Below are 112,618 nucleotides of genomic sequence, written 5' to 3'. Positions count from 1 at the left end.
CCGGGGTCAGATCTGAAGGTCTGAGCCCGGTTGTTTGTCTGTGGTTTTACTGTGGTTCGCGGCGCCGGCAATTCAAAACAAGGCCGCGCCCGGCCCGAAGCGCGCCAGCATGAAGTCGATGAAGGTGGTCATCTTCGGCGTCGCCTGGCGGTCGCGCGGGTACACCAGGTGCATCGGCCGCGGCGTCGGTACGTAATCCTCCAGCAGCGCGACCAGGCGCCCCGCCGCGATATCCTGGGCCAGCAAGATCTCGGCCTGCATCACCACCCCGAAGCCGTGCAGCGCCGCCATGCGCAGCGCCTGGCCGTTGTTCGAGCGGAAGCGGCCGGCCCAGATCGCCTGCCCGGTCTCGCCCTTCAGGCGCCAGCGCACGTGCTGGTTCCAATGCGTGTAGTCGAGGCATTCATGGCCGGCCAGGTCGGCCGGCGTGCGCGGCGTGCCGCGCCGCGCCAGGTAGGCCGGCGCGGCGCAGATCGCCATGCCGTACGGCCGCAGCGGCCGCGCCACCATGCCCGAGTCGCCCAGCGCGCCGATGCGCACGGCGGCGTCGAAACCCTCGTCGAGCAGATCGGCGAGGCGGTCGTTCAAGCTCAATTCCACGCTCACGTCCGGATGCAGCGCCAGGTAGTCGGTTAACGCCGGCGCCAGCCATTCGCTGCCGAACGACACCGGCACCGACAGCTTCAGGCAGCCGCGCGGCAGCGCGCGCATCGCCTCGGCGCCGGTCTCGGCGGCGGCCACCTGCGCCAGAATCGCCCGGCACTGCTCGCAATACTGCCGCCCGATCTCGGTCAGCGCGTGGCGCCGCGTGGTGCGCGTGAGCAGGCGCGCGCCCAGGCGCGCCTCCAACTGCTTGATGTGCTTGCCCACCATCACCGGCGACATCATGAACGCCTCGGCGGCGGCGGTGAAACTGCCGGCGTCGACGACGGCGACGAACACTTCCATGCTGCGCAACTTATCCATCGATTACACACTCCTGCTTAGTAATGTACTTCATGTTAGCGCATTTATTCCCCGAACGAACAGGGTGATACTGCAAGCAGTCGCATCCAAACACACCAACAAAAAAGGAAACAATATGAAAATCATCGTTATTGGCGCAACCGGCACGGTAGGCAAGGTAGTCGCGGCGGAGCTGGCGCAGCGGCATGAAATTATTGCGGTCGGCAGCAAAAGCGGCCAGTTCCAGGCCGACATGAGCGACATCGTCCAAGTGCGCGCGCTGTTCGCCCAGACCGGTAAAGTGGACGCGGTCGTGGTCGCCGCCGGTACGCTGCACTTCGGCCCGCTGTCCGACTTCACCCCGGCGCAATTCCAGGTCGGCCTGAACAGCAAATTGATGGGCCAGGTCAACGTCGCGCTGGTCGCCCAGCAGCACCTGAACGACGGCGGCTCGATCACGCTCACCAGCGGCATCGTCAGCGACCAGCCGATCCGCAACGGCGTCGGCGCGAGCATGGTCAACGCCGCCGTCGAAGGCTTCGCGCGCGGCGCGGCGATCGAACTGCCGCGCGGCCTGCGCATCAACGTCGTCAACGCCACCGTATTGGAAGAATCGCTGGACAGCTACGGCCCCTACTTCCACGGCTTCGAAGCGGCGCCGGCCAGCCGCGTGGCGATGGCCTACAGCCGCAGCGTCGAAGGCGCCCAGACCGGCCAGGTCTACCGCGTCTGGTAAGCCGGAACCCGTCATGTCGAGACCGGACCCCAGAGTGTAGGATTGTCTGGCGGTATCGCGAAAGTTGGTCGATTACAATTGGCGTTCATTGAAAAAGCGGCACCTTACGGGTTCCGCTTTTTTCTTTTCGCCGTGGCCTTTTACGTGGTGGTGTTGCGCGGACGTAATGATGTCGAGTTTTCCTCGCGGAAATATTTTTCTCGGATTCCCTGAAGAAATTAAAGTTGCTGACGATATTCATGTATGGGCCTCGCACAGGAGCTTAGCCATGTTGAAATGTTTCGTTTTTTCCATGCTGGCGCTGGCCGGCGCCGCCGCCGGCGCCGCGCCGTCCGGCCTGACCGAGCAGGAGCGCGGCTGGTTGCGCGCCGGCGCCGCCGTGCTGGAGTACGCGCGCCAGATCAAGTTGCCCGTCGATATCATCGTCCAGCCGCAGCCGGCGCCGGGCGCGGTGCCGCTGGCGATGGGCTTCGACGGCGGCCGCTGCAAGCTGGTGCTGTCGATGCGCGAGAACCCACAAACCGAGCTGGTCCTGGCGGCGCTGCCGCGGGCCGACCACGCACTGATGATCGAGGCGATGACGGCGCACGAGATCGGCCATTGCTGGCGCTACGCGCACGGCGAATGGCACGCGCTGCCGGCCGGCTTCGTCGAGACCGGCGAGGAGTTCGCCGGCAACCCCGAGTTGCTGCGGGACGCCAAGGGCTTGCGCGACACCCGCCGCGAGGAGGGCTTCGCCGACTTGGTGGCGCTGGCCTGGATCCAGTTGCGCCATCCGAACCGTTACGTCCAGGTCTACGACTGGCTCGCCGGCGTGCGGCGCGAAGGCTCGCTCAGCGGCGGCTCGCACGACACGCTGGCATGGCTGAACCTGGCCCGGGACGGCGCCGCCTTCACGCCGGCGGCGACGCCGTTCGACCAGGTTGGCGCCCTGTGGGGCCGCGGTTTGACCGGCGACAAGTAGGCGTTCGGTTCCGCGGCTTGATTTGCCCGCACTGTTCGTTCGCGCACAGATGGACTTGTTTCTGGAGGGGTAAATTGCCTTGTCAACCAATCCAGAAAGGGAACATCATGACTAAATTGACCATGCTTGCGCTGACCGGCGTCGCCAGCGCCCTGTTCTGCGCCGGCTCGGCGTCGGCGGCCGACGACAAGGGCGCTTCCTACAAGAGCCTGAGCGACCGCGCCACCAGCGAGTATAAGAGCGCCTATGCGCGCTGTAACGAGGAGACCGGCAACGCCCGCAATGTATGCCGGCAGGAAGCCAAGGTGGCGCGCGCCAAATCCGACACCGACGCCGTCGCCCAGTACCGTAACACGCCGCGCGACTTGGGCAAGGCGCGCGCCGCGCTGGCCAACGCCGAGTATGACCTGGCCAAGGCCAAATGCGCCGAGCGCGGCGCCGCCGATCGCGGCGCCTGTGCCAGCGAAGCCAAGTCGGCCCGGATGGCGGCGCTGACGGACGCCAAGTCCGGCACCCGCTCGGCCGGTACCAGCGGCGCCATGGGCAGCAGCGGCGCCGGCCAGGACGAACGCAACGCCTCGACCGGCACCACCCCCGGCGCGATGGAAAATTGCGAGACGATGAGCGCCGGCGAGAAGACCGCCTGCCTGACCCGCCGCACCAGCGGTTCGGCCAAACACGTGGTGGCCGATACGGTCATCACGACCAAGATCAAGGCCGACCTGGTCAGGGACCCGGATTTGAAGGCGATGGACGTGCATGTCGAGACCGTTGACGGCGTCGTCATGCTTAGCGGTTTCGTGCCGTCGCAGACCGAGGCGCAAAAGGCGGAGCGGTTGGCGCGCAGCGTCGACGGCGTCAAGGACGTCAAGAGCGCCTTGAAGGTCAATGCCAATAAGTAAGCATGGAAAACCGCTAGCGGGCCGGCGGCGCTGACAGCCAAGCAAGGGTTCCTTTTTGACGGCGCTGCTGCGTTGCCGGCGGCGCTAGTGGCCTAGGCGCGTCACAAAACACGCCCGCCGCGCCACGCGGCGGCAAAACGGGAGGGGGCACGCATGCGCGGCGCCCCCTCTTTGCATTGCGCCATCCGGCGGCTCGGTGAGGCGGCGTCGACGTCGATGCAGGCATAAGCGGCCGCTTACTTGTTGCCATGGCGATCCGGTTTTGCTTATATTTATTTGGCAACAATGTCTAAATAAAATATTTTGTTTATTCGTAATATCTTGCTTTATTACGTTGTAATATTCTTCACTGTACAAAATAATTAACGCCGATAGGGCTTATGCAACCACCCTTGTTCCGCCCTGAAGTGCTGACCGCGCAGCGTAGCGCGTGGTATGGCAATGTCGTGCTGCTGCGTCCGCTCAGCTTCGCCCTGCTGACCGCGTTCGCCGCCCTCAGCACCGCGCTGTTGTTGGCCTTTTTGTTTGGCGCCCACTACACCAAACGGGTCCAGGTCGGCGGTTTGCTGGTACCCGACGCGGGCCTGGTGCGCATCCAGTCGCCGCAGCCCGGCCTGATCGTCGAGCGCCGCGTGCGCGAGGGCCAGCAGGTGCGCGCCGGCGAGGTGCTGTATGTGGTGTCGAGCGAATTGCAGATGGCGCCGGCGCCGGGGCGCGACGCCCAGACCGAGAGCCAGGGCGCGATTTTGCGCACCCTGCGCGCGCGCCAGGACAGCGTCGCCGAGGAGCGCGCCCAAGCCGGGCGCATCGCCGCGCGCCAGGCCGAGCAACTGGCCCGCGCCGGCGCCGGCCTGGGCGCCGAAATCGCCCAGCTGGACCAGGAGATCGCCACCCAGTCGGCGCGCCTGAAGTCGGCCCAGTCGCAGTACCAGCGCAACGTGCAGATGCAGGCCCAGGGTTTCATTTCGAGCCTGGCGCTGCAGCAAAAAAACGACGAGTTGCTCGACCAGCAGGGCCGCCTGCAAAGCGCGCAGCGCAGCCGCCTGGGCCTGCTGCGCGAGCTGGGCAACACCCAAAGCGAGCTGGCCGCGCTGGCCGGCAAGAGCGCGCGCGAGCAAACCCAGCTGGGCCGCCAGGTGCTCGAACTGGAGCAGCAAAGCCTGAGCACGCAAGCGCGCCGCCGGTTCCTGGTCACCGCGCCGCAGGCCGGCACCGTGACGGCGATCCTGGCCGAGCCGGGCCACAGCGCCGGCAACCAGACCCTGTTGACGATTTTGCCGGCCGGCGCCGTGCTTGAGGCGCAATTGTACGTGCCCAGCCGCGCGGTCGGCTTCATCGAGGCCGGCCAGAAGGTGTCGATCCGCTACGCCGCCTTTCCCTACCAAAAATTCGGCCAGCACGAGGGCCGCGTCACCGAAGTGTCGCGCAGCGCGCTGCTGGCGCAGGACATGCCGGCGCAACTGGTGGCGAGCGAGATCGGCGCCGCGCGCGAGGGCATGTACCGGGTCCGCGTGGCGCTGGCGCGGCAGTCGATCAGCAGCTACGGCAAGGCGCAGGCGCTGAGCGCCGGCATGCAGCTCGACGCCGACGTGTTGCAGGACCGCCGTTCGCTGCTGGAGTGGCTGCTGGAACCGGTCTACAGCCTGAAGGGCAAGGTATGAGCGGCGCCGGCTTCGCGCTGCCCAGGCTCCACTTCGGCTTCGGCCAGCGCCTGCCGCTGGTGCTGCAGGGCGAGGCGGCCGAGTGCGGCCTGGCCTGCCTGGCGATGGTGGCCGGGTATCACGGCTACCGCACCGACTTGCTGAGCCTGCGCCGGCGCTTCACTGTCGGCCTGCGCGGCTCGACGCTGAAGGGCGTGATGGACATCGCCTCGGCGCTGGCGCTGTCGTCGCGGCCGATCCGCATCGAACTGGGCGACCTGCCGCAGCTGCCCACGCCGTGCCTGCTGCATTGGAACCTGAACCATTTCGTGGTCCTCAAGAAAGTGCTGCGCAAGGGCGGCGGCGCGCCCGCCGGCATCGTCGTGCACGACCCGGCGCGCGGCCAGCTGACGCTGTCAATGGCCGAGGTGTCGGCCAGCTTTACCGGCGTGGTGCTGGAACTGACGCCAACGCCCGGCTTCCGCCGCGAAGAGGACAAGCAGCGCATCAGCCTACGCCAGATGATGGGCAGCGCCACCGGCCTGAAACGCTCGCTGGCGCAGATCTTCGTGCTGGCGCTGGCGCTCGAGGCGTTCGCGCTGGTCGGGCCGTTTTTCATGCAACTGGTGGTTGACGGCGCCATCCTGTCGGCCGACCGCGACCTGCTGACCATGCTGGCGCTGGGCTTCGGCCTGCTGATGCTGGTACAGACGGCGCTGTCGGTGTTCCGCTCGTGGATGGTGCTGTACCTGAGCACCCACCTGAACCTGCAATGGTTGGCGAACGTGTTCACCCACCTGATCCGGCTGCCGATGCATTATTTTGAAAAGCGCCACCTGGGCGACGTCGTCTCGCGCTTCGGCGCGGTGCAGGCGATCCAGCGCACGCTGTCGGCCAATTTCGTCGAGGCCATCCTCGACGGCTTGCTGGCGCTGGCCACGCTGGCCATGCTGCTGGCCTACAGTCCCGCCCTGAGCGCGGTGGTGCTGGCGGCGCTGTTGCTGTACGCCGCGCTGCGCTGCGCCTTTTACCGCCCGTACCGCGCCGCCAGCGAGGAGCAGATCAACTTGCAGGCGCGCGAGCAGTCGCTGTTCCTCGAATCGATCCGCGGCATCCAGGCCATCAAGCTGTTCAACCACCAGGACGAGCGCCGCGCGCGCTGGCTCAACGCGCTGGGCGCGGCGACCAACCGGCACATCGCCACCCAGCGCATGACGCTCGGCTTTAACTCGGCGCACACCTTGCTGGCGGGCGCCGAAAACATCCTCATCGTCTTCCTCGGCGCGCGCCTGGTGATGGACAACGTGTTCTCGGTCGGCATGCTGTACGCCTTCATCAGCTACAAGACCACCTTCACCGGGCGGGTTTATTCGCTGATCGACAAGTGGCTGGAACTGAAGATGCTGTCGCTGCAGGGCGAGCGCCTGGCCGACATCGTGCTCAGCGCGCCGGAGGAGGCCGGCGCGGCGGCCGAGCCGGGCCAGCGGCGCGAGCCGGCCGACACCTCGATCGAGGTGCGCGGGCTGTGGTTCCGCTACTCGGACATCGAACCGTGGGTGCTGAGCGAGCTGAGCCTGACCATCCGCGCCGGCGAATCGCTGGCGCTGGTGGGGCCGTCGGGCTGTGGCAAGACGACCCTGCTGAAGCTGCTGCTGGGCCTGCTGGAGCCGAGCCGCGGCGAGATCCTGGTCGGCGGCGTGCCGCTGGCGCAACTGGGGGCGCGCCGCTACCGCGCGCTGATCGGCGCGGTGATGCAGGACGACCAGCTGCTCAGCGGCAGCATCGCCGAGAACATCAGCTTTTTCGACTTGCAGGTGGACCTGCCGTGGTTGCAGCAATGCATCGCCGCCGCCGCCCTGGCCGAGGAGATCGCGGCGATGCCGATGGGCAGCCAGACCCTGATCGGCGACATGGGCACCAGCCTGTCGGGCGGCCAGAAGCAGCGGCTGTTACTGGCGCGCGCGCTCTACAAGCGCCCGCGCATCCTGTTCCTCGACGAGGCCACCAGCCACCTCGACGGCGCCAGGGAGCAGGCCGTGAACCAGGCCATCAACGCGCTGTCGCTGACGCGCGTGATCGTCGCGCACCGGGCCGAGACGATACGCTCGGCGGCGCGGGTGGTGGAACTGGACAAGGGCGCGGTGGTGCGCGACCTGCGCCAGGCCGAGCGCGAGGCGCAGGCGCAGGCCTGAACGGCGAATTTCGTTTCCAGTCCGCTGGAAAGCTGTACCCGGCGTGGCGCCCCTGGCCCGTCATGCCGGCCATCACTGACGGCCATGTTTTTTTATGAGGCAACCATGAAAGAAGTCAAGCAAGAAGTACCGGCGCAGCGCATTCTGGGCCGCACGGTGGGACGTGAAATCAGCGCCGAGGAAGCGGCGAGCATCGGCGCCGGCGGCATGCCAGCGCCCGATCCGGAAGGCACGATGCCGTTCGTCATCGGCGGGCGCGAGTGGGCCTATGGCGACTGGGGCGGGAACTAAGCGGCGCACAACTCCGGGTCCGCTAGCCGGCCACCGTCAAACCAATGGAGCAATGATGAAACAACAGCAAAAAGAAGGCACGCACCGTATCCTGGGCCGCACGGTCGGGCGTGGGATCAGCGCCGAGGAGGCGGCGGCCGTCGCCGGCGCCGCGTCGAGCGGCGGTAATGTCGGCACGCGGCCTCACCGCATCGGCAACGAAGTGGTGTACCTGGACATGGGGCCGGATCCAACGCTGTAAACGCTACGGCGCCGGCTGGCGCCGTAGCGGCACAAGGCCCGCCGCCGTGGCGGCGGGCCTTGTCCTTCCATCCATTCCTGTCTACTGTTCAAACCATGACGATCCTGATCATTAGTGAAGCCGACGACCTGCACGCGGCCGCGGTGGGCTGGGGCTTGCGCGCCCTCGGCTGCGAGCCGGTGTTGTGGCGCTGGTCGGCTTTTCCGCGCGCCGACAGCGCCTCGTTCTACCTCGATTCGGGCGGCGACGCGCGCCTTGAACTGACGCTGGACGGCGCCGTCCACAGCCGCCCGTTCGACGCGGTCTGGAACCGCCGCCCCGGCAAGCCGGCGCCGCGCGCGGCCAGCCACCCGGCCGACCTGAAGGTGATCCGCGACGAGTCGCTGGCCTACCTGCGCAACGTCGCCCCTTTCATCGCCCATCCCGGCACGCTGTGGGTGAACGGCATCGACGAGGCGCGCCATGCCAACCACAAGACGCTGCAACTGCTGGCCGCCAGGGCGGTCGGCTTGCCGATCCCGGACACCCTGATCGGCAACGAAATCGACAAGGTGCGGCAGTTCTACCGCAAGCACGGCGGCAAGATCATCTACAAGGCGTTCCAGCCGGGCGGCTGGGACCATGGCGACGGCTCGACGACGATGCTGCGTACGGCCGCGCTGGCGGCCCAGGACCTGGCGCATGAGGAGGCGGTGCGGGCCTGCCCCGGCATTTTCCAGCAACAGGTCGACACCGACTACGAGCTGCGCGTGACGGTGATGGGCGAGCGCCTGGTGGCTGGCGCGATCCACAGCCAAGCCGCAGGGCCGAGCGTGGACTGGCGTTACAGCGGCGTGTTGGGGCAGGTCCCGCTGACGCCGGTCGAGCTGGCGCCCGAGCTGGCCGCGCGCTGCCTGGCGCTATGCCGCAGGCTCGGCCTGGCGTTCGGTTGTATCGACCTGATCGTGCGCCCCGACGGCGAAGCCGTCTTCCTGGAAATTAACGAAGCCGGCCAGTTCCTGTGGAAGGAGGGCATCGCGCCGGACCTGCCGATGCTCGACACCTTCTGCCGCCTGCTGGCCGGCGGCGGCGTGGGCCGGCAAGTGCCGCCGCTGCGGCTGGCCGACTACTACCAGTCGGCCAGTTTCGCCGAGTTCAAGCTACTCGAACGGCGCGGCACGGCGCCGGAAGAGTCCCTGTTCACGCCCGACCCGCCGCGCCCCGGCGCTTGAGCGGGGGGGCGACGCCGAAGCGCTGTATTACGACAGCAAAAACCAGGCCGGCGCCGGCCAAGCCGACTGGCAGCGGGTGCGCCATTGCGCGTTCGCCCAAGCGCAGCCTAGCGTGCTGATCATGTTGTACGCGACTGGCAGCGGCCAGCAATCAAGGCGGCATCAGCGACTTCACCACCGTGACCAAGGACGAGGCCAAGCAGACGCAGTGGCGCGCCAGGCAATTGCACGAGCTGGCGTCGCAGTAAAGGGGAGCGGCGTGCCCCTACCAGGCCAGCAGTCCGGCGCGAAACGCCGGGCTGTCGCCGACGATGCGTTTGTTGCCGACATAGCGCAGCACGATGTCCACCGCCTCCAGGCGCGCGGTGCCGGGCAGGGCGAGTAGCGCGAACTGGCGCTTCGCCGCAATCGGCAGGTCGACGACGCGCACGCCTTGCGGCTCGGGAAACACGGCCAGTCTCGGCAGTATCGAATACGCGAGGCCGAGCCCGACCATGGCCGCGACGGCGCTGTCGGTCGCCAGCGTGCGCGACGGCTCGGCCGCGAAGCCGGCCGCGCGGCATTGCGCTAGCACCGCCAGCGCGCCGCTACAGTCGAGCTGGATATACGGCAAGTCCTTGAGTTGGTCCCACGACAGCGGCGCGCGCGCGGCGAACGAGGCCGGCACCACCAGCACATAGGAATCGGCCACATAATTGCGCACCAGCAGGTCCGCGGCGACGGGCAACTGGCCGATGCCGATCTCGGCGCGTCCGTCCGCCACCGCGCGCGCGACCTGTTGGCGCTCTTCGCAACTGTCGTCGATGTCGACGCGGATGCCCGGATACTCGACGGCAAGCGCCGCCAATGCCTGCGGCAGCACATGGGTGGCGACACTGCGGAAGCAGGCGATGCGCACGCGCCCGACCAGCCCGGCGCCGACGTCCGCCGCCCCGGCCAGGCCGGCCGCCAGGCGCAACATCTGGCGCGCCTTGGCCAGCACGCGCTGGCCGGCCTCGGTGGGCGCGCAACCGGTGCGCGAGCGCGTCAGCAGACGCGCCCCCAGGCACGCCTCCAATTCCGTGATGGCGTGGCTGATGCGCGATTGGGTACAGGCCAGCTCGGCCGCGGCGGCGCCAAAACTGCCGGTATCGGCGACCGCCACCAGCATTTCAAGCTGATTGAGCTTAGGTTTGTTCATTTCGGCAATCGAAATCCTTCATGGATAAGCGCCAAGTATAGGCGAATTCGGTTGTGGCCGAGCGGGCGCCGCCGCACCATGGGATTCTCGTTATCCCCCACAAAAAAGGACGCAATATGAAGCCATTCCCCTTGGGCGCCGTGTTGATCGTGATCGACGTGCAGCAAGCCTTCAACGACGCCAGCTGGGGCGGCCGCAACAATCCCCAGGCCGAAGCCAACATCGCCGCCTTGCTGGCCGGCTGGCGCAACACGCAGCGACCGGTCATCCACGTGCGGCACCGCTCGGCGCGGGCGGATAGCCTGTTCCATCCGGACCAGCCCGGCTTCCAGGTCAAGCCGGAGGCGCAGGCCTTGCCCGGCGAGCCGGTGATCGACAAGCAGGTCAACAGCGCCTTTATCGGCACCGACCTGGAGCGGCGCCTGCGCGCGCGCGCCGCCACCACCCTGGTGATCGTCGGCATCACGACCGACCACTGCGTGTCGACGACCACGCGGATGGCGGGCAATTTCGGCTTCGACACCTACCTCGTGGCGGACGCCACCGCGACGTTCGGGCGGGTTGGGCCGGACGGCCGCCGCTTCAGCGCCGAACAGATGCACGACACCGCGCTGGCCAGCCTGCACGGCGAGTTCGCGACGGTGCTGAGCGCCGCCGCCGTGCTCGACATGCTCTAAGTGGCTCTGCGGAATAACATACGCCAGTTCATTTCCCAGGTCTTGCCCTGGTCCGGCGACATCGCCTGCTCCCAGCGGGCGCTGTCGGGCTGGAGGTCCGACCAGGTATAGCGCACCCGGATCGGTTTTCCGTCCAGTTCGTCCTCGCATTCGAAGACGCCGACGCCGTTCTCGAACTGGCCGACCACGGGCGGCAGCAATATCCCGGCGGCACTCAAGCCGGCGTTCTGGTTGTCGAGCCAATAAATGCTCCACAACCCGGTTTGCGGGTTGAACAGGCGCAGCGACATGCCGACAAAACCGGGTCGCCAGTTGCCGGCGACGAAGTCGTCGTAGTTGCCGATGCCGGCGGGCAGCGCCTGGTTGTGCTGGATGGCGTCGAAGGTTTCCCATTCGTGGTTGTCCTGCAGGCGCTTGCGCAGGCGCCGGTTCTCGACGTGCCAGTGGCCAAGCAGGAAATCGAAAGCCTGGATGCCGTTGCGGCTAAGTTGATTCATTTGCATGGGATGGGTAAAAGGAATATATGATAGAACTGCGCGGCGCCGTGGCCAATGCGACATCAACGGTCTTTGCCGCGCGACACCGGTGCTATTAAAGGTTTTTTGAAAGGTTTTCCTTGAGTTTTGAACTGGACGCTTACGACCGCAAGATCCTTGCGCTTTTACAAGACGACGCCCGACTCGGCTATTCGGAAATCGGGCGCAGGATTCACCTCACCGCGCCGGCGGTCACCGAGCGGGTGCGCCGGCTGCAAGAGGCGGGCGTGATCGAGGGGTTCACGGCGCGCTTGAACTTGCGGGCTTTGGGCTACAGTTTCGAGGCGTTCGTCAACGTTACCGTCGAGTCGCATGATGCGCTCGATGCGTGGGCCGCCGCGCATCCGGAAGTGCTGGCGCTGCACACCACCACGGGCAGCCATTGCGCCTTGATCCGCCTTGCGGTGACGGCGCCCGAGCATTTGCAGGCGCTGATCAAATCGCTCGGGGAGATCGGCAAGACCACCACGTCCATCGTTTTATCCTCGCAGTTCGAAGACCGCCCCCGTTTGGCGGGGGCGCAGCTGCCGCTGGCCGCTTCCAAGACCCGTTGACGGGCTGCTACAATTTGCGCGTCGGTCCGACGACAAACCGTTCCGGTATCCGGGTGCGGTTCGCCAGCATGAACGTGAGGAATACCTGCTCGCGCAAGGCCAGGCGGACCATCAGCGGTAGCCGCCCGTACAAAACCCCCGGGATTTTTTTCAGGCGCCGAGCCAGGTTTCCATCATCAAAGTCGCCCAGTGACATCATTTATCCTCAGTGTTGATACGGCTGCTGGAGTCTACCTGAATTGTTTTTTTCACGACTTGACGAGTGCCCCCGGCCTGTGTGATATTAGATATATGAAATTCAACCTGTTCCCGCCAACCGCCATCACCGCCTTCGTGCTGTGTTGTGAGGCTGCGCTTGGGGAGAGCGTCGCATAGCGATAGTACGTTCACATTCCTCAAGGGCCACAGCGTTGAAAAACCTGTGGCCCTTTTTGTTTCCAGTCACACCTCATCGGGAAAGCGGCATGGCACTTCACTTATATGACACGTACACGCGCAAGCTGCGCGAACTCCACGGCATTGAGCCGGGCCGAATCGGCCTGTATGCATGCGGTCCGACAGTGTATGACCACGCCCATATCGGCAATCTACGCACCTATCTGTTTGTCGACTTCCTGCGGCGCACCTTGGAATACAGTGGATTCCAGGTCAAGCACGTGATGAACATTACCGATGTCGGGCACTTGACGTCCGATCAGGATACCGGCGACGACAAAATGGAGAAAGGCAGCTTGCGCACAGGACGATCGGCGTGGGAAATCGCCCAGGAGTACACGCGGGCGTTCAAAGAAGACCTGGCGTTGTTGAACATCCAGGCGCCCGGCACATGGTGCCACGCCACCGACCATATCGCCGAGCAAATCGAATTCATCGCCGACCTGGAGCGCAAGGGCTACACCTACCGTACCGCCGACGGCATTTATTTCGACACCTCCCGGCAGGCGGACTACGGCTATTTGGCGCGGTTGGATCGAGCCGGCTTGCAATCCGGTAAACGGGTCGACATTGGCGAAAAAAAGCACCTCACCGATTTCGCGTTATGGAAATTCAGCGGCACCCCCGGCGTGCGCCAAATGGAATGGAGCAGCCCATGGGGCGTCGGCTTCCCCGGCTGGCATATTGAATGCTCGGCGATGTCGGCCCGGCATTTGGGTGAATATTTCGATATTCATTGCGGCGGCGAAGATCACGTTCCGGTGCATCACAGTAACGAAATCGCCCAATCCGAGGCCCGATATGGAACGCGCGCGGCCAATTTCTGGCTGCATGGGGCCTTCCTGAAAAGCGACGGCGATAAGATGTCGAAATCGGGAATGTTCGTGCACCTACAAACGCTGCTTGATCGCGGTATCGATCCGTTGGCTTACCGTTATCTGTGCCTGACCACGCACTATCGCAGCCAATTGAATTTTACCGACGATGCCTTAAGCAGCGCGGCGAACGGATTGGATCGCATGAGGATGCTGGTGGTTCGCTTAGGCGCGCCGGGCGTAGCCGACGACGATTATCTGGCGCGTTTCGGAGCCGAAATCAGCAAGGACCTGAACATGCCGCGGGCGCTCGCGCTGGCGTGGGAATTGCTGAAAAGCGAGCTGCCCGACGGGGTAAAAAAGGCGACGATATTGCGCTTTGACGAAACGTTTGGCCTGCGGCTCGTTCTGTGGCAACCCGCCGTTGTCAGTATTCCACCGGCGTTGCTTGAATTGATGGCGCAACGCGAGCTGGCCAGAAATGAGCGACGCTGGTCGGACGCCGATCGACTACGTCTACAAGCGCGGGAAATCGGCTACGAACTGGACGATACGGCCCAGGGCCAGCAAGCACGCAAAATGTGAGTGACGCCGGGTATGGCGTAGGGGCGATCGAAGGAGCGGCGGCCAAGACTACTTTACTGGCACTTTCAAAACGCCGCGACCACGCTCACCAGCCCAAACAAGCTGCTCTTCATTGGGACGGGGCGACGTGGTGGTGGGGGACCGCCTGATTTTCCGCTACTTCATCGACAAGCTCGAACGGCAGAGCGATGCCGCGCAAGCGCTGACGTACCACAGGATTTTCCTGAAAAGTCTGTGCAAGAGCGTGTGCTCATCGCGGAAAATACGCTCCAATTGACGAACCATTAAAGCAAAAAAGACTTACGCGCCGAAGCGGGTAAGTCTTTTTTGGTACTGCTGAATTCGTGGTAGGCCGTGCGGGATTCGAACCTGCGACCAACGGATTAAAAGTCCGCTGCTCTACCAGCTGAGCTAACGACCCCGAAAGAGGCCGCATTATATACCCTGTGAAAATTAACGCAAAGGGTTTGCGCAAGAAAGTTCAATTCAAGACAATGCGGCCGTCACTTTCAGCACTTCCTCGGCGCTGGTGATGCCTTCGATGATCTTGAAGGCGCCGGCGATGCGCAGCGGCTTCATGCCGTCGGCCACGCTTTGCCGGCGCAGCGCGTGGATGTCGGTACGTTCGCGCACCTGGGCGCTGAAGGCGTCGGTGATGCCGAGCAGCTCGTAAATACCGGTGCGGCCGCGGTAGCCGGTCTGGCGGCATTCCGGGCAGCCGACCGGGCGGTACACCCGCGCCGGCTTGGGCAGGTTCCAGGCGCCGCCGATGCTGTGCCAGATGTCGTCGGTGATCTCGCCGTCGCCGCTCTTGCAGTCCGGGCACAGGGTGCGCACCAGGCGCTGCGCCATCACGCCGATCAAGGTCGCCTCCAGCAGGTAGTAGGGCACGCCCAGCTCGAGCAGGCGCATGACGGCCGACGGCGCGTCGTTGGTGTGCAGCGTCGATAGCACCAGGTGGCCGGTCAGCGCCGCCTGGATCGCCATTTCGGCCGTGGCCAGGTCGCGGATCTCGCCGACCATGATGATGTCCGGGTCTTGCCGCATCAAGGCCCGCACGCCGTCGGCGAACGACAGCTCGATGCCCGGCTGCACCTGCATCTGGTTAAAGGCCGGCTCGACCATCTCGATCGGGTCTTCCACCGTGCAGACGTTGACCTCGGACGTCGCCAGCGCCTTCAACGTCGTATACAGCGTGGTGGTCTTGCCCGAACCGGTCGGGCCGGTCACCAGGATGATGCCGTGCGGCCGGCTGGTCAGCGCGTCCCAGCGCGCCGCGTCGTCGGCCGGGAAACCCAGCTCCGGCAGCGTCTTGACCACCACTTCCGGGTCGAAAATGCGCATCACCAACTTTTCGCCGAAGGCCGTCGGCAGCGTCGACAGGCGCAGCTCGACTTCCTGGCCGCCGGCGGTGCGGGTCTTGATGCGGCCGTCCTGCGGGCGGCGCTTTTCGATCACGTCCATGCGCCCCAGCAGCTTGATGCGCGACGTCATCGCCAGCATCACCACGGCCGGCACCTGGTAGACCTGGTGCAGCACGCCGTCGATGCGAAAACGCACCGAGCCGACGTCGCGCTTCGGCTCCAGGTGGATGTCGGAGGCGCGCTGCTCGAAGGCGTATTGCCACAGCCAGTCGACGATATTGATGACGTGCTGGTCGTTGGCGTCGACCTGTTTGTTGTTGCGCCCGAGTTCAACCAGTTGCTCGAAGTTGTTGCGCAGCTGCAGATCTTGGCCGGTCGACTTGTTGGCGTTCTTGATCGACTTGGCCAGGCTGAAAAATTGCGAGATGTACTGGGCGATGTCGAGAGGGTTGGCGATCACCAGTTTGATGGCGCGCCGCGAGATCTTGGCGATTTCCGCCTCCCACTCGAGCGCGAACGGCTCCGTGGTGGCGATCACCAGCGTGTGCGCGCTCAGCTCGACCGGCAGGATGTTGAAGCGCGCCGCGTAGCTGGCCGACATGACGTCGGCGACCTTGGTGAAATCGACCTTGAGCGGGTCGATGCGGATGAAGGGCAGGGCGACGCGCCCGGCCAGCCATTCGCACAGCGCGTCCAGGGTCAGCGCCTTGTGCGGCGCCAGCGCCGAGGCCAGCTTGCAGTGCGCCACCGCGCACAGCGGGTGCATCGCGCCGACGATGTTTTTCAGGATGCCCAGGGCCTGCGCGTAGTTGGCCTTGACGTCGGCCTTGTCGACCAGGCCGTCGGCCAGCAGCCAGGTGAAGATTTGTTGCAGGTCGAGCGCTTTGGGGGACCCATTCTTCATTCGCTACTTTCTTTGCACAAAATCAGCTGGCCGCGCCCCGGCCGGGTCACACCGCGCTGTGGATGCCCTTGACCCAGGATTTGGCGGGCAGCTTGCTGTCGGCGACGATTTGCGCGGCGCGCGCGGCCAGCGCCGCGGCGTCGAGCGCGGGCTTGCTCTTGAAAGCGATGGCCACGACGTTGCCATCATGCACCTCCGGCAGGCAGATGACATGGCCGAACGCAAATTTCATCGCTTTCAGGTTTTTCGCGTAGCTCGGATGGTCGCCGAACAGGTTCACCGTCATGATGCCGTGCGGCGCCAGGCAGGCGGCGCAGGCGCTGTAGAAGTCGGCGCTGTCGAGCACCGGGCCGCGCGCGGTGGCGTCGTACAAATCCACTTGCAGCGCGTCGAAGGCGGCGTGGTTGGCGGCGTCGTTGACGAAGTCGAGCGCGTCCATTTCCAGCACGGCCAGACGTTCATCGTTCGGCGGCAGCTTGAACATCGACTCGCACACGGTGATCACGGCCGGGTTCAGCTCGACCGCGCGCACCTGCGCGGCGGGGAACTGGCGGTAGCAGAACTTGGTCAGCGCGGCCGTGCCCAAACCCAGTTGGGCGATGCGCAGCGGCTGTTCGATCCACAGCATCCAGGCCATCATTTGCTGGGCGTATTCCAGTTCCAGCCAGTCGGGCTTGCGGATGCGCATCGCGCCCTGCACCCATTCGGTGCCGAAGTGCAGGTAGCGCACCCCGTTCATCTCCGACAGCGTCACCGGCGCGTACTTGGCTTTGCGCGGAGCGGGCGGGCGCGGCGGGCGCGAGGATTCTTCTTTTTCGATCGATTTTCGTTTGATGAGCATAGGGATGGCCTGATAGATTGCCCCATTATCCCGCGATGCCTTGCGGCAAAGCAAGGGAAACCGGCGCGCGCCGGCGCGCAACAACCTTGATTTCGGGCGTGAATGTCGGGGCGGCGCCGGGGAAGATGCGCACGCGGTAGTCGGCGGCCGGGTCGCTGGCCGGCAGCACGAAGGTGGTTTCGGACAGATTGGTCCAGCGCGCGATGGCCTGCATCTGCGCGTCGCCCAGGCCCTCGGCGTCGAGGATCACCGCCAGCGGATTGCCTTTGAACGGCGCCCGGCTGAATACGTCGACTTGCTTGAAACGGCGCATCTCTGCCATTGTGGACTCCTGATAGTGGGGGGATACAGTGCGGGGATACGCCGAATTTACGTGGCGACCTTGGGGCCGGAGCCGGCGCCGCGCCCGGCCGCGGCCGCCGGCTCGGCCTCCGCCTCGCGCATGCAGCGCAGCGACAGGCGGTTCAAATACCAGGTCAGCAGCAGCGCCGCCACCGTCAGGCCCAGCACCAGGCCGATCCAAAAGCCGCTGGCCGCCATCGGCGCGGCCGGCGCCCACGGCAGGCCGGCCGGCGCCAACCCCAGCACGTAGCCGAGCGGCAGCGAGACGCCCCAGAACGCCAGTAGTTGGATCAGCATCGCCGGGCGCGTCACCTTGTAGCCGCGGATCGCGCACGAGGTCGCCACCTGGGTGGCGTCCGACAGCTGGAAAATGGCGGCGAACAGCAGCAGTTGCGCGCACAGTTGCTGCACCGCCGGGTCGGACGTGTAGGCCTGCGCGATCTGGTGGCGGAACAGCGTGATGCCGATGGCCGACAGCACCGCCGCCGCCAGCGCCATCGCCACCCCGATCCAGGAGACGAAGCGGGCCTTGCGCGGATTGCCCTCGCCGATGGCGTGGCCGACCCGGGTCACCAGGGCGATGCCGAAGGTCAGCGGGACCATGAACACCACCGACGAGAAGTTCAGCGCGATCTGGTGCGCCGACACCTGCACCACGCCGTAGCGCGCCACCAGCAGGCTGATGACGCCGAAGGCGCTGACTTCGGCGAAGTAGGTCACGCCGATCGGCAGGCCGAGGCGCAGCATGCTGCCGATCTCCGGCCAGTGCGGCCATTCCCAGTGCGTGAACGGATAGGTGGCGCGGTAGGCCGGCGCGTGGCGCATCCACAGCAGCATCGCCGCCAGCATCAGCCACATGCAGGCGCTGGTGGCGACCGCGCAGCCGACCCCGCCCATTTGCGGCAGGCCCCAGTGGCCGTAGATCAGCAGCCAGTTGATCAGCACGTTAAGCGCCAGCGCGCCCAAGGCGATCACCATCACCGGCTTGGTCTGGTTGATGCTGGTGCTGTAGCCGTACAGCGCGCGGTAGGCCGCCAGCGCCGGCAGGCCGGTGCTGATGATGTGCACGAACAGCGAGGCCTTGGCGTTCACCTCGTCGCTCAGGTACAGGTGGTCGAACACCACGGTGACCAGGTTGGCCAGCAGGCAGCCGGCCAGGCCGACGCCGAGCGCCTTCCACATCGACTGGCGCACGATGTGCGGCACGCGCTCGATGCGGCCGGCGCCGAACTCGTGGGCGACGACGGAATTGATCGCCATCATGATGCCGGTGATGGTGACCAGCACGATCGACCAGATCGACGCGCCCAGCGACACCGCCGCCAATTCCTCGGCGCTGGCGTGGCCGCTCATGGCGACGTCGGCCACGCCCATGCCGACGGTGGCGAGCTGGCCGATGAGCATCGGCCAGGCCAGGCGCCACAGGGCGGACGCTTCGGCGCGGATGGCGGATAATGTGAAGGCGGTGGTGTGGGGCATGGCGCTCGAGCTTGACGAAACCGCCAATTCTACGGGAAATGGCGCTTGTATAAAATTATTACAATTGCATGTAGGCGAAAGCGCGCGCCGGCGCGTTGCTGTCGCAAGCGTATTGACGACATCGTTTTACAATAAATCAGGAGAACCCACATGAACATCACACTGAGCGGCGCGCTGCTGCTGGGCGCCGCCCTCTTCGGCCAGGGCGCCGCGCAAGCGGGCGAATTGTCGCTGTACACGCACAGTAATTTCAACGGCCGCGAGGTGACCTTGCGCGGCGCCACGCCGGACCTGTCGGAGCTGGGCTTCAACGACCGCGCCTCGAGCATGCGGGTGCGCTCGGGCCGCTGGGAAGTGTGCGTCGACGCCGACTTCAGCGGCGGCTGCACCGTGGTCGAGCCGGGCGAGTACCCCACCATGGAGCGCTTCAACGACCAGATCTCGTCGGTGCGCGAGCTGGGCGGGCGCGACGGCGGCCGCGGCCACGGCCACGGCGGGCGCGAGCGGCACGGCCGGCGCGGCATGCTGGAGTTGTTCAGTGCGCCCGACTTGCGCGGCGACTCGACCCGCGTCGTGCGCGACACCGGCGATTTCAATGAAATCGGCTTCAACGACCGCGCCTCCAGCCTGCAGGTCGAGGAAGGCAGCTGGCAGTTGTGCAGCGACGCCGACTACCGCGGCGTCTGCCGGGTGTTCGAGCCGGGTGCTTACCGCGACGTTGGCCGCGAGCTGAACGGACGCGTCTCGTCGGCGCGCCTGGTCGACGACGGCGGCCGTGACGGGCGCGACGAGCGTGGGCGCGACGACTGGCGCGGCCGCGGCGACGAGGCGCCGGTGGTACTGTTTGAGCACGGCGACATGCGCGGCCGTCCGGCGCCGCTGTTGCGCGACGCGAGCAACTTCGGCGAGTTTAACTTCAACGACAAGGCCGGCTCGATCGTCGTCAACGCGGGCCAGTGGGAGTTCTGCGAACACGCCGAGTTCGGCGGCCGCTGCGTGGTGTACGGCCCGGGCCGGTATCCGCGCCTGGACGGCATGAACAAGCGCATCTCGTCGGCGCGCCGCGTGCGCTGAAAAAACCAAGGGCGTCAAACCGGGGCCAGAGCCTCGGGGGGGCGATCCCGGGCCGACGCCCTTGGCGTCGATTGCTTCAGTTGGCCCCGCTATTACCGCCAGCGTTGCGCTGGCGCGCGCCCGCATCGTTTACACTGGCTTGACCATACCGCCATGGCAATCGGCCCGCGCGCGGGCGAACCTGAGGAGCGCAGCATTGGAATACAAGGACTACTACAAGACCCTGGGGCTGGAGAAGGCCGCCACGGAAGATGAAATCAAGAAAGCCTACCGCAAGCTGATCCGAAAATACCATCCGGATGTCAGCAAGGAGGCCGACGCCGACAAGCGCACCAAGGAATTGAACGAGGCCTACGGCGTGCTGGGCGACGCCGACAAGCGCGCCGCCTACGATGAGCTGGGGCGCGGCCAGCGCCCCGGCCAGCCATTTCGCACGCCGCCGGACTGGCCGTCCGGTTTCGACCCGTCCGGCAGGACCGGCGCGGCCGGCGACGACGACTTCTTCTCCGACCTGTTCGCCCACCTGGGCGGGCGCCGCCGTGGCGGCGGCGCCGCCGCGCGCGGCGAGGACAGCCACGCCAGCATCGTCATCGACCTGGCCGACAGCTACCGCGGCGCCACCCGCACGATCACGCTGCGCGCGCCGGAGGCGGACGCGCGCGGCCGCGTCGTCACGCGCGAGCGCAACCTCGACGTCAGCATTCCAAAAGGCGTCACCGAGGGCCAGCAATTGCGCCTGAGCGGACAGGGCCAGCCGGGCCGCGGCGGCGCGGCGGCCGGCGACCTGTACCTGGAAATCCATTTCAAGCCGGACCCGCGCTACCGGGTCGAGGGCCGCGACGTCTTTGCCACCGTGCCGGTGGCGCCGTGGGAAGCCGCGCTGGGTGCGCAAATCGACGTGCCCACGCCGTCGGGCACGGTGACGGTGACGGTGCCGGAACACTCGCAAGGCGGGCGCAAGCTGCGCCTGAAGGGGCGCGGCGTTCCCGGCAACCCGGCCGGCGACCTGTACCTGCTGCTCGAACTCGTGCTACCGCCGGCGCACAGCGCCCGGGCGCGCGAATTATATGAAACCATGGCGAAGGAGATGGCATTCAATCCGCGCCAGAAAATGGGAGCGTAAATCATGGGACAAGCAAAGATTGTGACTGGCGTCATGCTGGAAGAGTCGGCGCTGACGGTGGAGGAAATGGCGCGCGCCTGCGCGGTCGAGCCGGCATGGGTGCTGGAGCGGGCCGCCACCGGCATCCTGGGCGGACCGCCGCAGCCGGTACCGCCGGCGCCACCGGGGGCGCCGGCGTCCGGCTGGCGTTTCACCAGCGTTGACCTGGTGCGGGCGCGCCGGCTGCGCGACATCGAGCGCGCCTTCGACGCCGACGAGCACCTGGCGGCGCTGGTGGTGGACCTGTCGGAGGAGGTCAGGCGGCTGCGGGCGCGGCTGCGGGCGGCCGGCCTCGGCTAGGCGACGCCATGGCCGCCGCGTTCAGACCGGGGCGCCGTCCTTGACCACGGTCAGACGGCTGATAAAAAAGCGGCCGTCGACGACGACCCGGTGCGGCACGCCGCTGACTGAAAAGCCGGGGCCGCCATCGGCGATCCAGCCTAGCGCCAGACTGTCGAACTGCTGCACCGGCAGGCGCAGCATTTGCGCCGTGATGACGAAGCGCGCGCCATCCTTTTGCTTGTTGATGAAATCGTCAATTGCGGCCATCGCGTTCCCTGTAGCTGAGTTAAATTCGTGCCTATCATATAGCAGCGCGTGAGCCGGCGCGGGGCCGCCGCCGACGCCGCTCGGGTTACGCCGTTCCGGCCAACCCGAGCGGAAAAACCGCGCTACCTAAAAGCCGCGCGCCAGCAATTGCGGCAGTTGCGCCGCGAAGCGCTCCACCAGCCACTGTGCCGCCGGACCCGGCTGCTGGTCGCCGCGGTGGATCAGGTGGATCGGAAAATGCATCACGTCGCCGTCGCCGAGGCGCAGCCGCACCAGCCGGCCGCTGGCCAGGTCTTCGCGCACCATCGCCTCGGGCATGCTGCCCCAGCCCAGGCCGGCGCGCAGCAGCGCGTGCTTCGAGCCGAGGTCGCTCAAGCGCCAATTGCGCAGCGCCAGCACGCCGAAATCCCGGCCCTCGGTCAGCGCGCTGCGGTCGGTCAGCACCAGTTGGGTGTGTTCGCGCGCCAGCGAGGTCGGAATCGGCCCGGGCAGCTGCGCCAGCGGGTGCCCGGGCGCCGCCACCGGCATCATCCGCACGTGGCCGGAGGCCAGCCGCTCGATCGCGTCGGCCGTCACCGGCATCCAGCCGCCCACGCCGATGTGGCAGGTGCGGTCCAGCACCAGTTGCGTGACCGCGCCCATCGCCTCCACCCGCAGGCGCAGCGCGACGGTGGGGAACTCGAGCTGGAACGCCTCCAGCGCCTCGACCAGCACGCAGGTCGGAAACATCACGTCGACCACCAGCGCCACCTCCGCCTCCAGCCCGCCGGCCAGCGCCTTGGCGCGCGCGCGCATGCCGTCGACCTTCAGCGACACCGCGCGGGCGTCGGCCAGCAGCGCCTTGCCGGCCTCGGTCAGGGTCGGCTTGCGCTTGCCGCGGTCGAGCAGCACGACGTTGAGCTGTTCCTCCAGGTTGGCAATGGTGTAGCTGATCACCGATTGGGTGCGGTGCAACTGGCGCGCGGCGTGGGCGAAGCCGCCGGCGTCGATGACGGCGATGAAAACACGTAGTTGGTCGAGGGAGGGCAGGCCGGGTTCACGCATATATCTAGAATATCGATGCTAACGATTTGAATTTAATGGATTCCATCGATGCTAATGCGGAACTAAGATGAACGCAATCAACAAATCTGACGTTCAACCGAATTTGAAGGAATCTCTATCATGGCAAACGTACTCCACATCAATAGCAGCGTGCGCAACAACGGTTCCCTGTCGCGCCAATTGTCGGGCGAATTCATCGCCACGTGGCGCGCCGCCCAGCCGGGCGATAGCATCGTCGAGCGCGACTTGGCCGCCGCGCCGGTGCCGCACCTGGACGAAGCCATGATGGGCGCCTTCTTCACGCCGACCGAGCAGCGCTCGGCGCAGGCGGCCGAACTGGTGAAGGTATCGGACGCGCTGGTCGGCGAATTGCTGGCCGCCGACGTGCTGGTGATCGCCGCGCCGATGTACAACTTTTCCGTCAGTTCGACGTTGAAGGCCTGGATCGACCATGTCGCCCGCGCCGGCCGCACCTTTGAATACACCGCCAACGGCCCGGTTGGCCTGGCCACCGGCAAAAAAGTCTATATCTTCACCGCCAGCGGTGGCATCTACAGCGAAGGCCCCGGCGCCGGCTACGACCACCTGTCGACCTACCTGCGCGCGGTGCTCGGCTTCCTCGGCATCACCGAGATCACCTTCATCCAGGCCGAAGGCGTGGCAATGGGCGAGGCGGCCGTGGCCGCCACGCTGGCGAAGAGCCGCGCCGCGATCGCCGAACTGGCGCCGGCTTAGAACCCGGTCAGCACCGTGTTCATATGTTCGACCTGCGGCGGCGCCTCGAAGAAGCCGCCCACCAGCCGGCGCCATTCGAGGAAGTCGGCGCTGCCGCGGAAGTCCACGGTGTGGTTCTCCAGCGTTTGCCAGCCCACCACCAGGCGGTAGTGGTCGCCGTGCTCGATCGAGCGTTCCAGCGCCATCGACAGGCAGCCGACGGCGCGGCGGAACAGCGGCACCGCTTCGGCGACGGCCGCTTCGAAGGCGGCGTGGGTGGCGGATTTGATGTGGATGTGGGCGATTTCAAAAATCATGACAGTGTCCTTGGTTGAGAACGGACATTTTGCCCTAAAGAAGCAAGCGGCGCGCACGCGGGCGCTGATAGCGTTGCGTGCCTGGCCTGATCCCTTGCCGCAGCCGGCAAAAAAACGATAGCGAAACGATAATCTGCTGCAAGGTGCAAGAAGCGCTACTATAAGGGCGTGGGCCGGTCCGTCCGGGCCGGCGTCATCTTTCATATGGAGAACTACATGGCGGCGAAGAAAATTTTATTTTTGACCGGCGATTTCGCCGAGGATTATGAAACGATGGTGCCGTTCCAGGCGCTGCAGATGGTCGGCCACACGGTGCACGCGGTCTGCCCCGGTAAGAAGAGCGGCGACAAGATCAAAACCGCGATCCACGACTTCGAGGGCGACCAGACCTACACCGAGAAACCGGGCCATTTATTCGCGCTCAACTACAGCTTCGCCGAGGTCGACGCGGCCGCCTACGACGCGCTGATGATCGCCGGCGGCCGCGCGCCGGAATACCTGCGGCTGAACCCGCGCGTGATCGAGATCGTGCGCCAGTTCGCCAGCGCCAACAAACCGATCGCCGCCGTCTGCCACGGCGCGCAACTGCTGGCGGCCGCCGGCGTCATCAAGGGCAAGCGCATCTCGGCGTATCCGGCGTGCGCGCCGGAAGTCACACTGGCGGGCGGCCACTACGCCGAAGTCGAGGTGAACGACGCCGTCACCGACGGCAACTTCGTCACGGCGCCGGCCTGGCCCGCGCATCCGCAATGGCTGGCGCAATTCCTGGTCCTGCTCGGCACCGAAATCAAGTTGTAGAAACGCCCGGATCGTCCTTGAAAACCAAGGGCGTAGCCCCGGGGCCGGACCGGAAGGTCCGACCCCGGCCCTTTGCCTGCGGTCGATTTTCAGCGTTGCCGGCCCGCTAACCGGCGGCATGCGATGATATCGCCTGTCATCGGATTTCCGAAGCTAAGCCAGAGCACGACCATGAACCCGCACCGCAGCATCGCCCCCGTCAAACGCAGCTCCTTGCGCTCTGCCAACCGCGTGCGCGCCCGCGCCGACGCCGGCGCCACACCCGGCGCCACGCCCGGCGCGCTGGCCCGGCGCGTGCGCGAGCAGGCCGCCCAGCTCGACGCGCAGGCCAGCCAGATGGCCGCGCTGCAAGACGTCACGGCGCTGTTGGCCGCGCAGCAGACCATCGAGCAACTGTGCCGCGGTTTCCTGCTGCGCGTGATGCGTTTTAGCGGCGCCGACGGCGGCACCGTGCGCACGCTCGACCGCCAGCGCGGCAACGTCCACATCGTCGTGCACGAGGGCATCCCCGAACAGTTGATCGAGCAAGAGCATTGCATCCGGGCCCAGGACTGCCTGTGCGGCGAGGCGATCGTCCAGGGCGTCATCGTGGTCAAGGATCTGCGCCGGCTTGGCCGCGAGGCCGGCCGGCTCTACCGCTGCGCGGACGAGGGTTTCGTCTCGCTGGCGGTGTTCCAGGTGCGCGTGCGGGAGGAGGCGATCGGCAGCTTTTCGCTGCATTTCGGGCGCCGCCGCGGGCTGGGCGCCGCCACCCTCCGGTTGCTCGAAACGCTGGGCCGCAGCCTTGGCATCGCGGTCGACAACCAGCGCTTGATCGCGCTGGAAAAGCAGGTCGCGGTGGCGCAGGAGCGCGGTTTGATGGCGCAGGGTTTGCACGACAGCATCGCGCAGGGCTTGAACCTGATCAGCCTGCACGCGCAACTGCTGGAGGATTCGGTACGGCGCGGCAACCTGGCCGAGGTGGCCGAGGTGGTGCCGCTGCTGCGCGCCGGCGTCGACGAAAGTTATTGCGACGTGCGCGAGCTGCTGCACAATTTCCGCACGCGCTGGCCGGGCGGCGACGTCGACGCCAAGGTGCGCGAGGTGCTGGCCAAGTTCGAGCGGCAAAGCGGCCTGCCGTGCGCGTTGGAACTGCGCGGCAGCGGCGCGCCGCTGGCGCCGGAGCAGCAGTTGCAGGTGCTGTTCATCCTCCAGGAGGCGCTGTCGAACATCCGCAAGCATGCCGGCGCCGGCGCGGTCTGGGTCGACGTCGACAACGACCGCGACTTCGCGCTGACGGTGCGCGACGACGGCAGGGGATTCGCCCCGGCGCAGCTGGGCGAATCGGAGCAGCACGTCGGCCTGAGCATCATGCGCGAACGCGCGCTGCGGCTGGGCGCGCAGCTCGACATCGTCAGCGAACCGGGCGCCGGCGCCACGGTGAGCCTGTCGCTGCCGCGCGAAAACCGCCAGGTGGCGTGACATAATGGCGGTAACTAGGCAGAGCGAAGGCGTGCGGGCATGACAATCAAAATCCTCCTGGTGGACGACCACACCTTGCTGCGCAGCGGCGTCAAATTGCTGCTGCAGCGCAATCCCGACTTCGACGTGGTGGGCGAGGCGGCCGACGGCCTGGAAGGCGTCAAGCGCGCCAAGCAGTTGCGCCCGGACGTGGTGCTGATGGACTTGCACATGCCCGGCCTGTCCGGGCTGGAGGCGCTGCAGCTGATCATGCAGGACTTGCCGCGCACGGCGGTGCTGATGCTGACGGTGTCGGAGCAGGCCGAGGACTTGGGCGCGGCCCTGCACGCCGGCGCCCGCGGCTACCTGCTGAAAAACATCGAGGCCGACAAGCTGATGGAGGCGATCCGCCGCGCCGCCGCCGGCGAGGCCGTCGTCGCCGAGTCCATGACGGGCAAGTTGGTGGCGCAGTTGCGCGCCGGTTCGGCGGCGCAGGGGCAGGCCGGCGCGCCGGCCGCGCCGCCGGTGCGGTTGACGCCGCGCGAGCGCGAGGCGATGGGCTTCCTGGCGCGCGGCCAGAGCAACAAGGAAATCGCCCGCGAACTGTCGGTTGCCGAGAGCACCGTCAAAATCCACGTCCAGAACATCCTCAAGAAACTGCAATTGAGCAGCCGCGTGCAAATCGCCGTCTACGCCGTCGAGCACGGCATCGGCAAATAGGCCGATGTTCGTGGGTCGGGCTAGCCGAAACGGCGTAACCCGACAATGTTGGCCTGGAGCAGCGCGTCGTGCTTCGGCCAACATTGCCGGATGACGCTTCCCGCTAATCCGAGCTACGACACGCTAGCTTATCCCCCCGTCGTTTGGCTGGCCGGCCTAGTTCCATCGGCGGATAGCCGCGGCCGCCGCGCGCGCCTACACTTGACCTTAGTCAAATCGATTGAAAAGAGAGTGTCATGAGTAAGGTCAACGTCGGCGGCTTGCTGTCAACCCAGGCGCTGTTTCGCCATATCTCGCCGATCCAGCTGGAACAGCTGCGCACCGACGTCAGTCGCGTCGAACTCGACAAGGGGCAGATCCTGTTCCGCAAGGGCGAGGTCGCCGAGGGCGCCTACATCGTCGTGTTCGGCATGGTCAAACTGAGCATTGCCACGCCGGACGGCGGCGACAAGGTGCTCGAACTGATCCGCCCGGGCCAGAGCTTCGGCGAGCCGATGATCTTCCTCGACGAAGCGTATCCGTTTTGCGCCGAGGCGCTCGACAACACCCTGCTGCTGCGGATTCCGCCGGCCGCGCTGCTGCGCCTGTTGGAGCAGTCGCCGCGCATCGCCCGCCAGATGATGGCCAGCCTGTCGGACCACCTGCTCGGCTTCATCCGCAACGTCGAGCGCTGCTCGGTGCAGAACGCCACCCAGCGCGTGATCGAATACCTGCTGCAGGCGTCGCAACTGCAACGCTCGACCGAGGTGCGCTTGGAGTTGAAGAAAAGCTTGCTGGCGTCGCTGCTGAACCTGGCGCCGGCGACGCTGTCGCGGGTGCTGCACCAGCTCAGCGCGCAGCACTTGATCAAGGTCAGCGGCTCGCTGATCAGCATTGCATCGGCCGACGCGCTGAAATTGTACGGCGGCGCGGCAGCGTAGCGATTGCCCGTGTTTTTAACTTCCGCAGCACCCGCATATCGATATGCGGATTGCTTCGTTCGTTATCTAAAGCTTCACACGTACCATGCATGTTGACGGTTCGCTCGGACCTTCGCGACCCCCGCAGGAGATCGACATGCAAACCCAAGCCATGGCGCAGTTGTCCGTCGACCACGTCGACTTCGCCTACCCGAACGGGCACGTGGTGTTCCGCGACCTGTCGCTGCGGGCGCGGCCGGGCGAGTTCATCGCGCTGCTGGGGCCGTCCGGCTGCGGCAAAAGCACCTTGCTCAACCTGCTGTCGGGCTTCCACCAGCCGTCGCGCGGCAGCGTTACCGTGAACGGCGCGCCGGTCACGCCGGAGACGCCGGAACTGGGTTACGTGTTCCAGTCGCCGCAACTGTTCCCCTGGCTGAACGCGCTCGACAACGTGCGCTTCGGCCTGCGCATGGGCAAGCGCATCGGCGTGGCCGAGCAGCGCGAGCGCGCCCGCCATTACCTGGCGATGGTCGGCCTGGCGGACGCCGCCGACAAACTGCCGTACCAGTTGTCGGGCGGCATGCAGCAGCGCGTCGCGCTGGCGCGCACGCTGGTGATGGAACCGACGCTGCTGCTAATGGACGAACCGTTCGCCGCGCTCGACGCGATTTCGCGCAACAGCATGAACGAGGAAACGCTGCGCCTGTGGGAGAACCTGGGCCAGACGGTCGTCTTCATCACCCACGACATCGACGAGGCGGTGTTCCTGGCCGACCGCGTGGTGGTGCTGGGCACGGCGCCGGCGGGCATCCAAAGCGAACTGCGCATCGAGCTGCCGCGTCCGCGCATCCACCGCGACACGCGCAAGCTGGCCCGCTTCAACGATTACCGCAACGAGCTGATGGACCGCATCGCGCCGGCCGCCCAGCCGGCCTGACGCCGCCGCCCCGATTCCGCCCCGAACTGTGAAAGCACGCATGATCAAGACACTCCTGGCGACCTTGTCGCTGCCGCTGCTGGCGCTGGCCGCCGCCGCGCCCGCCGCCGCGCAGGGCGCCGGCAAACCGATCCGCATCGGCTGGGTCCACGCGCTGGCCAACGCGCCGGCGCTGATCGCCGACAAGAAGGGCTACTTCGCCGAGGAGGGCCTGAAGGTCGAACTGACCTCGTTCGGCGACGGCCCGGTGGTGCAGCAGGCGCTGGCGGCCGGCGAACTCGACATCGCCTACATCGGCGCGCCGCCGGTGTTCCAGTGGTACGCGCGCGGCCTGAACAGCCGCATCCTGGCCAAGGTCAACTACGGCCAGGCGGCGCTCATTACCAACGGCAACGCCGGCATCACCAGCCTGGCCGGGCTGCGCGGCAAGAAAATTGCCGGCGTGGCCAAGGGCAGCGGCATGGACGTGCTACTGCGCGGCTACGTGCTGAAGGAAGCGGGCGGCCTCGACCCCGAGCGCGACGTCGACGTCGTCAGCATGCCGGTCGGGAACATGAACGCGGCGCTCGAGCGCGGCCTCGTCGACGCCGCCTTCACGTGGGAACCGTTCGTCTCGGACGCGCTGTTGCGCGGCAAGCGCGTGCTGCTCGACGTCAACCAGGGCATCCCGCGCTACCCGTGGTACGTCGTCATGGCGGTGCCGAAGACCCTGGCCGAGCGCCCCGACGACGTCGTCAAAGTGTTGCGCGCGCACCGCAAGGCGATCGCCTTCCTCAACGAGCACCAGGAAGAGTCGAACCGCATCATCGCCGACGCCTTCCAGATTGCGCCGGTCAAGACGGCCGCCGGCGCCACCGTCGCGCCGGCGGCCGTGGTGCAGCAGGCGCGCAAGCGGCTGGGCTGGTCGGACCGGCTGGAGCCGGGCGACCTGCGCTTCATCCAGCGGCTGATGGATTATTCGCTGGCGCTGGGATTTCTGAACAAGGAGCTGAAGGTTAGCCAAGTGGTCGACCTGAGCTGGCAGCAGCGCGCCGACCAGCCGCGGGTGAAGCGTTAAACCATGCGCGCCGTGATCGCCAGGGCGTCGTGGAGCTGGGCCGCGCTGCCGGCGCTGCTGCTGCTGTGGAGCGTCACCGCCAGCCGCTTCCCGGCCTACATCCTGCCGCAGCCGTGGGAGGTGGCGCAGGAAGGCTGGCGCTGGCTGGCCAGCGGCAAACTCTGGCCGCAACTGGGCGCCAGCCTGCTCGAGGAACTGGTCGGCTTCGGCGCGGCCAGCGTGGTCGCGCTGGCGTTGGGCACGGCGGCCGGCGTCTCGAAAGGCTTCCGCGACTTCATCACCCCCTTGAACAGCCTGTTCATGTCGATCCCGCCGATCGCCTGGGCGCCGCTGACGATGATCGTCTTCGGGCTGGGCTACCTGGCCATCGTCGCCGTCATCTTCATCGCCGCCGTGTTCCCGATGGCGTTGACGATCCAGGAAGGGGTGCAATCGATCCGCGGCGGCGAAGTGCGGGCCGCGCGCATCCTCGGCGCCAGCCGGCTGCAACTGCTGCTGCACGTCTACCTGCCGGCGTCGCTGCCGGCGCTGACGGCGGCGCTGCGGGTCGGCTTCAGCCAGGCCTGGCGCGCGCTGGTGGCCGCCGAAATGATCGGCGCCACGCGCGGCATCGGCTGGATGGTCTCGCTGGGCGGACAGGTCGGCAACGCCAGCCAGGTCCTGCTCGGCATCGCCCTGATCGGCTTCATCGCCTGGCTGGCCGAAAGCCTGGTATTCCGCCGCATCGAACGGCACTACCAAACCTGGCGCAGCCACTAGCGGATTTTCGTAGATACTATGAATGAAGGCGGGTCGGCAAAAGACGCAAATTAATCCTAAAGTGAAGGTTCGAAGAATCAACTTAGGAGAAAATCATGCAACCGACCCGCGCCAACGATTTTACGCCTGAAGTCGAAGTTTTTGCAGTGGCATTAGAGTTGTCGAGCAAGAGCTGGAAAATTGCCTTGCACGACGGAAAGAGAGAGAAGCCGGCGATTCAGACGGTTTCCGACGAGACAGCGGCGGGGCGCCTCAACGAAACGGTGCAGGAGATTGAGAAGTTCAAGGCAAAGTGGGGCCTGGCCGCCGAGGTACGCACCGTCGTGCTGTACGAGGCTGGTCAGGATGGCTTCTGGATTGAACGCGCCCTCTCGAAGCTGGGCTACGAGGTGGTGATCTGCGACCCTGCCAGCATTCCCGTCGAGCGGCACAAACGGCGGGCCAAGACCGACCGGCTCGACGCGATCAAGCTGGTGCTGACATTGCGGGGCTGGTTGCGTGGCGAGTACGACCGGATGCACGTGATCCGTGTTCCGACGGTGGAGGCCGAGGCGCAGCGGCACGTGGTACGGGACCGCGGCGAGTTGCAAAAGGAAACGCAGCAGCACCGCGACCGGATCCGCAAGCTGCTGCGCACCGTCGGCTGCTGGGATGGCGTCGGCGGCGATGTGGGGGCGCGGCTGAACAAGCGGGAATTGTGTTGCTACGACGGCGATCCGCTGTCGGCGCAGCTGCAGCAGCGGCTGGAACAGGAGTGCAAACGTTTGGAGTTGGCGCAGCAACAACTGGCCGCGCTGGAAAAAGGGATGGCGGAGCAATTGCCGCCGGAGGTGCGCCAGCGCATTGCCGACCTGGAACGGTTGAAGGCGGTGGGGCCGGTGGGCGCGACGAGGCTGGTGCTGGAGCTGTTCTGGCGCAAATTCGAGAACCGCAGGCAGGTGGGCGCCTGCGTCGGTTTGGTGCCGCAGCCCTACGACAGCGGCGAGAGCCGGGTTGACCAGGGCATCAGCAAGCAGGGCAACCGGCGCGTGCGCGCGCTGTTGATCGAGATGTCTTGGTTCTGGCTGCGCTACCAACCCGACAGCGTGATGACGAAATGGTTCGCCCGGCGCACGCAGGGAGGCCAGAACAAGCGCGGCAAGCGCATCGCCATCGTCGCGGTGGCGCGCAAGCTGGTGGTCGCCCTGTGGCGCTACCTGGAGCATGGGATCGTCCCCGAAGGGGCGCAGTTGAAACGAGCGGCATAAGGGAGTAAGGCGGCACGTTCAGTACCAGTAGTTGGCATTACGTTGAAGTACGCAGCAGCAAGGAGTAGGCAGGCCCGTAACCCGACCTGGTTGCCCATGGCAACCGACCCTAGTAGATGGGGCTTGCACGCATCAAGGTCACTAAGCGCAACGCGCATGCAGAATTAGGCTGGGGTAGCAAAACCAGCGGATAGAAGGTGGTGGGACGTGAAGTCTCACGCAATGATGACCGAGAGCTTCGAACTGGGCTGTACGAACGACGAAAGCAAAGCGCTGGCAATGAACGAAGGCCAAAACGAAACAGGTCGGCATGGCGCCAAGCCGCAATATGCGTCATGGCGCCATGGACCAGCATATTTCGGTATCGGCGGCGTCAAGGGTTCGCTTCGCCGGGCTTCGCCCGCCCTTGACCCCGCCGATACCGAAACAAGGGATAGGATAAATTTGCGAAAAACCAGTTGACTTGGAATTCATCATAGAAGGTCGGGTTAGCCCGAAAGGGCGCAACCCGACTGGCGCCGGCGGCGGCTCGGCGTCGGATTACGCTTCGCTAATCCGACCTGCGAAAGCTTGACTTGGCGGTATTCACCCGGATTTTTTTAGGAGTATGTATGAGTGAGCACGATTCGACCGCGCAACGCTACGCGGCCTTGCGCGAGCGCCTCGGGCCGCATTTCGCGCCCGTCGGTTTGTACGAGCGCAACAAGGCGCTGCCGTTTATTGGCAGCGTGCGTTGCGACGTGGCGCGGCTGGAGGCCGGCAGCTGGCACGAGATCGTGCTCGACTACGAAGTCGGCGCCGCCGGGCTGGCCGACGGCGGCTGGTTCAAGGCGACCTTTAAATTCTATTCCGATTGGGCGCTGTTCCAGACCAGCGATCCGGCCGCCGCCAACTATGTCAGCGCCGAATACCAGGCCGGCCCGCTGGCGCCCGGCCAAAGCCCAGGCACGGTGCAGTCGCTCAGCGTGCGCTTCGACCAGAAGGGCCACGAGCGGCCGTTCCAAAAGGCGGTCATCGTCGACGTCGTCGACGGTTACCTGAACGCCGGCGACCATATCATCGTGCGCCTGGGCGACCGCCGCGGCGGCGGCGCCGGCACGCGGGTGCAAACCTTCGTCGAGGACCGCTTCCGCTTCCGCTGCTACGTCGATCCGCTGGGGACGTCGCGCTTCGCGCCGGTGCCGGGCGACGTGGTGATCGACGTCGCGCCCGGCGCGCCGGCGCGCCTGCTGGTGGCCGGGCCGCGTTTCGCCCGACCCGGCGAGCGCCTGCCGTTCCGTTTTTCGCTGCAAGACCGTTGGGGCAACGCCTGCCTGGGGGCCGGCGGCGCGCTGCTGGTGCGCGCCTTCGCCGGCGCCGCGCAGGTGTACCAGGCGCGCCACGCCGTGCCGACCGAGGGCTGGGCCAGCGTCGGCGTCGACGACCTGCCGGCCGCCGCCGGCGAGTTGCGCGTGTTCGCCGAGTACGTCGGCGGCGGCGCCGTGCGGCCCGCCACGGCGCTGGTGGAGGTGGCCGCGCGCTTCCCGGCGCCGCGCTCGTTCTACGCCGATTTGCACGTGCACGCCAGCGACACGGTCGGCACCAACAGCCCGGCCTACAACGCCGCCTACGCCCGCGACATCGGCGGCATCGACGTGCTGGGCTACACCGCCAACGATTTCCAGATCACCGACGCCAACTGGCAATTGGGCGTGGACACGGTCGAAGAGTTCAACCAGCCGGGCCGCTTCGTCTGCTATCCGGTGCAGGAGTGGTGCGGCAGTTCCACCGCCGGCGGCGACCACAACGTGGTCTTCCTCGGCGACGAGGCGCCCGACTTCCCGTACAACCGGCGCGGCGAGCATAACCGCACCTTCGTCTGGAACGAGGACATGAAGGGCGACGCGGTGGAACTGGGGCGCTGGCCGGTGGAGGAGTTGTGGGCCGCCTACGTCGGCGAGCCGGAGCGGCACCTGATCATGCCGCACGTCGGCGGCCGACGCTACATCCCGGACTGGCACCACCCGGAGCTGGAGCGGCTCGTCGAAATCGCCTCGAGCTGGGGCCATTTCGGCTGGTTGTACCAGGACGTGATCGAGCGCGGCTACAAGATCGGCGTGGCCGCCAGCGGCGACGAGCACCGCGGCCGGCCCGGCGGCGGCCCGCCCGGCACCCAGGTGTTCGGCGTGCACGGCGGCCTGACCGGGGTGCTGGCCGAGCGGCTCGACCGCCACAGCATCGGCCGCGCCCTGCGCGCGCGCCACACCTGGGCCACCACCGGCGAGCACAGCGCGCTGCTGGTGCGCTGCGGCGCCCACCTCCAGGGCGACGAATTCCGCCTGCGCGGGCCGGCCACGCTGGAGTACGACTTCCTCGGCGCGGCCGGTTGGGAGGAATTGGCCGCCTACGACCACAGCGGGCGCATCTGGCAGCGCAACCTGCACCGGGAGTTGGGGTTTTCCGAACGCCTGATCCGCCTGCGCTGGGGCGGCGCGCGCATACCGGACCGCTACCGCTGGGCCGCGTGGCAGGGCCGCATCACGATCCGCAACGGCACCATCAACCGCTTCCAGTCGCACGGCTTCGAGCACGACGAGGAGGTGTGCTGGCGCGCCGGGCCGACCGAGATCGGCTTTCGCAGCGAGACCTACGGCGACGCCGACGGCGTCGAGATCGACGTCAGCAACCTGCGCCACTGCAGCGTCAAGGTCGAGGGCACTATCGACAGCTACGCCAAGACCGGCGACCCGCTCAAGCGCAACCCCTTCGTCCACGCGCCGACGTTTTGCTGGGAGGTCAGCGGCGAACAGCTGCTGCGCGACGGCGGCATGCGCCTGGAACTGGGCGGCACCGAGCTGTTCCTGGCGCTGGAGCGCCTGACCGAGCGGGCGCTGCCGACCAGCCTGGCCGGCGCGCTCGACGTGGCGCCGGCGAACGGCCCGTTCGGCCACCGTCCGGTGTACCTGTTCGGCCGCCAGCGCGACGACAGCAAGGTCTGGTCGTCGGCCATGTTCATCGACTTCGACGACGCTAATGGCGTCTCGTAGGTCGGATGGGTGGAACGGCTAATCCGACGCCAGTCGGGTTACGCCCTGGCGGGCTAACCCGACCGACGAAAATCGGCGCCGCCAGCGGGGCGCGGCGCGTTCGGCTATATTCTTGTCTGCTGTTCATTCGCAGCTGACGCGCCGCGCCTTCCGCGGGCCTCCGATCCACGCCCACGCCCCGTCTTCACCGATGATCACCGATCCGATTTTCTACGCCGTCGCCATTCCCGCCGTCCTCTTGATCGGCGTTTCGAAGGGCGGCTTCGGCGGCGCGCTGGGCGGCGCCGCCGTGCCGCTGATGGCGATCGCGCTGTCGCCCCGGCAGGCCGCCAGTATCGTCTTGCCGCTGCTGTGCCTGACCGACCTGGTCGGCCTGCGCGTCTACTTCGGCAAATGGGACGCGCGCATCGTGCGCGCGCTGATTCCCGGCGCCCTGGTCGGCGTGGCGCTGGGCGCGCTGACCTTCGGCCTGTTCAACGAATCGACGATCCGCCTGCTGATCGGCGCGATCTCCGTGCTGTTCGTGGCCAGCCGCTGGCGCGACGCCAAGGCGCAGGAGCAGCGCTCGCCGCCGTCGAAGGTGGCCGGCGCCTGCATGGCGGCGGTGTCCGGCTTCACCAGCTTCGTCGCCCACGCCGGCGGCCCGCCGGTGCTGATGTACCTGCTGCCGCGGCGCCTGGACAAGGTCACCTTCCTGGCCACCATCAACGTGTTTTTTTTGATCACCAACGCCGTCAAGCTAGTGCCGTACGCGTGGCTGGGCCAGTTCAGCGGCGCCAACCTGCTGGCCAGCCTGACGCTGGCGCCGCTGGTGCCGCTTGGCGTCGCGCTGGGCGTCTGGCTGCAGGAACGCGTCAGCACCGTGTGGTTTTTCCGGATCGCGCAAATCGGCCTGCTGGTCACCGGCGTGCAGCTGATTTACCAGGGCGCCAACGGCCATTAAATACCCGGCGCGCGGCGTGAAACGGCGCCGTTTCGCCCAACGGCGGTCGGCGGCCGCCGTCGAAAACAACTATTCGTCAGAAAAAGTTTGAAATTGCCACCGTCCTTGCTGTAAGCTAGCAACGCTCGTTCGCGCAAGCGGCGGCAACGATTTGAATTGGCTTTGCGCCATACGTGATATCGGGAGAGCCTGTACGGCGGTTACCCGCAGGACAGCGCCGAAGGAGCAACCGCCCCGGAAACTCTCAGGCAAACGGACCGATATTGCAGTTGAACTCTGAAGAGCTGCCGGAGCTTTCGTCGTCCGGTGCACCGAAGGAGCAAGCGATGCCCGCCCCAAGCGGCCATACGTGAATCTCTCAGGTCCAGAACAGAGGGGGTGTCCGCTGCGCGTGTGTGCGCGGATTGAACCCCGACGTGTTGGAGCTTGACGAGTATGAAAACTATTGCAGTTATCGGCGGCGGAATCACCGGCGTCACCACCGCCTACGCGCTGGCCAAACGCGGCTTTGCCGTCACCCTGATCGAAAAACACCGTTACGCCGCGATGGACACCTCGTTCGCCAACGGCGGCCAGTTGTCGGCCTCGAACTCGGAGGTGTGGAACCACTGGTCGACCATGCTCAAGGGCATCAAGTGGATGCTCAAGAGCGACGCGCCGCTGCTGGTCAACCCGAAGCCGAGCTGGCACAAGCTGACCTGGTTCGCCGAGTTCATCGCCGCCATCCCGCATTACAACAAGAATACCGTCGAGACCGTGCGCCTGGCGATCGCCGCGCGCCAGCACCTGTACGCCTGGGCCGAGGAGGAGGGTATCGACTTCGACCTCAAGCAAAAAGGCATCCTGCACATCTACCGCGACAAGGCCGGCTTCGACCACGCCGCCTCGGTGTCGACGCTGCTGGCGCAGGGCGGGCTGGAACGGCGCGCGGTGACGCCGGCGGAAATGCGGGCGATCGAACCCACGCTGGCCGGCAAATACTACGGCGGCCACTTCACCCAGAGCGACGCCACCGGCGACATCCATAAATTCACCAGCGGCCTGGCCGCCGCCATCGCGCGCCTGGGTGTCGATTGCCGCTACGGCCAGGACGTGCAGGCGATCAGCGCCGACGCCGGCGGCGCCAGCATTACCGTCGGCAGCGGCGACCAGACCAGCACGTCGCGCTTCGACGGCGTCGTCATCTGCGCCGGCAGCGCCAGCCGCGCGCTGGGCGCGGCGTTGGGCGACCGCGTCAACATCTACCCGGTCAAGGGCTACTCGATCACCGTCAACCTGAACGACGCGCAAAGCCAGGCGGCGGCGCCGACGGTGAGCCTGCTCGACGACGCCACCAAACTGGTCTGCAGCCGCTTCGGCGCCGACCGTTTCCGCGTCGCCGGCACGGCCGAGTTCAACGGCTACAACCGCGACATCCGCGCCGACCGCATCCGCCCAATCGTCGAGTGGGTCGAGCAATGCTTCCCCGGCGTGAGCACGCGCAGCGTGGTGCCGTGGGCCGGCCTGCGCCCGATGATGCCGAACATGCTGCCGCGCGTCGGCCGCGGCCGCCTGCCTTGCGTGTTCTATAACACCGGCCACGGCCACCTCGGCTGGACCCTGTCGGCGGTGACGGCCGACATGATCGGCGACGTCGTCGCGCAGGCGCTGGGCGCGCGCGCGCCGCACAGCAGCGCGCTGCAAACGGCCGCCGCCTAAGGCGCCGCTGGCGGACGGGGCGTCCCCGTCCCGCCCGCCAATCCCCCCCCGGTGCCGGCCGCTTCGAGTGGCTGGCGCCGCATCCCCCTGCCTTGGCCGTCCGGCCTTGCGCTGCGTAGTTGTTTTTTAACACCAGGCCGGCACTGTATAATGGGGCACGCCGACACCGGCGGCGCCCGCGGCCCTGTTGCGGCGCCACCCACCACGCCTTCCGATCGACCGATCGGACGGCCAACGCCACAGCGGCATCACCCTATGAAAACACCAAAAAGAATCCAGCCCCTGGTTGAAGAAGGCTTGATCGACGAAGTCATGCGCCAATTGATGAGCGGCAAGGAAGCCACCGTCTACGTGGTGCGCTGCGGCGACGACGTGCGCTGCGCCAAGGTGTACAAGGAAGCCAACGAACGCAGCTTCCACCAGGCGGTCGCCTATCAGGAGGGGCGGCGCGTGAAAAACAGCCGCCAGGCGCGCGCGATGGAGAAGGGCACGCGCTACGGCCGCAAGATGGCCGAGGAGGTGTGGCAGAACGCCGAAGTGGACGCGCTGTACCGGCTGGCGGCGGCCGGCGTGCGCGTGCCCAAGCCCTACATCTGCTTCGAGGGCGTGCTGCTGATGGAGCTGGTCACCGGTGCCGACGGCAACGCCGCGCCGCGCCTGAACGACGTCGAGCTGGACCGCGAGCTGGCGCTGGCCTACCACGCCGCGCTGCTGCGCGAGGTGGTGCTGATGCTGTGCGCCGGCGTGATCCACGGCGACTTGTCCGAATATAACATTCTGGTCGACGCGATCGGCCCGGTCATCATCGACCTGCCGCAGGCGGTGGACGCGGCCGGCAGCAGCGTGGCCGCCTCGATGCTCGAACGCGACGTGACCAACCTGGCCAACTTCTTCGGCGCCGTCGTGCCCGAGCTGCTGGGCAGCCAGTACGGCGCGGAAATCTGGAAACTGTACGAGGCCGGCTTGCTGACGCCGGACACGCCGCTGACGGGCGTGGTGGCGGCGCCGGAGCGGCCCGCCGACGTCGGCGCGGTGATCCGCGAAATCGCCCTGGCGCGCGAGGAGGAAGAGGAGCGTGCCCGGCAGCAGATGGAAGCGCAGGGCTGACGCCGCTTGCCGGCGGCGGCGGCCCGGCCTGCCGGGTAGACGATCAGGCAACCATGTATTTTGCGTTACCGTACACTTATGTTATTATAGCCGCAGGGGAATGGCCAAGCTGGTTAAGGCACCGGATTCTGATTCCGGCACGCGAAGGTTCGAATCCTTCTTCCCCTGCCAGATGCCGCAAGATCGTCGCGCCGGCTTCTGCTTCCCACTTTATCTCCCGTTGTTTTCGATTCGCCCCACTGTCAATTGATTTACATTGCCTCGGCAAATGTTCGAACGCGGTTGGCGTCACTTCGCCGATGTATTGAATGACATATAATTAATATCGTTCGTTAATATAGTTCGTTAAGGTTTATGTCCGACATGATTATTCGTAAGCTTACCGCCGCCGCCGCCGACGCCGAGGCTTCCCGCGCCCTGAGGCTGGCCGGCACCCTCGAGTCGCCCGCCGCTTTCTGGTCCAGCCACGAAGAGGAATTGCGCAATTCGCTCGACGCGATGGCGCAACGCATCGTCGAAACCCCGTTTCAGTGCGTGTTCGGATTGTTCGCCGGCGCCGAATTGGTGGGTATGGCCGGACTCAAGCGCGAGCAGATCGACAATGTCAGCCACCGCGCCGGCGTCTGGGGCGTGTATGTCGCGCCCCAGGCGCGCGGTACCGGCGCCGCCCGTCGCCTGATGCAGGCGCTCATCGCCTACGCGCGGACCCTGCCGGGCGTAGTGCAACTGACGCTGTCGGTGCGCGCCGTCAGCGCGGTGGCCAACGCCCTGTACGCCAAGTTGGGCTTTGAGCACACCGGCGTCGAGCGCCGCTCGATTTATTGCGACGGCGTTTATTATGATGAAAATCGCATGGTGTTGATGCTCGACGCGTGAGCCTGCCGTATGCCGTAGGTCGGATTAGGAACGCCGACGCCGGGCCGCTGCGACGCCAGTCGGGTTACGCCCTGGCGGGCTAGCCCGACCTACAAAATCGGTTTGAAATCCGCTCACTCAGCGCGCGCCGGCGCGGCCGGGCAGCCGGCCCAGCTGGTGCCGGCGGGAATGTGCTCGCCCTTCATCACCAACGTCAGCGGACCGAGGCGGGCGTTGTCGCCCACCTTGGCGCTGTACAGGACGGCGCTGCGCGGCCCCATGTAGACCTTGCTGCCGATGTCGACCCGGTCGATTTTCATGACGCGGTCTTCGAACAGATGGGTTTGCGGGCAGGCGAGGGCGTTCAACTCGCTGTAGTCGCCGATCGAGACGCAGTCGAATTCGGTGATGTCGGTGGTGTCGAGGTAGACGCCGCGGCCGATGTTGCAGCCGAGCAGGCGCAGGGCCACCGGCAACCACGGCGTGCCGCGCAGGTAGCGCATGAAATTCGGCACGGCGATGCCCTCGTACAGGTTGGTCACGCCCTCCGAGAGCCAGACGAACGGCGTCCACATCGGCGCGGCGCGTTTGCGGTAGCGGCCCAGCAGCAGCCACTTGAACGCCAGCACGAACAGATAGTTGCCTATGCAGTAAAGCAAGCCGGCCACGGTCAAGTCGAACGCCACCTCGCCCCAGCGTCCGGCGCCGGCCACCGGCATCACGTCAAGCACCACGGTGTAGCCGACGGCGATCACCAGCGCGTGCGGGGCGACGATGCGGAAGGTTTCAACCAGGGTGCGGCCGAGCCGCCGCAGCGACGAGGGCCGGTAGGTCAGCGACTCCGGATAGCCGCCGACCTGCTCGCGCGCCGGCAGGTGCAGCGGCGGCGAACCCAGCCAGGTGTCGCCGCTGGCCATGCGCGCGTTCTCGGGCGCGTGGGTGTGCACGCCGACCAGCACCCGTTCGGGCAGCACGGTGCCGTCCGGGATGTAACTGCCGTTGCCGACGAAGCTGCGGTGCGACACCACGGTCGCCTGCATCGTCATCCAGCCGCCCTCGATCTGCTCGTCGCCCAGCATGACGGCGTCGGCGATGAAGGTTTCGTCGCCCAGCGTGAGCATGTCCGGCACCACGCCCAGCGCGGTGGAAATCTCGGCGTCGCGCCCGACCTTGGCGCCCAGCAGGCGGTACCAGTACGGCGCGAAGACGGTGGCGTAAATGCCGTGCAAGACGTTCAAGCTCGATTCCTGGATGTGGCTGACCAGCCATTTGGAGCAATAGATGTTGCTGTGGACGGCCGAGCGGCCCGGCTTCAGGCGCGGCATGCCGCCCCAGCGGATGGCCGCCGACACCAGCACCGTGAACAGCACCAGCACCGCGCTGGCCGGAAACGCCAGCAGGAAATAGCGCGCCAGTTGCGTGCCCAGTTGGCTGCCCTGCAACCACGGCATCACGCCGCGCTCGTCGAGCCAGTCGATCAGCACGAAGCTGGGAAACACGGGCATGAAGAACAGCGTGCTCACCAGCACGATGCCGAATACGAAGAACAGCGCCTCGCCGGCCAGGCGCAGGGGGCCGACGGCGGGGCGCGGCGGCAGCGTCGGGGCGAACGGGCCGAGGTCGCGCGCGGGCGAGCCGCCCCAGACGCGCCCGGCCGGCACCGCGGCGCCGTCCGCCAGCGCGCTCTGGCCCTGCAGGTGGCCGGCCTTGCCGACGCCGGTGTTGCCTTCGAGGACGCAGTACGAGGCCACGCAGGCGTCGTCGTCCAGGTTGACCGCGCCGAGCAGCAGGCGGCCGCGCTCGACCCGCGCGTTCTCGAAGTTCACGGCGTTGCCGATGCTCACGCCGTCGCCGATGCGCAGCAGGTCCGGCGCGCGCAGCGTCGCCGAGCCGATGATGACCGCGCGCCCGACCTTGGCGCCCAGCGCGCGCAACCACCAGTTGTAGAGCGAGGAGCCGCTCAGCAGGTAGACCGGGGCCGCTTCGAGCAGGCGGTCGGACAACCACCAGCGGTAATAGGTCCAACCCCATAGTGGATAGGAGCCGGCGCGCAGCCTGCCGCCGATAAGCCACTTGCCGGCGATGGCGACGACGAACTCCATCAGCGTGGCCAGCAGGAACACGCCGATGGCGGCGGCGACGGCGCGCGCCACCGAGTCGCCCGGATCGCCGGTGAAATAGTGGTAGGTGAAGAAGGGCGCCAGCCATTGCACCATGCGCAGCGCCACCAGCGGCGGCACGGCCAGCGCCTGGGCCGCGCCGCAAGTCCAGCGCCGCAGCGCCGACGGCGCGGTCCAGTCGCGCTCGGCCGCCGCCGCCGCCGGGGCCTCGGCCAGCGCGGCGGCGATGCGGCCGATTTGTCGGTGGTGGTAAATGTCGCGCACCGTCACGTGGGCGAAGGCCGGGTCGGCGCGCAGCGCCGACGCCAGGCGCGCGGCGAAAAAGGAGTGGCCGCCGAGGTCGTCGAAAAAGTCGGCCTGGCGGCGGATCGGCTGGCCGGGGAACAGTTGCGCCAGCGCGCCGAACAGCGCGCTTTCGGCGGCGGTTTCGGCCAGGTCGGACTCGCCGGCGGCGCCTTCCGGCGCGGCCGCCAGCGGCAGCGCGCGCAGCGCCTTGCGGTCGATCTTGCCGGAGGTCAGGCGCGGCATCAGCGGCAGCGTCTGGTAGCGGCCCGGCACCATGTAGGGCGGCAACACCTGGACCAGGGCCGGCCGCAGGGCCGCGCCGGCGAGGGCGCGCTCGTCGGCGCCGTTGGCGGCCACCAGATAAGCCACCAGTTGGTCGATGCCGTCGTCCTTGCGCAGCAGCACGGCGACCGTGCCGACCCCCGGCTGTTGCGCCAGCACCGCCTCGATCTCGCCCAGCTCGACGCGGAAACCGCGCAGCTTCACCTGGTCGTCGGTGCGGCCCAGGCAGCGCACTTCGCCGTCGGCCTCGATGCGCGCCAGGTCGCCGGTGCGGTACAGGCGGGCGTCGTGGACGCCGCTGGCCCAGGGATTGTCGAGGAATTTTTCGGCCGTCAAGTCGGGGCGGCCGAGGTAGCCGGCCGCCAGGCCGGGGCCGGTGATGCACAACTCGCCGGTGCCGCCGCGCGGCAGCAGCGCCAGCGCCGGCGCGTCGGCGTCGATCACCAGCAAGCCGTAGTTGGGCAGCGGCGTGCCGATGGTGATGGCGCGGCCAGGCTCCAGCCGCGCCAGGCTGGCCGAGACCGTGGCCTCGGTCGGACCGTAGGTGTTGAAGATCTGGCGGCCGGGGCGGGCCCAGCGCTCGACCAGCGTTTCGGGGCACATCTCGCCGCCGAGGTTGATCAGGCGCAGGCCCGCCACGTCTTCGCTGAACAGGGCCAGCAGCGTCGGCACGGCGTGCAGCACGCTGACCCGGTTCGCCGACAGCAGCCGCGGCAGCGCCTCCGGGTCGCCGGCGACTTCCTTGGGACCGATCCACAGCGTGGCGCCGACCAGGTAACTGATCCAGATTTCCTCGAACGACATGTCGAAGGCGAGCGAGAAACCCTGGTAGACGCGGTCGCCGGCGTGCACGCCGAGCACCGCGTTTTCGCTGCGCAGGAAATGGCAAATGCTGCGCTGCGAGATCAGGATGCCCTTCGGCTTGCCGGTCGAGCCGGACGTATAGATGACGTAAGCGGGCTGGTCGGGTGAGACGGCGCCGCGGCGGCGCAAGGCCTGCCCCGCTTCCGGCGCGGCCAGCAAGTCCTCGGCGCGCCAGACCGGGCAGGCGGCGCCGCCCAGGCGTTCGGCGTGGCCGGCGCTGCTGACGACGCCGACGGCGGCGGCGTCGTCGAGGCACACTTGCAGGCGCTCCACCGGCGTGTCCTGGTCGACCGGCAGCCAGGCGGCGCCGGCCTTGGCGATCGCCAGTTGCATCACCAGCAGATCGATGCCGCGCTCCATCCACAGCCCCACCATGTGGCCGGGGCGCACCCCGTGCTCGATCAGGCGCGCGGCCGCCAGGTCGGCAAACCGGTCCAGTTCAAGATAAGTCAGTTCGCGCCCGTCGAACACCAGCGCCACCTGCGCCGGGGCGCGGCGCACGCTCGCCTCGAACAGGTCGGCGAGAATTTCCTCCTTCAGCAAGGAGGGGGCGACGGCGCCGTACAGGATGTCGGGGTGGGTCGTGGGGGTACTGCGGGATAGCAAAGATTGATCGTTCATTCACGCGACTTGGTTGCTCGGCGCGAACGGTGTCACGCCACCACCCAACATACAACATTTTTTGCTTTTTGCCGGCGGTTGAAGTCGTATTTCCGGAAAAAAAGCCATCAAAATCAACTATATTTCAAAAAGACCGAGCAAGATGGTGGCGCGACGTCAGGTTCCGCTTGCGCGGCGCGATGGCGCCGGGGTCAGGCCCTATAATTGGCGCATGAAAATACCGTTTCTCTACACCGCGGGCATGATGCTCGGCTCGCTCGTCTTGACGCTGTCGACGATGTGGGGCGGCCTGGCGCTGTGGTACCAGTTGCCCGGTGGCGTGGCGGCGCGCACGCTGGCGGTGTCGCTGTGGGCCGCCTTTGGCGTCGCGACCGTGGCACTGTGCTGGTGGCGGCCGCAGGCGCGCATGCTGCTGCCCTGGCTGTCCGCTTTCGTATTGCTGCTGTGTTGGTGGAGCAGCATCGCGCCGACGCACCAGCGCCTGTGGGCCGCCGACGTCGCGCGCATGCTCGGCAGCCGGGTCGACGGCAGCATCGTCACGCTCGACCAGGTGCGCAACTTCGACTGGCGCAGCGACGCCGACTACACCGAGCGTTGGGAATCGCGGCAATACGATTTGGACCGGCTGCGCTCGGTTGACGTGGCCATGTCCTATTGGATGGGGCCGGCCATCGCGCACACGCTGGTGTCGTTCGGCTTCGACGACGGCCGCTATCTGACGTTTTCCATTGAAATCCGCAAGGAACGCGGTGAAAGCTTCTCCGCCGTCGAGGGTTTTTTCAAGCGCTACGAAATGGTGCTGGTGGCGGCCGACGAGGGCGACATCCTGCGGGTGCGCACGAACGTGCGCGACGAGGACATGTATTTGTACCGCTTGACGATGCCGGCGGCGGCAAAGCGCGCGCTGTTCCTGGCCTACCTGGGCGAGGGCGACCGGCTGAAACGCGCGCCGCGCTTCTACAACACGCTGACGGCCAACTGCACCACCATCGTATTCGAGATGGCGCGGCACATCAATCCCGCGCTGTCGCTGGACTGGCGCTTGCTGGCGTCGGGCTACCTGGACCGCTACCTGTACGACATCGGCGCGCTGGGAGGCGGCGACTTCGCGGCCTTGCGGCGGGCCGCGCACATGACCGCCAAGGCGCGCGCGGCTGGCCGGGCGGAAGACTTTTCCGAACGCGTGCGCCGCTAAGGCCAGCGGACGCGCGCCCAGCGTCCGCATCCAAGCCGGCACACATAAAAAAAAGCCTCGCCAACTTGCGCCGGCGAGGCATTGTCTGCCATCCCTGGTGATTACATGCCCAAAGACCTCAGCAGATCCGAATTGTCGTCATCATGTTCAACGGAAGCCGGGGCGCTTCTCGCCTCCTGATTCGCATTCTCCAAATCCATCAACGCGTCTGGATCGAGCACCTCCTCGGAATCGAACTCATGCAATTTGATGAATTCGGTGCGATCAATGGCCAGCTCCAGATAGAAGATGTTGTTTTTCTCGGTGAAAAACGAGACGCGGCGCATCTCAGGGCGGTCCAGCGGGGTGTCGACGCTGAGCATCACTTGCTTGTTGAGCACCAGCATTTTGGGCTGGTTCTGGGTGATGTTGGTTTGCAGTTCACGGCGGACTTTGCCGGTGAAGTCGCCGACGATCTGGTTCATCAGTTCGCCCAGGATATTCGAGACCTCGTCGGAGGTGTGGGAGCCGGCCAGCTCGGACTTGGGCATGCCCATGTGCAGCATGTACCGTTCGTAGAGTTCCATCGCCGTATCGGCGCCAAAGTTCAGCACTACCAAACCGGAAAAGCCGCCGTCGAATAACACGAAGCAGCCGATGTCGGGCTTCAAACCAATCTTGGTGATCCGCTGAACCATGCCGGAGTAGTGAACCTTGCTCTGCGTAGCGACGTTCAAGACGCGTGTAACTGAGTTACACAGACCAGTCAGCAGGTCTTCGGTTCCGTACACAACGCGTTTTTCTTCAGTCATTGCCAATCCCTGTAATTTTTATATGATACGTTACGCCGATATTGCTGCGATAGCCCCGGAGTGTTTTGTTGTTAACGGTCTCGACCGGATGGGCTATTGCATTGCCGCGTTCGATGTCATCGGCCAGCGCAACGCGAAACAAGCGTACTTTGCTGAGCAGGAGAGTTGCCATGCCGGCTCCCCGCTCGGACAGGGCAGTTGCCCCATCAGAATACTGTGAGAATACTGAAGCGCTCAGCTTCCGTCCACCTTATTCATGCATTCTGTGCGAATTGTCGGCTTGCCTCGAGCAAGGTGCCTTGCATGAAATGAAACCTTGGTCAGTAGAATCGGAGAGACTCCCTGGCTTGCGTGGAATGAAACCTTGGTCAGTAGAATCGGAGAGCCGTTGCGCTTGCAAGCGCAACGTCGCTGCGCAGGCGCGCCGCACGCGGCGCGAATTCCCTGCTACGCCCCGCGTCCGTACCGGACGCGGATTCGGTGCCCGCAGCCGGCACGCGGTGAATAAACAACAAGGCCCTCCCCGACTTGCGTCGGGGAGGGCCTTGTTGTTTATTCAGTGGTGGAGACGGCGGGAATCGAACCCGCGTCCGCAAGCACTCTACAGACAGTTCTACATACTTAGCGCTGCCATTTGATTTAACCCGTACGACGCGGACGCGCACGCTGCGGACAGGCGAGTCACCTATTATTTAGTATTTTGCCAAGTGACCCGACAAGATACGATTCCCTGTAAATGACTCTACAGCTTTTGACGGCCCACCCCAGGGAAGAAGTGTTGTAGAGCTAACAGCAATTAAGCTGCTAGTGCGTACGAGTTATCGTTTGCAGTTAAGTTTTTTCAGGTTGTATTTACGAGGTAGCCTGCCCTCGGTATGCCCTGCGCTGCTTTGCAACCCACGTCGAAACCTGGTCGTCCCCACAGAATCTGTATTCTAACGCAATTCGCCCAGGCGCGCAGGCTCGATTCGTCGCGCCCGCGCCGGCATCGGCTTTACGCCGCCAGTTCGCCGCGCCCGGCGCCCGCGACGGTGTCGCGCACCAGTGCCAGCAAGGCTTGCGGCGTGTCCAGCAGGTAGTCGGCGTCCCAGCTGTGCGGTTCGGTCGCGCCGCAGTAGCCCCAGGCGCAGGCCACCGTTAGCATGCCCGCCGCGCGCCCGGCCTGGATGTCGCGCAGGTCGTCGCCGACGTACCAGCATTGCTCCGGCGCCAGCCCGAGCCGGCGCGCCGCTTCCAGCAGCGGCGCCGGGTGCGGCTTGGCGTGCGCCATGGTGTCGCCCGAGATGACGCAGCCGGCGCCGCCCAGGCCGATCTGGCCGACCAGCGGGTCGGTGAAGCGCGCCGCCTTGTTGGTGACGACGCCCCAGGCCAGGCCCAGTTCGACGAGGCCGTCGAGCAGCGCCGGCACGCCGTCGAACAGGCTGCTGCGCACCGCCAGCGCCGTTTCGTAGTTGGCCAGGAAGGCGTCGCGCAGTTCGTCGTAGCCGGCTTCTTCCGGGGCGATGCCGAAGGCCGCGCCGATCATGCCGCGCGCTCCCGCCGAGGCGGTCGGGCGCAGCAGCGGGTAGGGCGTGGCGTCCAGGCCGCGCGCTTCGCGCAACAAATTCACGGCCGCCGCCAGGTCGGGCGCGGTGTCGGCCAGGGTGCCGTCGAGGTCGAACAGGATGGCGAGCGGGGCGGATGGTTGGTTTCGGGTGGTCATGGCGGGATTCGGGTAGGCTGTGGGCGGCGGCCGCGGCCGCCGTGCGATTGGTCGGGGGGCGTCGGATTTACAGCGGCGGACGGCTGCAGGCGACCAGGTAGTTGACGCTGGTGTCGTCGTTGAGCGAATAGATCTTGCTCAGCGGATTGTATCCCAGGCCTTTCATGGCGTTCACGTCCAGTTGCGCGCTGCGGGCGTATTGCGACAGTTCGGCCGGGGTGATGAATTTGTCGTAGTCGTGGGTGCCCTTGGGTAGCATGCGCAGCAGGTATTCGGCCCCCAGGATGGCGAACAGGTAGGCTTTCGGGTTGCGGTTCAGCGTGGAGAAGAACACCTGGCCGCCCGGTTTTACCAGCGTCGCGCAGGCGCGCACGATGGCGGCCGGGTCCGGCACGTGTTCCAGCATTTCCATGCAGGTCACGACGTCGTACTGGCCCGCTTCCTGCTCGGCCATCGCTTCGGCCGCGATCAGCTGGTAGCGCACCTGCGCGCCCGACTCCAGGCTGTGCAGGTCGGCCACTTTCAGCGCCTTCTCGGACAGGTCGATGCCGGTCACCTGGGCGCCTTTTTTGGCCATCGATTCGGCCAGGATGCCGCCGCCGCAGCCGATGTCGATGACGCGGCGGCCGGCCAGCGGCGCGCGCGCGTTGATCCATTCGAGGCGCAGGGGGTTGATTTCGTGCAAAGGACGAAACTCGGATGTGGGGTCCCACCAACGATGGGCCAGCTCACTGAATTTTTGGATTTCGATAGGGTCGGCGTTCATAGGTGGAATCATAACGGCAATTTGGTCGATTCAATAGGCGGCGCTGCAAAAAACCCGACGGGGGTTGGGAAGGGGGACCCCGAGGGTCGGATCCCGCGCCTCGGCGGCGGTTTGTTTCGGGCATAAAAAAACCCCGCCGAGGCGGGGTTTTTTATCGTTCGCGGGAAGCGAGCGTCGTTTTAACCGGCAATATTATTTGCGGGTGCCGACGACTTCGATTTCTACGCGGCGATTTTTCTCGCGGCCAGCTGCCGATTTGTTATCAGCAACAGGTTGTTTCTCGCCTTTGCCTTCGGTGTACACGCGGTTGGTTTCGATACCTTTCGAAACCAGATACGCTTTGACGGCTTCCGAACGACGGATCGACAGTTTCTGGTTGTAGGCATCGGTACCAACGGAGTCGGTGTGGCCGACAGCGATGATGACTTCCAGGTTGATGCCGCCCAATTTCGAGCTCAGGTCGTCCAGTTTCGCTTTGCCTTCTGGTTTCAGAACGGCTTTGTCGAAATCGAACAGGGCGTCGGCTGCGAAGCTGACTTTTTCCGAGATTGGCGCTGGAGCTGGAGCTGGACGCACGGCTGGTGCTGGGGCTGGAGCTGGAGCTGGTGCTACTGCTGGTGCAACGCATTTGCCGTCAACCAGGGTTTCTGGAGCAACGCACAGTGGCACGTCGCAACCTGGCACCGCGTCAGCTGGTGTCCAGTAGCCGGTGCGCCAGCACAGGCCGAACGGGTCACGAGCGATGACGCCGCGTGCATCTTGCACGTAGGCGCTTTTTGGCGTCGGTGCTTTGATGTCGGTGGTCACTGGTGCGAATGGCGGCGACGTTGGGGTTTGGGCCGAAGCCGTGCCAGCAATCACTGCGGATGCAGCAAAAAACAGCGTTACAAATTTATTCATTATTTTTTCCTTTCGGGGGGTGATATCCGCAGAAATACACTGCGCGACTGGACCTGCATAAATCATATTAACATGCAGGTTAGCAACGCTCGTTTCAGATTGCGAAACTAGCAATTAACTTCTCATTCATTTTGCCACAGGCGACAAGTTCGCACGCCGGTGGTTAAATCAAAGTTTCCCGGATTTTAGACTTGTCGTTGTTTTTGTGCAACGTCCGTAAGATATTGTTACACTCTTATGACAACTTTCACTTGATTTGCCTGTTTGCTGGGCAGTCGCCGCCGTTGCGCCGTGCGCCGGCGCGGCGCCGCGCGGCGCACGCGCCCCGGAGCGGTGCGCTTGGGCGGCGTCGGAATTGCGCTGGAAGAAGGTCGCGCATGTTAAAATCCCATGCTTGACTGTTGAAAACATGGTAGCAAGCCCAACCGCCCAGCACCCATGCAGCAGCCGCCCCGGATATGCAGTATTGCGTCATACATTGCGTAGCAGATAAGTTAACCACAGCCTGAGATCAGTCGAACCGCCAATGGATCAATTCGCAAAAGAAACAATCCCTATTTCCCTCGAAGAAGAGATGCGCAAGAGCTACCTCGATTACGCCATGAGCGTGATCGTCGGCCGGGCCCTGCCGGATGTGCGCGACGGCTTGAAGCCGGTGCACCGCCGCGTCTTGTATGCGATGCATGAAATGAACAACGTGTGGAACCGCCCTTACGTCAAGTGCGCCCGCGTCGTCGGCGAGACCATGGGTAAATTCCACCCGCACGGCGACGCCTCGATTTACGACACGCTGGTGCGCATGGCGCAGGACTTCTCGCTGCGCTACACGCTGGTCGACGGCCAGGGCAACTTCGGCTCCGTCGACGGCGACAGCGCCGCAGCGATGCGTTACACCGAGTGCCGCCTCGACAAAATCGCCAGCGAGATCCTGGCCGACATCGACAAGGATACCGTCGACTTTGTACCGAACTACGACGGCAAGGAAAAAGAGCCGTCGGTGCTGCCGACCAAGATCCCTAACCTGCTGATCAACGGCGCCACCGGCATCGCGGTCGGCATGGCGACCAACATTCCGCCGCACAACATCACCGAGGTCATCGACGGCGCGCTGCACGTGCTGCGCAACCCCGACTGCAGCATCGACGAGTTGATTGAAATCATTCCGGCGCCGGACTTCCCGACCGCCGGTATTATTTATGGCGTCTCCGGCGTGCGCGACGGCTACCGCACCGGCCGCGGCCGCGTCGTCATGCGCGCCAAGACCCACTTCGAGGAATTCGGCAAGGAGGGCGGGCGCATCGCCATCATCGTCGACGAGCTGCCGTTCCAGGTGAACAAGAAGTCGCTGCTGGAACGCATCGCCGAAAACGTGCGCGACAAAAAGCTCGACGGCATCTCCGACATCCGCGACGAGTCCGACAAGTCGGGCATGCGCGTGGTCATCGAACTGAAGCGCAACGAAGTGCCGGAAGTGGTGCTCAACAACCTGTACAAGCAGACCCAGTTGCAAGACACCTTCGGCATGAACATGGTGGCGCTGGTCGACGGCCAGCCGCGCCTGCTGAACTTGAAGCAGATGCTGCAATGCTTCCTGGCCCACCGCCGCGAAGTGGTGACGCGGCGCACCGTGTTCGAACTGCGCAAGGCGCGCGAGCGCGGCCACGTGCTCGAAGGCCTGGCCGTGGCGCTGGCCAACATCGACGATTTCATCGCCATCATCAAGGCCGCGCCGACGCCGCCGATCGCCAAGGTCGAGCTGATGAACCGGCCGTGGGATTCCTCGGTCGTGCGCGAGATGTTGGCGCGCACCGGCGACGGCACCACCGTCGGCGGCATCGACGCCTTCCGTCCCGAGCACCTGCCGAAGCACTACGGCATGCAGAGCGACGGCCTGTACAAGCTGTCGGACGACCAGGCGCAAGAGATTTTGCAGATGCGTCTGCAGCGCCTGACCGGCCTGGAGCAGGACAAGATCGTCAACGAATACAAAGACGTCATGACGCACATCGCCGACTTGCTGGACATCCTGTCCAAGCCGGAGCGCGTCACCATCATCATCACCGACGAGCTGACGCTGGCCAAGAACGAATATGGCGAGGGCAACAAGGACGTGCGCCGTTCGCAGATCGAACTCAACGCCACCGACCTGGAAACCGAAGACTTGATCACGCCGCAGGACATGGTCGTGACCTTGTCGCACACCGGTTACATGAAGGCGCAGCCGATTTCCGAGTACCGCGCGCAAAAGCGCGGCGGGCGCGGCAAGCAGGCCATGGCGACCAAGGAAGAGGACTGGATCGACCAGCTCTTCATCGCCAACACGCACGACTACATCCTGTGCTTCTCCGACCGCGGCCGCATGTACTGGCTGAAGGTGTGGGAAGTGCCGCAGGGCTCGCGCAATTCGCGCGGCAAGCCGATCGTCAACATGTTCCCGCTGCAAGACAACGAGAAGATCACCGTGATCTTGCCGCTGTCGGGCGACAACCGGGTTTTCCCGGAAGACCATTACGTGTTCATGTCGACCAGCCTGGGCACCGTCAAGAAGACGCCGCTGAAGGACTTCAGCAACCCGCGCAAGGCCGGCATCATCGCCGTCGACCTCGACGACGGCGACTTCTTGATCGGCGCCGCGCTGACCGACGGCCAGCACGACGTGATGTTGTTCTCCGACTCCGGCAAGGCGGTGCGCTTCGACGAGAACGACGTGCGCCCGATGGGCCGCACCGCCCGCGGCGTGCGCGGCATGAACCTGGAAGAGGGGCAGCACGTGATCGCCCTGCTGGTGGCCGAGAACGAGCAGCAGTCGGTGTTGACGGCAACGGAAAACGGCTTCGGCAAGCGTACCCCGATCACCGAATACACTCGCCACGGCCGCGGCACCAAGGGCATGATCGCGATCCAGACCAGCGAACGCAACGGCCGCGTCGTGGCCGCCACGCTGGTGGAGGAGAGCGACGAGATCATGCTGATCACCACCGGGGGCGTGCTGATCCGCACGCGCGTGGCGGAGATCCGTGAAATGGGCCGCGCCACGCAAGGCGTGACGCTGATCGCGGTCGAGGACGGCACCAAGCTGTCCGGCCTGCAACGCATCGTCGAGGCCGACGTCGACGACGTCGAACTGGAAGCCGGTCCGGAAGCGAAACCGGCGGAATAAGGCGGGTAGCGCAGCGGGGGCCGGGCTTGTTTTAGCGAACAACCCGGCCCCAGTTACGAGCGGCGCCGCTGTTGTTCGATTGCTCGCGCCCCCGCGGCGGCTCCTGTCGGCTTACTCCGCGCTAACCCGACCTACGCGCCGCGCCGTTGGTTTTAAGTCAGTCGCCGGTTTGTTTATTGGGGTAATCACCACGGCGGTCAACGCGGTTCCGCTGTGTCCATTAGAATATCGTAGCAAGGCAAACCAACTAGTACTCAAAGGATCGCAACGTGACGCACATCTATAATTTCTCCGCCGGCCCGGCCGTGCTGCCCAAAGAAGTGCTGGCGCAAGCGGCCGCCGAAATGCTCGACTGGCACGGCAGCGGAATGTCCGTTATGGAAATGAGCCACCGCGGCCCCGAATTCATCTCGATCTACCAGGGCGCCGTGCGCGACCTGCGCGAGTTGCTGGCCGTGCCCGACAACTACAAGATCCTGTTCCTGCAGGGCGGCGGCCTGGGCGAGAACGCCATCGTGCCGCTGAACCTGGTCGGGCGCAAGCCGCAGCCGGCCACGGTCGACTTCGTCCACACCGGTTCCTGGTCGGGCAAGTCGATCAAGGAGGCGGCCAAGTACGCCAACGTCAACGTCGCCGCCTCGTCGCAGGCCGACGGCTACAACCGCGTGCCGCCGCAGTCCGACTGGACACTCACGCCGGGCGCCGCCTACCTGCACATCTGCACCAACGAAACCATCGACGGCGTCGAGTACGCCTTCGCGCCCGAGCTGGCCGGCGACACCACCATCGTCGCCGACATGTCCTCGCACATCCTGTCGCGCGTCATCGACGTGTCGAAATACGGCGTCATCTTCGGCGGCGCGCAAAAGAACATCGGCCCGGCCGGCCTGACCCTGGTCATCGTGCGCGAGGACCTGCTCGGCGCGGCCCTGCCGATCTGCCCGTCGGCGTTCGACTGGAGCGTGGTGGCGCAGCACGACTCGATGTACAACACGCCGCCGACCTACGCGATCTACATCGCCGGCCTGGTGTTCCAGTGGCTGAAACGCCAGGGCGGCGTGGCGGCGATGGAGAAGCGCAACATCGAAAAAGCGGCGCTGCTGTACGCGGCGCTGGACGCCGACGACTTCTACCATAACCGCATCGCCGCTGAAAACCGCTCGCGCATGACGATCCCGTTCTTCCTGCGCGACGAGAGCAAAAACGAAGCATTCCTGGCCGGCGCCAAGCAGCGCGGCCTGCTGCAACTGAAGGGCCACAAGTCCGTCGGCGGTATGCGCGCATCGATCTACAACGCGATGCCGATCGAGGGCGTGCAAGCCCTGGTCGATTATTTGAACCACTTCGCGGGCCGCGGCAAGTAAGTCCCGCGGCAAAGATCGACACACAATTAGCCCCACGCAGACAATGACAGACAAATTAAAACCGTTGCGCGAGCAAATCGACGCGATCGACGCGCAAATCCTCGATTTATTGAACCGCCGCGCGCGCCTGGCGCAAGAGGTCGGCCATGTGAAGGCCGAAACCATGGCGCCGGTGTTCCGCCCGGAGCGCGAGGCGCAGGTGCTGCGCGGCGTGGCCGAGCGCAACCCCGGGCCGATGGGCAGCGGCGAGCTGCAAACGATTTTCCGTGAAATCATGTCGGCCTGCCGCTCGCTGGAAAAGCGCGTCACCGTGGCCTACCTGGGCCCGGTCGGCACCTTCACCGAGCAGGCCGTCTACAAGCAGTTCGGCAGCGCCGTCGAGGCCTTGCCGTGCGCCTCCATCGACGAGGTGTTCCGCGCCGCCGAAGCCGGCACCGCCGATTTCGGCGTCGTGCCGATCGAGAATTCGTCCGAGGGCGCGGTCAACCGCACGCTCGACCTGCTGATGCAGACCAGCCTGATCATCAGCGGCGAGGTGGCCATCGACGTCCACCACAGCCTGATGACGAAGAGCGGCGCGATGGAGGGCGTCGGCGTCATCTGCGCCCATTCGCAGGCGCTGGCGCAGTGCCAGGCCTGGCTCAACGTGCACTATCCGAACATCGAGCGGCGCGCCGTCGCCTCGAACGCCGAGGCCGCGCGCATGGCCGGCCTGGACCCGGCCATGGCGGCCATCGCCAGCGAGATGGCGGGGCGCCAGTACCAGCTTGGCGTGGTGCAGGCGCACATCCAGGACGACGCCCACAACCGCACCCGTTTCGCCGTGATCGGCCATTTGCAGACCACGCCGTCGGGCGCCGATCAGACCTCGCTGGTGCTGGCGGTGCCGAACAAGGCCGGCGCCATGTACCAGTTGCTGGCGCCGCTGGCCAGGCACGGCGTGTCGATGTCGCGCTTCGAGTCGCGCCCGGCGCGCCTGGGCAGCTGGGAGTACTACTTCTATGTCGACGTGGTCGGCCACGCCGACGACGCCGCCGTGGCGCTGGCGCTGGCCGAGCTCAAGAGCAACGCCGCCTTCTTCAAAGTACTGGGTTCCTACCCGGTCAGCCTCTAATAGATATACAGTAAATTCACAGACTAATTTTATGCCTACACAATTCGGTCCCGAGTACGTCCGCGCCATCGCCCCTTACCAGGCCGGCAAACCCATCGCGGAAGTCGCGCGCGAATTCGGCCTCGACGAGGCCGCCATCGTCAAGCTGGCGTCGAACGAGAATCCCTTCGGCGTGCCGGATTCGGCGCGCGCGGCGATGTTGCAGGCCGCCAGCGACATCGGCCGCTACCCCGACGCCAACGGCTTCGAGCTGAAGGCCGCGCTGGCCGAACGCTACGCCGTGCCGGCCGACTGGATCACGCTGGGCAACGGCAGCAACGACATTCTGGAAATCGCCGCGCACGCCTTCGTGCGGCAGGGCCAGGCGGTGCTCTACGCGCAGTACTCGTTCGCCGTCTACGCGCTGGCGACCCAGGGCGTGGGCGCGCGCGCCATCGTGGTGGCGGCCAGCGACTACGGCCACGACCTGCCGGCGATGGCCGCGGCGATCGACGCCGACACCCGCCTGGTCTTCATCGCCAACCCGAACAACCCGACCGGCACCTTCATCCCGGCGGTGCAGATCGAAGACTTCATCCGGCAGGTGCCGGCGCACGTGGTGGTGGTGCTCGACGAGGCCTACAACGAATTCCTGGCGCCCGAGCAGCAGTACGAATCGGCCGCCTGGGTCAAGCAATACCCGAACCTGCTGGTGTCGCGCACCTTCTCGAAGGCCTACGGCCTGGCCGGGCTGCGGGTCGGCTTCGCCATCGCCCAGCCGGCGCTGACGGACCTGATGAACCGCATCCGCCAACCCTTCAACGTCAATTCGATGGCGCAGGCCGCCGCCGTCGCCGCCCTCAACGACGGCGCCTTCCTGGCCAAGGGCGCGGCCAACAACGCCGCCGGCTACCGCCAGTTCACCGAGGCCTTCGCCGCGCTCGGGCTGGAGTACGTGCCCTCGTACGGCAATTTCGTCATGGTGCGGGTCGGCGACGACGACGGCGCCGGCGCCCGCGTCAACCTGGCCCTGCTCAAGCGGGGCGTGATCGTGCGCCCGGTCGGCAACTACGGCCTGCCGCGGTGGTTGCGCGTTTCCATCGGCCTGCCGCGGGAAAACGCGGTGCTGATCGCCGCGCTGACGAAGGCACTGGCCTGACGTTATGGCGACGCCCGCACTCAATAAAATCGTCATTTTCGGCGTCGGCCTGATCGGCGGCTCGTTCGCCCGCGCGCTGAAACAGGCCGGCGCGGTCGGCCACGTGGTCGGCATGGGGCGCTCGCAGGCCTCGCTGGCGCGCGCGCTGGAGCTGGGCATCATCGACAGCGTCGGCGCCGACATGGCCGAGGCCATGCGCGACGCCGATTTGGTGCTGATCGCCGCGCCGGTGGCGCAGACCGAGAACATCCTGGCGGCGCTGCGGCCGCACCTGCAAGCGGGCACCGTGGTCACCGACGCCGGCAGCACCAAGAGCGACGTGGTGGTGGCGGCGCGCCGGGCGCTGGGTGGCAAGCTGGCGCAGTTCGTGCCGGGCCATCCGATCGCCGGGCGCGAGTCGAACGGTCCGGACGCCGCCATCGTCGACCTGTACCGGGGCAAGAAGACGGTGCTGACGGCGCTGGCGGAAAACGTTCCGGCCGACGTCGAGCGCGTCGCCGCCGCCTGGCGCGCCTGCGGCGCCGTCATCCACCAGCTGACGCCGCAGGAGCACGACAAGGTGTTCGCCGCCGTCAGCCACCTGCCGCATTTGCTGGCCTACGCGCTGGTCGACGACATCGCCAACAAGCCGCACGCCGACCTGCTGTTCCAGTACGCCGCCAGCGGCTTTCGCGACTTCACCCGCATCGCCGGCTCGTCGCCGGAGATGTGGCGCGACATCAGCCTGGCCAACCAGGGCGCGTTGTTGACCGAGCTGGACGCTTATCTGGCACAATTGACCGGCCTGCGCGCCATGCTGGCGGCCGGCGACGGCACCGCCATCGAGGCGGTCTACGCCAACGCCCAGCGCGCGCGCCGGCAGTGGACCGGGGCGATCGAAAGCGCCGAGGCGCCGCAGCCGGCCGACCAGGCGGAATAGATAGGAATAGCGATATTCGCACACAAGCAGACAAGGACGAAACCGCATGACGCAGCAAAAACACTACCCGCACCATCTCGATTTGAAACCCGTCATGCAGGTGCACGGCACGGTGCGCCTGCCCGGCTCGAAGAGCATTTCGAACCGCGTGCTGCTGCTGGCCGCGCTGGCCGAAGGCACGACCAAGATCATCGACCTGCTGGCCTCGGACGACACCTTCGTCATGCTCGGCGCGCTCACGCAGCTGGGTGTGCACTGGGAGCAGGAGGAGCAGGAGGGGCAGAGCCGCCCCGAAACGCTGCACCAGGTGCACCACGTGCACGGCGCCGGCGGGGTCTTCCCGAACCACGCTGCCGACCTCTTCATGGGCAACGCCGGCACCGCCATCCGTCCGCTGACGGCGGCGCTGGCCGTCATCGGCGGCGACTACACGCTGCACGGGGTGGCGCGCATGCACGAGCGGCCGATCGGCGACCTGGTGGACGCCCTCAACGCGGTCGGCGCGCAGATCGAGTACACCGGCAACCAGGGCTTCCCGCCGCTGCGCATCCGCCGCGGCCACCTGCACGCCCAGCGCATGTCGGTGCGCGGCAACGTTTCGAGCCAGTTCCTGACCGCGCTGCTGATGGTGGCGCCGTTGATGGCGCGCCAGCACGCGGTGTCGATCGACGTCGTCGGCGAGCTGATCTCCAAGCCCTACATTGAAATCACGCTGAACCTGATGCGCCGCTTCGGCGTCGTCGTCGAGCAGGACGGCTGGCAGTCGTTCACCGTGCAGCCGGGGCAGAAGTATACAAGCCCGGGCGTTATCCACGTCGAGGGCGACGCCTCGTCGGCGTCCTACTTCCTGGCCGCCGGCGCCATCGCCGGCGGGCCGGTGCGGGTCGAGGGCGTCGGGCGCGACAGCATCCAGGGCGACGTGCGCTTCGTCGCCGCGTTGGAGCAGATGGGCGCCACCATCACCATGGGCGACACCTGGATCGAGGCCACCTCGAACGGCGTGCTCAAGGCCATCGACGCCGACTTCAACCACATCCCCGACGCCGCCATGACGATCGCCATCGCCGCGCTGTACGCCGACGGCACCAGCACGCTGCGCAACATCGCCAGCTGGCGCGTCAAGGAAACCGACCGCATCGCGGCCATGGCCTGCGAGTTGCGCAAGCTCGGCGCCGAGGTCGAGGAGGGCGCCGACTACCTGCGCGTGACGCCGCCGGCGGCGATCGCCGCGGCGACCATCGACACCTACGACGACCACCGCATGGCGATGTGCTTCTCGCTGGCCACGCTGGACGGCGCGGCGCGGCGCGGCAACGCGATGCGCATCAACGACCCGAAATGCGTCGCCAAGACCTTCCCCGAGTATTTCGAGGCGTTCGCCGGCATCGCCCGCGAAGACCTGTTTTAAACGCCAAGGCGTCGCCGGAGGCGGCCGGGGACAGACCACGTTTTTCGAGAAACATTTCTCGAAAAACGTGGACTCGGCGTCCCCGTCTGTCCCCGGTTTTCTGGTTAGGAATTGACGTATCAACAAAAAGAAGATTATGACCACATCCCACTACCCAGTCATCACCATCGACGGTCCGACCGCCTCCGGCAAGGGCACGGTGGCGCACCGCGTCGCCGACAAGCTCGGCTTCCACTACCTCGACTCCGGCGCGCTGTACCGCCTGACGGCGCTGACGGCGCTGCGCCGCGGCACCGACCTGGGCGACGAGCACGCGCTGGCCAAGCTGGCCGAGCATTTGCCCTGCAGTTTCGCCGGCGGCGAGATCCTGCTGGCCAACGAGAACGTCACCGACGCCATCCGCGCCGAAAGCGTCGGCAACACCGCCTCGAAAATCGCCGCGCTGCCGGCCGTGCGCCAGGCCCTGTTCGCGCTGCAACTGGGTTTCCGCAAGGCGCCGGGCCTGGTCGCCGACGGGCGCGACATGGGCACGGTGATCTTCCCGCACGCCCCGCTGAAGGTGTTCCTGACCGCCAGCGCCGAGGCTAGGGCGCAACGCCGATATAAGCAATTGATTGACAAGGGAATTTCTGCTAGTATAGAAGACCTTCTGATGGATTTGAATGCGCGAGACGCACGTGATACTCACCGTGCGATCGCGCCCCTGGTCCCCGCAGAGGGTGCTCATGTGCTCGATACGTCGAATATGACTGCCGATGAGGCCGTCGATTTGGTGCTGAAATGGCATGCGGCGGCGGCAAAGTAGTGCGTATCAGTACTACCGTGGTGCCCGTGGCGGCGCAGTCCGGCCCGGGCGTGTGTCAAACCTAACCCAGTTTAAGTCGCATCGTGCGATCTCTGCTGGCTAACAATGTGTGAACCCCTATGTCTACAGCTACATCTACAGAATTTACCGGTATGGAAAGTTTTGCCGCGCTCTTCGAGGAATCGTTGTCGCGTCAAGATATGCGCTCCGGCGAAGTTATTTCCGCTGAAGTCGTGCGCCTCGACCACAATTTCGTGATCGTCAACGCCGGCCTCAAATCCGAAGCATTCATCCCAATCGAAGAATTCAAAAACGACCACGGCGAACTGGAAGTCAAAGTCGGTGACTTCGTTTCCGTGGCGATCGAATCGTTGGAAAACGGTTTCGGCGACACCATCCTGTCGCGCGACAAAGCCAAGCGTCTGGCTTCGTGGCTGGCGCTGGAAAAAGCGATGGAATCGGGCGAGATCGTCGTCGGTACCGTCAACGGCAAAGTCAAGGGCGGCCTGACCGTTCTGACCAACGGCATCCGCGCGTTCCTGCCGGGTTCGCTGGTCGACACCCGTCCAGTCAAAGACACCACCCCGTTCGAAGGCAAAACCCTCGAATTCAAAGTGATCAAGCTCGATCGCAAGCGTAACAACGTGGTTCTGTCCCGCCGCGCCGTCATCGAAGCGTCGATGGGCGAAGAGCGTCAGAAACTGATGGAAACGCTGAAAGAAGGCACGGTCGTGACCGGCGTCGTCAAAAACATCACCGACTATGGCGCCTTCGTGGACCTGGGCGGCATCGACGGCCTGCTGCACATCACCGACCTGGCATGGCGCCGCGTGCGTCATCCGTCGGAAGTGCTGACGGTTGGCCAGGAAATCACCGCCAAGGTCCTGAAATACGATCAAGAGAAGAACCGTGTTTCGCTGGGCGTGAAACAACTGGGCGACGATCCTTGGACCGGTCTGTCCCGTCGTTACCCACAAAGCACCCGTCTGTTCGGTAAAGTCACCAACCTCACCGACTACGGCGCCTTCGTTGAAGTCGAGCAGGGTATCGAAGGTCTGGTGCACGTCTCCGAAATGGACTGGACCAACAAAAACGTCGCACCAAACAAAGTTGTCCAACTGGGCGACGAAGTTGAAGTGATGGTTCTGGAAATCGACGAAGAGCGTCGTCGTATCTCGCTGGGTATGAAACAGTGCAAAGCCAACCCTTGGGATGACTTTGGCGTTACCCACAAGAAGGGCGACAAAGTCCGCGGCGCGATCAAATCGATCACCGACTTCGGCGTGTTCATCGGCCTGGCCGGCAACATCGACGGCCTGGTTCACCTGTCCGACCTGTCCTGGACCGAAACCGGCGAAGAAGCCGTGCGTCGTTTCAAAAAGGGCGACGAACTGGAAGCCATCGTGCTGGCCATCGACGTCGAGCGCGAGCGCGTTTCCCTGGGCGTCAAGCAGCTGGAAGGCGATCCGTTCAATAATTTCGCTGCAATGAACGACAAAGGCTCCCTGGTAACGGGTACGGTCAAGTCGGTCGAGCCTAAAGGCGCAGTGATCCAGTTGTCGGAAGAAGTCGAAGGCTACCTGCGCGCTTCGGAAATCTCGCGCGACCGCGTGGAAGATGCCGGTACCCACTTCAAAGTCGGCGACGTCGTTGAAGCGATGGTTCTGAACATCGACCGCAAAGCCCGTGGTATCCAATTGTCGATCAAAGCGAAAGACAATGTCGAAACCCAGGAAGCAATGCAGAAAATGGCCGCAACCGACAACAACGCAGCTTCGGGCACCACCAGCCTGGGCGCATTGTTGAAAGCTAAATTCGACAACAAGAACTAAGACAGTCTGCGGATCAGTAGATGACCAAGTCCGAGTTGATCAACCGCCTCGCTGAGCGTTATTCTCAGCTGGTGGCCAAAGATGCGGAATACGCCGTCAAAACCATCCTCGACGCGATGACCAACGCCCTGGCGACCGGTCAGCGCATCGAGATCCGCGGTTTTGGCAGCTTTGCCCTCAACAGCAGGCCACCGCGCATCGGCCGCAATCCGAAGTCCGGCGACAAGGTGATGGTGCCCGAAAAACGGGTACCCCACTTCAAGCCGGGCAAGCAGTTGCGCGAGCGGGTAGACGCGATGGTCGGCCAGCCGATCATCGAGGATTGACCTCGTCCGCTGAAAAGTGACTAGTGGACTGTAACGGAAGAATCGGCAGTGAAGGACGCGCCAGCGGCGTGCAAGGCAAGGCGCAAAGCGCAACGATAGCGCGCTATCGTGAGCATTTGCAACGCCGCCATGCGCGTTGCTGGCGTGGCAGGCACTCCTGATTCGAGCGTGACAGTCCACGCAGCATGCCGACCCGGCGCACCCCGCGTGCGCGGGGCCGGCGTCAAAGAGCGGCGTCCTTGGATGCCGCTTTTTTTTGTACCCCTTTTTTTGATGTAAGCGTTTTCTTGTGCCACACTGGCGCTTGTGAACCACAAACTGGACCTCGCTGATGAAATTTATTTCCTCCTTCGTTGGATTTGTTCTGTTCGTCTTGTTTTTTGGTTTCGCGCTGAAAAATACGCAGGAGGTCGATCTGCGCTTTTTCCTCAATTACGAATTACGCGGCCCGCTGGTGCTGATGCTGCTGGGCTTTTTCGTCGCCGGCGCTAGTCTTGGCGTGCTGGCCCTGACGCCCACCGTGTTCCGCCACCGGCGCGAAGCGAGCAAACAAAAATCGACCATCCAGACGCTGCAAACGGGCGCCCAGCAGGGCACGCTCCAACCGCAGCCGGACAGCGTCAACACGCAGCAGTAATGCCGCCCACACACCAAGAATAAAAAAACGCATGGAATTTGAACTCTGGCTGCTCCTGGGGATACCGGTCTTTTTCGCGCTGGGCTGGATCGCCGCGCGGGTTGATATCAAGCAACTGGTGTCCGAGTCGCGCAGCCTGCCGCGCGGCTATTTCACGGGCCTGAACCACTTGCTCAACGACCAGCCCGACAAGGCCATCGACGCCTTCATTGAAATCGTCAAGCTGGACCCGGAAACGGCCGATATGCACTTCGCGCTGGGCAATCTGTTCCGCCGCCGCGGCGAGACCGAGCGCGCCATCCGCGTCCACCAGAATCTGCTGTCGCGCCCCGACCTGCCGCAGGAGCAGCAAGCGCACGCCGAATTCGAGCTGGGCCAGGACTACCTGAAGGCCGGCCTGCTCGACCGCGCCGAGGAAACCTTCAACCGCCTGCTGGCGACGCAGTACGCGGTGCAGGCCCGGCGCGCGCTGCTGGAAATTTTCCAGCGCGAGAAGGAGTGGCCGCGGGCGATCGAGGCGGCCATCGGCCTGCAGGAGTCCGGCGCCGGCGCGCGCCAGAAGGAAATCGCCCAGTTCTATTGCGAGCTGGCGCAGGACGCGCTGGTGCACATGCACCCCGACGACGCCCTGCCGCTGTTGGAAAAGGCCTTGCAAACCGACCGCAAGAACGTCCGCGCGACCTTGCTGACGGGCGACGCCCAGCTGGCCAAGCACGACGTCGAGGGCGCGCTGCTGACCTGGCGCCGGGTCGAACAGCAGAGCGTGCCGCACGTTGCGCTGGTGGCGCAAAGGCTGATGGATGGCTATAAGAAAGTGGGTCGGGCCCAAGAAGGTGTTAATCTTCTGAAATCTTATTTGGAAGAGGCGTCCTCGATCGACTTGATTGAAGTCGTGTTCAAGGCGGTAATCGAACTCGACGGCGTGGAGGCGGCCAAGCAATTGGTCAGCGCCGAGCTGCGCCGGACCCCGACCTTGTTAGGATTAGATAAACTATTGGAGGCGCGCCTGATGGATGCGCCGGCCGCTTTGTGGTCGGAGCTATCGATGGTGAAGAACCTGGTGCATGGTTACACCCAGAAATTGGCGCGCTACCAGTGCAGCCACTGCGGCTTCAAGGCGCGCCAATTTTATTGGCAGTGCCCCGGTTGCAGCCGTTGGGAGACCTATCCGCCGCGGCGCACCGAAGAACTCAATGTCATGAACTAAATTGAAAGCGTAGACGAATGAAAATTACCATTATTGGCACCGGATATGTGGGCTTGGTGACGGGTGCCTGCCTGGCCGAATTGGGCAACGACGTGTTTTGCCTCGACCTCGACGAAAAGAAAATCGCCATGCTCAACGCCGGCGGCATTCCGATCCACGAACCGGGTCTCGATGAAGTCGTCGCGCGCAACCGCGCCGCCGGCCGCCTGACCTTCTCGACCGACGTCGAAGCCGGCGTCGCCCACGGCAAGCTGCAATTCATCGCCGTCGGCACCCCGCCCGACGAAGACGGCTCGGCGGACCTGCAATACGTCGTCGCCGCCGCCCGCAACATCGGCAAGTACATGACCGAGTTCAAGGTCATCATCGACAAGTCGACCGTGCCGGTAGGCACCGCCGAGCGCGTCGCCGCCGGCGTGCAGGCCGAACTGGACGCGCGCGGCGTCGCCGCCACGTTTTCGGTTGCCTCGAACCCGGAATTCCTCAAGGAAGGCGCGGCCGTCGAAGACTTCATGCGTCCCGACCGCATCGTCATCGGCTGCGACAGCACGCCCGACGGCGAGCGCGCGCGCGAACTTCTCAAGGCGCTGTACGCGCCGTTCAACCGCAACCACGAGCGCACCCACTGGATGGACGTGCGCTCGGCCGAGTTCACCAAGTACGCCGCCAACGCCATGCTGGCCACGCGCATCTCGTTTATGAACGAACTGGCCAACCTGGCCGACCGCGTCGGCGTCGACATCGAGGCGGTACGCCACGGTATCGGCTCGGACCCGCGCATCGGCCACAGCTTCCTGTACGCCGGCTGCGGCTACGGCGGCTCCTGCTTCCCGAAAGACGTGCAGGCGCTGGAGCGCACCGCCCGCAGCTACGACCAGGAATTGCTGATCCTGCGCGCCGTCGAGGCGGTCAACGACAAGCAAAAGCTGGTGCTCGGCGCCAAGGTCACCAAACGCTACGGCCAGGATCTGAGCGGCCGCCATTTCGCCGTCTGGGGCCTGGCGTTCAAGCCGAACACCGACGACATGCGCGAAGCGTCGGCGCGCGTGCTGCTGGCCGAGCTGCTGCAGCGCGGCGCCAGCGTGGCGGTGTACGATCCGGTGGCGATGGCCGAAGCCAAACGCGTGCTGGAATTGGACCTCTCGCCTGAGCATATGGCGCGCGTGCGCTTCGCCAGCAGCCCGATGGACGCGCTGGCCGGCGCCGACGCGCTGACTATCGTCACCGAATGGAAAGCCTTCCGCAGCCCGGACTTCGAAAAGATCAAGGCTGCCCTGAAAGACCCGGTCATCTTCGACGGACGCAACCTGTTCGAGCCGTCGGTGATGGCCGCCGCGGGTATCGAGTACCACGGGATCGGACGTTCGGTCCTGACCCGCGCGTGATGGGCGGCGTCGTCAAGGCGGCGCCGACACCGGCGCCGGCGCTCGACGCCGTGCGCCTGTTGGTGGTCGGCGACGTGATGCTGGACCGCTACTGGTTCGGCGACGTCGGCCGCATCTCGCCGGAGGCGCCGGTGCCGATCGTGCGCATTGAAAAGCGCGAAGAGCGCCTGGGCGGCGCCGCCAACGTGGCGCGCAACGCCGCCGCGCTGGGCGCCCACACCGGGCTGCTGGGCGTGGTCGGCGCCGACGAGGCCGGCGGCCAAGTCGAGCAGCTGCTGCAGGGCGGCGGCATCCACAGCTACCTGCAGCGCGACCCGGCCATTTCAACCATCATCAAATTGCGCGTGATCGGGCGCCAACAGCAGATGCTGCGCATCGACTTCGAGGACGCGCCCAGCGACACCATCCTGCGCGACAAGCTGATCCAGTTCAACGCGCTGCTGCCGGACTACGACGTTATCGTCCTGTCCGACTACGCCAAGGGCAGCCTGGTCAACGTCGCCGACATGATACGGGCCGCCCGCGCGGCCGGCAAGATCGTCATGGTCGACCCGAAGGGCGACGACTTTTCGCGCTACGCCGGCGCGTCGGTGCTGACGCCGAACAAGTCGGAGTTGCGCCGCGTCGTCGGCAGCTGGGGCAATGAAGAGCAACTGACGGCGAAGGCGCAGCAAATGCGCCGCGAACTGTCGCTCGACGCGTTGCTGCTGACCCGTTCGGAGGAGGGCATGACGCTCTACACCGAGCACGAGGTGCTGCACATGCCGACCGACGCGCGCGAAGTATTCGACGTCTCCGGCGCCGGCGACACCGTCATCGCGACGATGGCGGCGATGCTGGGCGCCGGCATGAGCCTGGGCGACGCGGTGCGCACCGCCAACCGCGCCGGCGGCATCGTCGTCGGCAAGCTGGGCACCGCCACCGTCACGCGCGCCGAACTGTTCCCGGAATAGGGCGCGACGGCGGCTCGCAAACACCGGCGGCGTCACCCGGCGGGGCGGACCCCGAGGGTCTGGCCTCCTGGCCCTGGCGCCGGCTCTTTGCCTGTGGTTTGAAGCCGGCCCGCGGCCCGCGCGCGGCAGTCATGCTTGAGCCAGCGCAAGCGGCCAACGCTGTCGAGCGCATCAGGTTGTCAACCATATCACTTCCCGCGCGTTATGATGGCCAAGGCGCTGCGCTCCCTTGCGTTCGAGCCAACCTGAAACCCCACCCCGGAGAGATACGACATGATGAAGAAATTACTGCTGGCCGTTGCGAGCTTGATTGCAACGATGGGCTTTGCGTTCGCGCAGGTCGACGTCAACAAGGCCGACCTGGCGGCGCTCGACAGCGTCAAAGGGATCGGCCCGGCAAAATCGAAACAAATCATCGACGAGCGCACCAAAGGCGGCCAATTCAAGGACTGGGCCGATTTTGAGAGCCGCGTCAAAGGCATCGGCGCGAAGAACTCGGCCAAGCTGTCGGAAGCCGGCTTGCAGGTGAACGGCCAGGCCAAGGTCGGCGCGGACGCGAAGCCGGCCGCCGCGGCGAAGCAAGCCAAGCCAGCCACCGCCGCCAAGGAAGCCAAGCCGGCCGCCGCGGCGGCGGAAGCGGTGCCGGCCGGCGCGGCGAAGGAAGCCAAGCCAGCCGCCGCCATGGCCAAGGACGCCAAGCCGGCCGTGAGCGCCGACGCCGGCAAAGCCAAGAAAGAGGAAATGAAAAAATAAGCGCAGCCCGGGCCAGTCGGCCCGTAGCGTCACCGCACCAGCCCCGCCGGCGTCAGCCGCGCGGGGCTGTTTGCTTTCCGGCCGCGTGCGTAAGCGCAATATTATATTTTTATGAATATTTCTTGCATGTAATGCTGATGCAAATAATAATGACACGCCTCGAATGGGGTCCAGGCCCAGCGCCTACGGCTCTCGAAGGGCATGCTGAACATTGCCTCTAAATTAATCATTCTAAGAGGAAACTATTTTATCGTAAAATGAACCGGGCCGCGCTTTTCCGCCGGCGCGCCAGGCGTCCGCGGCACAGCCGCGCCGCGTGTGCGCATGGGAGCCGGCGCCGGCGCTTGCCCAGCGGTTCAACGTTTCTCTACTTAGGTACACATGAAAAAAAATCTGATCGCGGCGGCAGTCGCCATGGCCTCGGTTCTACTGGTCAACGCCCCGGCCCATGCCTGGGCGCAGGAAACCCATCGGCGCATCGTGCTCGACGCCGTCGAGTTCATGAAAAACAATCCTGGCCAAACCAACTACGGCAAGCTACTGACGGGCGTCACCCGCGCCGGCTACAGCATCGAGCAGTTCGCCACCGCGCTGGGCCAGGGCGCCTACGACGTCGACGATTTCGTCGACACCTACCTGTGCGGCGCCTCGACCGGCAATTGCCAGTACGCGCCGGTGTGGGGCGGCGGCGCCAAGATCGTCAAATACACCTCGTACTGGCACTTCCAAAACCACACCGCCGGCCCCGACGTGCACGGCAACCCCTTCGGCGGCTACAACTACGCCAAGCTGAGCATGGCCGGCGACATCGACAACATGGCCGCCACCTGGTTGTACGGCGACTACCTGGACGACGGCGCGGGCGGCCTGAAGGGCTGGTTCGGCGATAGCAGCAAATACAATAGCTACGGCTTGACAGAGGCCAATTACCGCTTTGCCGGCGTGTCCAGGCCGGAGCAGTACGCCGACTTCGAGAGCATGCCGTTCCAGCCGATCGACAACCTGGGCCAGTACTGGTTCCAGCAATTCCTGGCGCGCCCGACCGCGCAAAGCCTGGGCTTCGTGCTGCACACCACCGATCTGTTGCAACCGCACCATACCTGGACCTCGTCGGCCCACCACCACGCCGGCTGGGAAACCTGGGTCAGCGACTACTACACGTCCGAGCGCCTGAACGAACCGGCGCTGGTGCGCGCGGCGCTGGCCGACTTTGCCCCGGTGGCGCCGGCGGCCATCGACATCCGGCCGCTGTTGACCCAGGGCGGCACCTATTCGTACGCCAACGGCGGCATCGTGCTGTCGTCGACCGACCAGGGCGACCGGGTTCGGGTCGGCAAGCAAATGATCCCGCATTCCATCGCCATGGTGGTCCACGTGTTGAACCGCGCCGCCGAGCGCCTGGTCAATTGAGCCCGCTGGGCAAGTTGGCCGCGCTGGCGGCCTGCGCGCTGTGGTGCGCGCAAGCCGGCGCGGCGCCGGTGAGCACCCGGCTGAGCGAGCCGGCGCTGGCGGCGCGCATCGACGGCGCGCCGCTGTACGCGCTCAGCGTGGAATCGCTGCTGCGCACGGCGCGCGAGAAAACGCCCGAGGCGACCCGCACGGCGGCGCTGCAGACGGCGATCGGCAACCGCCTGCTGGCGGGGGCGGCGCGGCGCGAATTCAAGGACGCCGAGCTGCATCCGTCCACCCGCGTCACGTTCCAGCGCGACGTCGCCGCCGACGACAGGCTGGCGGCGAATCTGCGCGCGCACTACGGCAAGGAGCTTGAAACGGCGCTGCAGGCCTTGCCCGGCGGCAGCCTCGACGGCCTGGTCGGCGACAGCGCGGCGCCCGACCCGGCGGCGTGGGACCGGGTGTTCGGCAAGTCCGACAAGTTGTTGCTGGAATACGCGCTGAGCGAGGCCCAGCTGGCGCAGGCGAAACGGCTGGTGGTGCTGCGCTACAGGCTGCCCGCCGGCAAAGGCGGCGCGCTGACGTTGTACGACATATACCAGCGCCAGAACGTGCAGGGCCGGGTGGAATTGTTCAAGCGTAACCAGGAGTTCCTCGGCCAGCAAGCCAAGCTGCGGCTGGCCAACCTGTTTGTCTTGCACTGGGCCAGGCAACAGCATGGCGCCAAGGCGGTCGACGATTTGCGCCTGACCCTGGACGACCAGGACGAGGTGCGGGCGCTGCGAGCCTTGCACGGCATCGGCGAGGACTTGCACGACGACAGCCCCTTGCTGGGGCGCCTGGCGCGCCAGGTGAGCGCGGCCGAGATCGCCGGCTATTACGCCGCCCACAAGGACCAATTTACGCGCATTGAACGGGTCAAGGCGCGCCACATCCGGGTGCCGGACGAAAAGCTGGGCAACGAGGTGGTGGCCGCCGCCGCCCGGGGCGAAGACTTCGGCGCGCTGGCGCGGCGCTACTCGAGCGCCGACGACGCCAAGGCCGGCGGTGAACTGGGCTGGATCAAGCACGAGGGCAAGCTGAGCTGGTTACAGCAATTGGTGTTCATGCAGGCGCAGGGGCAGGTGTCGCGGCCGTTCCGCGCGCCGGTGCCGCCCAACCAGCCCGCGCCGTGGGAAGTGGTGCTGGTCGAGCAGCGCGTGATGGGCTACCAGGCGGCCGATTCGGAAGCGGTCGGCTACGCGGCGCGCAACGCGCTGGCGCGCGAGAAGGCCGCCGCGCAGTTGACGCTGCTGCGTCTGCGCCTGCTGCGCAGCGCCGTGATCGAGGTCAACGGCGCCATGCTTGACGTGCCGTTGCAACTGGACACGCCGTCGTGACGTGGCGCGCCGCGCTGCTGGGCGCCGCCGTCGCCGGCGCCGGCGTCATGCTGCTGTGGCCGCGCGCCGCGCCGGACGCGGCGGCGCCGCTGGCGGCGGCCGCGCCGCCGCCAGCGGCATCGGTGTCGGCGGCGGTGCCGGCCGCTTGGCCGGCGGCGCTGGACGGCGTCGACGCCGAACCGAAACGGGTGGCGCTGACGCCCTTGGGGCGGGCCGAGCCGGCGGCCTACAGCATGGCGCTGGCGCGCCAGAACGGCGACCCGCGCACGCCGCCGATCAGCCGCGACGAGGCCGCCGCAGCGCCCAGCGCGGCGGAACTGGCCGATCCGAAAGCCTACCAGGGCTACGAGTCGCGCCAGAACATGAAGCTGTACGCCGGCTACGTGCAGGCCGCCGACGCCGACCTGCCGGCACTGCGGCGCGACATAGCGCGCGGCCGCGAAGCCGGCGTGCCGGCCGCGGAAATCGCCAAAGTCGAGGAAAAGCTGCGGCGCATCGACGCGATGCGCGCGCAACTGCTGGCGCGGCACCCTGAGCTGGCGCCCCGCTGAACGTGCCGATTTCGTAGGTCGGGTTGGCCCGAAAGGGCGTAACCCGACTGGCGTCGGCAGCGGCTCGGCGGCGGATTACGCTCCGCTAATCCGACCTACGAACGCTTCACTTAGCGGCATTAGGCCCTGACCCCAGGCTTACGCCCCGGGTGTTGACCGCCTCAACGCCGAAGCCGCCTTATCAGTCAAGGTCGAACCGGCAGCGTGGCCAGGAACGCGTGGATCTGCGACACCACGGCGGCGCCTTCGCCGACCGCCGCGGCGACCCGCTTGGTCGAGCCGGCGCGCACGTCGCCGAAGGCGAACACGCCCGGCACGCTGGTTTCCAGCGCGGCGCGCGGCGGCGCCTCGTCCGGCACATGGCCGGGGTGGCCGTTGGCGCGGCATTGCGCGCGCGTGACGTCGAAACCGGTGCGGATGAAGCCGTGGTCGTCGACGCCGACGCCGCAGTCGGCCAGCCAGTCGGTGTTCGGCTCGGCGCCGACAAACAGGAACACCTGGCGCACGCCGCACTCTTGCTCGTCGCCGTTCTGGTTGTTCCGCCAGCGCACAGACGCCAGGCCATCCTCGTCGCCCTCCAGCGCCACCAGCTCGGTGTGCGTGTGCAGCACGATATTGGGCGTGGCGGCGATGCGCTCGATCAGATAACTCGACATGCTGGCGGCCAGGCCGGCGCCGCGGATCACCACGTGCACGCGCGCGGCGTGGGCGGACAGGAACACGGCGGCCTGGCCGGCCGAATTGCCGCCGCCCACCAGCAACACCTGCTGCTCCTTGCACAATTTGGCCTCGATCGGCGAAGCCCAGTAATACACGCCGCGGCCCTCGAAGGACTTCAGGTTGGCCAGCGACGGCCGGCGGTAGCGCGCGCCGCAGGCCAGCACCACGGTGCGCGCTTTCAGCTCGGTGCCGTCGCACAGCGACAGGCGCGGCGGATAACTTTCGCACTGCAGGCGCGCGGCGTTGGCGGGAATGGCGATCTCGACGCCGAATTTTTGCGCCTGCACATAGGCGCGTCCGGCCAGCGCGCGTCCCGAAATGCCGGTCGGAAAGCCCAGATAATTCTCGATGCGGGCGCTGGCGCCGGCTTGGCCGCCGTAGGCGCGCTGCTCCAGCACCAGCACCGACAAGCCCTCCGAGGCGGCGTAGACGGCGGTGGCCAGGCCGGCCGGGCCGGCGCCCACCACCAGCACGTCGAACACCTTGCCGTCGTTTAAGTCGGGCAACAAGCCCAGGCAGCGGCCCAGCTCGACATTCGACGGATTCTTCTTCACGCTGCCGTCCGGGCACACCACCAGCGGCCACTCGCCGGGCTGGGGCTGGTGGCGCGCCACCAGCGCGGCGGCGCACTCGTCGAGGGCCGGGTCGAGCACCGTATGCGGATGCCCGTTACTCGACAAGAAACTCTGTAAATGGTGCATATTGCCGTTGCCGCGCGGCCCGACCAGCACCGGACTGCCGGAATTGAACTCGAGCAGACCGACGCGGCGCAAGATCAGCGCGCGCACGATACGCTCGCCCAGCTCGGCCTCGGCTACCACCAGCGCGCGCAGCGACTCCGACGACACCACCAGCACCTCGACGTTGCCGACGGCGTGGCCGTTGACCAGCGCCGGACGGCCCGACAACTGCGCCACTTCGGCGCTGAACTCGCCGGGGCCGTGCTCGGTCACCGGCGTCATTGTGCCCAGGCCGTCGTTGCGGCTGATCGCGATACGGCCCGACAACACCACCAGCATGCCGAAGGTACTGCTGCCGGCCTCGAAAATGCTCTTGCCGTCGCGGAAACAACAAGGCGCGCCGAAACGCTGCAGCCGCCTGAGCTCGGCCGCCGTCAGCACCGGGAACATCTGCTGCCGGCGCGACGCGACATCGACCATCGGTGCCTGGACGGGATCGTCCTTGCCCGCTTCGGGCACAAACTCCGGTACGCTGCTCATCGCCATGCCCCATCCCCCAAAATGAAAAAAACCGTAGCGGCCAGTCTAGCGCAGAATCTTCACAACAAGCTAGGGTGCCGGGCTGGGGAGGCAAGAAAACCGTCATATCGGGACCTGGCCCGGGGGCTGGCGGATACGCGCCGGCGGTTCTCGGATTAGAATGGGTGTTTTGTTGAATTCAATCACAGACGATGGCTTATAAGACACTCGAAGATACGATCGGTAATACGCCGCTGGTGCGCTTGACGCGCTTGCCCGGCGCCGATGCGCTCGCGCGGAATAACATTATCCTGGGTAAAATGGAGGGCGACAATCCGGCCGGGTCGGTCAAGGACCGCGCCGCCATGTCGATGTTGCGGCGCGCCGAGGAGCGCGGCGCCATCAAGCCGGGCGATACCTTGCTCGAGGCCACCAGCGGCAACACCGGCATCGCGCTGGCGATGGCGGCGGCGCTGCGCGGCTACAAGATGGTGTTGCTGATGCCGGAGAACCTGAGCATCGAGCGGCGCCAGAGCATGGCGGCCTATGGCGCGCAAATCGTGCTCACGCCCAAGACCGGCGGCATGGAGTATGCGCGCGACTTGGCCGAGCAGATGCAAAAGGACGGCCAGGGCATTATCCTGGACCAGTTCGCCAACCACGACAATTCGCGCGCCCACTACGAGGGCACCGGCCCGGAGATTTGGCGCGACACCGACGGCCGCGTCACCCATTTCGTCAGCGCCATGGGCACCACCGGCACCATCATGGGCGTGTCGCAGTATTTGAAGGAGCACAATCCGGCCGTCCAGATCATCGGCGCGCAACCGGAAGAGGGCTCGTCGATTCCCGGCATCCGCAAATGGCCGGAGGCTTACCTGCCGAAAATCTACGACAAGGCCAGGGTCGACCAGATTGAATACGTCAGCCAGGGCGCGGCGGAGCGCATGGCGCGCCGTTTGGCGGCGGAAGAGGGGATTTTCTGCGGTATTTCGGCGGCGGGCGCCTGCGAGATCGCGTTGCGCGTGTCGCAAACCGTGGAGAACGCGACGATCGTCTTCATCGTCTGCGACCGCGGCGACCGTTATCTGTCGACCGGGGTGTTTCCTGCGTAACTGAGTTAAGTCACTTCGTAGCTTGACCGGCTAGCCGGTCGCGTACAACCCTGCAACGCTGCTGCCGCCTCCCCGCGAGGGGAGGGGCGCCAGCGCGAACGCGACACCGCAGGGATTAACCTTGCGGTGTTTCGCCTTCCTTTGGTTTGAACTGTTTGTCGCTGATGCGGAACTTGTTGCGGCGGTCGCCCATCAAGTAACGCAGGTCGCGAATGCTCAGGTCGCTCACTTCGTGCATGCGAATCAGCAGCGAGGCGCCAACCGGCAGGCGGTGGTGGCGGATCTTGCTGATCACCGGGGGCGCGACTTCCAGCGCGCGGGACAGGGCTGCGTCGTTCTTCAGGCGCAGGTTTTCGATCAGGGTGTCCAACAATCTGTTTGGATTGTACTGGAGCAAATCATCGGATTCCGAATCGCTGTTCATATCAATGCCGACTTGGTTTGTCATGTTCTAATGTTCCTTCTGTAGTTGCACTGCAAAGTAAAAACACTCGGAGCTCGCTCTTGCTGCGTCAATGTTCATTCTTTACTAAAGGAACGAATTCACACACGGTCGGATCCGGGATACAGGTTTCGTAATGTCGTAATATATGCACAATTGTACAACATGAAGCAATCTAATACTCATAAGCAATAAAGAAACAGCGCGTTACCACCAAATCACTGTTGTCAAAGTGCAACATGAATTTGGTATTTACTACGCTTACGCCGCGTCAAAAAATAATAATATGACAATTCTAAGTATAAAGCAATTCGGGGATGATGCGCCACACGATAGCCACAAAGCGGCTGTGCGGCTCCACCATACGGGCGCGGCGCGCCAGTATCAACCTTCCTTACGCTTTCTTACAAGTAAGAAAGACGTCTTTACATGCCGCGCGCCAATTGTACGGCGCGGCCCAGGTCGAGCACCGACATGGCGTAGAAGTAACTGCGGTTGTATTGCGTAATAGCAAAAAAATTGGCGCTACCCAGCCAATATTCGGTTGCTTCCGAGCCATTTTGCAAGTCTACCAGACCAAACAACCTTCCGCCGGGCAAGGGCGTGTCGCTGCTGACGCCGGCGGCGAGCAGCTCGTCCGGGCGGAACTTCGCTTCGAGACCCTGGCCGATGAAAGGTTCCCAGGCCCGTCCCGGCGATACCGCGACCGGCAGCGCGAACGGGCGCGCCAGGTCGCGCTGCCAGCCGTGTTGCACCAGGAAGTGGGCGACGCTGCCGATGGCGTCGCCGGCCGAGCCGCGCAGGTCGATGCGGCCGTCGCCGTCGAAGTCGACCGCGTGCTTGAGGATGCTGCTGGGCATGAACTGCGGCAGGCCGACCGCGCCCGCATAGGAGCCGAGCAGAGAGAGCGGGTCGACGCCGCCCTGGCGGGCGAACAGCAGCGCGCTTTCCAATTCGCCGCGGAAAAATTCCATGCGCGCCAGGCGGGTCGGCGTTTCCGGGTAGGAAAACGCCAGCGTGGTCAGCGCGTCGAGCACGCGGAAGCGGCCGGTGTTGCGCCCGTACACGGTTTCGACGCCGATGATGCCGACGATGATGTCGGCCGGCACGCCGTAGACGCTTTCGGCGCGCGCCAGCGCCTCGGCGTTGTCGTTCCAGAATTTGACGCCGGCGTCGATGCGCACCGGCTCGACGAAGCGGGCGCGGTAGGCTTGCCAGTTTTTCGGCTTGCCCGGCGGCGCCGGCTTCATCAGCTGGATCGCGCTGTCGACGTAGCGCACCTTGGCCATCAGCGCGTCCAGCTCGGCGCGGTCGAACTGGTGCTTGGCGGCGATGTCGTCGAGGAACTGGCCGACTTGCTTCCATTCGGCGAAGTTGACGAATTCGCTGTCGGTATCCGCCTTCGGCTTGGCTGTCGGCGCCGGCGTGGCCTTGCGGCTGGCTTTGGCGTGGCCGGGTTTGTGTGGCGCGGCGCTGGCCGCGGCCGCGCCCAGCAACAGCGGCAGGGCCAGGATCAGGGCGCTCAGGGAACGGGTGGTGTGGGGCACGGAAAATCTCATCGGGATTGGTTGAGCAGGCGGCGCAGGGTGGGCAGCGCCGCCGCTTTGTCATGGGGACTGGCGACACCATACTTGATCGCGCCGTAGATTGCCAGAAAGCGCGCGGCGGCGGCGCGCCGTTCGGCCGGCGCCGCCGTCGCCGCCAGCCGCTTGGCGTAGCCGTGCGGACCTTCGTGCGGCGCGCGGGCGCAGCCGCGGCGCGCCTGCTGGCGGCAGAACGCGGCGTACAGCGCGTCGAACGGGTCGCGCTGGCGGCGCCGCCGCAGCGCCCATACCAGCGCCAGCAACGCGCCCGCCAGCGCGGCGCCCAGCAGCGCCTGCCAATTGCCGGCGCTCTGGCCGAGCTGCGCCAGCACGCCGCGCTGGCGCTGCGGGTTGTAGTCGAGCACCCACTGGTTCCAGCCGTTGTTGACGGCGTTCCAGTTGAAGCGCAGCGTCGCCAGCAGCGAGCCGGGGCCGCCCATCAACTCGTGCAGCCCCTGCAGGCCGAAGCCGCCGGACGCCGGCAGCGCGCCGGCCAGGTTGCGCTCGACCCGCTCGGATGCGACCGCGGCGGTCGGGTCGACCCGCAGCCAGCCGCGCCCGGCCAGCCAGACTTCGGCCCAGGCGTGGGCGTCGGACTGGCGCACCGTCAGGTAGCCGTCGACCGGGTTCATTTCGCCGCCCTGGTAGCCGGTGACGACGCGCGCCGGAATGCCCATCGCCCGCATCAGCACGACGAAGGCGCCGGCGTAGTGCTCGCAGAAGCCGGCCTTGCTGTCGAACAGGAACTGGTCGACCGCGTCGCGCCCCAGCAGCGGCGGTTGCAGCGTGTAGAAATACCGTTCTTGGCGGAAGGTGCGCAGCACCGCCTCGATGGCCTCGGCGGGCTGGCGGCCGGCCGCCGTGCGCGCGGCCCAGGCCAGCGCGCGCGGGTTGTAGCCGGCCGGCAGCGCCAGCCACGCCCGCATGCGCCCGGCCGGCTCGTCGGCCTGCAGCGCGTAGTTGAGCACCGAGCTGACGCGGTAGCGGGTGCGCTGGGCGATCGGATTCAGCACCATCACTTCCAGCGCCGGCGAGACCGCCTGCGCATTGCCGTCGAGTTCGTAGAGCCGCTCGGGCAGGTCGAGCGCGAACAACCAACGCTGGCCGCTCGGCTCCAGCGTGACCTGGTAGCGCAGCGACGGCCCGTTCAGCTTGATCTCGACTTGCTCGGGCGCGCCGCCGCGGCGCGTCGCGCCCAGCCGGGTCCAGGTGCGCCCGTCGTAGTCGCCCAGCACGATGCCGCGCCAGTACAACTGCCGCTGCGGCGGCGCGGCGCGCTCGAAGCGCACCCGGAACGCCGGCTCCTCCGATTGCGCCAGGTTGGCGATGGCGCCCGGCGCCATCGTCTCGGACAGGCCGGTGCGCCCGCTGTGGCTGTCGCCCGGCAGGCCCCACAGCGGCCCCTCGATGCGCGGGAACAGCACGAACAGCAGCAGCGCCAGCGGCGCGGCGGCGCCGACGATACCGCCCGCCAGGCGCAGCCGGCGCGCCAGCGGCGGTTGCACGCCGCTGTACTGGAACGACAGTTGCGCCGCCAACAGCACGACAATGGTCAGCAGCATGACGGCGGCGGTGGCGATGCTTTGCGAATAAAAGAAATTCGTCAGCAATAGGAAGAAGCTGAGGAAGACCACCACGAACAGGTCGCGTTTGGCGTGCATTTCCAGCAGTTTGAAGGCCAGCAGCAGGGCCAGCATGGCGACCCCGGCCTCGCGCCCGAGCAGCGTGCGGAAGCTGGCGTAGACGCCGCCCATGGCCAGCAGCGACAGCGGCAGCAGCAGCCACAGCGGCGGCAGGCGGGTGCCGCGCACGGTGATGACGGCGCGCCACAGCAGGCTGGCGGCGACGCTGGCGACGCTCCACGGCGGCAGGTGGGCGGCGTGCGGCGCCAGCACCAGCACCGCGGCGAACAGCAGCAACAAGGTGTCGGCCTTGTCGCGCGGCAGGCGCGCCAGGGCCGGCGCCAGCGCGCTCCAGCGGTGGCCCGGGCGCGCCGGCTTCATGCGCGCCGCGCCTGGCCGTGCAGCGCCAGCGCGCGCAGGCAGGCGCCCTGGTGCGCCTCGCCCAGCGCCGCCGCGAACTCCAGCGCGCCCAGGCGCAGCGCGTAGGGCAGGGCGCGGCGCTCGGCTTCAAGCACCCAGCTGGTCATGCGCGAGAGCCGTGTTTCCAGGTCGAGGTCGGCGGGCAGCGCGGCGAAGTCGAGCTGCAGCTGGGCCGGCGCGCCGCCCTCGAAGTGTTTGCTCACCAACTGGCCGCCCAGCGTCGTGTCGAGCCGGGCGATCTGACGCCAGGCCAGGTGGCGCATCGGGTCGCCGGGCTGGTAGTTGCGGATGCCGGCGAAGTCGTCCTGGCCGGTGCCGCCGCCGACGCCCTCGCCGGCGGCGCCGGCCAGCGGCAGCGCCGGCGCGTCGGCCTCGGGAAACGGGTACACCAGCACCCTGGCGTCGGGTTGCCAGTAGCCCCACGCATGGAACAGGCCGAGCGGGAAGCGCGTGCTCAGGCGCACCCGCGGCGCCGCCAGCCAGCCGCGCGCGCCGCTGGGGCAGGACAGCAGCAGCGGCGCGCTGGCGCCGGCGGCGACGTCGGCGACGTGGCGCGGCGCCCCGGCGCTGATGAAGTCGAGCCAGATGGCGAAGCGGTCGCGTTTGCCGCGGTTGTGGATGTGCAGCTCGAAGCGCGCCTCCTCGCCGGCGAAGACCGGCTGCGCGCGGCCCGGCGCCAGGTGCAGCAGCGCCAGGTTGTGCGCCGTCAGGACCATGTCGACGACGGCGCAGGCGGCGCTGAAAAAGGTCAGCGCGAAGCCCAGCCCGAGCTGGTAGTTGATGGCGCCGATGAACAGCAGCAGTAGCAGGGCGGCGAAGGCCAGCCCGGCCCGGCTGGGCACGATGAAGACCCGGCGCTGGCTCAGGAACACCTCGCCCGGTTCGCTGTCGCGCAGCTGGAACAGGCGCCGGTCGAGCAGCGCGCGCAGGCGCCGCTTCAGCGTGGCGCTGGCGGCCCGCATGCGCTACACCGGCACCGCTTGTTGCAACTGCAGCACCAGGTCGCGGCTGGCCAGGGCGATGCCGTGCGCCGACTTCAGCGGACGCAAGCGGTGTGCGCAGACCGGCACCAGCACCGCCTGCACGTCCTCCGGTATCACGTGGTCGCGCCCCTCCAGCGCGGCCCAGGCGCGCGCCGCCTGCAGCAGGGCGATCGCCGCGCGCGGGCTGAGCCCCTCGGCGAAGGCGCCGTTCTGGCGCGAGGCCTGCGCCAGCGCCTGCACGTAGTCGACCAGCGCGGCCGAGGTGTGGATCGCCCGCAGCGCGCGCTGCGCCACGCCCAGCTCGACCGGCGTCATCGCCGCCGGCAGCGTCTTGAGCATGCTGCGGCGGTCTTCGCCCAGCAGCAGCGCGCGCTCGGCGGCCGGGTCCGGATAACCCAGCGACAGGCACATCAAAAAACGGTCCAGCTGCGACTCCGGCAGCGGGAAGGTGCCGACCTGGTGCGCCGGGTTTTGCGTGGCGATGACGAAGAACGGCTCCGGCAGCGCGCGCGTGACGCCGTCGGCGCTGACCTGGCGCTCCTCCATCGCCTCGAGCAGGCCGGACTGGGTCTTCGGCGTGGCGCGGTTGATCTCGTCGGCCAGCAGCACCTGGGTGAAGATCGGCCCCGGGTGGAACACGAAGCTGTTCTTTTCGCGCTCGTAGATGGAGATGCCGGCGACGTCGGCCGGCAGCAGGTCGCTGGTGAACTGGATGCGGTTGAATTGCAGGCCCAGCGAAATGGCCAGCGCGTGCGCCAGCGTGGTCTTGCCGACCCCGGGCACGTCCTCGATCAGCAAATGGCCGCCGGCCAGCAGGCAGGTCAGCGCCTGGCGCACCTGCAAGTCCTTGCCGACGACGATCTGGCCGACCTGGCGCGCCACCGCGTGCATTTTTGTGAACATGAATATCTTCCGTGAAAACGCCGGCGCCGGCGCCAATGCGGGACTGTCGAAGCGCGAAACGCCGGGCGCGTGGTAGATTATCGATATAAACACATTTTATGCGTCTCATCACGCTTGCCAATGATTCTATGCGAGAACGGCGCAATGGGGGCAAGAATGATCTTGACGTGATCGTAGCGGTACAGAAAACGAGACATGAGCACAGCCATTTACAGCCATACCGATTGCCAGCGCCACGAAATGGGCGACTGGCACCCCGAGTCGCCCGCGCGCCTGCAGGCCATCAGCGACCAGCTGATCCTGGCCCACATCCACGACCTGCTGGAGCACCGCGAGGCGCCGCTGGCGCAGCTGGCCGACATCGAGCGGGTGCACAGCCGCAAGGCCATCGCGCTGGTGCGCGACAACGTCCCCGCCGCCGGCGCGTACTACCCGCTCGACGGCGACACCCTGCTCAACGCGCACAGCTGGAACGCGGCGCTGCGCGCGGCCGGCGCGGCGGTGGCGGCCACCGACGCCGTCATCGACGGCGAACTCGACAACGCGTTTTGCGCGACCCGCCCGCCCGGCCACCACGCCCGCCCTTGCGAGCCGATGGGTTTTTGCCTGTTCAATAACGTCGCGGTCGCGGCGCGCCACGCGCTCGACGCGCGCGGGCTGGAGCGGGTCGCCATCATTGATTTCGACGTCCACCACGGCAACGGCACCGCCGAGGCGTTCGCCAACGACCCGCGCGTATTGATGACGAGTTTTTTCCAGCACCCGTTCTATCCGTTCAGCGCGGTCGAGCCCTACACCGACAACTGCGTCAACGTGCCGGTGCCGGCGCGCGCGAAGGGCGACGTGGTGCGCCAGCTGGTGCTGGAGCACTGGCTGCCGGCGCTGCACCGGCACCGGCCGCAGATGCTGTTCATCTCGGCCGGCTTCGACGCCCACCGCGAGGACGACATCGGCGGCATGGGGCTGGTCGAGGCCGACTACGCCTGGATCACGCGGCAGATGATGGCGCTGGCCAAGCTCTACGCCAAGGGCCGCATCGTCAGCTGCCTCGAAGGCGGCTACAACCTGTCGGCGCTGGGGCGCAGCGTGGCCGCGCACGTGCGCGCGCTGGCCGAGCTGGACTAGCTGCCAAGGCGCCGGGCATGTGACATTCCAAGCGCGCATGAGCATTTCCTCAATCTTGTCCGCGGGCTGCCCAGGAAAGTCGGACGCGGCCGCGCCAACCACGTAAAATAGCGGATTGACCGAACGATTTTGAAGGTAATAGCATGGCGATACAATGGTACCCCGGACATATGAACGCCGCCCGCAAGAAGGCGGCGGAGTCGATGGAAAACACCGACCTGGTGATTGAAGTGGTCGATGCCCGGCTGCCCGAGGCCAGCTGCAACCCGATGGTCGAGGAGCTGCGCCTGTTCCGCCAGCGGCCCTGCCTGAAAATCCTCAACAAGACCGATTTGGCCGATCCGGCCGCCACCGCCGCCTGGGTCGCGTATTACAACGCGCAGGAAGGCGTGACGGCGTACGCGATGACGACCAAGAAGCCGGGCGAGGTCGCGCGCATCCCCGATCTGGCCAAGTCGCTGGCGCCGCACCGCGGCGTGCCGACCAAGCCGCTGCGCATCATGATCATGGGCATCCCCAACGTCGGCAAATCGACGCTGATGAACGCGCTGCTGAAAAAGCGCGTGGCCAAGGTCGGCGACGAGCCGGCCGTGACCAAGATGCAGCAGAAGCTCTACCTCGACAAGAACACCATCCTGACCGACACGCCCGGCATGCTGTGGCCGAAGATCGCCATTCCAAGCGACGGCCTGATGCTGGCGGCCAGCCACGCCATCGGTTCGAACGCGCTGATCGAGGAGGAGGTGGCGGTATTCCTGGCCGAGGAGCTGCTCAAGCGCTACCCGGCGCTGCTGACCGCGCGCTACGGCTTCAAGACCGAGGAGCTGGACGCCATCGCCGTCGTCGAAGGCATCGCGGCGCGCCGCGGCTACCGCCAGAAGGGTGGCGACTTCGACTTCGAGAAGGCCTCGCACACGCTGCTGCTGGACTACCGCAGCGGCATCCTCGGGCGCATCTCGCTGGAGACGCCGGAGACGCGCGCCGTACTGCTGGCCGAGCACGCCGCCGAAATGGCGGAAAAAGCCGCCAAGGCCGCCGCCGCGGCCGCCGCCAAAGCCAAGGCCGCCGCCAGCGGCCGCCGCGGCACCTGAGCTAAACGACGGCGACGCCTCAAACAACCACCGGCAAAGAGGGGTGTCGTAGGTCGGATTCGCGTAGCGTAATCCGACCTACAAAACCTGGCCAACTTAACGCTGTTCGGCGGCACTCACCCATCCACCGCCTTATCCGCCTCATCCGGCGCGGCCGCCTGGCCGAAGCGAAAGCTCGACACCGCCAGCGCACCGAAGAACTCATCCTCGTGGTACACCGTGGCGGCAGCCTCCTGCTCGGCCGCGCCCAGCGCCACCATTAGCGGCAGCAGGTGGTCTTCGTACGGATGGGCTTGTCGCGCCGCCGGCGCCTCCGACCAATTCAGCAGCTGCGCCAGGCGCTCGGCCGGCGCCAGCGCCATGGTTTGGCGCAGCCAGGCGTCGAACTGGTGCGAGGCGTGGCCGCCGCCGGCGCCGAACTGGCGCAGGTTGTGGTAACTCAGGCCGCTGCCGACGATCAGCACGCCCTCGCGCCGCAGCGGCGCCAGCGCGCGCCCGGCCCGCACATGGGTCAGCGCGTCGTAGCGGTGCTTGAGCGAAAGCTGCACCACCGGCACCCCGGCCTGCGGATAGATCGGATACAGCAGGCTGAAGGTGCCGTGGTCGAAGCCGCGCCGGTCGTCCAGGCTGGCCGGCTGGCCGGCGCCGTCGAGCAGGGCCTTGACGCGCGCCGCCAGCGCCGGTTCGCCCGGGGCCGGGTACTGCACCTCGTAGGTGTGCGCTGGAAAACCCGAGTAGTCGTAAATCATGCCCGGCTGCGCCCCCGACGAGACCAGAAACTGCGGCCCCTCCCAGTGCGCGGTGACGACCAGGATGGCCCGCGGCGGCGCGCCGAGCTGGCGCGGAATGTCTTGCAGCGACGCCTGCAGCTTGTCGTAGCGGCCGCCGTACTGGTCCAGCATGAACGGCCACGGGCCGCCGCCGTGGGACAGGAAATAGGTGGCAAGCAGGGTTTCGGTCATCGCGTACTCCAGGTTGGGCATGGCTACTCGGACGCAGCCTGCGATGTCTCCACTATAGGCATCGCTTGATCGATTATCAATCGCGCGATAGCGGACCCGCAGCCCTTAAGGCGGGCTTAATTTGCCCGCGGAGAGGGCTTTTTTCGCCACCCGCCCCGAACGGACGGAGGAAAAAGTGGTAATCTCGCCCCGTTCGCTACTCTTACGATGAAGGATTGTTATGCGTTTTCTGCGTCTCTTGCTCGCCGCCGTCACTTTGATGGCCTCCACCTCCGGCGCTTTCGCGGCCGAGCCGAAAAACGGCGTCGACTACACCACGCTCGAATCGATGAACCGCCCGGACACCGGCAAAAAAATCGAGGTGATCGAGTTTTTCATGTATTCCTGCCCGCATTGCTACGCGCTGGAGCCGTTGATGAGCGAATGGGTCAAAAAACAGGGCGACAAGATCGCCTTCCGGCGCGTGCACATGGCGTTCTCCGGCCCGCAAGACCCGCAGGCGCACGCCTACGTGACGCTGGAGGCGATGGGCAAGCTTGAGCTGCTGCACGACAAGATCTTCCGCGCCATCCACGTCGAGCGCAACCGCTTGAACAAGGACGAGGCGCTGACCGCCTTCATCGCCCAGAACGGCGTCGACAAGGCCCAATACCTCGAATTCTTTAACTCCTTCGCGGTGCAAACCAAGATGAAGCGCGGCGTGTCGCAAATCAACACCTTCAAACTGACCAGCGCGCCGAGCATCGTCATCGACGGCCGTTTCGTCACCTCGCCGTCGATGGCCGGGCGTCCGGGCCAGACCGAGACGCAATCGCAGCAAGCGACGATCCAGGTGCTGGACGCGCTGGTAGCGAAGGCGCTGCGGGAAAGCGGCAAGGGCGCCGCCGATGTTGCCGCCAAGCCGGTGAAGAAATAAGCGGAAGCGCGTGCGATGAAACAGCTTCCATGGACATTGCTGGCGTTGACGCTGGGCCTGATCGTCTGGCTGTCGCTGGCCGTGATCAACGCCGAGAACCAGCGTAACGCGCTGATCACGCGCGCCTGCGCCGACCCGGTCTTCAAAGGCGAGGTCGACGCCAAATGCCTGGCGAACATCCAATCGCGGCAGAACTGGTGGCAGCACCTGACGTACGCGCTGACGCACGTCAAGCCCTAAGCCGCGGCGCCCCGCGCCATGCCGTCCAACGTCGAGTTGGACGGCTTTTTTTTTGCCCGCTTGCCGCCAATCGTCCCTACAACCCCGGGGAGTGTTGCGTTGCGCGGGGCCACTTGTTGATCTTGATCCATATCCGTAAATCAATGCCGGGCCACGATGTGGACAAGTTGCGTCGCTGCAAGCGAGTCGTTCACCACACGTTTTATCCCAAAGGCGAAACATGAAAATGACACTCAAGGCGCGGCTGGGCGCCGTGATCGGTATGCTTTTTCTGCTGTCGGTTGGCATCGGTCTGCTCGGCTTGTATGGCATCGGCAAGGCCAACGCGGGGCTCGAAACGGTGTACCAGGACCGCACCATCGCGCTTGAGCAGATTTCGCGCATCGACCGCTTACTGGTGAGTAACCGGCTGGCCCTGGCCGAGATGCTGCTCGACCCGGTCGCCGGCAAGATCGACGGCGGCGCGCAGTTGGTCGACAAGAACGCGGCGGAGATCGGCAAGGCGTGGGGCGCGTATAGGACGACCGCGCTGACGGTCGAGGAAAAGCGCCTGGCCGACCAGTTCGCGCTGGACCGCGGCGTCATGCTGCGCGGGGCGCTGTTGCCGGCGGTGGCGGCGCTGCGCGCGGCCAATGTCGACGCCGCCAGGCGGTCGCAGAAGAAACTCGAGCAGTTGGCGTTGCCGGTTCGCAGCGGCATCGACGCGCTGCGCCAGTTGCAGCTCGACGTCGCCGGCAGCGAGTACCGCGCGGCGCTGGCGCGCTACGCGACGATACGCGCGCTGATGCTGGCGGCGGTTGCGGCGGGCGCGCTGGCGGCGGTCTTGCTCGCTTATGTGTTGATCCGCAATATCTATCGGCAGTTGGGCGGCGAGCCGGAGGACGCGATGCATATCGTCCAGCGCATCGCCGGCGGCGATCTGAGCGTGCCGATCGCGCTGCGCCCCGGCGACAGCCGCAGCCTGCTGTGCGCGATGCAGGCCATGCAGGACAATCTGGCCGGCACCGTCGGCGCCATCCGCCTGACGACCGACACCATCGCCTGCGCCTCGACCGAAATCGCGGCGGGCAACCTGGACCTGTCCTCGCGCACCGAGCAGCAGGCCAGTTCGCTCGAGCAGACCGCCTCGTCGATGGAGGAGCTGACCTCCACCGTCAAGCAGAACAGCGACAGCGCGCGGCGCGCCAACCAGCTGGCGCTGTCGGCCTCCGGCGTGGCGGTGCGGGGCGGCGCCGTGGTGGCGCAGGTGGTGCGCACGATGGGCTCGATCAATGAATCGGCGCGCAAGATCGCCGACATCATTGGCGTCATCGACGGCATCGCCTTCCAGACCAATATCCTGGCGCTGAACGCCGCGGTGGAGGCGGCGCGCGCCGGCGAGCAGGGCCGCGGCTTCGCGGTGGTGGCGTCCGAGGTGCGCAACCTGGCGCAGCGCTCGGCCGCCGCCGCCAAGGAGATCAAGGCGCTGATCGGCGACTCGGTCGAGCAGGTCGACAGCGGCAGCAAGCTGGTCGACCAGGCCGGCAGCACGATGGACGAGATCGTCGCCAGCGTCAAGCGCGTCACCGATATCATGGGCGAGATCAGTGCCGCCAGCGCCGAGCAGGAGTCGGGCATCGAGCAGATCAACCAGGCCATCAGCGAGATGGACGCGGTGACGCAGCAGAACGCGGCGCTGGTGGAGCAGGCCGCCGCCGCCGCCGCGTCGTTGCAGCAACAGGCCGGCGGGCTGGCGCAGGCGGTCGGTGTGTTCAAGTTGGCGCGGCCGCCCGCGCCGGCGCCGGCGCGCGCGCGCGCGGCCGGCGCCAAGGGCGCCGCCCGCGAATTCACCGGCGGGCCGGGCCCGGCGCCGCGCCCGCTCCAGCAGCGCGCGGCCGTCGGCGGTGACGAGTAAGGTTTTACGCCTTGGATTTGGTCGAAACCGCCGGCGCCCTGGCGCCGACGACAACGGTGCAGGTGGTGCCGGCCACCAGCGTCTGCCCCGGCGCCAGCTGGTCGATCTGGATGCGCACCGGCACGCGCTGCGCCAGCCGGACCCAGTTGAAGGTCGGATTGACGTCGGCCAGCAGCTCGTGGCCGGTGCCGGCGTCGCGGTCGGTGATGCCGTGCGCGATACTCTCGATGTGGCCGCGCATGGCGCCGCCGCTCATCATGTCCATCCGCACCGGGTCGCCCGCCCGCAGCCGCGCCAGCTTGGTTTCCTCGAAGTAGGCGACGACGTAAAACGAGGCCCGGTCGATCACCGCCAGCTTGGCCGCGCCGACGGCGGCGAAGTCGCCGGCGTGGACGTTCAGATTGGTCACGTAGCCGCTTGTCGGCGCCCGCACCACGGTGCGTTCCAGGTTCAGCCGGGCCAGCTGGCGCGCCGCCAGCGCGGCCTGGTATTGCGCCGTGGCGCCGGCGGCGGCGGACTGCGCCGTCTCCAGGCTTTCGGTCGAGACCACGCTGGCGTCCAGGCCGGCGCGCCGGCCGGCTTCCTTGCCGCGCCGGCCCTGTTCGATTTTCTGCGCCGCCAGCACGGCGTCGGCCTGGGCCAGCGCGCTGACGTAGCGTTCCTTGTCGACGACGAACAGCGGCGCGCCTTTCCGCACCAGTTGGTTGTCGCGCACCAGCACCTCGGTGACGCTGCCGGCGACGTCGGCGCCGACGTTGACGACGTCGGCCTTGACGCGGCCGTCGCGGGTCCAAGGCGAGTCCATATAGCGCTGCCACATGGCGGCGCCGCTCCACAGGGCCGCGCCCAGCAAGAGCAGGGTGATGGCGTAGCGGATCAGGGTATTGGGCAGCTTGCTTGGCATGGGGGCGGTTTCCTTCGATGGGATCATGGTTCAGGTGTAGAGCGGCAGCACCAGCGCGCCGAGGATGCAGACGAACAGGCACAGGCGCACCAGCGACGGGTGCCACGCCAGGCGGTACAGGCCGAGTTTGCCAAGACCCCAGTCGGCCAGCATTTGCAGCGCCATCGCGGCGATGAACAGCGGCAGCAGGGTCGGAATCAGCACGCCAAAAATGGCCAGTTCACGCGGCATGGTGCGCTCCTTCGGTGGTCTGTGGCAGTTGGTCGAGTAGCGAGGTGTAAATCGAGTGCAGGTCGGCCAGCGCGGTGCGCAGCCGGGCCGCGCGCTGCGCGTCGGCGCCGGGCAGGGCCTGGCGCACCGCCGCGCCGGCCAGCAGCAGCGCGTCGAGCGCGGCGCGGCAACTGGCCGGCTCGGGCGCGCGCAGGTAGGCGGCGATCAGCGCGACGCCGTGTTGCAGCGCGGCGCTGGCCGGGCTGGCCGGCGAGCAGGCGATCAGCGCGCGCATCTCGATCACCGAATGGCCCAGTTCCAGCAGCGTCAGGCCTTGCCGCAGCACGGCGCGGGTGGCTTCGGCCGGGACCGGGCCGGCGGCCGCGTTGAGCTGGTTCAGCAGGTCGCGCACGCGGCCGTCGAAGCGGTGCTTCAGGCGCCGCGGGCCGGCCTCGCAAGTGCGCAGCGCTTCGCGCCACAGCGCGCCGGCGACGAGGCGCCGGTTGCCCATCGTGTGCTCGGGCAGCAGCAGCGCGAAAATCAGGTAGGCCAGCACCACGCCGAGCAGCAGCGCCAGCGCGTTGTTGAGGAAGGCGGCGCCGTCCACCCGCATCAGGTTGGCGGGCGTGACCACGGTGGCGACGAACAGGTTGATGCCGATGCCGACGCCGGCCTGTTTCGGGTTGGTGCTCAGGTAGCTGCCCAGCATTAGCGGCGGCAGCATGGCCAGCACCAGCATCGGGTAGCCGTCGGCCCGCACCAGCACGAAGAACAGGCAGGCGAACGACAGCGGCAGCGCCACCACGAAGCCGGTGAGGATTTGCCGCACCATCATGGTCGGGCGCGGCGACGACGAGGCCAGCGCGCAGAAGATGGTGGCCATTAGCATGGTGGTGCCGGCGTACGGCCAGGCCAGGTAGTACCAGCCGGCCGCCAGCAGCAGCAGCGTCAGCGCGGCGCGCGCGCCGCTGGCCAGGACGATGGCCGGCGGCGTCTTCGGCGTGTAGGCCAGCGGATCGCTGAGCTGCTGGCGGCCGGTGTCGCTCAGGCCGTCGTAGACTTGCTGGAAGGCGCGCAGGTTCAGCGCGAAGCGTTGCAGCAGTTCGGCGGCGGTGTCGAAGGCGATGCGCTGCGCGCGGTCGGGCCGGCCGCGTTCCAGCGCCGCGCGCGCCAGCGCCAGCGCCGAGCGCTGCCGCGCCGCCGCCGCGTCCAGGCTGGCCAGCGTGGTGGCGCCGCGCAGCGCGCCGGCCAATGGCGCGTGCAGCGGTTCGATCAGCGCCAGCAGCGGCGAGCCCGGTTGCTGGCGCAGCCGGTGTAGCAGGCGGTGCAGCGTGTAGAAGGTGGTCAGCGCGGCCAGGAAGGCGGTGTTGAAGGCGTGCAGCCAGCGGCTGTCGGCGCGCCCCCGGCCGGCCTCGAAGAAGGCGGCGGCGCGGCCCGACTCCAGCGCGGCGATGTCGGCGGCGAACTGCAGGTGGGTCAGCTCGACCTCGGCCGGCGCCAGGCGCCGCTCCAGCACTTCGTGGCAGAAGCCCAGCAGGCGGGCGTAGCGCGCCTGCACGGTGCGCATTACCTGGGCGCCCTGGTGGCGCGGGAACAGCGCGTCGTTGATGACGGCCGAGCAGATGATACCCAGGCCGACTTCGGCCACCCGCGTCACCGCCAGCGCGAACACCTGCGACGGCTGGGCGATGGCCGGGATGGCGATCATGCAGGCGGTGTAACCGGCCAGCACGAAGCTGTACGACTGGGCGTTGCGGAACATCGCCGCGCCGCTGGTGCACAGGCCGACCCACAGCGCCAGGCCGAGGAACAGCGCCACGCTGTGCTGCGCGAACGCGGCGATCAACAGCAGCGCGCCGGCGCAGCCGACCAGGGTGCCGAGCAGGCGGTAGAAGCTTTTTTCCAGCACCATGCCGCTGCTGGGCAGCGCCAGGATGAAGACGGTGGCCATCGCCGAGTTGGGCGAGTCGAGGCCGAAGCGGTAGGCCAGCCACAGGGCCGAGAAGGCGGCCAGCATGGTCTTGGCGACGAACATCCAGCGTTCGCCCTCGCTGTCCAGCCAGTCGCGCGCGGCGCCGGCCAGCAGGCGGCCGGCGCCGCGCGCGACTGGGGGCAAGGAAGAGGGAAGCGGTGGCATGGAACTCCGTGGGTCGGGTGGGCGAAAGCGCAACCCGACTACGCCGGCGTGCCCGCGGGGTCGGATTACGTGATGTTGTTCAGGTTGCGCAACTGGCGCGCAAACATGTTTTCCAGCTGTTGCAATTCCTCGGCGGTGAAGCCGTCGTACGTCTGCGTGGTCTTGCCGCACACCTGCGGCAGGATTTCCTCGACCAGGGCGCGGCCGCTGTCGGTCAGCGTAATCATCACCGAGCGGCGGTCGCCCGGGCGCGCGCCGCGGTGGATCAGGCCGCGTTCTTCCAGGTCGTTGCACACGCGCGTCAGGTTGGCCGGCTTTTCGTGGCAGGCCATGCCCAGCGTGCAGGCGTTCGACGATTCGTCGTCGGTGCCGTACAGCACCGCCAGCACCATGTAACTGGCGTCGACCAGGTCGTATTTCCTCAAGGCCGCGTTGGTCAGATCCTTGATACCTTTTTGAATGTGGTAGGTCATGCGGATCAAGCGCACCAGTTCGAGCGGAAACTCCGGCATCCGCGTGCGGATGTTGTGCAGCCGCTTGTAGGTGGCGTCAAAAGCGGTCATCGCGAACTCCTCAAACAAAGAAAGGCTAGATTGTATATCGTGGCGTTTGCGCCGCTTAGGGCAAGGCGCCGAATCCCCCTCCCAGCGCCGCCATCAGGCTGACATAACTGTCCAGTTGGCGCGCGCCGATTTGCGCCGTTTGCTGCTGTTCGGCGAGCAGCGCCAGTTCGCTGTTGAGCAGGTTGACCGCGTCGCTCAGGCCGGCGCGGTAGGCTTTCCCGGCCAAGTCGCTGGCCCTGCCGGCCGTGGCCAGCGCGTCGGCGCCCAGGCGTTGCTGCCGTTGCAGCGACTGCGCCTTGGCGACCGCGTTGGCGACGTCGGCCAGCGCCGCCACCACGCTGGCGTTGTATTGGGCGACGGCGGCGTCGTAGAGCGCGTCCTGGTTGCCAAGCTGGGCGCGCAGCCGGGCGCCGGCAAACAAGGGCAGGCTGAGCGCCGGCGCGACGCCGCCCGTGGCCGCGCCGGCTTCGAGGAAGTGGGCGAAGCCGAACGATTGCAGGCCGGCGAAGGCGAGCAGGTTCAGGTTGGGGTAAAAATCGGCCTTGGCCACCGCGATCCGCTTGGCCGCCGCCTGCACCCGCCAGCGCTGCGCGGCGATGTCCGGGCGCCGTCCGATCAGCTCGGCCGGCAGCGCGCCCGGCAGGGCCGGCGGGCGGTCCAGCCGCAAGGCCGGCCGGCGCAGCGCCGCGCCGTCGGCCGGGCCCTTGCCGGCCAGCGCCGCCAACTGGTTGCGCAGCAGCGCGATAGTGTGCGCCGCCTGTTCCAGCTCGCGCCGGCCGGCCGGCAGGGTGGCCTCGATTTGCGCGACGTCGACCTCGGTGCCCAGGCCGGCCTGGCGGCGCCGGCGCGCGATATCCAGGATGCGCTCGCGCCGCGCCAGGGCGGCGCGGATGAAATCCTGGCGTTCGAACTCGAACGATAGCTGGACGTAGTTGCCGGCCACGGCCGTTTGCAGTGCCAGGCGCGCCATCTGCGACTCCGCCGCCGCCAGTTGCACCTCGTCGAGCGCGGCCGCCAAAGCCTGGCGGTTGCGGCCCCACACATCCAGGTCGTAGGACAGCGACAGCGTGGCCTGGTTGCGCCAGGCGTAGTTGCCGGCGAGCGGAGCCGGCGCGCTGCCGTGCTCGGAATACCGTTCGCGGTTCAGCGCTACGCTGGCGTCCGCCTTCGGCCCGGTATGGTCGTCGGCCAGGCCGGCCAGCGCGCGCGCCTGGCGCACCCGCGCTTGCGCCGCGTGCAGCGTCGGGTTGTCGGCCAGCGCCACCGCTAGTAATTGGTTCAACTGCGGGTCGTGCAAGTCCTGCCACCAAGCTTGGCTGGGCCACTCGATTGCGCCCTGGGCGGTGGCGACGGCCGCGCCGGCGTCCAAGGTGTTGGCGTCGAGCAGCGGCGCACGCGGTGTCATCCGGCCCATGCCGGCGCAGGCGCTCAGGGCCAGCAGTAGGCTGGCGGCGCTCAGGGTGCGTAACAGGGGCGGGACGGATGGCATGGGCGTGGCGCTCGTTTCGATGCTCTTGGTTGGCGGGCTGGCTTAGCGAACTTGTTGCGGCACTTAGTGCGTCGAAGGCGACGCGTTCCGGGTGGCGTGCGCCACATCGAAGTAGACTTCCGACGTCGGCATTTCACCGTTCTTGCGCGCTTCCACCAGTTCGGCGATGACCTGCGCGCGGGTGAGCGTGCTGACGAAGGCCGGCGTGCGCGGGTAGTCGGTGTCGTTGGTCGAGATTTCGCCGGCGGCGCGGGCGCGCACGTATTCGGCGGTGACTTCGGCGCGGCTCAGGGTGCTGGCGCTGTCCGGCATTTTGGGATAGTCGACCTCGCTGGTCGAGAGTTCACCGGCGTCACGGGCGCGGATGAATTCGGCGCTCACTTCGGCGCGGGTCACGCCGGCGCTTGGCGCGGGCGCCTGGGCGAAGGCGGCGCCGGTGGCGGCGAGGGTCAGCAGGGCGGCGATCAATTGTTTTGCGTTCATGGTAATTCTCCAGAAAGGGTAAGAAATTTGTTTATCTGGGTACACTATAGCAATGAATAGTACATTTGTGAAGTAATTTATCGACGAGTTCGATTGACGGAGATGAAAGGCGCTGCCGCAGGGACGCTGATGGGCGGAACCCGAAGACCCTCTGGCCGGACCGGGTACTCGGGCGCGGGCACGGCACAGGCGCGCGCCCGGTCTGGCGCAACGGCGTCGGACCGGCTTGGCGGCGGGAACCAAGGTCGACACCGACGAGGGCATGGCGGGCGGAACGGCCGGTCCCGATGTTGGCGACGCCGACCTCGATAGCGACACCGATTCCGGCGGTACCGGCGAGTGCGCCGCCGCCGGCCGCGACGCGGCGGCGGACGGCGCCGACATCGACGTCGACCACATTGAAACTATCCCGCCCGAACCGGACGACAGCGAAGGGCGCCGTGCCGGCCATCGTCCCGGCGTGCGATAGCTTGAACCAGCGCGGCAACTGCCCGATTAACGCGGCGACATGGAGCGCCACGGGTAAAATAGGCGTACAAGGCAATCAAGCCTGCACACCAATCGAAGGCAAGCGCAATATGAAGGAAAAAGAAGAAGGCGTCATGGCAATGTACCGCGACTCGCTGCCGCCGGATTACGTCGAGGAAGTCGATACCACCAATTACTTCGGCTGGACCTTGCTGAGCGTGGCGCTGGGGCTGCTTGCCTGGTTGCTGATTTCACTGAGCAACGCGGAAAACCAGCGCAACGCCCTGATGACGAAGGCGTGCCAAGACCCGGTGTTTGCGGCCGAAATAGACCGCAAGTGCCTGGCCATGGTCAGCACCCGCGACCACTGGTGGCAGCACGTCTATTACGCCGCCACGCACCTGCGGCCGTAATTGCGGCGCCAGGCGGCCGCGGCCCCCGATTGATCGGCGTCAAAGCGCGCACCGTTCGGTGCGTGCCGCGGTCCCGGCGGCGCTATAGTCAAACCTCCATCGCTCGGTCGCCAAGACCGATTTCGGGAGAGGGAATGGACAATACAGGCGCCGATTTGGTTCGCGAACACCACGACCATCGCCAGCACGGCCACCCTGCCGGTTGGCGCCGTTGGCTGTATGCGACCAACCACAAGGATATCGGCACGCTGCACCTGTGGTGTTCCCTGATCATGTTCATCGTCGGCGGGGTGCTGGCCTTGCCGATCCGCGCCGAACTGTTCCAGCCGGGGCTGCAGTTCTCCTATCCCCAGCTATACAACCAGTTCGTGACGATGCACGGCCTGATCATGATTTTCGGCGCCATCGTGCCGGCCTTCGTCGGCTTCGCGATAGGCGGCTTTTCCGGCTTGATCCTGGCGGTCGTGCCGATCGTGAAATAAAGGGCACGGCGATTGGTTCGCCACCATCCGGGGGAGGCGTGCATGCCGCGCGACGTATCGAACAATAACCATGAATGGCTGCTCAGGCGGCATTTTTCGCTGGCCCCGCGCCAACTGGCGCTGGCCTACGGCGTATTGTTCCTGCCGTCGTTCTGCGTCGCCGGCGCGTTTGCCTGGTTCGGCCTGTGGTGGGTGCCGCTGTTTTCAACGCTGGAGTTGGGCGCCGTCGCGCTGGCCATGCGCTATTACGCGCGCCACGCGGCCGACTACGAGCACATCGCGCTGGCCGAAGGCTGCCTGCTGGTCGGGCAGATGCGCGCCGGGCGGCTGCGGCAGACCCGGCTCGACCCTTACTCGACCCGTATCGGCCTGCCGCCGCTGCGCGGCGGCGGCCTGATCCGGCTGGAGGCGCGGGGCGTCGCGGTCGAAGTCGGGCGCTTCGCCACGGCGGCGCAGCGGCGCCGGGTGGCGCGGGAGCTGAGCCAGTTGTTGCCGGGTCCGCGCATGGATTTCCGCGGCCCGGTTTAGCCGGCGGGGTTCAAGCCGACCGCGACGATTCTTCCCACAGGTTGATATCGCCATTCGTGGCCTTGTCGTCGATGGCGCGCAACTCCTGCGCCGTGAACGTCAGTTGCCGCAGCGCCGCCACGTTCTCGCGGATCTGCGCGCTGCTGCTGGCGCCGATCAGGGTCGAGGTCACGCGCGGGTCGCGCAACACCCAGGCCAGCGCCATCTGCGCCAGCGTCTGGCCGCGCGCCTTGGCGATCTCGTTCAACGCGCGCACGCGGGCCAGGTTGTCCGCGCTCAGATGCTCCCGCAGCAGCGAGCCGCCGCCGGGACGGTTGATGCGCGCGTCCTGCGGCACGCCGTTCAGGTACTTATCGCTCAGCAAGCCCTGCGCCAGCGCGGTGAAGGTGATGCAACCCATGCCTTGCCGCTCCAGCGTGTCGAGCAGTCCGTCGTCCTCGATCCAGCGGTTGAGCATATTGTAGGACGGCTGGTGGATCAGGCAGGGCACCTTCCACTCCTTGAGCAACAGCGCCGCCTCGGCCGTTTTCTCCGGCGAGTACGAGGACACGCCGACATATAGCGCCTTGCCCTGCTGCACGGCGGTGGCCAGCGCGCCCATGGTTTCCTCCAGCGGCGTGTCCGGGTCGAAGCGGTGCGAATAGAAAATGTCGACGTAATCGAGGCCCATGCGCTTCAAACTCTGGTCCAGGCTGGCCAGCACGTACTTGCGCGAGCCGCCGCCCTGGCCGTAGGGGCCGGGCCACATGTCCCAGCCGGCCTTGGTCGAAATGATCAGCTCGTCGCGGTAGGGCAGGAAGTCTTCCTTGAACAGGTGGCCGAAATTGGTTTCGGCGCTGCCGTACGGCGGGCCGTAATTGTTGGCCAGGTCGAAATGCGTGATGCCCAGGTCGAAGGCGGTGCGCAGCATGTCGCGCTGCGAGGCCAGGTGGTTGCTGTCGCCGAAGTTGTGCCACAGGCCCAGCGACAGCAGCGGCAGCTTCAGGCCGCTGCGTCCGCACGTGCGGTATTGCATAGTCTCGTAACGGGATTCCGATGCGTGGTAAGTCATGGCGGCTCCTTGCGTGCGCTTGAAAAAAAATCCGCCGCGGCGGATTTTTTCATGTTGCCGGAAAACTGGCGCGATTAAGCGAAGTTTTTGGCAACGAATTCCCAGTTAACCAGGCCAAAGAATGTTTCCACATACTTGGCGCGCAGGTTGCGGTAGTCGATGTAGTAAGCGTGTTCCCACACGTCGCAGGTCAGCAGCGGCTTGTCGCCGGCGGTCAAAGGGCAGCCTGCGTTCGAGGTGTTGACGATCTCGACCGAGCCGTCGGCCTTTTGCACCAGCCAGGTCCAGCCGGAACCGAAGTTGCCCAGGCAGGATTTGGTGAATTCTTCCTTGAATTTTTCGAACGACGTGAATTTCGCGTTGATCGCGTCGGCCACCGCGCCGGTAGGAGCGCCGCCGCCGTTAGGCTTCATGCCGTTCCAGTAGAAGGTGTGGTTCCACACCTGGGCCGCGTTGTTGAAGATGCCGCCGGACGATTTCTTGACGATCTCTTCCAGGGACAGGTTCTCGAACTCGGTGCCCTTGATCAGGTTGTTCAGGTTGGTGACATATGTTTGGTGATGCTTGGCGTAGTGATATTCCAGCGTCTCTTTCGAGATGTGCGGCGCCAGAGCGTCCATTTCATACGGCAGTGGTGGCAGAGTATGTTCCATGTGTGTCCCTTTGTGGTTGAGTGTGCAAACTAGTATGCAAGGTATTTTTTGCTGAAACGACCACCATTGTAAAGCGGATGCGCGAACGCTGCATACCGGCGTCGTGATAGGTGGCGCGGCACTGAACCGGCGCGGCGCGGCCTCAGCGCAGCCGGCGGGCACGCTCGCCGTTAATCAGGCGCAACAGCGCATTGGTGGCGATGCGCCGATGTCGTACAGCGGCTGGCGACGCAATCGATTTACGGCGCCTTCTACAATGCTCCGCGCACCGCCGGTGTCCGGGTTTCGGTCAAGTTCTGATCGTGATGTGACTGCGAGCGCCATGGCCATGGTGCCCGGCGTTCCTGACCGTAGCGGGGGGGGGGGCGGGATGTTTCGCGTTTACCCCAACTTATTCGAGGCTTGCCTGCACGCTGGCGATGCCGATTTCGGCGCTGCCCTCGGCCAGCCGCACGCCGATGTTCTGGCGCGCCTTCAGCTGCGACGGCGAGCGCAAAATCAGGCCTTTTTCGTCCGTCAAAATAGCGTAGCCGCGCTCCAGCGTGCGCTGCGGATTCAACAGTTCCAGCTGCGCCGCCAGGCCGCCCAGCGCGTGGCGCCGCTGCGCCAGCCGGTTGGCCATGCCGATCTCGCCGCGGTGGCGGTAGCTTTGCAGCGTGGCGCGCAGCGCCGTCACGTCGGGCCGGTAGCCGGACCAGCGCGCGCCCAGACGGTCCAGCGCGAAGCGCGACTGGTTCAGCGGCGCGCGCGTGGCGTGCGTCATCGCCGTCGCCAGCGCCAGCAGCTTCAGGCGTTGCTGGTCGATCTGCGCCGACGGGTTCAGCAACCGGCGGCTGTAGTTGTCCAGCGTTTGCGCCGCCTCGTCGACGCCGCGGCGCATGGCGCGGCGCAGGTCGGTGGCGTCGGCCTTGAGCGAAGCCATCCAGTCGGCGCGCGGCGTCACCGCCAGTTCCGCCGCCGCCGTCGGCGTGGCCGCGCGCAGGTCGGCGGCGAAGTCGGCGATGGTGAAGTCGGTTTCGTGGCCGACGCCGCAGATCACCGGCATCGAGCAGGCCGCGATGGCGTGCGCCACGCCCTCGTCGTTGAACGACCACAGGTCTTCAATGCTGCCGCCGCCGCGGCACACTAGCAGCACGTCGCATTCGGCGCGGCGCGAGGCGGTGTGGATCGCCTGGGCGATTTTTTCGGGCGCCAGCTGGCCCTGCACCGGGGTCGGGTACAAAATAATGTGGACATGCGGCGCGCGCCGCTTCAACGCCGTCAGGATATCGCGCAGCGCCGCCGCCTGCGGGCTGGTGACGATGCCGATGGTCTTGGCGAACATCGGAATGCCGCGTTTGCGCTCGGGGTCGAACAGGCCCTGGGCGTTGAGTTTTTCCTTCAGGCGCAGGAAGGCTTCATACAGCGCGCCGACGCCGGCGCGGCGGATCGCTTCCACGTTGATCTGGTAGTCGCCGCGGGCGCCGTACAGCGTCACCAGCGCGCGTACCTCGACCTTGTCGCCTTCGCGCGGCGTGAAGCCGGCGAACTGCGAGCGGCCGCGGAACATCACCGCGCGCACCTGGGCGGCGTCGTCCTTGAGCGTAAAGTACCAATGGCCGGAACTGGCGCGGGTGAAGTTGGAAATCTCGCCGGCGATCCAGGTCAGCGGAAACGAGCGTTCCAGCAGCCGCGCGACCGCCTGGTTCAGGGCCGTGACGGTGATTGCCGGCGGTGGGGAGAAGCTGCTGTCGGGGGAATTGTCGGTATTCATGGGCGCTTAAAGAAGAACTGTCCACATATTTTTCGGAAGGTCATGCTTATGTCATATTTCATGTGAAACGACAAGTTTAATTTGTAAGTACATGATTATTATATGAAAAATTCTCTGCCTTATTTGACGGCAAGATGAAAAAGTCCTTATATATCAAGCACATCACGGTTGTGGCGGGTACTTACGCACAAAGTTATCCACAGATTATGTGAGGAACTATCGCGGCGCCGCAGCGCTATTTTATCCTGTGGCAAGCTGGTTTGCCGCCGTGTTTGCAGCGTGCCTGGCGGTATGGGAATGTCCCTGCCGCATTTTTGCGCAGAATAAAAAGGACGTTCAAAATCAATTACTTAGGTGATTGTATCGATCCTTGCTAACAATCTTATCCACAGAAGGTGTGCAGAATTCGCTTGGCACCCTGCGGATGAGCGGAACGCTGCTTGAAAAACAATTAAAAAGAACGCTGTTGCCTCGTTTAACTGTCCAGTCCCCGCTAACGTGACGGTTTTGTTCCATATGCCGATTTTTTACGCAAGGAAAAAAAACCCTTTGATATCAACGGGGTTGAGCAGTGTCAACTACCTTGCTAACAATCTTATCCACAGAACTTGTGCAGAAGTGGGCGCGCGGCGCGGCGTGCGGTCATGCCTGGGCTGAAGCCCCGCTTCCACCGGCAAGGTGTCAGCCAATGTTATCCACCTGCCATATTTTTGTGCAGAAAGAAAATGTCCTTTAAAATCAAAGGACTTGATGAGTGTCAAATACCTTGCTAACAATCTTATCCACAAAAGATGTGAGGAACTGTTGCCGGATAGTGCAGCCGACGGGAATTGCGCATTTTCCTCCTGGGAGCATGCCATGGGGACAACAGTTATTGGTGCAAAATGCCTCTATTTGAAGATCTGCGAGATTTTTACGCACACGGAAAAAATCCTTATAAATCAAGGCACTTAAGGCGAGTCAATGGGCTTGCTAACAATCTTGTCCACAGAAAAGGTGTAGAACTCATGCGCCCGCCCGGCTGGACATTTTTGGCTCGACGTAGCTTATTTGGGTACAACAGCAAGCTTGTGCTCTTTGCTGAGTGGAAACTGTTTAGCTAAATGGGTTGCCGGGGCCTTGAATGATCCGCCGTTCCTCTCGGCACCCCCTTCGCCGCGCCTATTTGCTGTGCAAGAAAGTAATCTGGAGGGCATGCGAGCGACCGTGCCATATTTTTACGCATCGTAAGAATATTGATGTAAATCAAAGCCTTAAATGCTGTTGGGGTGGCTTGCCAACAATCTTATCCACAGAAGATGTGCAGAAGTCGCGTAAGTGAACTGTTTAGTCTGTTTGCACGCGCCGTTAGCCTGACATTGGCACTTTTGGGCGGCTGTCCTGGCATCTGCTGTTTTTTTACTCAGAGGGAAAATGTCCTTTTAAATCAATGGTGTTGGCTATTGTTAATTCGCTTGCTAACAATCTTATCCACAGAAGATGTGCAGAACTGTTGGGGGAGCTGGCACTGAAAATTTGGCACAAGCAACGGCGCGCACTTGGGCGTCCGACCCGCGCCGGCCCGCTAAGGTAACGCGTTGCCGTCTGACCTTGCCGGCGCCGGTGCAACGCGTTACATTGCGCCATTCGGCTTGCCTGTGCGTACAATAGGCGTTTCGCTTCGGCCGCGCCGACTTCGCGGTTTTTTGCGGCCTTCATTTATTCAGGAGTTCGTTTTGTTCGCTATTTTTCAAGCTGCTGGCTGGCCTATCTGGCCGTTGTTGATTGCCTCTATCGTTGCCGTGGCGTTGATTGTGGAGCGCTTGCTGTATTTGCGCCGGAGTAAAATTTTGCCGCGCAAGCTGCTTGATGAAGTGGTCAAGGTGTATCGCGGCGGCACCATTACCGCCGATACGATTGAAAAGTTGGAACAGAATTCCCCGCTCGGCGCGGTGCTCGCCGCGGCGCTGCGCAACGTCGATTCGCCGCGCGAGGTGATGAAGGAGTCGATCGAGGAGGCCGGCAACGGCATCGCCCACACGCTCGAACGTTTCCTCACCACACTGGGTACGATCGCCTCGCTGGCGCCGCTGATGGGCCTGTTCGGCACGGTGGTCGGCATGATCGAGATTTTCGGCTCGCAAAACGCCACCGGGGCGAATCCAACCCAGTTGGCGCACGGTATTTCGGTGGCCCTGTACAACACCGGCTTCGGCTTGGCGATCGCCATGCCGACGCTGGTGTTTTACCGCCATTTCCGCGCCCTGGTCGACGGCTTCGTCATCGAGATGGAGCAGCAGGCGGTCAAGTTCGTCGATGTCGTCCACAGCGCGCGCAAATGAATTTTCGTAAAGGAAAGGGGCGCGAGGACCCCGAAATCAATCTGATCCCCTTTATCGACGTGCTGTTGGTAATCCTGATCTTTTTGATGGTCACGACCACCTATAGCAAATTCACCGAGCTGCAGATTACCTTGCCGACGGCCGACGCCAACAAGGCGCTCGAGAAGCCGGGCGAGATCAACGTGACGGTCGACGCCAAGGGCAATTACACGGTCAACAACGTGGCGGTGTCGTTCCGCGACGTCGCCGGCCTGGCCGACTCCCTGCGCGAGGCCGCGCTGGAGGCCAACAAGGGCCAGCCGCCGGCGCAGACGCCGGTGGTGGTGGTCAACGCCGACCAGTTCGCGATGCACCAGATGGTCATCAACGTGATGGAGGCCGCGCGCCTGGCCGGCTACGAGAAGCTGACGTTCGCGGCGCAAGCCGGCGGCAAGAAGTAAGCCGGGCGCCAAGCCAGCCTGTCATCCAACCCGGGGCGCGCCAAGCCGCGCGCCCGTTCCCATTCGCCATCGCATGTCCATTTCCGACCCGCTCGTTTCCCCCGTCCCGCCGCAGCCGTCCAGCCTGGAGGCGACGCTGAGCCGCGCCTGGCTGCGCCGCGGCCCGCTGGCCTGCGCGCTGTGGCCGCTGTCGCTGTTGTTCGGCGCGCTCAGCGCCGGCCGCGCCGCGCTGTACCGCAGCGGCAGGCTGAAGTCGACGCGGCTGCCGGTGCCGGTGGTGGTGGTCGGCAATATTTTCATCGGCGGCACCGGCAAGACGCCGCTGACGATTTGGCTGGTGCAGGCGCTGCGCGAGCAGGGCATGACGCCGGGCGTGGTGTCGCGCGGGCACGGCGGCAAGGACAGCCTGCCGCGTCTAGTGACGGCCGAGTCGCGCGCGCGCGACGTCGGCGACGAGCCGCTGCTAATCGCCGGGCACGGCCGCTGCCCGGTGGTGGTCGGGCGCGACCGCGCGGCGGCGGGCAGGGCGCTGCTGGCGGCCCACCCCGAGGTCGACGTGTTGATCACCGACGACGGCCTGCAGCATTACGCCTTGCAGCGCGATGTGGAAATCGTCTTGTTCGACGGCCGCGGCGTCGGTAACGGCTGGCTGCTGCCGGCCGGCCCGCTGCGCGAGCCGGCCACGCGCCGGCGCGACTTCACCGTGGTCAACGCGGCGCAACTGCCGGCCGCCTTGCGCGCGGCCGTGGGCGGGGCGCAGGCGGCGGCGGTCCAAATGCACCTGGGCGGCGACTATGCCGAACGCCTGGTCAACCGCGCCGAGCGCTTGCCGTTGACGCTGCTGGCCGGTGAAGGGCGGCGCATTGCCGCCGCCGCCGGAATCGGCCATCCCGAGCGCTTTTTCAGCATGCTCGAAGCCAAGGGCTTGCGCTTCGCCCGGCTGCCCTTGCCGGATCACCATGACTTCCTCGACCGGCCCTTCGACGCCGTCGACGCCGATCTGATCTTGATCACGGAGAAGGATGCAGTAAAATGTGCGCAAATTGAACATCTCAAAGACGACCCGAGACTGTGGGTCGTCCCGGTCACGGCGCGCATCGACGCCGCCCTGGCCCAACACATTGTGGAGAAATGTCGTGGACACTCGACTGCTTGATATCCTGGTCTGCCCTGTATGCAAGGGCCCGCTCGAACACGACAAGAAGGCCCAGGAGCTGATCTGCCGCGCCGACCGGCTTGCCTATCCGATCCGCGACGGCATTCCGATCATGTGGGCCGACCAGGCCCGCACGCTGCAAGACGCGCTCGAATAAGCGCGGCGGCGACATGGCTTTCATCGTCATCATCCCGGCCCGCCTGGCCTCGACCCGCCTGCCGAACAAGCCGCTGGCCGACCTCGGCGGCAAGCCGATGGTGGTGCGCGTGGCCGAGCGCGCCGGCGCCGCCGGCGCCGCCCGCGTCATCGTCGCCACCGACCACGAGGACATCCGCGCCGCCTGCGCGGCGCACGGCGTCGAGGTGTGCATGACGCGCGCCGACCATCCGTCCGGCACCGACCGCATCGCCGAGGTGGCGCGCGCGCTGCAACTGCCGCCCGACGCGGTGGTGGTCAACCTGCAGGGCGACGAGCCGCTGATCGACCCGGCGCTGCTGGCCGCCACCGCCGCGCTGATCAGCGCGACGGTGCCGATGGCCACCTGCGCCCATCCGCTGCACCAGGCCGCCGACGTGTTCAACCCGAACGTCGTCAAGGTGGTGCTCGACAAGGCCGGGCGCGCGCTGATGTTTTCGCGCGCGGCGATGCCGTGGCACCGCGACGGCTTCGCCCGCTCGAGGGCCGCGCTGCCCGACGGCTACGCGGCGCTGCGCCACATCGGGCTGTACGCCTACAGCAACGCCTTCCTGCAAGCCTACCCGCAGCTGGAGGTGGCGCCGCTGGAGGCGGTCGAGGCGCTGGAACAGTTGCGCGTGCTGTGGCACGGTTATCCGATCGCCGTGCACGTGACGGCGTCGGCGCCGGCGGCCGGCGTCGACACGCCGGAAGACCTGGCGCGGGTGCGGCTGCATTTCGCCGCTTGACGGGCGTTTTGTGCAAACGCAGCAAATACCGCTGTTGTGCGCCGGAAAAGACGTTAATGGCTGCGTTTGATCAATCTGACCATGGCAAATCGTCCACAAGGTGGCGTTCTACGCGACTTTTGTGGTAAGTTTCGTAGGAACATAGTCAGACCAGCATCGTCTTCGCAATTTTCAACCTCCACCATATCCATATCTGTTTTTAGGAATTTTTCATGCGTCTTATTCTTTTAGGAGCACCCGGTGCCGGCAAGGGTACCCAAGCTACTTTCATCAAAGAAAAATACAACATCCCGCAAATCTCCACCGGCGACATGTTGCGCGCGGCCATCAAGGCGGGCACGGAACTGGGTATCGCCGCCAAGAAGATCATGGATGCGGGCGGACTGGTGTCGGACGACATCATGATCGGCCTCGTGAAAGACCGCCTGCAAGACAGCGATTGCCAGAACGGCTATCTGTTCGACGGCTTCCCGCGCACCGTCGCGCAAGCCGACGCGATGAAGGATTCCGGCATCGACGTCGACTACGTGCTGGAAATCGCCGTGCCCGACGAGTCGATCGTCGAGCGCATGGACGGGCGCCGCACCCACCCGGCTTCGGGCCGCACCTACCACGTCAAGTTCAATCCGCCAAAAGTGGAGGGCGTCGACGACGTCACCGGCGAGGCGCTGATCCAGCGCGACGACGACAAGGCTGAAACGGTCAAGAAACGCCTGGAAGTGTTCCACAACCAGACCGAAGTGCTGCTCGGCTATTACAACGACTGGGCCAAGTCCGGCACCCCGGGCGCGCCGAAATACCGCCGCATCTCCGGCGTCGGTCCGGTCGAACAAATCCGCGACAGTGCGTTTGCCGCGCTGGCCGAATAAGCTTCAAACGAGAGCGGACCGAGTGTCCGCTTTTTTGCGCCCAATGAGTTAGCGCGATTATCGCAGGTCGGGTTAGCCGGAACGGCGTAACCCGACAACGTTGGCCTGGAGCAGCACGACTTGCTTCGGCCAACATGGTCGGATTACGCGTGCGGCTAATCCGACCTACGACACGCTAACCATGTTGTTCCGTTTTCGCTTTTCAAGGTTTTGCAGTACGCAAGTTGGTTGGCTGCACGTGTCTATCCGGCACGGCCGCAGTTTCCGAGTGTCGTAGATGTAGTACTTGATTCAAAAACAAAAGGGGACAATATGGCAGCTAGTCTGTGGTTCGCGATAGCTTGCGGCGTCATCGCCGTGGTGTACGGCCTCTGGTCGCGCAGTTGGATTTTGCGCCAGGACGCGGGCAACGCCCGCATGCAGGAAATCGCCCTGGCGATCCAGGAGGGCGCCGCCGCCTACCTGGCGCGCCAGTACCGCACCATCGCCATGGTCGGCGCGGTGCTGCTGGTCGCCATTTACGCGCTGCTGGGCCTGCACACCGCGCTCGGCTTCCTGATCGGTTCGGTGCTCTCGGGCGCCTGCGGCTTCATCGGCATGAACGTCTCGGTGCGCGCCAACGTGCGCACCGCCCAGGCCGCCACCAAGGGCATGAACGAGGCCCTCGACGTCGCCTTCAAGGGCGGCGCCATCACCGGCATGCTGGTGGTCGGACTGGGCCTGCTGGGCGTGACCCTGTTTTACTGGATGCTGACGGCGGGCGCGCCGGCCGGCGCCGACACCCACAAGCTGATCCAGCCGCTGATCGGCCTGGCCTTCGGCGCCTCGCTGATTTCGATTTTCGCGCGACTGGGCGGCGGCATCTTCACCAAGGGCGCCGACGTCGGCGCCGACCTGGTTGGCAAAGTCGAGGCCGGCATCCCGGAGGACGACCCGCGCAACCCGGCGGTGATCGCCGATAACGTCGGCGACAACGTCGGCGACTGCGCCGGCATGGCCGCCGACCTGTTCGAAACCTATGTCGTGACGCTGATCGCCACCATGCTGCTGGGCGCGCTCTTGATCACCGGCGCCGGCGCGGTCGCCGCCGTCATCTATCCGCTGCTGCTGGGCGCGGTGTCGATCCTGGCGTCGATCGTCGGCTGCTCGATGGTCAAGGCCACGCCCGGCAAGAAAATCATGTCGGCGCTGTACACCGGCCTGTGGTGGGCCGCCGGCCTGTCGCTGCTCGGCTTCGGCGTCGTCACGTGGCAGGTGTGGAGCGAGCAGGCCATGCGCGTGAGCATGATGGGCTCGGCCGTGGTCGGCATCGTGCTCACCGGCCTGATGGTCTACATCACCGAGTACTACACCGGCACCGACTTCAAGCCGGTGCGCCACATCGCCGAAGCCTCCACCACCGGCCACGGCACCAACATCATCGCCGGCCTGGGCGTGTCGATGAAGTCGACCGCCTATCCGGTGCTGGCGGTGTGCGCGGCGATCCTGGTGTCGTACCAATTGGGCGGCCTGTATGGCATCGCCATCGCCGCCACGTCGATGCTGTCGATGGCCGGCATCGTCGTCGCGCTCGACGCCTACGGCCCGATCACCGACAACGCCGGCGGCATCGCCGAAATGTCCGGCCTGCCGGACTCGGTGCGCGCCATCACCGACCCGCTCGACGCGGTCGGCAACACCACCAAGGCCGTTACCAAGGGCTACGCCATCGGCTCGGCCGGGCTGGCCGCGCTGGTGCTGTTCGCCGACTACACCCACGCCCTCGAATCGGTGGGCCAGCACATCACCTTCGACCTGTCGAACCCGATGGTCATCGTCGGCCTGTTCATCGGCGGCCTGATCCCCTACCTGTTCGGGGCGATGGCGATGGAGGCGGTCGGACGCGCCGCCGGCGCCGTGGTGGTCGAGGTGCGGCGCCAGTTCCGCGACATCAAGGGCATCATGGACGGTAGCGGCAAGCCGGAATACGACAAGGCGGTCGACATGCTGACCGCCTCGGCCATCAAGGAGATGATCGTGCCGTCGCTGCTGCCGGTGGTGGTGCCGATCGTCGTCGGCATGCTGCTGGGGCCGGCCGCGCTGGGCGGACTGCTGATGGGCACCATCGTCACCGGCCTGTTCGTGGCCATTTCAATGACCACCGGCGGCGGCGCCTGGGACAACGCCAAGAAATACATCGAGGACGGCAACTTCGGCGGCAAGGGCTCGGACGCCCACAAGGCCGCCGTCACCGGCGACACCGTCGGCGACCCGTACAAGGACACGGCCGGCCCGGCCGTCAATCCTTTGATCAAGATCATCAACATCGTCGCGCTGCTGCTGGTGCCGCTGTTGCCGGCCAGCGGCTGGCTGGCCGTCAGCGCGCCGCTGGCGCTGTACGCGCCGGCGCTGCCGGCCGTCGGCGCGGTCGACGCGGCCGCGCCCGCGGCCCCGAAGTAGACCGGCGCCGGCGACGCCGCGTTTGCCGCGGCGCACGCTGACAGCACGCACAGGCAGCCGTGCCGGGTCGACACCCCGTCGTTGACCCGGCCCGCCTGTCGTTGCTTTTCCACATGGCCGCGCAACGTTTTCTGCAATCCATATCCGTTCGTATCAATCGTGACGAATTGTTACGGCGGCTTTTCTTTCGCGTCGTCTCTGCCAATAATGTCTTCACCTTCATTTGGTTTCGCAACGCCCGGAGGTGGGCCATGGAAAATCAACTCGACCTGCTCAAGCACATTTCTCCGCGCCCGCGCGGCGCCAGAAAATACCTGAAGCCGGCCTTGGCGCTGGCCTTCCTTGTCGGCTCGGTGTTTTGTAGCAACGCCTGGGCCGACCGCGGCGGCCACCACCACGGCTATAGCCGGGTCCACGTCGGCGTGGCCATTGGCGCCCCGCTGTACTGGGGCGGCGGTTGGTACGGCGACCCGTATTTCGACTATCCCTATGCCTACGGTTACCGTCCTGCGCTGGTGGTGGTGGAAGCGCCCGTGTATGTCGAACGCGGCGTGACGCCGGCAGCGGGGCTGTGGTACTTCTGCAGCAATCCGCAAGGCTATTACCCCTATGTAAAACAATGCTCGACGCCCTGGCGCACGGTGGCGCCATATTCCGTCACACCCTGAAGGGATCGATGACATGCTGACAAAACCACATACCTCACCGGTGTTGCCGGCGGCGCTGGCGGCCCTGCTGCTGGGCGCCTGCACGGTCATGCCCAGCGGCCCGTCGGCGCTGGTGCTGCCGGGCGCCGGCAAGAGTTTCGAGCAGTTCCGCGGCGACGATTTTTCCTGCCGGGGTTACGCCCAGTCGCAGTTGGGCGGCGCGTCGGCGCAGCAGGCCGGCGTCGACAGCGGGGTGCGCAGCGCGGCGCTGGGCACGGTGATCGGCGCGCTGGCCGGCGCGGCCATTGACGGCGGCCACGGCGCCGGCGTCGGCGCCGGCACCGGCCTGGCCTTCGGCGCGCTGGCCGGCGCGGGCGCGGCCGACGGTTCCGGCTACGGCATGCAACAGCGTTATGATTACGCCTACCAGCAATGCATGTACGCCTACGGGCACCGGGTGCCGGTCGCCGGCCGGTTCAGCGAGGTGCCGGCCAACGCCGCCGTGCCGCCGCTGAACACGCCGCCGCCGGCCCGTTGACGTATCAGGTAAGGGGAGTCCGATGAACATTGCGCTTGCCGCGCTGGGCCTGCTTGTTGCGGGCTGGCTCAACCAGGCCGCCGCGCAAACCGGCGCAGCCGAAGCGGCGGCGCCACGCCCATTGCCGGTGTGCGCGCTGGCGCCGGACGACCCCACCAGGCTGGCCGTCGAACCTTGCCGGCCGGCGCCGCCCAGGCAGGACCGGGCGCGCCGCGCGGTGCCGCAAGCCGTCGGACGCATGCCGCCCCGGGCGGCGCCGCCGCTGGCCGCCGCCGCCTCGCCATCAACGCCATCAACGCCATTAACGCCATCGCCACAATCATCCCCATCGCCGCCGTTGCCTATTATTGGCTGCGATAGCGGCGGCTGCCGCGACGCCGCCGGCGTACGCCACAACGGCGGCGTCGGCAACGCCACCATCGACGCCGGCGGCAGGCAGTGCGTGCGCAACGGCGCATGGTTGCAGTACTACTAATGTTCTGAACCGTTTTTCTCTGTTCGGCTTGAAAAGTCGCTACAATTGCCGTCACTTGACGTTTACGTAAACGGCAAATAGGCCAGGCGCGCGTCACGGACGGCAAAGCAAGATTGCGCGCCATTTTCACTATCGACGGAGGATTTTTATGCAGATTCAAGACAATGTATTCATCATCACCGGCGGCGCGTCCGGCCTGGGCGCGGCCACCGCGCGCATGCTGACGGCGGCCGGCGGCAAGGTCGTGCTGGCCGACGTGCAGGTCGAGGCCGGCACCAAGCTGGCGGCCGAGTTGAACGGCCAGTTCGTCCAGTGCGACGTCACGTCGGAAGCGGACGGCCTGGCCGTGGTCGCCGCCGCCGTGGCGCTGGGCACGCTGCGCGGCCTGATCAACTGCGCCGGCGTGGCGCCGGCCGTGAAAACCGTCGGCAAGGACGGCCCGCATCCGCTCGAGGTGTTCCAGCGCACCGTCAACATCAACCTGGTCGGCACCTTCAACATGGCGCGTCTGGCCGCCGACGCGATGGGCAAGAGCGACGCCACCGCGCAGGGCGAGCGCGGCATTATCGTCAACACCGCCTCGGTGGCCGCCTTCGACGGCCAGATCGGCCAAGCCGCCTACGCCTCGTCGAAGGCGGCCGTGGTCGGCCTGACGCTGCCGATGGCGCGCGACCTGGCGCGCAGCGGCATCCGCGTAATGACGGTGGCGCCCGGCATTTTCGAGACGCCGATGTTGCTGGGCATGCCAGCCGAGGTGCAGGACGCGCTTGGCAAAATGGTGCCTTTCCCTTCGCGCCTGGGCAAGCCGGACGAATACGCCCACCTGGTCAAGGCGATCATTGAAAACGTCATGCTCAACGGCGAGTCGATCCGCCTCGACGGCGCCATCCGCATGCAGCCGAAGTAGGTTCCACGGCGGCCGGGCCGGCGCGATGTTTTAATCTCGCAACATTGCCCACAAACGCGGCAGACCCTGCTACCCTTGGCCGCATGGGAATTCAAAAGAAAACGGGTCTGATCCTGACCGGTGGCGGCGCCCGCGCCGCCTACCAGGTCGGCGTGTTACAGGCGGTCTCGGAGATTTTGTGGGAGGCCGGCTGGCCGCCCGCGCGCAACCCCTTCGACATCATCTGCGGCACCTCGGCCGGGGCCATCAACGCCACCGCGCTGGCCTGCCGCGCCGACAACTTCGGCGAGGGCGTGCAAAAACTGCTCGACGTGTGGCAGCACATCAAGGTCGAACAGGTCTACCGCGCCGATTCGCTGGGCGTGATCCGCTCGGGCGCGCGCTGGCTGTCGCTGCTGTCGTTCGGCTGGATGCTGCGCCAGTGGCGCGCCGCGCCGCCCGCCTCGCTGCTCGACAACACCCCGCTGGTGAGCCTGCTGCACCGCATGCTCGACCTGCCGCGGCTCGACGCCGCGCTGTCGGAGGGGCTGCTGCACGCGCTCGCCGTCACCGCCTCGTCCTATACCGGCGGCCAGCACATGACCTTTTACCAGACCGCCACCGACATCGCGCCGTGGATCCGCACCCAGCGCGTGGCGCTGCAGGACCAGATCGGCGTCGAGCACCTGCTGGCGTCGGCGGCGATCCCCTTCATCTTCCCGGCCGTGCCCTTGTTCGTCGGCGGCCACCGCGAGTATTGCGGCGACGGCTCGATGCGCCAGTTGGCGCCGATCTCGCCGGCGATCCACCTCGGCGCCAGCAAGGTGCTGGTGGTCGGCGCCGGCCGCCTGACCGAACCGGCGCGCGACGCCACCGAGTCGGCGCGCTACCCCAGCCTGGCGCAGATCGCCGGCCACGCCATGTCCTCGATCTTCCTCGACGGCCTGGCGGTCGACATCGAGCGCCTGAACCGCATCAACTTGACGCTGTCGATGCTGCCCGAGGAGTTTTTGGCGCGCACGCCGTTGAAGCCGGTCGAGTTGCTGGTGATCGCGCCGTCCGAGCGCCTCGACGACATCGCCAGCCGGCATATCGCCAGTTTGCCGCGGCCGATCCGCACCATGTTGTCGAGCATAGGCGCGGCCGAGGCGCGCGGCGCCGCATTGGCGTCGTACTTATTGTTCGAATCATCCTATACTTGCGAGTTGATACGGCTGGGCCAGCGCGACACGCAGGCCCGCAAGGACGATGTGCTGGCGTTTTTCGGCTCTTGACTCCTCCCCGCGAGCGTCGGCCGCGCGCCTTCCCACCCTTTTAGCCCACAGGACGCTTGTGTTGTCACTTCGACGTTTACGTGGCCGGCCCGGCCCGCCGCGGCCGGCGCCGCTGGCGTGGTTGCTGGCGTTGCTGGCGTTGCTGGCGCTGTGCGCCGGCGCGGCCGCGCCGGCCGGCGCCGCGCCGGCGCGCAGCCTGCGCTTCGAACAGCTCAGCGTCGAGCACGGCCTGGCGCAGGAGACCGTGCTGGCGATCGCCCAGGACCGCCAGGGCTTCATGTGGTTCGGCAGCCAGGCCGGCCTGAGCCGCTACGACGGCTACCGCGTCACCACCTACAAGAGCAGCGGCGCCGACCCGCGCAGCCTGGCCGCCGACTGGGTGCGGGTGCTGCACGTCGACCCGTCCGGCCGGCTCTGGGTCGGCACCGACGGCGGCCTCGACCTCTACAACCCGGCCAGCCACGACTTTAGCCACTTCGTGCCGCGCCAGGCCGGCCAGCGCGGCAACGGCAACCGCCACGTCGGCGCCATCGTCGACGACGGCGCCGGCGGCCTGTGGATCGCCAGCGCCGACGGCCTGCAGCATTTCGACCCGGCCAGCGGCCGCTTCACGCTGTGGCACCATGAAGCCGGCCGTCCCGGCAGCCTGGGCGACAACGCCGTCAACGCGCTGGCGCGCGACGGCGCCGGCCGCCTGTGGGTCGGCACCGCCACCGGCCTGGACATGCTGGCGCCCGGCGCGGCCGCCTTCGAACACTTCGCCGTCGAGCCCGACGCCGCCGGCGCCAAGCGCAACGCGGTGCAGGCGCTGCTGGTCGACGCCGGGCAGAACCTGTGGATCGGCAGCCTGGCCGGGGTCGAACGCTGGCGCCTCGGCGGCGTCGGCGCGGCGCCGGCGCGCAGCCGGCTCGGCGCGGCGCAGGGCTTGAAGGAAGGGCGCATCGGCGCGCTGTACCAGGACGCCGACGCCACCATCTGGATCGGCAGCCATTCCGAGGGCCTGTACCGCTGGGACCCGCAAACCGGCCGCCTGGTGCAGTACCGCCACCACGACAGCGACCGCCACAGCGTCGCCGACAACCAGGTATCGGCGTTGTACCGCGACCGCGTCGGCACGTTCTGGGTCGGCACCTGGTACAACGGCGTCAGCCGGGTCGACCTGGGCAGCGGCGGCTTCGCCCATTTCGCCAAGGTGGCCGACGCCGCGCGCTCCTTGTCGGACAATAAGGTGCGCGCGCTCGCCGACGCCGGCGCCGGGCGCCTGTGGGTCGGCACCAACAACGGCCTGAACCTGGTCGACGCGGCCACCGGCGAGGCCGAGCTGTTCACGTCGCCGCCGCAGGCCGGCGCCGCGCGCGACGAACAGGTCAGCGCGCTGTGGCCCGGCAAGGGCGGCACGCTGTGGGTCGGCGGGCGCACCGGCCTGTACCGGCTCGACACCGCCAGCGGGCGCTTCGCCACGCTGTCGTTCGCCCGCGGCGACCCCGGCAGCGACATCATCCGCAACGTGGTCGGCGACCGCGCCGGCATGCTGTGGGTCGCCACCCGCGGCGGCCTGCACCGGCTCGACCCGGAAACGCAGGCCTACCAGAGCTTCCGCCACGACCCGGCCGACCCGGCCAGCCTGGCCGACGACGTGGTGCGCCCGGTGCTGGAGGACCGCCGCGGCGCGCTGTGGGTCGGCACCTTCAACGGCCTCGACCTGCTGGACCGGAAAACCGGCCGCTTCCGCCACTTCCGCCACGACCCGAAGGACCCGGCCAGCCTGAGCCACGACGAGGTGCACGCGCTGTTCGAGGACCAGGGCGGCGCGCTGTGGGTCGGCACCGCCAACGGCCTGAACCGTATGAAGCTGGGCGCCGACGGCGTGCCGCGCTTTCGCCGCTACCTGCGGCGCGACGGCATGGCCGACGACGCCATCGCCAGCATCCTCGCCGACGGCGCCGGCGGCCTGTGGTTGAGCACCAACAGCGGCATCAGCCACCTCGACCCGTCCAGCGGGCGCTTCCGCAACTTCGACAGCTCCGACGGCACCGCCGCCGGCGCCTTCTTCGACGGCGCCGCGCTGCGCGGCCCCGACGGCAGCCTGTACTTCGGCGGCTTCTCCGGCGTCACCGGCTTCGATCCGCGGGCGATCCGCAACAACGGCGTCGCGCCGCCGGTGGCCATCACCGCCTTCCAGATCCTCAACCAGCCGGTCGAACCCGGCCGCGGCGCCTACCCGCGGGTGCTGGCCGGCGCCATCGAGGGCAGCGCCGCGCTGACCCTGGGCGACCAGGACGCCGTCTTCTCGCTCGAATTCGCCGCCCTGCACTACGCCGCGCCGCAGCGCAACCGCTTCGCCTACCGCCTCGAGGGCTTCGACCGCGACTGGGTCGCCACCGACGCCGGCAAGCGCTTCGCCACCTACACCAACCTCGACCCGGGCCGCTACGTGTTCCGCGTCAAAGCCGCCAACAAGGACGGCCTGTGGAACGAGGCCGGCGCCACGCTGGCCATCACGATCCTGCCGCCGTACTGGAAAACCTGGTGGTTCCGCACGCTGCTGGCGCTGCTGCTGGTGGGCGCCGCGCTGGCCGCCTACCAGGCGCGCATGCGCGGCGTGCGCGCGCAAAAGAGCTGGCTGGAGCAGCAGGTCTCGCAGCGCACCGCCGAGGTCGAGCACAAGAACCTGCTGCTGCGGCAGCAGGAAAAACAGGTGCGGCTGCAGTCGGGCGAGCTGGCGCTGGCCAACCGCGCGCTGCAGGACAACGACGAGCGGCTGCGCCAGGCCAAGCGGAAGGCCGAGGACGCGACCCGGCAAAAGTCCGAGTTCCTGGCCAACATGAGCCACGAGATGCGCACCCCGCTGGCCGGCGTCATCGGCATGCTCGGCTTCGCGCTGCGCGACCAGCAGTTGCAGCAGTCGACCCGCGAGCAAATCCTGCGCGGCCAGGCCAACGCCCAGTCGCTGCTGGCGATCATCAACGACCTGCTCGACTTCTCGAAGATCGAGGCCGGCAAGCTGAGTATCGAGAACATCGACTTCGCCCTCGGCGCGGCCATCGAGAACGTGGTCAGCCTGTTCGAGGAGCAGGCGGCGGCGCGCAGCGTCGGCTTCGCCATCGACTTCGCGCCCGACCTGCCGAGCTACGTCGTCGGCGACCCGACCCGGCTGCGCCAGGTGCTGGTCAACCTGGTCGGCAACGCCTTCAAGTTCACCCAGCGCGGCGCCGTCAGCATGCGCGTCGAGCGCGCCGGCAGCGCGCCCGGCGCGCACGGGCGCGGCCTGAACCTGATACGCTTCACCGTCAGCGACTCCGGCATCGGCATCGAGCAGGAGGCGCTGCCGCGCCTGTTCCAGCAGTTCGAGCAGGCCGACAGCACCACCACCCGGCGCTATGGCGGCACCGGGCTGGGACTGGCGATCTGCCGCCAGCTGGTCGACCTGATGGACGGGCATATCACCGCCGAGAGCGCGCCCGGCCTGGGCAGCACCTTCACCTTCGTGGTGCCGCTGGCCGACGGCGTGGCGCCGCCGCTGGTGCCGCAGGTGCCGCGCGCGCCGCACAGCCACCAACTGCGGGTGCTGTGCGCCGAGGACTTCCCGACCAACCAGATCATCATCCGCGTGCTGCTCGAAGACCTCGGCCACCGCGTCGAGGTGGTCGGCAACGGCGCGCTGGCGGTGGCGGCGTGCGCGCGCGTGCGCTACGACCTGATCCTGATGGACGGGCGCATGCCGGAGATGGACGGCGCCAGCGCGACGCGGCTGATCCGCGCCGGCGGCAGCGCCGAGGCGCCGGTGCGCGACCAGGAGCTGATGATCATCGCGCTCACCGCCAACGCCAGCGAGGAGGACCGCAGCCGCTACCTGGGCGCCGGCATGGACGACTTCCTGACCAAGCCGATCGACGAGGCGGCGCTGCATTTCCAGCTCGGCCGCGCCATCGAGCGCCAGTTGCAGCGCGGCCTGGCGCTGCCGTTGATGCCGGCGCCGGCGCCGACGGCCGGCGAACTCGACGCGATGTTCGGCGTGGCCGCCGAGGCCGCGCCGCAGCCGGCCCGGCGCCGCCCGGGCGAGCTGACGCGGCGCCTGCGCGACGCCTTCGCCGGCGACGTCAACGCCCGCCTGGCGGCGCTCGACGCGGCGCTGGCCGGGCGCGACGGCGAGGCCGCCGGACGCCTGCTGCACGGCCTCAAGGGCAGCGCCGCCTACCTCGACGAGGTCGAGTTGCACCTGCTGTGCGGCGAGCTGGAACGGCTGGCCGACGCCGGCGGCTGGGCGGCGCTGGCGGCGGCCATGCCGCGTCTGCGCGGGCTGCTGGCCGGCGTCGTGTAGCGGGCTGTAGCGGTGCGCTGGTTGCGCTGGTTATAATGTAATATAAATGCAAGCATCAGCCGGCCGTGATGCCGGCGAAAACAGGCGCGCTGGACCTTGGAGAGACACATGAAAGTATTGGTGGTGGACGACGACGTCGTCTCGCGCATGGTATTGATGCACCTGATCGACAGTTGCGGCAGCTTCGACATTGTCGAGGCGGAGGACGGCGTGGACGCCTGGGAGCAGCTGGAAAACGGGCTGCGCCCGTCGATCTGCTTTTGCGACCTGCGCATGCCGCGCCTGTCCGGCATGGAGCTGCTGCAGCGCGTCAAGGGCGACGCCACCCTCAACACCATGCCGCTGGTGCTGGTGTCCTCGGCAACCGACCGCGAAACGGTGCAGCACGCAACCCAGTCGGGCGCGGCCGGCTACATCGTCAAACCGTTCCAGGCCGACCAGGTGCGGGTGCATTTGGGCGCCTACCTGGACCAGGCCGCCAGCGGCTACCAGCACCTGGCCGAAACGCCGCAGGCGACCGAGCGCCGGCTCGGCATCAACAGCGAGCGCCTGCTGGTCTACCTGGCCGGCTTCCAGCACCAGTTGACGGCGGCCAGCGGCGAGCTCGACGCGCTGCTGGCGCGCGGCGAACGGGACGAGGCGCAGGCGCGCGTCGAACGGCTGCAGGTCGGCTGCGTCACGCTCGGCCTGAGCGGCGGCGCGGCGGCGCTGGGCAGCTTCACGCCGGGCCTGCTGCTGAGCGAGACGCTGCAGCCGGTGCTGGCCGACGTGGTGCGCGCGGTGATCCACCAGGCCGGCCTGGTGCGCCAGCAAAACCTGCCCGCGTAAAAAAACCGGGGACAGACCACGATTTCCGGGAAAGTATTTCCCGGAAATCGTGGTCTGTCCCCGGTTTTTCCTCCCTTTTTCCTGCTGTGATTTGCCCGCTTGATGTTTGGATAGTTTAGGTTT

Annotated in this window: 102 protein-coding genes, 2 tRNA genes, 1 other RNA gene, 2 pseudogenes and 2 riboswitches; of the genes and pseudogenes, 72 read left to right on the top strand and 35 right to left on the bottom strand. The window is 66.4% G+C overall.

Annotation, left to right across the window (positions count from 1 at the left end):
- Nucleotides 1-72 precede the first annotated feature (72 nt).
- Nucleotides 73-966, bottom strand: a complete 894-nt coding sequence (locus JANGC3_RS0113485) for a LysR family transcriptional regulator (RefSeq protein ID WP_017877019.1) — start codon at nt 964-966, stop codon at nt 73-75.
- Nucleotides 967-1,081: 115 nt separating this feature from the next.
- On the opposite strand from JANGC3_RS0113485, the gene JANGC3_RS0113480 reads away from it, so the two are divergent.
- The 8 genes from JANGC3_RS0113480 (at nt 1,082) to JANGC3_RS30830 (ending at nt 9,122) form a co-directional block, all read left to right on the top strand.
- Nucleotides 1,082-1,681 (top strand): short chain dehydrogenase, encoded by a 600-nt coding sequence (locus JANGC3_RS0113480; RefSeq protein WP_026132946.1) that lies wholly within the window; start codon nt 1,082-1,084, stop codon nt 1,679-1,681.
- 268 nt (nt 1,682-1,949) lie between these two features.
- Entirely contained in the window at nt 1,950-2,645 is a 696-nt protein-coding gene (locus tag JANGC3_RS0113475) for a hypothetical protein (protein ID WP_017877017.1), read from the top strand.
- Between the two features lie 107 nt (nt 2,646-2,752).
- Nucleotides 2,753-3,547 carry a BON domain-containing protein gene (locus JANGC3_RS0113470; protein WP_035787702.1) on the top strand — a complete coding sequence of 265 codons (795 nt, stop codon included), beginning with the start codon at nt 2,753-2,755 and terminating at the stop codon, nt 3,545-3,547.
- A 380-nt stretch (nt 3,548-3,927) separates the two neighbouring features.
- The gene (locus JANGC3_RS0113465) at nt 3,928-5,208 is read left to right on the top strand and encodes an HlyD family secretion protein (RefSeq protein WP_035787699.1); all 1,281 of its coding nucleotides are present in this window, start codon (nt 3,928-3,930) and stop codon (nt 5,206-5,208) included.
- Nucleotides 5,205-7,379: a peptidase domain-containing ABC transporter gene (locus tag JANGC3_RS0113460; RefSeq protein WP_017877014.1), complete on the top strand. Its 2,175-nt coding sequence runs from the start codon at nt 5,205-5,207 to the stop codon at nt 7,377-7,379. The genes JANGC3_RS0113465 and JANGC3_RS0113460 overlap by 4 nt, the downstream gene beginning before the upstream one ends.
- Before the next feature lie 105 nt (nt 7,380-7,484).
- Complete coding sequence (locus JANGC3_RS0113455; protein ID WP_017877013.1) at nt 7,485-7,670, top strand: hypothetical protein; 186 nt, start codon at nt 7,485-7,487, stop codon at nt 7,668-7,670.
- 52 nt (nt 7,671-7,722) lie between these two features.
- Nucleotides 7,723-7,911, top strand: coding sequence for a hypothetical protein (locus tag JANGC3_RS0113450; protein WP_017877012.1), 189 nt, complete (start codon nt 7,723-7,725; stop codon nt 7,909-7,911).
- Nucleotides 7,912-8,006: 95 nt separating this feature from the next.
- Complete coding sequence (locus JANGC3_RS30830) at nt 8,007-9,122, top strand: ATP-grasp domain-containing protein (RefSeq protein WP_017877011.1); 1,116 nt, start codon at nt 8,007-8,009, stop codon at nt 9,120-9,122.
- Nucleotides 9,123-9,387: 265 nt separating this feature from the next.
- On the opposite strand, the gene JANGC3_RS0113435 is transcribed toward JANGC3_RS30830, so the two are convergent.
- On the bottom strand, nt 9,388-10,302 hold the full coding sequence (locus tag JANGC3_RS0113435) for a LysR family transcriptional regulator (protein ID WP_026132944.1): 915 nt from the start codon (nt 10,300-10,302) through the stop codon (nt 9,388-9,390).
- A gap of 116 nt (nt 10,303-10,418) precedes the next feature.
- Between JANGC3_RS0113435 and JANGC3_RS0113430 the strand changes: the two genes are divergently transcribed.
- Complete coding sequence (locus JANGC3_RS0113430; protein WP_026132943.1) at nt 10,419-10,979, top strand: cysteine hydrolase family protein; 561 nt, start codon at nt 10,419-10,421, stop codon at nt 10,977-10,979.
- Here JANGC3_RS0113430 and JANGC3_RS0113425 read toward each other — a convergent pair.
- Nucleotides 10,976-11,476, bottom strand: coding sequence for a hypothetical protein (locus JANGC3_RS0113425; protein WP_026132942.1), 501 nt, complete (start codon nt 11,474-11,476; stop codon nt 10,976-10,978). The two genes, JANGC3_RS0113430 and JANGC3_RS0113425, sit on opposite strands and share 4 nt — an antisense overlap.
- 119 nt (nt 11,477-11,595) lie before the next feature.
- Between JANGC3_RS0113425 and JANGC3_RS29275 the strand changes: the two genes are divergently transcribed.
- Nucleotides 11,596-12,069 carry an Lrp/AsnC family transcriptional regulator gene (locus JANGC3_RS29275; protein ID WP_017877006.1) on the top strand — a complete coding sequence of 158 codons (474 nt, stop codon included), beginning with the start codon at nt 11,596-11,598 and terminating at the stop codon, nt 12,067-12,069.
- A gap of 7 nt (nt 12,070-12,076) precedes the next feature.
- On the opposite strand, the gene JANGC3_RS0113415 is transcribed toward JANGC3_RS29275, so the two are convergent.
- Entirely contained in the window at nt 12,077-12,268 is a 192-nt protein-coding gene (locus JANGC3_RS0113415; protein ID WP_017877005.1) for a hypothetical protein, read from the bottom strand.
- Between the two features lie 265 nt (nt 12,269-12,533).
- On the opposite strand from JANGC3_RS0113415, the gene cysS reads away from it, so the two are divergent.
- Entirely contained in the window at nt 12,534-13,904 is a 1,371-nt protein-coding gene (cysS, locus tag JANGC3_RS0113410; RefSeq protein ID WP_026132941.1) for a cysteine--tRNA ligase, read from the top strand.
- 345 nt (nt 13,905-14,249) lie between these two features.
- Here the strand turns inward: cysS and JANGC3_RS0113400 are convergent.
- The 5 genes and pseudogenes from JANGC3_RS0113400 to JANGC3_RS29270 all read right to left on the bottom strand — a co-directional run bounded on the left by JANGC3_RS0113400 (nt 14,250) and on the right by JANGC3_RS29270 (nt 18,834).
- Nucleotides 14,250-14,325: transfer RNA gene (locus tag JANGC3_RS0113400), tRNA-Lys, on the bottom strand.
- A 65-nt stretch (nt 14,326-14,390) separates the two neighbouring features.
- The gene (locus JANGC3_RS0113395) at nt 14,391-16,172 is read right to left on the bottom strand and encodes a GspE/PulE family protein (RefSeq protein WP_017877002.1); all 1,782 of its coding nucleotides are present in this window, start codon (nt 16,170-16,172) and stop codon (nt 14,391-14,393) included.
- 46 nt (nt 16,173-16,218) lie between these two features.
- Nucleotides 16,219-17,013: a spermidine synthase gene (locus JANGC3_RS0113390; RefSeq protein WP_017877001.1), complete on the bottom strand. Its 795-nt coding sequence runs from the start codon at nt 17,011-17,013 to the stop codon at nt 16,219-16,221.
- Between the two features lie 121 nt (nt 17,014-17,134).
- A pseudogene (locus JANGC3_RS0113385) lies at nt 17,135-17,335 on the bottom strand (PhzF family phenazine biosynthesis protein); the annotation flags it as partial.
- Nucleotides 17,336-17,382: 47 nt separating this feature from the next.
- Nucleotides 17,383-18,834 carry an MATE family efflux transporter gene (locus JANGC3_RS29270; RefSeq protein WP_017876999.1) on the bottom strand — a complete coding sequence of 484 codons (1,452 nt, stop codon included), beginning with the start codon at nt 18,832-18,834 and terminating at the stop codon, nt 17,383-17,385.
- Nucleotides 18,835-18,984: 150 nt separating this feature from the next.
- Between JANGC3_RS29270 and JANGC3_RS30825 the strand changes: the two genes are divergently transcribed.
- The 3 genes from JANGC3_RS30825 (at nt 18,985) to JANGC3_RS0113365 (ending at nt 21,370) form a co-directional block, all read left to right on the top strand.
- On the top strand, nt 18,985-19,908 hold the full coding sequence (locus tag JANGC3_RS30825; protein ID WP_017876998.1) for a beta/gamma crystallin-related protein: 924 nt from the start codon (nt 18,985-18,987) through the stop codon (nt 19,906-19,908).
- A 196-nt stretch (nt 19,909-20,104) separates the two neighbouring features.
- Nucleotides 20,105-21,031, top strand: a complete 927-nt coding sequence (locus JANGC3_RS0113370; RefSeq protein ID WP_017876997.1) for a DnaJ C-terminal domain-containing protein — start codon at nt 20,105-20,107, stop codon at nt 21,029-21,031.
- A 3-nt stretch (nt 21,032-21,034) separates the two neighbouring features.
- Nucleotides 21,035-21,370, top strand: a complete 336-nt coding sequence (locus JANGC3_RS0113365; protein WP_026132940.1) for a hypothetical protein — start codon at nt 21,035-21,037, stop codon at nt 21,368-21,370.
- A gap of 21 nt (nt 21,371-21,391) precedes the next feature.
- On the opposite strand, the gene JANGC3_RS0113360 is transcribed toward JANGC3_RS0113365, so the two are convergent.
- Both JANGC3_RS0113360 and JANGC3_RS0113355 read right to left on the bottom strand, forming a co-directional pair.
- Nucleotides 21,392-21,619, bottom strand: coding sequence for a hypothetical protein (locus tag JANGC3_RS0113360; protein ID WP_017876995.1), 228 nt, complete (start codon nt 21,617-21,619; stop codon nt 21,392-21,394).
- A 126-nt stretch (nt 21,620-21,745) separates the two neighbouring features.
- Nucleotides 21,746-22,663: a LysR family transcriptional regulator gene (locus JANGC3_RS0113355; protein WP_017876994.1), complete on the bottom strand. Its 918-nt coding sequence runs from the start codon at nt 22,661-22,663 to the stop codon at nt 21,746-21,748.
- 120 nt (nt 22,664-22,783) lie between these two features.
- On the opposite strand from JANGC3_RS0113355, the gene JANGC3_RS0113350 reads away from it, so the two are divergent.
- Entirely contained in the window at nt 22,784-23,398 is a 615-nt protein-coding gene (locus JANGC3_RS0113350) for an FMN-dependent NADH-azoreductase (RefSeq protein WP_017876993.1), read from the top strand.
- Here the strand turns inward: JANGC3_RS0113350 and JANGC3_RS0113345 are convergent.
- On the bottom strand, nt 23,395-23,694 hold the full coding sequence (locus tag JANGC3_RS0113345) for an antibiotic biosynthesis monooxygenase family protein (RefSeq protein WP_017876992.1): 300 nt from the start codon (nt 23,692-23,694) through the stop codon (nt 23,395-23,397). The two genes, JANGC3_RS0113350 and JANGC3_RS0113345, sit on opposite strands and share 4 nt — an antisense overlap.
- Nucleotides 23,695-23,910: 216 nt before the next feature.
- On the opposite strand from JANGC3_RS0113345, the gene JANGC3_RS0113340 reads away from it, so the two are divergent.
- The 15 genes from JANGC3_RS0113340 (at nt 23,911) to JANGC3_RS0113275 (ending at nt 39,201) form a co-directional block, all read left to right on the top strand.
- Nucleotides 23,911-24,492 carry a DJ-1/PfpI family protein gene (locus tag JANGC3_RS0113340; RefSeq protein ID WP_026132939.1) on the top strand — a complete coding sequence of 194 codons (582 nt, stop codon included), beginning with the start codon at nt 23,911-23,913 and terminating at the stop codon, nt 24,490-24,492.
- A gap of 171 nt (nt 24,493-24,663) precedes the next feature.
- Nucleotides 24,664-25,953: a GAF domain-containing sensor histidine kinase gene (locus tag JANGC3_RS0113335; protein ID WP_017876990.1), complete on the top strand. Its 1,290-nt coding sequence runs from the start codon at nt 24,664-24,666 to the stop codon at nt 25,951-25,953.
- 39 nt (nt 25,954-25,992) lie between these two features.
- Complete coding sequence (locus JANGC3_RS0113330) at nt 25,993-26,652, top strand: response regulator (protein ID WP_017876989.1); 660 nt, start codon at nt 25,993-25,995, stop codon at nt 26,650-26,652.
- Nucleotides 26,653-26,888: 236 nt separating this feature from the next.
- Nucleotides 26,889-27,572, top strand: coding sequence for a Crp/Fnr family transcriptional regulator (locus JANGC3_RS0113325; RefSeq protein WP_017876988.1), 684 nt, complete (start codon nt 26,889-26,891; stop codon nt 27,570-27,572).
- A 136-nt stretch (nt 27,573-27,708) separates the two neighbouring features.
- On the top strand, nt 27,709-28,488 hold the full coding sequence (locus JANGC3_RS0113320) for an ABC transporter ATP-binding protein (RefSeq protein ID WP_017876987.1): 780 nt from the start codon (nt 27,709-27,711) through the stop codon (nt 28,486-28,488).
- Nucleotides 28,489-28,528: 40 nt separating this feature from the next.
- Nucleotides 28,529-29,545 (top strand): ABC transporter substrate-binding protein, encoded by a 1,017-nt coding sequence (locus tag JANGC3_RS0113315; protein ID WP_017876986.1) that lies wholly within the window; start codon nt 28,529-28,531, stop codon nt 29,543-29,545.
- Nucleotides 29,546-29,548: 3 nt separating this feature from the next.
- Nucleotides 29,549-30,304, top strand: a complete 756-nt coding sequence (locus tag JANGC3_RS0113310; RefSeq protein ID WP_017876985.1) for an ABC transporter permease — start codon at nt 29,549-29,551, stop codon at nt 30,302-30,304.
- A 95-nt stretch (nt 30,305-30,399) separates the two neighbouring features.
- Complete coding sequence (locus JANGC3_RS0113305; protein ID WP_026132937.1) at nt 30,400-31,551, top strand: IS110 family transposase; 1,152 nt, start codon at nt 30,400-30,402, stop codon at nt 31,549-31,551.
- Between the two features lie 222 nt (nt 31,552-31,773).
- Nucleotides 31,774-32,013, top strand: coding sequence for a hypothetical protein (locus tag JANGC3_RS32685; RefSeq protein WP_157406410.1), 240 nt, complete (start codon nt 31,774-31,776; stop codon nt 32,011-32,013).
- Between the two features lie 149 nt (nt 32,014-32,162).
- A complete protein-coding gene (locus tag JANGC3_RS0113300; protein ID WP_017876983.1) occupies nt 32,163-34,577 on the top strand; it encodes a hypothetical protein in 2,415 nt (804 codons plus the stop codon).
- Nucleotides 34,578-34,689: 112 nt separating this feature from the next.
- Nucleotides 34,690-35,520, top strand: a complete 831-nt coding sequence (locus JANGC3_RS0113295) for a sulfite exporter TauE/SafE family protein (protein ID WP_198292021.1) — start codon at nt 34,690-34,692, stop codon at nt 35,518-35,520.
- Between the two features lie 170 nt (nt 35,521-35,690).
- Nucleotides 35,691-35,790: riboswitch (glycine riboswitch) on the top strand.
- Between the two features lie 4 nt (nt 35,791-35,794).
- Nucleotides 35,795-35,895, top strand: a riboswitch (glycine riboswitch).
- Between the two features lie 60 nt (nt 35,896-35,955).
- The gene (locus JANGC3_RS0113290; RefSeq protein ID WP_017876981.1) at nt 35,956-37,218 is read left to right on the top strand and encodes a D-amino acid dehydrogenase; all 1,263 of its coding nucleotides are present in this window, start codon (nt 35,956-35,958) and stop codon (nt 37,216-37,218) included.
- 255 nt (nt 37,219-37,473) lie between these two features.
- On the top strand, nt 37,474-38,325 hold the full coding sequence (locus JANGC3_RS0113285) for a PA4780 family RIO1-like protein kinase (protein ID WP_026132936.1): 852 nt from the start codon (nt 37,474-37,476) through the stop codon (nt 38,323-38,325).
- A gap of 94 nt (nt 38,326-38,419) precedes the next feature.
- Nucleotides 38,420-38,496, top strand: a tRNA-Gln gene (locus tag JANGC3_RS0113280).
- Nucleotides 38,497-38,688: 192 nt separating this feature from the next.
- Nucleotides 38,689-39,201 (top strand): GNAT family N-acetyltransferase, encoded by a 513-nt coding sequence (locus JANGC3_RS0113275; protein WP_157406605.1) that lies wholly within the window; start codon nt 38,689-38,691, stop codon nt 39,199-39,201.
- Nucleotides 39,202-39,314: 113 nt separating this feature from the next.
- Here JANGC3_RS0113275 and JANGC3_RS0113270 read toward each other — a convergent pair whose 3' ends face one another.
- Nucleotides 39,315-43,352: a Pls/PosA family non-ribosomal peptide synthetase gene (locus tag JANGC3_RS0113270; RefSeq protein WP_026132935.1), complete on the bottom strand. Its 4,038-nt coding sequence runs from the start codon at nt 43,350-43,352 to the stop codon at nt 39,315-39,317.
- A 211-nt stretch (nt 43,353-43,563) separates the two neighbouring features.
- Here JANGC3_RS0113270 and JANGC3_RS0113265 point away from each other — a divergent pair, with 211 nt between their 5' ends.
- Nucleotides 43,564-44,547 (top strand): Lnb N-terminal periplasmic domain-containing protein, encoded by a 984-nt coding sequence (locus tag JANGC3_RS0113265; RefSeq protein ID WP_017876977.1) that lies wholly within the window; start codon nt 43,564-43,566, stop codon nt 44,545-44,547.
- Between the two features lie 101 nt (nt 44,548-44,648).
- On the opposite strand, the gene JANGC3_RS0113260 is transcribed toward JANGC3_RS0113265, so the two are convergent.
- From JANGC3_RS0113260 to ompA, 6 genes are all read right to left on the bottom strand, one after another.
- A complete protein-coding gene (locus JANGC3_RS0113260; RefSeq protein ID WP_026132934.1) occupies nt 44,649-45,338 on the bottom strand; it encodes a DUF3334 family protein in 690 nt (229 codons plus the stop codon).
- The gene (locus JANGC3_RS32680) at nt 45,331-45,510 is read right to left on the bottom strand and encodes a hypothetical protein (protein WP_157406603.1); all 180 of its coding nucleotides are present in this window, start codon (nt 45,508-45,510) and stop codon (nt 45,331-45,333) included. Before JANGC3_RS32680 ends, JANGC3_RS0113260 begins: the two co-directional genes overlap by 8 nt.
- A 388-nt stretch (nt 45,511-45,898) precedes the next feature.
- Nucleotides 45,899-46,259: a transfer-messenger RNA gene (ssrA, locus tag JANGC3_RS31580) on the bottom strand.
- Between the two features lie 73 nt (nt 46,260-46,332).
- The gene (locus tag JANGC3_RS0113250; RefSeq protein ID WP_017876974.1) at nt 46,333-47,040 is read right to left on the bottom strand and encodes an HAD family hydrolase; all 708 of its coding nucleotides are present in this window, start codon (nt 47,038-47,040) and stop codon (nt 46,333-46,335) included.
- A gap of 67 nt (nt 47,041-47,107) precedes the next feature.
- Nucleotides 47,108-47,806 (bottom strand): bifunctional 2-polyprenyl-6-hydroxyphenol methylase/3-demethylubiquinol 3-O-methyltransferase UbiG, encoded by a 699-nt coding sequence (ubiG, locus tag JANGC3_RS0113245; RefSeq protein WP_017876973.1) that lies wholly within the window; start codon nt 47,804-47,806, stop codon nt 47,108-47,110.
- Between the two features lie 192 nt (nt 47,807-47,998).
- Nucleotides 47,999-48,706: an outer membrane protein OmpA gene (ompA, locus tag JANGC3_RS29255; RefSeq protein ID WP_035787691.1), complete on the bottom strand. Its 708-nt coding sequence runs from the start codon at nt 48,704-48,706 to the stop codon at nt 47,999-48,001.
- A 526-nt stretch (nt 48,707-49,232) separates the two neighbouring features.
- On the opposite strand from ompA, the gene gyrA reads away from it, so the two are divergent.
- The 17 genes from gyrA (at nt 49,233) to JANGC3_RS0113150 (ending at nt 69,029) form a co-directional block, all read left to right on the top strand.
- Nucleotides 49,233-51,866, top strand: a complete 2,634-nt coding sequence (gyrA, locus tag JANGC3_RS0113235) for a DNA gyrase subunit A (protein WP_026132933.1) — start codon at nt 49,233-49,235, stop codon at nt 51,864-51,866.
- Nucleotides 51,867-52,135: 269 nt separating this feature from the next.
- Nucleotides 52,136-53,230, top strand: a complete 1,095-nt coding sequence (gene serC / locus JANGC3_RS0113230) for a 3-phosphoserine/phosphohydroxythreonine transaminase (RefSeq protein ID WP_017876970.1) — start codon at nt 52,136-52,138, stop codon at nt 53,228-53,230.
- A gap of 43 nt (nt 53,231-53,273) precedes the next feature.
- Complete coding sequence (gene pheA, locus JANGC3_RS0113225; RefSeq protein ID WP_026132932.1) at nt 53,274-54,344, top strand: prephenate dehydratase; 1,071 nt, start codon at nt 53,274-53,276, stop codon at nt 54,342-54,344.
- Between the two features lie 31 nt (nt 54,345-54,375).
- On the top strand, nt 54,376-55,482 hold the full coding sequence (gene hisC, locus JANGC3_RS0113220; RefSeq protein WP_017876968.1) for a histidinol-phosphate transaminase: 1,107 nt from the start codon (nt 54,376-54,378) through the stop codon (nt 55,480-55,482).
- Between the two features lie 4 nt (nt 55,483-55,486).
- Nucleotides 55,487-56,401 carry a prephenate dehydrogenase gene (locus JANGC3_RS0113215; protein WP_017876967.1) on the top strand — a complete coding sequence of 305 codons (915 nt, stop codon included), beginning with the start codon at nt 55,487-55,489 and terminating at the stop codon, nt 56,399-56,401.
- 46 nt (nt 56,402-56,447) lie between these two features.
- The gene (gene aroA, locus JANGC3_RS0113210; protein WP_017876966.1) at nt 56,448-57,809 is read left to right on the top strand and encodes a 3-phosphoshikimate 1-carboxyvinyltransferase; all 1,362 of its coding nucleotides are present in this window, start codon (nt 56,448-56,450) and stop codon (nt 57,807-57,809) included.
- A gap of 136 nt (nt 57,810-57,945) precedes the next feature.
- Complete coding sequence (gene cmk / locus JANGC3_RS0113205; RefSeq protein WP_017876965.1) at nt 57,946-58,614, top strand: (d)CMP kinase; 669 nt, start codon at nt 57,946-57,948, stop codon at nt 58,612-58,614.
- 152 nt (nt 58,615-58,766) lie between these two features.
- Nucleotides 58,767-60,446: a 30S ribosomal protein S1 gene (rpsA, locus tag JANGC3_RS0113200; protein WP_017876964.1), complete on the top strand. Its 1,680-nt coding sequence runs from the start codon at nt 58,767-58,769 to the stop codon at nt 60,444-60,446.
- 20 nt (nt 60,447-60,466) lie between these two features.
- On the top strand, nt 60,467-60,772 hold the full coding sequence (locus tag JANGC3_RS0113195) for an integration host factor subunit beta (RefSeq protein WP_008446215.1): 306 nt from the start codon (nt 60,467-60,469) through the stop codon (nt 60,770-60,772).
- A gap of 331 nt (nt 60,773-61,103) precedes the next feature.
- Nucleotides 61,104-61,409 carry a LapA family protein gene (locus tag JANGC3_RS0113190; protein WP_026132931.1) on the top strand — a complete coding sequence of 102 codons (306 nt, stop codon included), beginning with the start codon at nt 61,104-61,106 and terminating at the stop codon, nt 61,407-61,409.
- 31 nt (nt 61,410-61,440) lie between these two features.
- The gene (lapB, locus tag JANGC3_RS0113185; protein ID WP_017876962.1) at nt 61,441-62,616 is read left to right on the top strand and encodes a lipopolysaccharide assembly protein LapB; all 1,176 of its coding nucleotides are present in this window, start codon (nt 61,441-61,443) and stop codon (nt 62,614-62,616) included.
- Between the two features lie 17 nt (nt 62,617-62,633).
- Complete coding sequence (locus JANGC3_RS0113180) at nt 62,634-64,001, top strand: UDP-glucose dehydrogenase family protein (protein WP_017876961.1); 1,368 nt, start codon at nt 62,634-62,636, stop codon at nt 63,999-64,001.
- Nucleotides 64,001-64,954: a D-glycero-beta-D-manno-heptose-7-phosphate kinase gene (rfaE1, locus tag JANGC3_RS29250; RefSeq protein ID WP_017876960.1), complete on the top strand. Its 954-nt coding sequence runs from the start codon at nt 64,001-64,003 to the stop codon at nt 64,952-64,954. Before JANGC3_RS0113180 ends, rfaE1 begins: the two co-directional genes overlap by 1 nt.
- A 273-nt stretch (nt 64,955-65,227) precedes the next feature.
- Entirely contained in the window at nt 65,228-65,707 is a 480-nt protein-coding gene (locus tag JANGC3_RS0113170) for a ComEA family DNA-binding protein (RefSeq protein ID WP_035787673.1), read from the top strand.
- Nucleotides 65,708-66,088: 381 nt separating this feature from the next.
- Nucleotides 66,089-67,117, top strand: a complete 1,029-nt coding sequence (locus tag JANGC3_RS0113160) for a hypothetical protein (RefSeq protein ID WP_017876957.1) — start codon at nt 66,089-66,091, stop codon at nt 67,115-67,117.
- Nucleotides 67,114-68,478: a peptidylprolyl isomerase gene (locus JANGC3_RS0113155; protein ID WP_017876956.1), complete on the top strand. Its 1,365-nt coding sequence runs from the start codon at nt 67,114-67,116 to the stop codon at nt 68,476-68,478. Before JANGC3_RS0113160 ends, JANGC3_RS0113155 begins: the two co-directional genes overlap by 4 nt.
- A complete protein-coding gene (locus JANGC3_RS0113150) occupies nt 68,475-69,029 on the top strand; it encodes a hypothetical protein (protein WP_017876955.1) in 555 nt (184 codons plus the stop codon). The genes JANGC3_RS0113155 and JANGC3_RS0113150 overlap by 4 nt, the downstream gene beginning before the upstream one ends.
- 185 nt (nt 69,030-69,214) lie before the next feature.
- Here JANGC3_RS0113150 and JANGC3_RS0113145 read toward each other — a convergent pair whose 3' ends face one another.
- Nucleotides 69,215-70,975, bottom strand: coding sequence for an FAD-dependent oxidoreductase (locus JANGC3_RS0113145; protein WP_017876954.1), 1,761 nt, complete (start codon nt 70,973-70,975; stop codon nt 69,215-69,217).
- A 185-nt stretch (nt 70,976-71,160) separates the two neighbouring features.
- On the opposite strand from JANGC3_RS0113145, the gene cysM reads away from it, so the two are divergent.
- On the top strand, nt 71,161-72,063 hold the full coding sequence (gene cysM, locus JANGC3_RS0113140; RefSeq protein WP_017876953.1) for a cysteine synthase CysM: 903 nt from the start codon (nt 71,161-71,163) through the stop codon (nt 72,061-72,063).
- 115 nt (nt 72,064-72,178) lie between these two features.
- On the opposite strand, the gene JANGC3_RS0113135 is transcribed toward cysM, so the two are convergent.
- From JANGC3_RS0113135 to JANGC3_RS0113115, 5 genes are all read right to left on the bottom strand, one after another.
- Entirely contained in the window at nt 72,179-72,511 is a 333-nt protein-coding gene (locus tag JANGC3_RS0113135; protein WP_017876952.1) for a hypothetical protein, read from the bottom strand.
- 419 nt (nt 72,512-72,930) lie between these two features.
- Nucleotides 72,931-74,064 carry a lytic murein transglycosylase B gene (gene mltB, locus JANGC3_RS0113130; RefSeq protein ID WP_026132930.1) on the bottom strand — a complete coding sequence of 378 codons (1,134 nt, stop codon included), beginning with the start codon at nt 74,062-74,064 and terminating at the stop codon, nt 72,931-72,933.
- Nucleotides 74,061-76,091: a transglutaminase family protein gene (locus tag JANGC3_RS0113125; RefSeq protein ID WP_017876950.1), complete on the bottom strand. Its 2,031-nt coding sequence runs from the start codon at nt 76,089-76,091 to the stop codon at nt 74,061-74,063. Before JANGC3_RS0113125 ends, mltB begins: the two co-directional genes overlap by 4 nt.
- Entirely contained in the window at nt 76,088-77,092 is a 1,005-nt protein-coding gene (locus JANGC3_RS0113120) for a DUF58 domain-containing protein (protein WP_017876949.1), read from the bottom strand. The genes JANGC3_RS0113125 and JANGC3_RS0113120 overlap by 4 nt, the downstream gene beginning before the upstream one ends.
- Before the next feature lie 3 nt (nt 77,093-77,095).
- Nucleotides 77,096-78,016 carry an AAA family ATPase gene (locus tag JANGC3_RS0113115; RefSeq protein ID WP_017876948.1) on the bottom strand — a complete coding sequence of 307 codons (921 nt, stop codon included), beginning with the start codon at nt 78,014-78,016 and terminating at the stop codon, nt 77,096-77,098.
- 195 nt (nt 78,017-78,211) lie between these two features.
- On the opposite strand from JANGC3_RS0113115, the gene JANGC3_RS0113105 reads away from it, so the two are divergent.
- Nucleotides 78,212-79,141, top strand: a complete 930-nt coding sequence (locus JANGC3_RS0113105; RefSeq protein WP_017876947.1) for a histone deacetylase family protein — start codon at nt 78,212-78,214, stop codon at nt 79,139-79,141.
- 143 nt (nt 79,142-79,284) lie between these two features.
- Nucleotides 79,285-80,232 carry a ribosome biogenesis GTPase YlqF gene (gene ylqF, locus JANGC3_RS0113100; RefSeq protein ID WP_081611852.1) on the top strand — a complete coding sequence of 316 codons (948 nt, stop codon included), beginning with the start codon at nt 79,285-79,287 and terminating at the stop codon, nt 80,230-80,232.
- Between the two features lie 116 nt (nt 80,233-80,348).
- Here the strand turns inward: ylqF and JANGC3_RS0113095 are convergent, their stop codons facing one another.
- Nucleotides 80,349-81,215 (bottom strand): DODA-type extradiol aromatic ring-opening family dioxygenase, encoded by an 867-nt coding sequence (locus JANGC3_RS0113095; protein WP_017876945.1) that lies wholly within the window; start codon nt 81,213-81,215, stop codon nt 80,349-80,351.
- Nucleotides 81,216-81,414: 199 nt separating this feature from the next.
- Here JANGC3_RS0113095 and JANGC3_RS0113090 point away from each other — a divergent pair, with 199 nt between their 5' ends.
- The 3 genes from JANGC3_RS0113090 (at nt 81,415) to JANGC3_RS34115 (ending at nt 84,244) form a co-directional block, all read left to right on the top strand.
- Nucleotides 81,415-82,110, top strand: coding sequence for a thiol:disulfide interchange protein DsbA/DsbL (locus JANGC3_RS0113090; RefSeq protein WP_026132929.1), 696 nt, complete (start codon nt 81,415-81,417; stop codon nt 82,108-82,110).
- A gap of 15 nt (nt 82,111-82,125) precedes the next feature.
- Nucleotides 82,126-82,350 carry a hypothetical protein gene (locus tag JANGC3_RS0113085; RefSeq protein ID WP_035787670.1) on the top strand — a complete coding sequence of 75 codons (225 nt, stop codon included), beginning with the start codon at nt 82,126-82,128 and terminating at the stop codon, nt 82,348-82,350.
- 220 nt (nt 82,351-82,570) lie between these two features.
- Nucleotides 82,571-84,244, top strand: a complete 1,674-nt coding sequence (locus tag JANGC3_RS34115) for a methyl-accepting chemotaxis protein (RefSeq protein WP_017876942.1) — start codon at nt 82,571-82,573, stop codon at nt 84,242-84,244.
- A 4-nt stretch (nt 84,245-84,248) separates the two neighbouring features.
- Here JANGC3_RS34115 and JANGC3_RS0113075 read toward each other — a convergent pair whose 3' ends face one another.
- The 6 genes from JANGC3_RS0113075 to JANGC3_RS33270 all read right to left on the bottom strand — a co-directional run bounded on the left by JANGC3_RS0113075 (nt 84,249) and on the right by JANGC3_RS33270 (nt 90,030).
- Entirely contained in the window at nt 84,249-85,148 is a 900-nt protein-coding gene (locus JANGC3_RS0113075; RefSeq protein ID WP_017876941.1) for an efflux RND transporter periplasmic adaptor subunit, read from the bottom strand.
- A gap of 30 nt (nt 85,149-85,178) precedes the next feature.
- Nucleotides 85,179-85,379, bottom strand: coding sequence for a DUF1656 domain-containing protein (locus JANGC3_RS0113070; RefSeq protein ID WP_017876940.1), 201 nt, complete (start codon nt 85,377-85,379; stop codon nt 85,179-85,181).
- Nucleotides 85,369-87,495, bottom strand: a complete 2,127-nt coding sequence (locus JANGC3_RS0113065; RefSeq protein ID WP_051068298.1) for an FUSC family protein — start codon at nt 87,493-87,495, stop codon at nt 85,369-85,371. The genes JANGC3_RS0113070 and JANGC3_RS0113065 overlap by 11 nt, the downstream gene beginning before the upstream one ends.
- A gap of 65 nt (nt 87,496-87,560) precedes the next feature.
- Nucleotides 87,561-88,058, bottom strand: a complete 498-nt coding sequence (locus JANGC3_RS0113060; RefSeq protein WP_035788645.1) for a MarR family winged helix-turn-helix transcriptional regulator — start codon at nt 88,056-88,058, stop codon at nt 87,561-87,563.
- A 55-nt stretch (nt 88,059-88,113) separates the two neighbouring features.
- Entirely contained in the window at nt 88,114-89,547 is a 1,434-nt protein-coding gene (locus JANGC3_RS0113055) for an efflux transporter outer membrane subunit (RefSeq protein ID WP_017876937.1), read from the bottom strand.
- A 63-nt stretch (nt 89,548-89,610) separates the two neighbouring features.
- Nucleotides 89,611-90,030 (bottom strand): DUF4148 domain-containing protein, encoded by a 420-nt coding sequence (locus JANGC3_RS33270; RefSeq protein ID WP_017876936.1) that lies wholly within the window; start codon nt 90,028-90,030, stop codon nt 89,611-89,613.
- Between the two features lie 226 nt (nt 90,031-90,256).
- Here JANGC3_RS33270 and JANGC3_RS29240 point away from each other — a divergent pair, with 226 nt between their 5' ends.
- The 4 genes and pseudogenes from JANGC3_RS29240 to JANGC3_RS0113030 all read left to right on the top strand — a co-directional run bounded on the left by JANGC3_RS29240 (nt 90,257) and on the right by JANGC3_RS0113030 (nt 91,921).
- The gene (locus tag JANGC3_RS29240) at nt 90,257-90,499 is read left to right on the top strand and encodes a hypothetical protein (protein ID WP_017876935.1); all 243 of its coding nucleotides are present in this window, start codon (nt 90,257-90,259) and stop codon (nt 90,497-90,499) included.
- A gap of 109 nt (nt 90,500-90,608) precedes the next feature.
- Nucleotides 90,609-90,911: a hypothetical protein gene (locus JANGC3_RS0113040; RefSeq protein WP_017876934.1), complete on the top strand. Its 303-nt coding sequence runs from the start codon at nt 90,609-90,611 to the stop codon at nt 90,909-90,911.
- 134 nt (nt 90,912-91,045) lie between these two features.
- A pseudogene (locus JANGC3_RS0113035) lies at nt 91,046-91,342 on the top strand (cbb3-type cytochrome c oxidase subunit I); the annotation flags it as partial.
- A 93-nt stretch (nt 91,343-91,435) separates the two neighbouring features.
- Nucleotides 91,436-91,921: a DUF2244 domain-containing protein gene (locus JANGC3_RS0113030; RefSeq protein WP_017876932.1), complete on the top strand. Its 486-nt coding sequence runs from the start codon at nt 91,436-91,438 to the stop codon at nt 91,919-91,921.
- Between the two features lie 10 nt (nt 91,922-91,931).
- Here the strand turns inward: JANGC3_RS0113030 and mgrA are convergent, their stop codons facing one another.
- From mgrA to xseA, 3 genes are all read right to left on the bottom strand, one after another.
- A complete protein-coding gene (mgrA, locus tag JANGC3_RS0113025; protein ID WP_026132928.1) occupies nt 91,932-92,972 on the bottom strand; it encodes an L-glyceraldehyde 3-phosphate reductase in 1,041 nt (346 codons plus the stop codon).
- Between the two features lie 74 nt (nt 92,973-93,046).
- Complete coding sequence (locus JANGC3_RS0113020) at nt 93,047-93,625, bottom strand: superoxide dismutase (RefSeq protein ID WP_026132927.1); 579 nt, start codon at nt 93,623-93,625, stop codon at nt 93,047-93,049.
- A gap of 391 nt (nt 93,626-94,016) precedes the next feature.
- The gene (xseA, locus tag JANGC3_RS0113015; protein ID WP_017876929.1) at nt 94,017-95,378 is read right to left on the bottom strand and encodes an exodeoxyribonuclease VII large subunit; all 1,362 of its coding nucleotides are present in this window, start codon (nt 95,376-95,378) and stop codon (nt 94,017-94,019) included.
- A gap of 1,715 nt (nt 95,379-97,093) precedes the next feature.
- On the opposite strand from xseA, the gene JANGC3_RS0113010 reads away from it, so the two are divergent.
- The 14 genes from JANGC3_RS0113010 to JANGC3_RS0112945 all read left to right on the top strand — a co-directional run bounded on the left by JANGC3_RS0113010 (nt 97,094) and on the right by JANGC3_RS0112945 (nt 112,495).
- Entirely contained in the window at nt 97,094-97,699 is a 606-nt protein-coding gene (locus JANGC3_RS0113010; protein WP_026132926.1) for a MotA/TolQ/ExbB proton channel family protein, read from the top strand.
- Nucleotides 97,696-98,139 (top strand): ExbD/TolR family protein, encoded by a 444-nt coding sequence (locus JANGC3_RS0113005; protein WP_017876927.1) that lies wholly within the window; start codon nt 97,696-97,698, stop codon nt 98,137-98,139. The genes JANGC3_RS0113010 and JANGC3_RS0113005 overlap by 4 nt, the downstream gene beginning before the upstream one ends.
- Nucleotides 98,140-98,212: 73 nt before the next feature.
- Nucleotides 98,213-99,295 (top strand): tetraacyldisaccharide 4'-kinase, encoded by a 1,083-nt coding sequence (gene lpxK, locus JANGC3_RS0113000; protein WP_017876926.1) that lies wholly within the window; start codon nt 98,213-98,215, stop codon nt 99,293-99,295.
- Nucleotides 99,276-99,452, top strand: a complete 177-nt coding sequence (locus JANGC3_RS31570; protein WP_017876925.1) for a Trm112 family protein — start codon at nt 99,276-99,278, stop codon at nt 99,450-99,452. The genes lpxK and JANGC3_RS31570 overlap by 20 nt, the downstream gene beginning before the upstream one ends.
- A 13-nt stretch (nt 99,453-99,465) precedes the next feature.
- The gene (gene kdsB / locus JANGC3_RS0112990) at nt 99,466-100,218 is read left to right on the top strand and encodes a 3-deoxy-manno-octulosonate cytidylyltransferase (RefSeq protein WP_017876924.1); all 753 of its coding nucleotides are present in this window, start codon (nt 99,466-99,468) and stop codon (nt 100,216-100,218) included.
- A 212-nt stretch (nt 100,219-100,430) separates the two neighbouring features.
- On the top strand, nt 100,431-101,087 hold the full coding sequence (gene adk, locus JANGC3_RS0112985; RefSeq protein WP_026132925.1) for an adenylate kinase: 657 nt from the start codon (nt 100,431-100,433) through the stop codon (nt 101,085-101,087).
- Between the two features lie 312 nt (nt 101,088-101,399).
- A complete protein-coding gene (locus tag JANGC3_RS0112980) occupies nt 101,400-103,526 on the top strand; it encodes a sodium-translocating pyrophosphatase (RefSeq protein ID WP_035787668.1) in 2,127 nt (708 codons plus the stop codon).
- Between the two features lie 251 nt (nt 103,527-103,777).
- Complete coding sequence (locus JANGC3_RS0112975) at nt 103,778-104,194, top strand: hypothetical protein (protein ID WP_017876921.1); 417 nt, start codon at nt 103,778-103,780, stop codon at nt 104,192-104,194.
- Between the two features lie 13 nt (nt 104,195-104,207).
- Entirely contained in the window at nt 104,208-104,711 is a 504-nt protein-coding gene (locus tag JANGC3_RS0112970) for a glycine zipper family protein (protein ID WP_157406599.1), read from the top strand.
- A gap of 22 nt (nt 104,712-104,733) precedes the next feature.
- Entirely contained in the window at nt 104,734-105,186 is a 453-nt protein-coding gene (locus JANGC3_RS32675; protein ID WP_157406597.1) for a hypothetical protein, read from the top strand.
- 148 nt (nt 105,187-105,334) lie between these two features.
- A complete protein-coding gene (locus JANGC3_RS0112960; protein ID WP_017876918.1) occupies nt 105,335-106,093 on the top strand; it encodes a 3-hydroxyacyl-CoA dehydrogenase in 759 nt (252 codons plus the stop codon).
- Nucleotides 106,094-106,176: 83 nt separating this feature from the next.
- Complete coding sequence (locus tag JANGC3_RS0112955; RefSeq protein ID WP_017876917.1) at nt 106,177-107,346, top strand: patatin-like phospholipase family protein; 1,170 nt, start codon at nt 106,177-106,179, stop codon at nt 107,344-107,346.
- 61 nt (nt 107,347-107,407) lie between these two features.
- A complete protein-coding gene (locus JANGC3_RS34110; RefSeq protein ID WP_269746240.1) occupies nt 107,408-111,667 on the top strand; it encodes a hybrid sensor histidine kinase/response regulator in 4,260 nt (1,419 codons plus the stop codon).
- 108 nt (nt 111,668-111,775) lie between these two features.
- Nucleotides 111,776-112,495 (top strand): response regulator, encoded by a 720-nt coding sequence (locus JANGC3_RS0112945; RefSeq protein WP_017876915.1) that lies wholly within the window; start codon nt 111,776-111,778, stop codon nt 112,493-112,495.
- Nucleotides 112,496-112,618 lie beyond the last annotated feature (123 nt).

It is taken from the genome of Janthinobacterium sp. CG3 (genome assembly GCF_000344615.1).
Taxonomy (GTDB): Bacteria; Pseudomonadota; Gammaproteobacteria; order Burkholderiales; family Burkholderiaceae_D; genus Janthinobacterium.
The sequence above is the reverse complement of the archived record's forward strand: the minus strand, read 5'-3'. Positions and strand labels throughout refer to the sequence as shown.

Coding starts and splice junctions, on each gene's coding strand:
- JANGC3_RS0113485 (WP_017877019.1), bottom strand. CDS start 966: ATGGATAAGTTGCGCAGCATGGAAGTGTTCGTCGCCGTCGTCGACGCC.
- JANGC3_RS0113480 (WP_026132946.1), top strand. CDS start 1,082: ATGAAAATCATCGTTATTGGCGCAACCGGCACGGTAGGCAAGGTAGTC.
- JANGC3_RS0113475 (WP_017877017.1), top strand. CDS start 1,950: ATGTTGAAATGTTTCGTTTTTTCCATGCTGGCGCTGGCCGGCGCCGCC.
- JANGC3_RS0113470 (WP_035787702.1), top strand. CDS start 2,753: ATGACTAAATTGACCATGCTTGCGCTGACCGGCGTCGCCAGCGCCCTG.
- JANGC3_RS0113465 (WP_035787699.1), top strand. CDS start 3,928: ATGCAACCACCCTTGTTCCGCCCTGAAGTGCTGACCGCGCAGCGTAGC.
- JANGC3_RS0113460 (WP_017877014.1), top strand. CDS start 5,205: ATGAGCGGCGCCGGCTTCGCGCTGCCCAGGCTCCACTTCGGCTTCGGC.
- JANGC3_RS0113455 (WP_017877013.1), top strand. CDS start 7,485: ATGAAAGAAGTCAAGCAAGAAGTACCGGCGCAGCGCATTCTGGGCCGC.
- JANGC3_RS0113450 (WP_017877012.1), top strand. CDS start 7,723: ATGATGAAACAACAGCAAAAAGAAGGCACGCACCGTATCCTGGGCCGC.
- JANGC3_RS30830 (WP_017877011.1), top strand. CDS start 8,007: ATGACGATCCTGATCATTAGTGAAGCCGACGACCTGCACGCGGCCGCG.
- JANGC3_RS0113435 (WP_026132944.1), bottom strand. CDS start 10,302: ATGAACAAACCTAAGCTCAATCAGCTTGAAATGCTGGTGGCGGTCGCC.
- JANGC3_RS0113430 (WP_026132943.1), top strand. CDS start 10,419: ATGAAGCCATTCCCCTTGGGCGCCGTGTTGATCGTGATCGACGTGCAG.
- JANGC3_RS0113425 (WP_026132942.1), bottom strand. CDS start 11,476: ATGAATCAACTTAGCCGCAACGGCATCCAGGCTTTCGATTTCCTGCTT.
- JANGC3_RS0113415 (WP_017877005.1), bottom strand. CDS start 12,268: ATGATGTCACTGGGCGACTTTGATGATGGAAACCTGGCTCGGCGCCTG.
- cysS (WP_026132941.1), top strand. CDS start 12,534: ATGGCACTTCACTTATATGACACGTACACGCGCAAGCTGCGCGAACTC.
- JANGC3_RS0113395 (WP_017877002.1), bottom strand. CDS start 16,172: ATGAAGAATGGGTCCCCCAAAGCGCTCGACCTGCAACAAATCTTCACC.
- JANGC3_RS0113390 (WP_017877001.1), bottom strand. CDS start 17,013: ATGCTCATCAAACGAAAATCGATCGAAAAAGAAGAATCCTCGCGCCCG.
- JANGC3_RS29270 (WP_017876999.1), bottom strand. CDS start 18,834: ATGCCCCACACCACCGCCTTCACATTATCCGCCATCCGCGCCGAAGCG.
- JANGC3_RS30825 (WP_017876998.1), top strand. CDS start 18,985: ATGAACATCACACTGAGCGGCGCGCTGCTGCTGGGCGCCGCCCTCTTC.
- JANGC3_RS0113365 (WP_026132940.1), top strand. CDS start 21,035: ATGGGACAAGCAAAGATTGTGACTGGCGTCATGCTGGAAGAGTCGGCG.
- JANGC3_RS0113360 (WP_017876995.1), bottom strand. CDS start 21,619: ATGGCCGCAATTGACGATTTCATCAACAAGCAAAAGGATGGCGCGCGC.
- JANGC3_RS0113355 (WP_017876994.1), bottom strand. CDS start 22,663: ATGCGTGAACCCGGCCTGCCCTCCCTCGACCAACTACGTGTTTTCATC.
- JANGC3_RS0113350 (WP_017876993.1), top strand. CDS start 22,784: ATGGCAAACGTACTCCACATCAATAGCAGCGTGCGCAACAACGGTTCC.
- JANGC3_RS0113345 (WP_017876992.1), bottom strand. CDS start 23,694: ATGATTTTTGAAATCGCCCACATCCACATCAAATCCGCCACCCACGCC.
- JANGC3_RS0113340 (WP_026132939.1), top strand. CDS start 23,911: ATGGCGGCGAAGAAAATTTTATTTTTGACCGGCGATTTCGCCGAGGAT.
- JANGC3_RS0113335 (WP_017876990.1), top strand. CDS start 24,664: ATGAACCCGCACCGCAGCATCGCCCCCGTCAAACGCAGCTCCTTGCGC.
- JANGC3_RS0113330 (WP_017876989.1), top strand. CDS start 25,993: ATGACAATCAAAATCCTCCTGGTGGACGACCACACCTTGCTGCGCAGC.
- JANGC3_RS0113325 (WP_017876988.1), top strand. CDS start 26,889: ATGAGTAAGGTCAACGTCGGCGGCTTGCTGTCAACCCAGGCGCTGTTT.
- JANGC3_RS0113320 (WP_017876987.1), top strand. CDS start 27,709: ATGCAAACCCAAGCCATGGCGCAGTTGTCCGTCGACCACGTCGACTTC.
- JANGC3_RS0113315 (WP_017876986.1), top strand. CDS start 28,529: ATGATCAAGACACTCCTGGCGACCTTGTCGCTGCCGCTGCTGGCGCTG.
- JANGC3_RS0113310 (WP_017876985.1), top strand. CDS start 29,549: ATGCGCGCCGTGATCGCCAGGGCGTCGTGGAGCTGGGCCGCGCTGCCG.
- JANGC3_RS0113305 (WP_026132937.1), top strand. CDS start 30,400: ATGCAACCGACCCGCGCCAACGATTTTACGCCTGAAGTCGAAGTTTTT.
- JANGC3_RS32685 (WP_157406410.1), top strand. CDS start 31,774: ATGATGACCGAGAGCTTCGAACTGGGCTGTACGAACGACGAAAGCAAA.
- JANGC3_RS0113300 (WP_017876983.1), top strand. CDS start 32,163: ATGAGTGAGCACGATTCGACCGCGCAACGCTACGCGGCCTTGCGCGAG.
- JANGC3_RS0113290 (WP_017876981.1), top strand. CDS start 35,956: ATGAAAACTATTGCAGTTATCGGCGGCGGAATCACCGGCGTCACCACC.
- JANGC3_RS0113285 (WP_026132936.1), top strand. CDS start 37,474: ATGAAAACACCAAAAAGAATCCAGCCCCTGGTTGAAGAAGGCTTGATC.
- JANGC3_RS0113275 (WP_157406605.1), top strand. CDS start 38,689: ATGATTATTCGTAAGCTTACCGCCGCCGCCGCCGACGCCGAGGCTTCC.
- JANGC3_RS0113270 (WP_026132935.1), bottom strand. CDS start 43,352: ATGAACGATCAATCTTTGCTATCCCGCAGTACCCCCACGACCCACCCC.
- JANGC3_RS0113265 (WP_017876977.1), top strand. CDS start 43,564: ATGAAAATACCGTTTCTCTACACCGCGGGCATGATGCTCGGCTCGCTC.
- JANGC3_RS0113260 (WP_026132934.1), bottom strand. CDS start 45,338: ATGACTGAAGAAAAACGCGTTGTGTACGGAACCGAAGACCTGCTGACT.
- JANGC3_RS32680 (WP_157406603.1), bottom strand. CDS start 45,510: ATGGCAACTCTCCTGCTCAGCAAAGTACGCTTGTTTCGCGTTGCGCTG.
- JANGC3_RS0113250 (WP_017876974.1), bottom strand. CDS start 47,040: ATGACCACCCGAAACCAACCATCCGCCCCGCTCGCCATCCTGTTCGAC.
- ubiG (WP_017876973.1), bottom strand. CDS start 47,806: ATGAACGCCGACCCTATCGAAATCCAAAAATTCAGTGAGCTGGCCCAT.
- ompA (WP_035787691.1), bottom strand. CDS start 48,706: ATGAATAAATTTGTAACGCTGTTTTTTGCTGCATCCGCAGTGATTGCT.
- gyrA (WP_026132933.1), top strand. CDS start 49,233: ATGGATCAATTCGCAAAAGAAACAATCCCTATTTCCCTCGAAGAAGAG.
- pheA (WP_026132932.1), top strand. CDS start 53,274: ATGACAGACAAATTAAAACCGTTGCGCGAGCAAATCGACGCGATCGAC.
- hisC (WP_017876968.1), top strand. CDS start 54,376: ATGCCTACACAATTCGGTCCCGAGTACGTCCGCGCCATCGCCCCTTAC.
- JANGC3_RS0113215 (WP_017876967.1), top strand. CDS start 55,487: ATGGCGACGCCCGCACTCAATAAAATCGTCATTTTCGGCGTCGGCCTG.
- aroA (WP_017876966.1), top strand. CDS start 56,448: ATGACGCAGCAAAAACACTACCCGCACCATCTCGATTTGAAACCCGTC.
- cmk (WP_017876965.1), top strand. CDS start 57,946: ATGACCACATCCCACTACCCAGTCATCACCATCGACGGTCCGACCGCC.
- rpsA (WP_017876964.1), top strand. CDS start 58,767: ATGGAAAGTTTTGCCGCGCTCTTCGAGGAATCGTTGTCGCGTCAAGAT.
- JANGC3_RS0113195 (WP_008446215.1), top strand. CDS start 60,467: ATGACCAAGTCCGAGTTGATCAACCGCCTCGCTGAGCGTTATTCTCAG.
- JANGC3_RS0113190 (WP_026132931.1), top strand. CDS start 61,104: ATGAAATTTATTTCCTCCTTCGTTGGATTTGTTCTGTTCGTCTTGTTT.
- lapB (WP_017876962.1), top strand. CDS start 61,441: ATGGAATTTGAACTCTGGCTGCTCCTGGGGATACCGGTCTTTTTCGCG.
- JANGC3_RS0113180 (WP_017876961.1), top strand. CDS start 62,634: ATGAAAATTACCATTATTGGCACCGGATATGTGGGCTTGGTGACGGGT.
- rfaE1 (WP_017876960.1), top strand. CDS start 64,001: ATGGGCGGCGTCGTCAAGGCGGCGCCGACACCGGCGCCGGCGCTCGAC.
- JANGC3_RS0113170 (WP_035787673.1), top strand. CDS start 65,228: ATGATGAAGAAATTACTGCTGGCCGTTGCGAGCTTGATTGCAACGATG.
- JANGC3_RS0113160 (WP_017876957.1), top strand. CDS start 66,089: ATGAAAAAAAATCTGATCGCGGCGGCAGTCGCCATGGCCTCGGTTCTA.
- JANGC3_RS0113145 (WP_017876954.1), bottom strand. CDS start 70,975: ATGGCGATGAGCAGCGTACCGGAGTTTGTGCCCGAAGCGGGCAAGGAC.
- cysM (WP_017876953.1), top strand. CDS start 71,161: ATGGCTTATAAGACACTCGAAGATACGATCGGTAATACGCCGCTGGTG.
- JANGC3_RS0113135 (WP_017876952.1), bottom strand. CDS start 72,511: ATGACAAACCAAGTCGGCATTGATATGAACAGCGATTCGGAATCCGAT.
- mltB (WP_026132930.1), bottom strand. CDS start 74,064: ATGAGATTTTCCGTGCCCCACACCACCCGTTCCCTGAGCGCCCTGATC.
- JANGC3_RS0113125 (WP_017876950.1), bottom strand. CDS start 76,091: ATGAAGCCGGCGCGCCCGGGCCACCGCTGGAGCGCGCTGGCGCCGGCC.
- JANGC3_RS0113120 (WP_017876949.1), bottom strand. CDS start 77,092: ATGCGGGCCGCCAGCGCCACGCTGAAGCGGCGCCTGCGCGCGCTGCTC.
- JANGC3_RS0113115 (WP_017876948.1), bottom strand. CDS start 78,016: ATGTTCACAAAAATGCACGCGGTGGCGCGCCAGGTCGGCCAGATCGTC.
- JANGC3_RS0113105 (WP_017876947.1), top strand. CDS start 78,212: ATGAGCACAGCCATTTACAGCCATACCGATTGCCAGCGCCACGAAATG.
- ylqF (WP_081611852.1), top strand. CDS start 79,285: ATGGCGATACAATGGTACCCCGGACATATGAACGCCGCCCGCAAGAAG.
- JANGC3_RS0113095 (WP_017876945.1), bottom strand. CDS start 81,215: ATGCCCAACCTGGAGTACGCGATGACCGAAACCCTGCTTGCCACCTAT.
- JANGC3_RS0113090 (WP_026132929.1), top strand. CDS start 81,415: ATGCGTTTTCTGCGTCTCTTGCTCGCCGCCGTCACTTTGATGGCCTCC.
- JANGC3_RS0113085 (WP_035787670.1), top strand. CDS start 82,126: ATGAAACAGCTTCCATGGACATTGCTGGCGTTGACGCTGGGCCTGATC.
- JANGC3_RS34115 (WP_017876942.1), top strand. CDS start 82,571: ATGAAAATGACACTCAAGGCGCGGCTGGGCGCCGTGATCGGTATGCTT.
- JANGC3_RS0113075 (WP_017876941.1), bottom strand. CDS start 85,148: ATGCCAAGCAAGCTGCCCAATACCCTGATCCGCTACGCCATCACCCTG.
- JANGC3_RS0113070 (WP_017876940.1), bottom strand. CDS start 85,379: ATGCCGCGTGAACTGGCCATTTTTGGCGTGCTGATTCCGACCCTGCTG.
- JANGC3_RS0113065 (WP_051068298.1), bottom strand. CDS start 87,495: ATGCCACCGCTTCCCTCTTCCTTGCCCCCAGTCGCGCGCGGCGCCGGC.
- JANGC3_RS0113060 (WP_035788645.1), bottom strand. CDS start 88,058: ATGACCGCTTTTGACGCCACCTACAAGCGGCTGCACAACATCCGCACG.
- JANGC3_RS0113055 (WP_017876937.1), bottom strand. CDS start 89,547: ATGCCATCCGTCCCGCCCCTGTTACGCACCCTGAGCGCCGCCAGCCTA.
- JANGC3_RS33270 (WP_017876936.1), bottom strand. CDS start 90,030: ATGAACGCAAAACAATTGATCGCCGCCCTGCTGACCCTCGCCGCCACC.
- JANGC3_RS0113040 (WP_017876934.1), top strand. CDS start 90,609: ATGAAGGAAAAAGAAGAAGGCGTCATGGCAATGTACCGCGACTCGCTG.
- JANGC3_RS0113030 (WP_017876932.1), top strand. CDS start 91,436: ATGCCGCGCGACGTATCGAACAATAACCATGAATGGCTGCTCAGGCGG.
- mgrA (WP_026132928.1), bottom strand. CDS start 92,972: ATGACTTACCACGCATCGGAATCCCGTTACGAGACTATGCAATACCGC.
- JANGC3_RS0113020 (WP_026132927.1), bottom strand. CDS start 93,625: ATGGAACATACTCTGCCACCACTGCCGTATGAAATGGACGCTCTGGCG.
- xseA (WP_017876929.1), bottom strand. CDS start 95,378: ATGAATACCGACAATTCCCCCGACAGCAGCTTCTCCCCACCGCCGGCA.
- JANGC3_RS0113005 (WP_017876927.1), top strand. CDS start 97,696: ATGAATTTTCGTAAAGGAAAGGGGCGCGAGGACCCCGAAATCAATCTG.
- lpxK (WP_017876926.1), top strand. CDS start 98,213: ATGTCCATTTCCGACCCGCTCGTTTCCCCCGTCCCGCCGCAGCCGTCC.
- kdsB (WP_017876924.1), top strand. CDS start 99,466: ATGGCTTTCATCGTCATCATCCCGGCCCGCCTGGCCTCGACCCGCCTG.
- adk (WP_026132925.1), top strand. CDS start 100,431: ATGCGTCTTATTCTTTTAGGAGCACCCGGTGCCGGCAAGGGTACCCAA.
- JANGC3_RS0112980 (WP_035787668.1), top strand. CDS start 101,400: ATGGCAGCTAGTCTGTGGTTCGCGATAGCTTGCGGCGTCATCGCCGTG.
- JANGC3_RS0112975 (WP_017876921.1), top strand. CDS start 103,778: ATGGAAAATCAACTCGACCTGCTCAAGCACATTTCTCCGCGCCCGCGC.
- JANGC3_RS0112970 (WP_157406599.1), top strand. CDS start 104,208: ATGCTGACAAAACCACATACCTCACCGGTGTTGCCGGCGGCGCTGGCG.
- JANGC3_RS32675 (WP_157406597.1), top strand. CDS start 104,734: ATGAACATTGCGCTTGCCGCGCTGGGCCTGCTTGTTGCGGGCTGGCTC.
- JANGC3_RS0112960 (WP_017876918.1), top strand. CDS start 105,335: ATGCAGATTCAAGACAATGTATTCATCATCACCGGCGGCGCGTCCGGC.
- JANGC3_RS0112955 (WP_017876917.1), top strand. CDS start 106,177: ATGGGAATTCAAAAGAAAACGGGTCTGATCCTGACCGGTGGCGGCGCC.
- JANGC3_RS0112945 (WP_017876915.1), top strand. CDS start 111,776: ATGAAAGTATTGGTGGTGGACGACGACGTCGTCTCGCGCATGGTATTG.